91 protein-coding genes, 1 pseudogene, 1 riboswitch and 1 other annotated feature (1 of these 94 running past the window's edge) are annotated in these 115343 nt (G+C 53.2%); of the genes and pseudogenes, 56 read left to right on the top strand and 36 right to left on the bottom strand.

Annotated features, from left to right (window positions below; translation table 11 throughout):
* Positions 1 to 388 precede the first annotated feature (388 nt).
* Entirely contained in the window at positions 389 to 1546 is a 1158-nt protein-coding gene (locus C7J97_RS04550) for an XRE family transcriptional regulator (RefSeq protein ID WP_113992253.1), read from the top strand.
* A 143-nt stretch (positions 1547 to 1689) separates the two neighbouring features.
* On the opposite strand, the gene C7J97_RS04555 is transcribed toward C7J97_RS04550, so the two are convergent.
* Positions 1690 to 3282 carry an AAA family ATPase gene (locus C7J97_RS04555; RefSeq protein WP_113992252.1) on the bottom strand — a complete coding sequence of 531 codons (1593 nt, stop codon included), beginning with the start codon at positions 3280 to 3282 and terminating at the stop codon, positions 1690 to 1692.
* A gap of 181 nt (positions 3283 to 3463) precedes the next feature.
* Here C7J97_RS04555 and C7J97_RS04560 point away from each other — a divergent pair, with 181 nt between their 5' ends.
* Entirely contained in the window at positions 3464 to 4141 is a 678-nt protein-coding gene (locus C7J97_RS04560) for a DUF3990 domain-containing protein (RefSeq protein ID WP_181823389.1), read from the top strand.
* Complete coding sequence (locus tag C7J97_RS04565; RefSeq protein ID WP_113992251.1) at positions 4122 to 4781, top strand: helix-turn-helix domain-containing protein; 660 nt, start codon at positions 4122 to 4124, stop codon at positions 4779 to 4781. The genes C7J97_RS04560 and C7J97_RS04565 overlap by 20 nt, the downstream gene beginning before the upstream one ends.
* A gap of 104 nt (positions 4782 to 4885) precedes the next feature.
* Here the strand turns inward: C7J97_RS04565 and C7J97_RS04570 are convergent, their stop codons facing one another.
* The 6 genes and pseudogenes from C7J97_RS04570 to C7J97_RS04585 all read right to left on the bottom strand — a co-directional run bounded on the left by C7J97_RS04570 (position 4886) and on the right by C7J97_RS04585 (position 10044).
* On the bottom strand, positions 4886 to 5956 hold the full coding sequence (locus C7J97_RS04570; protein ID WP_242983435.1) for a tyrosine-type recombinase/integrase: 1071 nt from the start codon (positions 5954 to 5956) through the stop codon (positions 4886 to 4888).
* Between the two features lie 144 nt (positions 5957 to 6100).
* Positions 6101 to 6166: pseudogene (locus C7J97_RS15615) on the bottom strand (zinc-ribbon domain-containing protein); the annotation flags it as partial.
* 67 nt (positions 6167 to 6233) lie between these two features.
* Positions 6234 to 6470, bottom strand: a complete 237-nt coding sequence (locus C7J97_RS04575) for a hypothetical protein (RefSeq protein WP_113992249.1) — start codon at positions 6468 to 6470, stop codon at positions 6234 to 6236.
* A 92-nt stretch (positions 6471 to 6562) separates the two neighbouring features.
* Entirely contained in the window at positions 6563 to 6784 is a 222-nt protein-coding gene (locus C7J97_RS14805) for a hypothetical protein (protein ID WP_147232748.1), read from the bottom strand.
* Between the two features lie 86 nt (positions 6785 to 6870).
* Entirely contained in the window at positions 6871 to 8325 is a 1455-nt protein-coding gene (locus C7J97_RS04580; RefSeq protein WP_113992248.1) for an ATP-binding protein, read from the bottom strand.
* Positions 8326 to 8343: 18 nt separating this feature from the next.
* Entirely contained in the window at positions 8344 to 10044 is a 1701-nt protein-coding gene (locus C7J97_RS04585) for a hypothetical protein (protein ID WP_113992247.1), read from the bottom strand.
* Positions 10045 to 10191: 147 nt separating this feature from the next.
* On the opposite strand from C7J97_RS04585, the gene C7J97_RS04590 reads away from it, so the two are divergent.
* The 5 genes from C7J97_RS04590 (at position 10192) to C7J97_RS04610 (ending at position 14935) form a co-directional block, all read left to right on the top strand.
* Positions 10192 to 11940, top strand: coding sequence for a hypothetical protein (locus tag C7J97_RS04590; RefSeq protein WP_113992246.1), 1749 nt, complete (start codon positions 10192 to 10194; stop codon positions 11938 to 11940).
* 297 nt (positions 11941 to 12237) lie between these two features.
* The gene (locus tag C7J97_RS04595) at positions 12238 to 12435 is read left to right on the top strand and encodes a helix-turn-helix domain-containing protein (RefSeq protein ID WP_113992245.1); all 198 of its coding nucleotides are present in this window, start codon (positions 12238 to 12240) and stop codon (positions 12433 to 12435) included.
* 370 nt (positions 12436 to 12805) lie between these two features.
* Complete coding sequence (locus tag C7J97_RS04600; protein WP_242983436.1) at positions 12806 to 13045, top strand: antitoxin; 240 nt, start codon at positions 12806 to 12808, stop codon at positions 13043 to 13045.
* Complete coding sequence (locus C7J97_RS04605) at positions 13020 to 13664, top strand: relaxase/mobilization nuclease domain-containing protein (protein WP_113992243.1); 645 nt, start codon at positions 13020 to 13022, stop codon at positions 13662 to 13664. The genes C7J97_RS04600 and C7J97_RS04605 overlap by 26 nt, the downstream gene beginning before the upstream one ends.
* Before the next feature lie 14 nt (positions 13665 to 13678).
* Positions 13679 to 14935 (top strand): AAA family ATPase, encoded by a 1257-nt coding sequence (locus C7J97_RS04610; protein WP_113992242.1) that lies wholly within the window; start codon positions 13679 to 13681, stop codon positions 14933 to 14935.
* A 246-nt stretch (positions 14936 to 15181) separates the two neighbouring features.
* On the opposite strand, the gene C7J97_RS04615 is transcribed toward C7J97_RS04610, so the two are convergent.
* On the bottom strand, positions 15182 to 15523 hold the full coding sequence (locus C7J97_RS04615) for a helix-turn-helix domain-containing protein (protein ID WP_113992241.1): 342 nt from the start codon (positions 15521 to 15523) through the stop codon (positions 15182 to 15184).
* Positions 15524 to 15896: 373 nt separating this feature from the next.
* Here C7J97_RS04615 and C7J97_RS04620 point away from each other — a divergent pair, with 373 nt between their 5' ends.
* Both C7J97_RS04620 and C7J97_RS14970 read left to right on the top strand, forming a co-directional pair.
* Complete coding sequence (locus tag C7J97_RS04620) at positions 15897 to 19040, top strand: hypothetical protein (protein WP_113992240.1); 3144 nt, start codon at positions 15897 to 15899, stop codon at positions 19038 to 19040.
* A gap of 19 nt (positions 19041 to 19059) precedes the next feature.
* On the top strand, positions 19060 to 19221 hold the full coding sequence (locus C7J97_RS14970) for a hypothetical protein (protein WP_170126634.1): 162 nt from the start codon (positions 19060 to 19062) through the stop codon (positions 19219 to 19221).
* Positions 19222 to 19272: 51 nt separating this feature from the next.
* Here C7J97_RS14970 and C7J97_RS15475 read toward each other — a convergent pair whose 3' ends face one another.
* From C7J97_RS15475 to C7J97_RS04675, 12 genes are all read right to left on the bottom strand, one after another.
* Positions 19273 to 19407 carry a hypothetical protein gene (locus C7J97_RS15475; RefSeq protein WP_275689137.1) on the bottom strand — a complete coding sequence of 45 codons (135 nt, stop codon included), beginning with the start codon at positions 19405 to 19407 and terminating at the stop codon, positions 19273 to 19275.
* The gene (locus C7J97_RS04625; protein ID WP_173012403.1) at positions 19385 to 20125 is read right to left on the bottom strand and encodes a recombinase family protein; all 741 of its coding nucleotides are present in this window, start codon (positions 20123 to 20125) and stop codon (positions 19385 to 19387) included. Before C7J97_RS04625 ends, C7J97_RS15475 begins: the two co-directional genes overlap by 23 nt.
* A gap of 123 nt (positions 20126 to 20248) precedes the next feature.
* On the bottom strand, positions 20249 to 20599 hold the full coding sequence (locus C7J97_RS04630; RefSeq protein ID WP_097782641.1) for an LPD28 domain-containing protein: 351 nt from the start codon (positions 20597 to 20599) through the stop codon (positions 20249 to 20251).
* Positions 20600 to 20612: 13 nt separating this feature from the next.
* Positions 20613 to 20951, bottom strand: a complete 339-nt coding sequence (locus C7J97_RS04635; protein ID WP_113992238.1) for a DUF3846 domain-containing protein — start codon at positions 20949 to 20951, stop codon at positions 20613 to 20615.
* A gap of 92 nt (positions 20952 to 21043) precedes the next feature.
* Positions 21044 to 22717, bottom strand: coding sequence for an AAA family ATPase (locus C7J97_RS04640; protein WP_113992237.1), 1674 nt, complete (start codon positions 22715 to 22717; stop codon positions 21044 to 21046).
* Positions 22718 to 22829: 112 nt separating this feature from the next.
* Complete coding sequence (locus C7J97_RS04645) at positions 22830 to 23540, bottom strand: Sak single strand annealing protein (protein ID WP_113992236.1); 711 nt, start codon at positions 23538 to 23540, stop codon at positions 22830 to 22832.
* 72 nt (positions 23541 to 23612) lie between these two features.
* Positions 23613 to 24812: an ATP-binding protein gene (locus C7J97_RS04650; protein WP_113992235.1), complete on the bottom strand. Its 1200-nt coding sequence runs from the start codon at positions 24810 to 24812 to the stop codon at positions 23613 to 23615.
* A 121-nt stretch (positions 24813 to 24933) separates the two neighbouring features.
* Positions 24934 to 25866, bottom strand: coding sequence for a YqaJ viral recombinase family nuclease (locus tag C7J97_RS04655; RefSeq protein WP_113992234.1), 933 nt, complete (start codon positions 25864 to 25866; stop codon positions 24934 to 24936).
* A complete protein-coding gene (locus C7J97_RS04660) occupies positions 25863 to 26201 on the bottom strand; it encodes a DUF3848 domain-containing protein (protein ID WP_097784709.1) in 339 nt (112 codons plus the stop codon). Before C7J97_RS04660 ends, C7J97_RS04655 begins: the two co-directional genes overlap by 4 nt.
* Positions 26202 to 26212: 11 nt before the next feature.
* Complete coding sequence (locus C7J97_RS04665; RefSeq protein WP_113992233.1) at positions 26213 to 27148, bottom strand: DUF932 domain-containing protein; 936 nt, start codon at positions 27146 to 27148, stop codon at positions 26213 to 26215.
* A gap of 324 nt (positions 27149 to 27472) precedes the next feature.
* Positions 27473 to 27871, bottom strand: coding sequence for a (deoxy)nucleoside triphosphate pyrophosphohydrolase (locus tag C7J97_RS04670; protein WP_113992232.1), 399 nt, complete (start codon positions 27869 to 27871; stop codon positions 27473 to 27475).
* A 12-nt stretch (positions 27872 to 27883) separates the two neighbouring features.
* A complete protein-coding gene (locus tag C7J97_RS04675; protein ID WP_113992231.1) occupies positions 27884 to 31042 on the bottom strand; it encodes a DEAD/DEAH box helicase in 3159 nt (1052 codons plus the stop codon).
* 431 nt (positions 31043 to 31473) lie between these two features.
* Here C7J97_RS04675 and C7J97_RS04680 point away from each other — a divergent pair, with 431 nt between their 5' ends.
* The 14 genes from C7J97_RS04680 (at position 31474) to C7J97_RS04740 (ending at position 56639) form a co-directional block, all read left to right on the top strand.
* Entirely contained in the window at positions 31474 to 31701 is a 228-nt protein-coding gene (locus C7J97_RS04680; RefSeq protein ID WP_097782261.1) for a DNA-binding protein, read from the top strand.
* The gene (locus tag C7J97_RS04685; protein ID WP_113992230.1) at positions 31682 to 32287 is read left to right on the top strand and encodes a DUF1819 family protein; all 606 of its coding nucleotides are present in this window, start codon (positions 31682 to 31684) and stop codon (positions 32285 to 32287) included. Before C7J97_RS04680 ends, C7J97_RS04685 begins: the two co-directional genes overlap by 20 nt.
* Position 32288: 1 nt before the next feature.
* On the top strand, positions 32289 to 32879 hold the full coding sequence (locus C7J97_RS04690; protein ID WP_097839703.1) for a DUF1788 domain-containing protein: 591 nt from the start codon (positions 32289 to 32291) through the stop codon (positions 32877 to 32879).
* Between the two features lie 18 nt (positions 32880 to 32897).
* A complete protein-coding gene (brxC, locus tag C7J97_RS04695; protein WP_113992229.1) occupies positions 32898 to 36554 on the top strand; it encodes a BREX system P-loop protein BrxC in 3657 nt (1218 codons plus the stop codon).
* A 7-nt stretch (positions 36555 to 36561) separates the two neighbouring features.
* Positions 36562 to 37023 (top strand): hypothetical protein, encoded by a 462-nt coding sequence (locus C7J97_RS14810; RefSeq protein ID WP_147232747.1) that lies wholly within the window; start codon positions 36562 to 36564, stop codon positions 37021 to 37023.
* Positions 37020 to 37859, top strand: a complete 840-nt coding sequence (locus C7J97_RS04700; protein WP_113998213.1) for a hypothetical protein — start codon at positions 37020 to 37022, stop codon at positions 37857 to 37859. Before C7J97_RS14810 ends, C7J97_RS04700 begins: the two co-directional genes overlap by 4 nt.
* Positions 37860 to 37874: 15 nt before the next feature.
* Positions 37875 to 41618 carry a BREX-1 system adenine-specific DNA-methyltransferase PglX gene (gene pglX, locus C7J97_RS04705; RefSeq protein WP_113992226.1) on the top strand — a complete coding sequence of 1248 codons (3744 nt, stop codon included), beginning with the start codon at positions 37875 to 37877 and terminating at the stop codon, positions 41616 to 41618.
* Between the two features lie 42 nt (positions 41619 to 41660).
* Positions 41661 to 43148: an ApeA N-terminal domain 1-containing protein gene (locus C7J97_RS04710; protein WP_113992225.1), complete on the top strand. Its 1488-nt coding sequence runs from the start codon at positions 41661 to 41663 to the stop codon at positions 43146 to 43148.
* The gene (gene pglZ / locus C7J97_RS04715) at positions 43099 to 45639 is read left to right on the top strand and encodes a BREX-1 system phosphatase PglZ type A (protein ID WP_113992224.1); all 2541 of its coding nucleotides are present in this window, start codon (positions 43099 to 43101) and stop codon (positions 45637 to 45639) included. Before C7J97_RS04710 ends, pglZ begins: the two co-directional genes overlap by 50 nt.
* Positions 45640 to 45672: 33 nt before the next feature.
* Complete coding sequence (gene brxL / locus C7J97_RS04720) at positions 45673 to 47775, top strand: protease Lon-related BREX system protein BrxL (RefSeq protein ID WP_455709109.1); 2103 nt, start codon at positions 45673 to 45675, stop codon at positions 47773 to 47775.
* A gap of 15 nt (positions 47776 to 47790) precedes the next feature.
* A complete protein-coding gene (locus C7J97_RS04725; RefSeq protein WP_113992222.1) occupies positions 47791 to 49569 on the top strand; it encodes a GmrSD restriction endonuclease domain-containing protein in 1779 nt (592 codons plus the stop codon).
* A 48-nt stretch (positions 49570 to 49617) separates the two neighbouring features.
* Entirely contained in the window at positions 49618 to 51864 is a 2247-nt protein-coding gene (locus tag C7J97_RS04730) for a DEAD/DEAH box helicase (RefSeq protein WP_242983437.1), read from the top strand.
* A 37-nt stretch (positions 51865 to 51901) separates the two neighbouring features.
* Positions 51902 to 52090 carry a DUF7695 domain-containing protein gene (locus C7J97_RS15620; RefSeq protein WP_097782660.1) on the top strand — a complete coding sequence of 63 codons (189 nt, stop codon included), beginning with the start codon at positions 51902 to 51904 and terminating at the stop codon, positions 52088 to 52090.
* Positions 52091 to 52352: 262 nt separating this feature from the next.
* Positions 52353 to 56639, top strand: a complete 4287-nt coding sequence (locus C7J97_RS04740) for an NACHT domain-containing protein (protein ID WP_113992220.1) — start codon at positions 52353 to 52355, stop codon at positions 56637 to 56639.
* A gap of 544 nt (positions 56640 to 57183) precedes the next feature.
* Here C7J97_RS04740 and C7J97_RS04750 read toward each other — a convergent pair.
* The 3 genes from C7J97_RS04750 to serC all read right to left on the bottom strand — a co-directional run bounded on the left by C7J97_RS04750 (position 57184) and on the right by serC (position 60958).
* Positions 57184 to 58128, bottom strand: coding sequence for a bile acid:sodium symporter family protein (locus tag C7J97_RS04750; protein WP_015536609.1), 945 nt, complete (start codon positions 58126 to 58128; stop codon positions 57184 to 57186).
* Between the two features lie 108 nt (positions 58129 to 58236).
* Positions 58237 to 58496, bottom strand: a binding site (T-box leader).
* A 203-nt stretch (positions 58497 to 58699) separates the two neighbouring features.
* Entirely contained in the window at positions 58700 to 59860 is a 1161-nt protein-coding gene (locus C7J97_RS04755) for a phosphoglycerate dehydrogenase (protein ID WP_113992218.1), read from the bottom strand.
* Between the two features lie 15 nt (positions 59861 to 59875).
* Positions 59876 to 60958, bottom strand: a complete 1083-nt coding sequence (gene serC, locus C7J97_RS04760; protein ID WP_113992217.1) for a 3-phosphoserine/phosphohydroxythreonine transaminase — start codon at positions 60956 to 60958, stop codon at positions 59876 to 59878.
* Between the two features lie 482 nt (positions 60959 to 61440).
* Between serC and C7J97_RS04765 the strand changes: the two genes are divergently transcribed.
* The 3 genes from C7J97_RS04765 to C7J97_RS04775 all read left to right on the top strand — a co-directional run bounded on the left by C7J97_RS04765 (position 61441) and on the right by C7J97_RS04775 (position 63808).
* Positions 61441 to 61863, top strand: a complete 423-nt coding sequence (locus tag C7J97_RS04765; protein WP_113992216.1) for a BlaI/MecI/CopY family transcriptional regulator — start codon at positions 61441 to 61443, stop codon at positions 61861 to 61863.
* A gap of 118 nt (positions 61864 to 61981) precedes the next feature.
* Complete coding sequence (locus C7J97_RS04770) at positions 61982 to 63340, top strand: citrate/2-methylcitrate synthase (protein ID WP_015536613.1); 1359 nt, start codon at positions 61982 to 61984, stop codon at positions 63338 to 63340.
* Positions 63341 to 63355: 15 nt separating this feature from the next.
* Positions 63356 to 63808 (top strand): helix-turn-helix domain-containing protein, encoded by a 453-nt coding sequence (locus tag C7J97_RS04775; protein WP_005927075.1) that lies wholly within the window; start codon positions 63356 to 63358, stop codon positions 63806 to 63808.
* 69 nt (positions 63809 to 63877) lie between these two features.
* Here the strand turns inward: C7J97_RS04775 and C7J97_RS04780 are convergent, their stop codons facing one another.
* The 4 genes from C7J97_RS04780 to C7J97_RS04795 form a co-directional block, all read right to left on the bottom strand.
* A complete protein-coding gene (locus C7J97_RS04780; protein WP_113992215.1) occupies positions 63878 to 64993 on the bottom strand; it encodes a ComEC/Rec2 family competence protein in 1116 nt (371 codons plus the stop codon).
* On the bottom strand, positions 64966 to 67023 hold the full coding sequence (locus C7J97_RS04785) for a YgiQ family radical SAM protein (RefSeq protein ID WP_113992214.1): 2058 nt from the start codon (positions 67021 to 67023) through the stop codon (positions 64966 to 64968). Before C7J97_RS04785 ends, C7J97_RS04780 begins: the two co-directional genes overlap by 28 nt.
* 12 nt (positions 67024 to 67035) lie before the next feature.
* Positions 67036 to 69900, bottom strand: coding sequence for a DNA translocase FtsK (locus tag C7J97_RS04790; RefSeq protein WP_113992213.1), 2865 nt, complete (start codon positions 69898 to 69900; stop codon positions 67036 to 67038).
* Positions 69901 to 70154: 254 nt separating this feature from the next.
* Positions 70155 to 70838, bottom strand: a complete 684-nt coding sequence (locus tag C7J97_RS04795; RefSeq protein WP_015536617.1) for a ClpP family protease — start codon at positions 70836 to 70838, stop codon at positions 70155 to 70157.
* A 254-nt stretch (positions 70839 to 71092) separates the two neighbouring features.
* Between C7J97_RS04795 and C7J97_RS04800 the strand changes: the two genes are divergently transcribed.
* The 5 genes from C7J97_RS04800 to C7J97_RS04820 all read left to right on the top strand — a co-directional run bounded on the left by C7J97_RS04800 (position 71093) and on the right by C7J97_RS04820 (position 76325).
* Positions 71093 to 71734: a redox-sensing transcriptional repressor Rex gene (locus tag C7J97_RS04800; protein ID WP_005927090.1), complete on the top strand. Its 642-nt coding sequence runs from the start codon at positions 71093 to 71095 to the stop codon at positions 71732 to 71734.
* Positions 71735 to 71738: 4 nt separating this feature from the next.
* A complete protein-coding gene (locus tag C7J97_RS04805) occupies positions 71739 to 72344 on the top strand; it encodes a thymidine kinase (protein WP_113992212.1) in 606 nt (201 codons plus the stop codon).
* Between the two features lie 605 nt (positions 72345 to 72949).
* Positions 72950 to 74341 (top strand): ABC transporter substrate-binding protein, encoded by a 1392-nt coding sequence (locus C7J97_RS04810; RefSeq protein WP_113992211.1) that lies wholly within the window; start codon positions 72950 to 72952, stop codon positions 74339 to 74341.
* 186 nt (positions 74342 to 74527) lie between these two features.
* Positions 74528 to 75457: a carbohydrate ABC transporter permease gene (locus tag C7J97_RS04815; protein WP_113992210.1), complete on the top strand. Its 930-nt coding sequence runs from the start codon at positions 74528 to 74530 to the stop codon at positions 75455 to 75457.
* A 16-nt stretch (positions 75458 to 75473) separates the two neighbouring features.
* Positions 75474 to 76325, top strand: a complete 852-nt coding sequence (locus C7J97_RS04820) for a carbohydrate ABC transporter permease (protein WP_430517145.1) — start codon at positions 75474 to 75476, stop codon at positions 76323 to 76325.
* Between the two features lie 83 nt (positions 76326 to 76408).
* Here C7J97_RS04820 and C7J97_RS04825 read toward each other — a convergent pair whose 3' ends face one another.
* Complete coding sequence (locus C7J97_RS04825) at positions 76409 to 77227, bottom strand: helix-turn-helix domain-containing protein (RefSeq protein WP_242651889.1); 819 nt, start codon at positions 77225 to 77227, stop codon at positions 76409 to 76411.
* A 111-nt stretch (positions 77228 to 77338) separates the two neighbouring features.
* Between C7J97_RS04825 and C7J97_RS04830 the strand changes: the two genes are divergently transcribed.
* From C7J97_RS04830 to C7J97_RS04840, 3 genes are all read left to right on the top strand, one after another.
* Complete coding sequence (locus tag C7J97_RS04830; RefSeq protein WP_113992208.1) at positions 77339 to 78895, top strand: glycoside hydrolase family 28 protein; 1557 nt, start codon at positions 77339 to 77341, stop codon at positions 78893 to 78895.
* A gap of 3 nt (positions 78896 to 78898) precedes the next feature.
* Positions 78899 to 80044 carry a glycoside hydrolase family 88/105 protein gene (locus tag C7J97_RS04835; protein WP_113992207.1) on the top strand — a complete coding sequence of 382 codons (1146 nt, stop codon included), beginning with the start codon at positions 78899 to 78901 and terminating at the stop codon, positions 80042 to 80044.
* A gap of 159 nt (positions 80045 to 80203) precedes the next feature.
* Positions 80204 to 80968: a M23 family metallopeptidase gene (locus C7J97_RS04840; protein ID WP_113992206.1), complete on the top strand. Its 765-nt coding sequence runs from the start codon at positions 80204 to 80206 to the stop codon at positions 80966 to 80968.
* A gap of 46 nt (positions 80969 to 81014) precedes the next feature.
* On the opposite strand, the gene C7J97_RS04845 is transcribed toward C7J97_RS04840, so the two are convergent.
* Together C7J97_RS04845 and C7J97_RS04850 are read right to left on the bottom strand one after the other, a co-directional pair.
* On the bottom strand, positions 81015 to 82208 hold the full coding sequence (locus C7J97_RS04845) for an MFS transporter (RefSeq protein WP_113992205.1): 1194 nt from the start codon (positions 82206 to 82208) through the stop codon (positions 81015 to 81017).
* A gap of 81 nt (positions 82209 to 82289) precedes the next feature.
* The gene (locus C7J97_RS04850; protein ID WP_015536624.1) at positions 82290 to 82934 is read right to left on the bottom strand and encodes a TetR/AcrR family transcriptional regulator; all 645 of its coding nucleotides are present in this window, start codon (positions 82932 to 82934) and stop codon (positions 82290 to 82292) included.
* 178 nt (positions 82935 to 83112) lie between these two features.
* Between C7J97_RS04850 and C7J97_RS04855 the strand changes: the two genes are divergently transcribed.
* The 12 genes from C7J97_RS04855 (at position 83113) to C7J97_RS04905 (ending at position 97679) form a co-directional block, all read left to right on the top strand.
* Positions 83113 to 84405 (top strand): BaiN/RdsA family NAD(P)/FAD-dependent oxidoreductase, encoded by a 1293-nt coding sequence (locus tag C7J97_RS04855; RefSeq protein WP_113992204.1) that lies wholly within the window; start codon positions 83113 to 83115, stop codon positions 84403 to 84405.
* A gap of 52 nt (positions 84406 to 84457) precedes the next feature.
* A complete protein-coding gene (gene cmk / locus C7J97_RS04860; protein ID WP_113992203.1) occupies positions 84458 to 85126 on the top strand; it encodes a (d)CMP kinase in 669 nt (222 codons plus the stop codon).
* Between the two features lie 23 nt (positions 85127 to 85149).
* Positions 85150 to 85761 carry a lysophospholipid acyltransferase family protein gene (locus C7J97_RS04865; RefSeq protein WP_097782682.1) on the top strand — a complete coding sequence of 204 codons (612 nt, stop codon included), beginning with the start codon at positions 85150 to 85152 and terminating at the stop codon, positions 85759 to 85761.
* A gap of 3 nt (positions 85762 to 85764) precedes the next feature.
* Positions 85765 to 87675: a bifunctional 4-hydroxy-3-methylbut-2-enyl diphosphate reductase/30S ribosomal protein S1 gene (locus C7J97_RS04870; protein WP_005927132.1), complete on the top strand. Its 1911-nt coding sequence runs from the start codon at positions 85765 to 85767 to the stop codon at positions 87673 to 87675.
* A 96-nt stretch (positions 87676 to 87771) separates the two neighbouring features.
* Entirely contained in the window at positions 87772 to 88392 is a 621-nt protein-coding gene (locus C7J97_RS04875) for a GtrA family protein (protein ID WP_113992202.1), read from the top strand.
* 20 nt (positions 88393 to 88412) lie between these two features.
* Positions 88413 to 88547 (top strand): hypothetical protein, encoded by a 135-nt coding sequence (locus C7J97_RS15480; RefSeq protein ID WP_005927141.1) that lies wholly within the window; start codon positions 88413 to 88415, stop codon positions 88545 to 88547.
* A gap of 18 nt (positions 88548 to 88565) precedes the next feature.
* The gene (deoC, locus tag C7J97_RS04880; protein WP_015536630.1) at positions 88566 to 89231 is read left to right on the top strand and encodes a deoxyribose-phosphate aldolase; all 666 of its coding nucleotides are present in this window, start codon (positions 88566 to 88568) and stop codon (positions 89229 to 89231) included.
* Positions 89232 to 89446: 215 nt separating this feature from the next.
* A complete protein-coding gene (locus tag C7J97_RS04885; protein WP_113992201.1) occupies positions 89447 to 90616 on the top strand; it encodes a GGDEF domain-containing protein in 1170 nt (389 codons plus the stop codon).
* A gap of 82 nt (positions 90617 to 90698) precedes the next feature.
* A riboswitch (SAM riboswitch) is annotated at positions 90699 to 90797 on the top strand.
* Positions 90798 to 90896: 99 nt separating this feature from the next.
* Complete coding sequence (gene metK, locus C7J97_RS04890) at positions 90897 to 92051, top strand: methionine adenosyltransferase (RefSeq protein ID WP_097784732.1); 1155 nt, start codon at positions 90897 to 90899, stop codon at positions 92049 to 92051.
* 342 nt (positions 92052 to 92393) lie between these two features.
* Complete coding sequence (locus tag C7J97_RS04895; protein WP_005927161.1) at positions 92394 to 93536, top strand: ribose-phosphate pyrophosphokinase; 1143 nt, start codon at positions 92394 to 92396, stop codon at positions 93534 to 93536.
* 166 nt (positions 93537 to 93702) lie between these two features.
* A complete protein-coding gene (locus C7J97_RS04900; protein WP_005927166.1) occupies positions 93703 to 94407 on the top strand; it encodes an ABC transporter ATP-binding protein in 705 nt (234 codons plus the stop codon).
* Positions 94408 to 94448: 41 nt separating this feature from the next.
* Entirely contained in the window at positions 94449 to 97679 is a 3231-nt protein-coding gene (locus C7J97_RS04905; RefSeq protein WP_242983438.1) for an ABC transporter permease, read from the top strand.
* Positions 97680 to 97765: 86 nt separating this feature from the next.
* Here the strand turns inward: C7J97_RS04905 and C7J97_RS04910 are convergent, their stop codons facing one another.
* The 6 genes from C7J97_RS04910 to C7J97_RS04935 form a co-directional block, all read right to left on the bottom strand.
* Complete coding sequence (locus C7J97_RS04910) at positions 97766 to 99136, bottom strand: NCS2 family permease (protein ID WP_113992199.1); 1371 nt, start codon at positions 99134 to 99136, stop codon at positions 97766 to 97768.
* 300 nt (positions 99137 to 99436) lie between these two features.
* Positions 99437 to 102190 carry an insulinase family protein gene (locus C7J97_RS04915; protein WP_113992198.1) on the bottom strand — a complete coding sequence of 918 codons (2754 nt, stop codon included), beginning with the start codon at positions 102188 to 102190 and terminating at the stop codon, positions 99437 to 99439.
* A 48-nt stretch (positions 102191 to 102238) separates the two neighbouring features.
* On the bottom strand, positions 102239 to 102550 hold the full coding sequence (locus tag C7J97_RS04920; RefSeq protein ID WP_005927178.1) for a hypothetical protein: 312 nt from the start codon (positions 102548 to 102550) through the stop codon (positions 102239 to 102241).
* A 113-nt stretch (positions 102551 to 102663) separates the two neighbouring features.
* Positions 102664 to 103662: an ABC transporter permease subunit gene (locus tag C7J97_RS04925; RefSeq protein WP_113992197.1), complete on the bottom strand. Its 999-nt coding sequence runs from the start codon at positions 103660 to 103662 to the stop codon at positions 102664 to 102666.
* An 18-nt stretch (positions 103663 to 103680) separates the two neighbouring features.
* Positions 103681 to 105222 carry a sugar ABC transporter ATP-binding protein gene (locus tag C7J97_RS04930; RefSeq protein ID WP_113992196.1) on the bottom strand — a complete coding sequence of 514 codons (1542 nt, stop codon included), beginning with the start codon at positions 105220 to 105222 and terminating at the stop codon, positions 103681 to 103683.
* 154 nt (positions 105223 to 105376) lie between these two features.
* A complete protein-coding gene (locus tag C7J97_RS04935; protein ID WP_044960699.1) occupies positions 105377 to 106429 on the bottom strand; it encodes a substrate-binding domain-containing protein in 1053 nt (350 codons plus the stop codon).
* A gap of 711 nt (positions 106430 to 107140) precedes the next feature.
* Between C7J97_RS04935 and C7J97_RS04940 the strand changes: the two genes are divergently transcribed.
* From C7J97_RS04940 to C7J97_RS04980, 9 genes are all read left to right on the top strand, one after another.
* Positions 107141 to 107428 carry a hypothetical protein gene (locus C7J97_RS04940; protein ID WP_005927190.1) on the top strand — a complete coding sequence of 96 codons (288 nt, stop codon included), beginning with the start codon at positions 107141 to 107143 and terminating at the stop codon, positions 107426 to 107428.
* The gene (locus tag C7J97_RS04945) at positions 107425 to 108870 is read left to right on the top strand and encodes a terminase large subunit domain-containing protein (protein WP_113992195.1); all 1446 of its coding nucleotides are present in this window, start codon (positions 107425 to 107427) and stop codon (positions 108868 to 108870) included. The genes C7J97_RS04940 and C7J97_RS04945 overlap by 4 nt, the downstream gene beginning before the upstream one ends.
* 25 nt (positions 108871 to 108895) lie before the next feature.
* Complete coding sequence (locus tag C7J97_RS04950; RefSeq protein WP_113992194.1) at positions 108896 to 110680, top strand: portal protein; 1785 nt, start codon at positions 108896 to 108898, stop codon at positions 110678 to 110680.
* Position 110681: 1 nt separating this feature from the next.
* The gene (locus tag C7J97_RS04955; protein ID WP_113992193.1) at positions 110682 to 111608 is read left to right on the top strand and encodes a ribosomal-processing cysteine protease Prp; all 927 of its coding nucleotides are present in this window, start codon (positions 110682 to 110684) and stop codon (positions 111606 to 111608) included.
* 24 nt (positions 111609 to 111632) lie between these two features.
* A complete protein-coding gene (locus C7J97_RS04960) occupies positions 111633 to 112631 on the top strand; it encodes a N4-gp56 family major capsid protein (protein ID WP_113992192.1) in 999 nt (332 codons plus the stop codon).
* A 10-nt stretch (positions 112632 to 112641) separates the two neighbouring features.
* Complete coding sequence (locus C7J97_RS04965) at positions 112642 to 112854, top strand: hypothetical protein (RefSeq protein ID WP_005927203.1); 213 nt, start codon at positions 112642 to 112644, stop codon at positions 112852 to 112854.
* Between the two features lie 65 nt (positions 112855 to 112919).
* Positions 112920 to 113303: a hypothetical protein gene (locus C7J97_RS04970; protein ID WP_097784743.1), complete on the top strand. Its 384-nt coding sequence runs from the start codon at positions 112920 to 112922 to the stop codon at positions 113301 to 113303.
* A 12-nt stretch (positions 113304 to 113315) separates the two neighbouring features.
* Positions 113316 to 115196 (top strand): hypothetical protein, encoded by a 1881-nt coding sequence (locus tag C7J97_RS04975; RefSeq protein ID WP_113992191.1) that lies wholly within the window; start codon positions 113316 to 113318, stop codon positions 115194 to 115196.
* On the top strand, positions 115184 to 115343 hold the 5' portion of the coding sequence (locus C7J97_RS04980) for a hypothetical protein (protein WP_015536643.1). It continues 26 nt past the right edge of the window; 160 of the gene's 186 nt are visible here — the first part of the coding sequence; the start codon lies at positions 115184 to 115186; its stop codon lies off the right edge, out of view. Before C7J97_RS04975 ends, C7J97_RS04980 begins: the two co-directional genes overlap by 13 nt.

A 115343-nucleotide genomic window follows, 5' to 3' on the forward strand; every position in this document is an offset into this window, starting at 1 on the left:
TCAACTTCACGGACGATTCCAAAACCATCTCCCGTGAAGAGGTGTTGGGTTCGAGTGCTGTGGACAATGCTCCACCAAACGTAAGGCCGTTTACCTGAAAAGGTAAGCGGCTTTTTCTTGTACCTACGTGCTTTTTGATATACAAAAGTGAAACGGATTCACTTTTGCATGTTGATAATGAAACGTGTAGGAGGCCCCCTTTTCAGTCGTTTGTAGCAAGTTTGTAGCAGATCTGTAGCAAAATTCGGAGAGGAACGGCAAAATGACCTCAGAAACCCGATTTTTGCAGATTTTTGGGTATAAAATTTTATCCTTGAATTTTGTGCAGAATGACGACGGTGCTTTTCATTCGGATTCTGATGCCGTACAATAAAGGAAAAGATCATGGATGAAAGGAGAAATCGCTGTGCGCTACACCATCCGGCATTTTGATTTGCCGCTGTTTACCTTTGAAGCAAACATGGACAGTGCAGATACTGGCCTCCATATTATAAAAGTCTACGAAGAAAACCGTTCTTTTCTACCTTTGAATCTGACTGTATCAGAAGATGGTGTAGAACGCTGGCTGCGGCATCGCGCAATTCCGAAGAACCGAGCGTATGTAGACGCTCTGCTCTCTAAGGTGGGGCTTTCTTTGAATCGACCGCTTGGAATTATTGCAGCCAATAAAGGTCTTTCACTCAATGATTGCTTTTGGGTAGATGCAGAGGGCTCCGGTGACACCTTTGAAAAAGTAAATCTTTACGATAACCGATTCAGTCAGGTGCTGGCAGCAATCGCCTTTACAGGATATGGCAGCAGCATACGAACTTCGCTTGCGTCCTGCCCGGAGTTCTCGACCAACGGGATGCTGCCCAAATGCTGGCGCAGGCAAAACGGAAAAATCTATCTTTATAAAGGTGGCACGTCAGGGTTCAGCAATCTGGGGTTTGAACCGTACTCGGAAATGTATGCTTATCAAGTTGCACAGGTGATGGGCGTGAATGCGATTCGCTACACCCTGACAAAAGATCTGAAAAAGACGCTTTGTTCCAAGTGTGAGCTGTTCACCAGCAAAGAGCATTCTTATATTCCCATCGGACAGCTTGTGTCCAAAGGTGGAATAAAAGCAATTTTTGCGTATTATCAGACGTTAGGTCAGAACTTTGTGGATGCGCTGGAAGATATGCTGGTCTTTGATGCGATCATCTGCAATACAGACCGCCACTATGGAAATTTTGGTGTGCTGGTAGACAATAAAACCAACACGATTGCGGCCCCCGCACCGCTGTTTGACCACGGAAACTCGCTGTTCAGTCTGGGCGGAACGGATCTTTGGGACGATCAGAAAGCATTTGATGAGTATGCCCGTACACTGCTTCCGCTTGCATACGATGATTTCTTTGCAGCAGCAAAGAACGTAATGAAGCCTCGTCACCGTGCAATGCTCCATAAGCTGCTGGATTTCCATTTTGACCGCAGAGCGACACGTTATAATCTGCCGCCAAATCGCTTGAAGATGATCGAAAAAGAGGTACAGCGCAGAGCAAGAGTGCTTTTAGGGTAAAAAAGAAAACCGTCAAACGTGAGAGATTTCTCTCATGCGTTGACGGTTTTTCTTGTCAGTGGAGGGGATGGCTTTCCTTGAAAGTGGCGAAAAATTTTATTGAAAGACTCCAAAGAGAAACAACGAGTTAGATGTGGAAACGGCTACTTTTGAATTTTCTCGATGAGACACTCGTGTTTTTTGGTGGCTTTATCATAGTTGATGCCCACTAGCAGAAGGTTCCCTTGATAATCTTTCAAGGCGTTTCCATAGTGTTTCTCCTTGATTTGAGCAAGTGCACCAGATGCACTCTTGTTCCATTTCAGTTCGATTACTACTGCGGGCTTGTCTAGATGCATCCTGTGAGGAATCATACACACATCGGCAAAGCCTTTACCTGCAGGCAACTCCCGCACTATCGTGTAATACTCTCGTGCAAAATAGAAAGCCAGATTGATGATACAACTCAACGAATTTTCATCGTTATATTGAAGAACTGACACTTCTTCATGTGCTTTGTCAACTCCGGCGGCTACAGCATCCGCATCCATCGCCCATAGTGCTTCCAGCAGCCTGCGAGACGCTTCTATGGAATCCATTACACCGTGCCAGTTCATCGTGCTGAGGGCATTGACATATTCCTGCGAGACTTCCTTGTTGGGAATAGTCACGGATTCATCTATGCTATTGTAGGTCAGATAACCCAAATGCACCAGCAGGGTCAGAACATCGTCTTTGCTGGCAAAGGTGGTCATGTCATTGCTGAAAGTGCCCGTGTTGATTTTTATGGCTTCGCCTGCCAGCATTCGGACAACCGCATTCTGCAAGCCATCCATATCCATCTGGATATAAATTTTCAAGGCTTCATAGGTTTCGGTTTGGTTCCAATAAGTGCCGAATTTGTGCCGCAGCATCGCATCCACAACAGATTTAGGGCTGTACATGGAATAATGCTCATCTCCGGACCGCCGATGCGCAATCAGGTCATAGCCATCATACCATGCTTTGGCCTCCTCAAAGCTCATCTGATACTTTTCGCAAAGAGCAGACACTTCTGATTCGGTAAAGCCAAAATACTCTGCCAGTTCACCGGGATCGGTCATGGAATACTCAGTAAACATATTTAGTGCAGAGTGGGAGCCGTACTTTTTAATGGGTAAGATGCCTGTCATGTAGGCCAATGCAACGTAATCCTTGTCTTTGAGCCAAGCTCGCAGAAAGTCAAGATATTTCTTCTGCGCATCCTGATTTTGCTGGTATTCCCGAAACAGGCAATCCCATTCGTCAATCAAAATCACGAAAGAACGATTTGTTTTTGCATAAATGTCTTTCATGACCTGAATGAGGTTGTTTTTATCCCGAAAACGGACATTTTGAAAATGGTCCGTTAAATCAAATACAAGATATTTTTGCAGCATTGTTAGCATTTCATCCATGCTATGCGTCATGCTGAGAAATTCCTGCATGTTGACTTTGATTACGTCATACTGGTTGAGGTGCTGCTGATAAGATGACACATAGTGGATTTTCAAGGAACTGAACAACGATGCGGAATTCTCACCACGGTCATAGTAAGCGGCTAGCATATCGGCAGCCATCGACTTGCCGAAACGGCGAGGACGACTGACACAGATGAACTTCTGTCTGGTGTTCAAAACGGCATTGGTCTTTTCGATCAATCCGGTCTTATCTACATAGATTTCGGAGTTTAGGCTTTCCTGAAAGCCCTTGCTGCCCGGATTCAGATAGCTTCCCATATGATGCCTCCTATCCTGAAAATATCATTGTATTCATTATACTCTAATCCATCAGGAAGCACAAGAACGGGTTGATCAAAGCGAAAAGAAAACATCTTGTGTTGTGCATAGCGTAATTCTCATATAAAGCTCTTGCGTGCATACTCCTGCGGGAGTATAATTAGAGCGAGGAGGTGGTTCTGTGGAAAAAACAATTTATCACGGTTCGGATCATATTATTGAAAAGCCAAAGTTCGGCTATGGTAAGACCTATAATGATTACGGTGTTGGTTTTTACTGCACCGAGAATCCTAACATGGCAAAAGAGTGGGGCGTTGGCATCGATCACAATGGCTACGCTAACCGGTATAAAATCGAATGCGACGGTTTGACCATTCTGGATTTGAACGCTCCCGGTTACACGATGCTGCATTGGCTGACGATTCTTTTGGAGAACCGCGAATTCGATACTTCTGCCCCGCTGGCCGCAGAAGCCAAAGAATACCTGATGAACACTTTTCACCTCGACTATAAGTCTGCAGATATCATCATTGGCTACAGGGCAGATGACAGCTATTTTTCCTTTGCATCTGATTTTATCAACGGCGCAATCTCTTACCGCCAGTTGTGCAATGCCATGCGCTTGGGCAAGCTGGGGCAGCAGTTCGTGCTGAAAAGCAAAGCGGCCTTTGAACAGCTGGAATTTCTCGGCTATGAGACCGCAGACTCTAAAGAATGGTATAAGAAAAAGGCCTTCCGTGACCAGACAGCCCGCCGCCAATATTTTGACGTGGAGCGCAACCGCCGTCAGAGGGGAGACCTTTATATTACCACGATTCTCGACGAGGAGATGAAGCCCAATGATCCACGCTTACGATAAAAGCTATCTTTCTGCTGCACAGAAAAATCTTGCCCGGATGTTGGATTATCTTGTCAACGATCTGAATTATCCGTTGGAGACGGCATGGCAGTGGTTTCTTATCAGTAAGATGGCTTTTCGGTTTGAACAGGGGGATTGTTCTGTGTTGGTGGGCTTGTCCGGTGTAGAACTTGCCCGCGCTGTACTGGAGCAGGCGGGCGAAGTCGTGCCCATGCAGAAACCCTCGTATGCCTACGACCGCAGCCCGGAATACTGGACAGGTTGGGCTCTTGCCTATTACCAGTGGCTGACCAGTTTGTGCTTTGCGGAGATTGAACAGGCAGTGTCTATCACGGAGGTGCGGCTGCTGTATACGCCTTACCACGAGATGGATGTACGGCAGTTTGCAGACAAGATGAACGAGTTGTACCGTGTGGCAAAGCCGGAAACAAACCTGAAAGCCATGCGCACATTGGCCGGATTGAGCCAATCGGAACTGGCAGGACAGGCTGATGTGTCTGTGCGTACCATCCAGCAGTACGAACAGCGACAGAAGGACATCAACAAAGCACAAGCAGAAACGCTGCTTCGCCTTGCGCGTGCGCTGAATTGCAATGTGGAGGATCTGATGGAGAAAGTTTCACCGCTGAATTTTAAATAAGAATGAAGCGATGAGACCTGACACAGATTGTGCAAACAAAAAAGAAAGCTGCCATCCATGAGAGAAAGATTCTCACGGATCGGCAGCTTTTCTCTTTGAAGTTGTTATGCCTTCGTTGTGGTCAGAACTTCATCATTGACCAGCTGATTGGCCTTATCAAATGCTTCGATCATCTGGGTCGCTTTCGGATGGAGATAGACTTCATCCAGCGTTTTGGATTTGGGCGTGTGCCCGACAGCGCGTTTCAGGATATCCTTGTTGACGCCTGCGCGGTCACAAAGGCTGGCGTAGGTATGGCGGGTGGTGTAGGGCGTATAGGTGGCGAGCTTCCCGGCAAACTCCGGTTTGCGCTTACCATTTTCGTCGTAAGGATTCGGCTGGATGCCGATTTCCTCCAGAAAAGGATAGAACTTGCGGTTGCGCCAGTTCTTTTCGTTCCAGAAACCGCCTTTTCCATTGGGAAAGAGCGGACCGTTTTCCACAGAGGTGGCATACGCATGTTCAAAAACCGGAATGCCAAAGTCGAGAATGGGAATGATGCGGTTGCGTCCGGCCTCGGTCTTGCAGCCGCCGATCAGATAAGCACCGGATTCCGTGCGGTGAAAATCTTCGTGTTTGAAGTGCAGCAGCTCATAGATACGCACTCCGCAGGCCAGAAGAGCAATTACCATCTGCCCGGTGGGCGTGTCCTTTTGGCTCAGGATCAGCGTCACCTGTTCGTCCGTGAAAATCTCGCGTTCCGGAGATTTGCGTCCTTCGACTTTCAGGACAGATGCAAGGTTGGCATCCACGACACGCCAACCAATGGCTGTGCGATACAGCTTACTGATAAGAGTACGCTCTTTTTCCAACATACTTTGAGACAGGCCGTTATCGGCCATCTTGTCTAAGATGTTTTGAAAGTCCTGCGCATAGAGGGCGGCAATTTTGAAGTGCCACAGCGGACGGAGATATTTCCACGCAATGTCATAGAGCTCGCGAGCCTTATCGGACCGGCCCTTATATTCACGGGACTCTTTGAACATCCGGAAGCAGTCCTGCAGGGTAGAGTCCTGATAGGGTGTGGCCGGACGCTTCATCATCTCTGCGCGGACAGCTTCTGCTTCTTCACGGGTGACGTAGGTGCCAACAGCCTTCATGACTGTAATTCCGGTGTGAGGATCAGGGATCGGCATTCGGAGCAGCCATGGCTTCCGGCGTGTTCCGGACATTCGTGTGATGCTGCCATTGCCAGACGAGGCTTTCAGCCGGGGCGATTCTCGTTTGGCTGGAACGGCAGGTGGAGCTACTGCACCGGGGGATGGCGCTGTGCCAACGGGATGACCGCAGGCAGAGCAGAATTTAGCGGTATCTGAGATTTGATGACCGCAATTTTCACAGAACATAGATTTGAACCTCCTGCTTCAAAAAAATGCCCTCAGCATCGGAGGATACTGAGGGCGAACGGTTAGATCAGTTACGGGCGCGGGAGAGCTGGTAGTCCAGGCTCTGCTCAGCCGTGAGCCCCTTCTGGAGAAAGCGGATCACATTGGGGTAAAACACGTAGATACGTGATCCGTTCGGTACGTGACTTATGTAACCGGCGGCTACGAGATTGCGGAGACCGTGGTATGTTATATCATAACCTTCGCTCCGTGCACGGCGTGCGGCACCTGTTAGTGTAAGAAAATCCTGCGGCTTATTAACCATAATGTTTCTCTCCTTTCGCAAAATGATGGAAAGCACAGGTGGCTTTTCATAATAAGCATATCTTTTTGAGATATAGGACTCTTAAAGGGCGATTAAGGGTACCAGGGAAGATCTGGCATTTTTGAGAAGTCATAACGCTCCAAAGAATGCAAATCGGGTTGTACTTCCTCATATTGGGCGTTTAAAGGGGGAACGACATAGCCGCAGTTAAAAAATTGACTCTGGTCACGCAGCGTGATAGCACTACAATCGATGTATTCACAATCGCCGGAGTGGCAACATGGAGGCGTTGTAAAGTAAATTGGAGCGCCCATAGTGTTTTCCTCCTGAAATTAAAATTGAATGCGAAGCGGATTGCTTCATGATAAGCATATCTGCTTGAATTAGCGTACATTTTGCCTTATGGCGTGATAAGCGCTTGAAAGGAAATCTGCGCATCATCCTGTTGAATCAGTGAACTGAAATCCATGTTCGGGTAAGAAAAGGTTTCCGGTTGCACTTGTGCTGGTGGCCAAGAACAGTTATAATTACCGTAATACGAGTTCATAGGAACGGATGTAAAAACTGCAGATCGAAGCAGCTGCAGTTGCTGGGATTGACTTTGCTCTTGTGGAGCAGAAGATTTATCACGAAGATGCAGCGGTTCAATGGAAGGCTCCGAAGGCGAATCCGGCAGCAGAGGACAGGCGTTCTCCGTTACGGTTTCCGGTTTGCTGGGAGCGGCTTCTTCATCGTCACAGTCATCAAGAGCGTCCAACGGCAGAAGAAGGTCAATCTGCGCTGGGGGCAGGATCGGTTCTGTATCGGAAGGTACCGGAATCGCCAGCGGGCCATTGGCAGGAACGACATCCTCTGGTGACTTACTATGGACGACCAGTGGCTTGGTAGTCGGCGTATCAGAATCACCTACATAAACTGGGCCGGAGACCATGAACTCACCAACCTGAAGACTCTTTAGCATGGAAGTCAACTTGGTTCCACCTGACGAACTAATTAAACGGGCACACATACGAACCTCTTCATCCGCTGGCTGGAAACACATCATATATTTGCATTGCTGAAGCAAAATCCGTTGCTCAGACTTGAACACACGAATGCTCTGGGCAACCAGCAGTGCGTACAGACCTTGTTTGCGGCCCTCACAGAGGATTCGCCCCAGTGCGTTGGAAGAGCGCAGTGGATAGTTGCTTAACTCGTCCAGATACAAAAAGGTAGGCGAAAAATCCTCGCGGGTGGCTTCTCGTAACAGTGCTGCAAAAAGCACCTCTTCAACGATGTGTTGCGTGGATAACGAAAACGAGCTCAAATCCAGCAAGGTGATGCCGGGAGAAAACTCTATGTCACCATCCTCAAAAAGCTTTTGTGCAAATAGGGGTGCCAAGGCGTTTTCCAAACCGGGCGCAGAGCGTGAATGAGAACTCTTGATCTCCTGATGCAGGTATTCCAGCACTTCATTCGGAGCCGGTGAAGCGCGAAGCACCTCTTTTAAAAGAGACCGCAATAGCTGTTTTTGTGTATTCGACAGAGCGATAACGGATGTGATAGTATCAGCGAAAGATGCAGCCGCATCCGCTGGATTATCTGATGCCCCGAACAAATGCAGCTTGAGTGGCTTTTGAGATACGTCCTGACGATGTACATACGGTTCTAGTTCTACTGGAAAAGACACAGCGTGCCGGTGATCTATGACTACGATCCGAACACCTGACTCCAGCAGCCCCCTTATAATATTGTAGGAAAGAGTAGACTTTCCTACGCCGCTTTTTCCACAGATAAAAATGGAAGCGTTCCCCTCCTTGAGTTTTTCAACGATTGTAACGGCTTTTTGATAGGTAGAGCCTATTTTCAACTTCATGGTTCTGTCCCTCCTGTTTTAATCAGAATCTTCATATTCGGTTAAGCAACTGCACTTCAAAGTCAAGAGTCGAGCATCTACATAGGTTCCGCTGTTAATGCGAATCTTTTTGGCAGTGCTGAACTCAGAGAGCAGATGCTCACTTTGCAAACGCGAAATAACATCGGATGCACTATATCCCGGTGCATACTCATGGAGCAGAGACTTCAGCAAAGACCCTTTCAGAAGGAAAGCATCCTTTTTTTGGACGATGTCCCGTTCAGGGTCATAGCTGGAATCGACCTCTTCATAGCGTATAAAACGAATATCACCGGCTTCGCTTGCCGAAAAGAGTGCCTTGTGTAAAATTTCCTTTGCGTTGCAATCCAGCGAGCTGTCCCACTCGGATAAGCAATTATTGATGTATGCCTGACAGACCTCGTGTGTTGTTTGCGCTGAATCCGGCTGCTTAAGGAGTTTTAATGCCCAGCAAAGAACAGCGGATGAAACGCTTAGAAGCGCGATTTCATTCCGAAAGGCGCATTCTTCATCCAAGGAACCTAAAGCAGTTGTGTAGGATCGCTCAACGATGCGCTCAAAGGCATCTGGGTTGTGCTCAACAAGGGCACACAGCTTGCTAACAATTTCTGTCAGAGGCAGCGCGGCTGTATGGCTTTCCTCGTGAGGCAAGAACAGACAGTGCTTCTGCTGCAACTCAGTAATGCCGTTCGTAGATACGATAAGGCACAGCGGAAAACGAGGATCTGTTTTAGTCCGCGTAATCAGTGTTGCAAAATTCGTTTTTGAACGATAGTCGCCAACGGTAGCTGTGAGCATCGGATCGTCACCGTAGACTGGTAACAAAGCTGCGATACGGTACTGACCAAGCATCTGATCAAATTGCTTCGGCTTGTTGTCAACCGTTAACCTTATATGAAGAGGGAAATAGTTGCTAGATATTGCAAAAAGGTATTTACCACCATTGAACTTGTCCGACATTCGTGTCTTGAGAGTCGCCAAAATCTTTATTAGGACTAAGGGGATGGAGGTGCTTAGCAACGGGTCAGAGCAACAATCCTCTTTATAAGAAGTATAAATCCAGCGGTCGTCCAGATGAAACCAACCAATAGGCGGTATCAAGGCGGTTTGTTCAGTATCCAAGATGAAGCCTAAAAAACCAAAAAGTAAATCTAACTGCATCTTACTGTTCTCACTATAACAACAGCTTCCGCCAGCGGCGATAAACGCTTTATAGAATGCTTTAGCGGTGAATTTGTCTTTCTCAAATAACAGCCGGATTACAATACCGCGAGATCTTTTGAAAGATATCCCGATGAGATGTACTATTTTGCCATCAACGGTATACTCCTTGATTAAGATAGCGTGAAAGTCGTAACAGGTGGTGAGGCGTTTTTGGACACTATATTTATCGCCGAGATACCGAGTTTTACAGATTGCCGGACAACCACACTGGTCAACAAAGTATGAAACTGTGTCAAAGCGGTTAAAGGCTTTTTTGTACGCCTTTAGTTCCTCTTTTTCAGAAGAATTTACCCTTTGCAGGAGCAGCTTATCTTTCTGCTGGAACTGTATATCCTTTGCTTTCAAAAGAGATTGAACGGTTGCTTTGTCAAAAAACTGGTTGCCGCAGTCATCAAGAAAGCTGATGGCGGGAATCGGTTCCTCTTGAACCAGAGGATAAGGATTTTCAGAAAATACGCGATAATTCGACATGCTCATGATTCTGAGCCCCTTTCATTTTGATGACATAAGCATATCGAAACTGTGCCTTGAAATCACTAGGAGAACTATCGAAAAAAATAAAAATATTTTGGATATAGTTTTACTTGAAAACGGATGAACATTGTGCAAGGGAGGAAATGCAAGATGCCTGACCGGATGAGCAATATTGTTTTGTTTGAAACGGAAGAAGAAGTAAAGGCGTATAAATCAGTACTTGAAAAGTGCTATGGAATGAATGTGGAAGTCTATGTAAGGTGCCTTCAAGAAAAATTTCCAAAACTGGAAGAATGTAGCATTGAAAGCCAATCAAGAGTCATTGTGATAAAAGCATTGACAACAGCATGGCTTGTTACAGGTATGCAGCGGACAATTGATCAAAAAAACTTAAGTCAGTGTGATGCGGAAAGAATGATTATGAGCAACACATTGGCGTGTGTTGCATTGTCAATAAAATATTTGTGCGCTCCCCAAATTGAGTTTGCTCAAGTTATCCAGGAAATACTAAAAAAAGATTTCGGTGGAGTATCAAAAAATGAATCTGTAGAAGAATACATAAAAAATTATAACGAGAATAGAGAGCAGCTTATAGGGTCTATGGATAAAGATGCTTCGTTCTGTCCGCCGATTTTATATGCGCCAAGCACAGATGAAATCAATGGTTTTGCATTATCAACTACAAAAAAGCTAGTTGAAAGAATAGGAATATATTTTCCAGAAAAAGTTGAAAAACAAAAAAGCAAAAAAACAGAAAGAACAAAAGATAAAAGTGGTGTTGTTGAGTTTGCGGCAAAAATGGAAAGATGGAGATCGACAGGGGAATCATATAAAAGTAAACTAAGTACACGGTTGAATGAACTTTACAGAAAAATTATTGAGAATGCTTATAATGCTAAGAAACAAAGAGTTGAAGGAAGTTCTGTAAGTGAGAAGGTCGTAGCTTACTATGCGGAAGAGTCTATATTTCGCTATGATACAATTTTGAATGTTGCAGAAAATCTAAATAACGCTCTTTTGAATAAAGACTTTAGTTATCAAAAGCTGGAAGAACAAATCCAAAAGACGATTCGGAGGCCGATAGCATTTTATATCCGAGAATTTGACCAGGTGGAGTTACTCGATTCAGAAGATACAGTATTGCAGTTTTGTGATTATATGCGGACTGTGATGTTCTTGATTATTGAGGGAATAAGCTGGTTGGAGACATATGATTCCAGAATAGAGTGTGCTACTAAGTTGATTTGTGATTATATTGATAGAAATTTTGAAAGACTTTTTGGAAAAGCATATGATAGTTTGGAAGGGAAAGGCGCACAAGACAATAAGGCTCATAAAATAAAAAAATGCCCAACGAATCGGGTGTACATATTGAATTTTATAATTGAATTGTATTCAGTGAATAATCGATACTACAAGAATGGCTGGGCGAACAGTTACGGGTGGTTTATCAAGCAAATTGGATTGGATCTTGGGTATAAAAATTCAGAGTTGGAGATTGAGGATGAGTCGATGATGTTTTCGGAAAGAATGTATGGGATGAGATATGATCCAGAGAAAAGAAAAATAAAAAGATGGAATCCGAAAAGTGAAGAGGGAGAATGGCAAGATATCTCGGCAGAGGTGATAAATCAACTTGCAACCGAAATATATAAAGAGTGTTATTATGGCATGTATGGATCAGATAATGACAAGGAATTCATGTGTCGTAAAATATGGCGAAAAAACGTGAAGAACAATATATGCGGGGACTTAAAGTTTCTTGGAATTGACCTCACACCGGAAGAACTAGAAAAATTAAATGATGAGAGCGATTATCCAGAAGGATATATTGAAGGTGTACTGTGGGCACAAAAGCAAATTGATGAGGGCGGTGTCTTTTATAGTGTCTTCGGATGAAGATTCACTGAAGGAGGAAAGTTGATTTTGACTCAATTGATATAGTGCGATTAAGAGCATGTAATCAAAGGGGATTTTCGACATATTCAGAAAAAAATTAATTCAAAGTGCTCTAAAATTCCGGGCAGAGGCAAAATTTCAGAGCAAAATTTTTCTAATTGTCGAAAATGCTTCTGTTGAAAGTAAATAGGAGATAACGAAAGGGGCGATCACGCAAGTGGTCGCCCTTTCTCTGTATCTGGTGTGATTTGACCTTCGGCAACATTATAGTAACCCACCAAAGGAGGATTTGCCGTTATGTTTGATTGCTATGACACTTTGATCACCCCAGAAGAAGTCGCTGATATGCTGGGATGCGGTATGAACACCACCTATAAGCTTTTGAAGTCGGGAAAGATAAAAGCTATGAGGATCGGCCGATCTTGGAGGATTCCTAAGAGAGCGGTACAGGAATATATTGTACAGGAATCTCACATGAAATCAGTTGGGTGGTAACATGAAAAAACCCACATGGATGATGTTCCATGTGGGTTTTCTATTGCCTGAAAGTAGTGCTTGATGGAGTGATGTACATACGGGTAATCCAATGTTAATGCTAAATAATGTATAGAGCAGAAGGAAGGTGAAAGTTAATCTTTATTAATGACACTAACATTAGGATAAAGCGGCTGAATGGAATAGTTGTAGTACAAACAGTCGCACAAGAGCAGCCGAATGTGTAGTGTATATACATTTGGCTATTCTTGCTAGGAGGGGGAGGCGGATGCCGTCATAAATAATATTTTATTCTATAAATTCTCATCTATATTTTCAATGATATTAATTTATCTTTATGAAATATATGAATAGAAAGAAGGTGATTATAATGGGAAATATCTTTAGTATACGATTGACAGATGAAGATAAAATTCATCTACAACAGAGAATGGATGAAACTGGTAAAAATGCAACAGAAGTATTTAAGAGCGCAATCTACTTTACTGAAATAGATGCAGACCTTGTTGATGAAATTATATCTAATATTGGATATTATGCGAGTGAAAAAGATCTGGAAGGGATAAAAGAGGAGGTTCATAGATATGTGTTATATCGAACTCAAAAATGATAAGTATGAAACTTCGGAGGACTTAAAACATTTATTGCAATATATTCTTAGATTAGATAAGACAGCAGAAGATAGTCAAAGAGCGAATACTATAACAAATACCTTGGCAGGTTGTCAGCCAGCGATGATTCCCAATGAATATTTGTGTGATCCAAGTGCCGTTTATAACCTGATGCTTTTTGAAGTCAGGAGAAGACATAAAGGTATTCCGCAGTTTGCAAAACACCGCATTGTTTCCTTCGCAGCAACAGATTGTATTTTGCCACAGGATGTAGTATCTCTAGCAGAAAGAATAGCAAGTATCTATGCGAAGAAAGGTTATATTACAGCCTATGGAATTCATGCGGATAGATTTAATGTACATATTCATTTTGCAGTTTGTGCAGTATCATTTCAAACACAGAATATGTTTCATATTCAATGGAAAACTGAACGGAAAATGCTTGAGATGGTAACAAATCAATGGAAATTTGAGTTTGACGAACTGCTTCAAAATAATATCCAAATGAGGCAGTCAAGAGAAGCTGCATTGTATGGTGACGATATCGTTCGATACGGAAGCGTTCCGATAACTGCAAAAGGTCAAATGATTCAGAACATAAAATCAAAGCGCAAATAAGAAGGGAGAATACAATGGATAAGTTTGATGAAAAAGTTATCGGTTACGAATCTACGAAAGAGATTCTGCGTCAGATTCTGGATATTCTAAAAAGACCGGAGGTTTATAAAAGAAAGGGCATTTCTATTCCAAGAGGGCTGCTGATGGAATCTGATCCCGGTCTTGGAAAAAGTCTGCTGGCATCTATCCTGATGGAGGAATCTGAACGAAAGCCCTTTGTTTTTCGTAAAACCAGTCAGGAAAACAGTTTTCTGGATGAATTAAGGGCTGTATTTGCTATGGCAAAGGAGGAAGCACCTAGTATACTGCTCCTAGAAGATTTGAACCTCTATGTAGAATCCACCTCTCCCTATGCTCCGGAATGGGCTTGTCTGCAAGCCTGTATTGATGATACAAAGGACACAGATCTTTTTGTGATTGCTACTACTAACGATACAAGGTATATGCCACCATCCCTGTTGAGACCGGGTAGATTTGATTATGTGATCTATCTGCAACCTCCGATTGGAGAGAATGCAGAGAACATTGTCAGCTACTATCTCAGGGATAAAGATTTGGCAGAGGATGTGCTGATCTCAGATATCGTCAAGGCTATGCCCAAGGTAAGCTGTGCTACACTGGAAACGGTAATGAACCTTGCTGCGCTGAACAGTGTCTACCAAAGTCATGAGCACATCCAGAAGGAAGATATCATAGAAGCTCTTCTTCAGGTGGTATATAAACTCCAAAAGACGGATAAGGAAACCGACTCCACAGAGTTGCAGAAGATTGCAGTACATGAAGCTGCCCATGCAGTGGTCGGAGAAGTTCTTCACCCCGGAAGCATTGGAATTGTCACGGTTCGCGGAAGCCAAGGTGTGATCGGTGGTATGGCAAATGGCTGTGCTACTTATGCACAAAATGAGGAGGAATTTCTGGATGAAGTGACCAAAACATTGGCAGGCAGAGCGGGTGTGTCTCTGATCTATGGTGTTATGGATATTCAGGCATCGGCCGATATAGAGCAAGCAGATAAGCTCATGGATATTTGGCAGTGTCACTTTGCAGGTGGTGGCTTCGTAGGAATTGAATCAGGGGACAACAGAATGTCCGAGCAGAGACTTTCTTATAATGAAGCCATCAAATCAGCAAAACTGGAAGAACTTTACCGCAGAGCATATAAGATTCTCCATGACAACAGGGATTTCCTCCTTGCTGTCCAGAAAGAGCTTCTGGAACATGAAACGCTGCTGATCAGTGATCTGGCAAAAATTCGGGAATCTTGTATCTAAAACCTGTTATTCAAAATGATAAAACGGTCAAGTCCTTCATGGGCTTGACCGTATTTTGCTGTGGAATAGTTGAATTTTATCTTATATAAGAAGCTACAAAAACATAGTCCGTGAGTGAGACGCGCGTGTCGAAAGTGAATTTTTGCAAGCGCCCCTATAGCACACCCATTCTGAAAATGGGTGTGCCGTGAGAGGGTGCTCGCGGAAATTCGCTTTTGACACAAGCGGCTCACGAGCGGAAAAATTTTATACCTCTTCCTTTATATATAGGAAGGAACGCAGCATTTGAGAGACCGCAGTTCTTTGAGCAGGAGAGAGTTTAGCCCAGAGATCAAGAATTTCCTTTTGATCGGGGGTTAAGTAAACAGAGTCTTCCTCCTGAAAGAACTGAGAAAGCGAGATACCAAGGCCGGAGCAGATTTTCTCAAGAGAAGCTACATTGGGTTGAAGATTCCGTCTGCGCCATGTAGAAATGGTAGATTGTGTCAAGCCAGAATTTTCTGCGAGGGCATACTCAGACCAGCCACGGGCAAGGCGTTCCCGCTCAATACGGCCTAGGATATCAAATGTGGGCTTCTCTCGTTCCATGGTTTAGCCTCCTTGGATAAATCGTAGTGTGTACTTACGATTTTATCTTTTGAAGTCTTGACTGGTAATTAGATAAGTCGTATACTAGCAATAGCATAAATCGTTATGTTCTACGAAAAAACGCTCGGCATCACCGGCCTTTCTGTTACTATTGTAAAGGACATACAGGCTTTGAAGGAATAGCAATCAAAGATGTTGCATAGACTGCGGCACATGAAACAGTTTATACAGTTGTCGGCGGACAGCATTGGTGTGGCTGCGATTCGTGAAAGCCGGGGTACGATTGGTAGAATGGCAAACAACTATGTTGCTTATGCCTACTCTATATAAAGATAACCGGACGAAGAGCAAACGTCCGACAAGGAGGTATAACATGGTTAAGTCGGAATTATATTCAAATCTAAAACAGGCTATTGACATGCTGGACGGATTACTGATTCCGGAAGGTTCTAAGGAACTATCCTATTGGGGTTCAGAAGAGGATGAACTGAATCTGCTACAAGAGGAAATCAGTGCATTGGACTATTCCTGTTTGGATGAAGTCTATCATGGCGGCTTGAAAGAAGTGATAAATGATAATCTCAGTCCGGCTGAAAACGCGTTGATTTCGGGTGTGGGCCTTCTGGATGAGTACGGTCTGTCCGAAGAAGAGTTCCGTGAATGGCTTGAAAAACAGCCTGAGGTCTATAGTTTGCTGCTTGGAATCCTGATAACAGGCAAATGGCCAGACTACAGCCAGTGGAAGAAGATGGAAGACTATTTTGAGGAAGAGTATCGGCAGGAACTTTTTGATCCGGCGAACATCAATATCTCCCCCAAAAGTGGAATAAGGTTTGCGGAGGAAAAGCCTGAGGATGGAAGTCAGAGCTTTTACTACCTCCAAAAGGTGATCGTGTTCGATAAATCATTCGATGCGTATAATGGTGTCGCACGGGAATTGAAGCCGATTTTGCAGGAGGCACGTAAATTTTATCTGGATAAACAAGCAGAAGCTTTAAACAACCCGGGTGCTTGTGGTGACCATTTTTATGAAACGATGCTGACCTTTGCACAAGCATTCAAGGAGGCGCAGGAAAGCATTCTGCGTGCTACTACGAGCGGCCTGCGCCGCCGCAGCGTGAAAGCGGATGTGATCCAGAATTTCCGTTTGAAGTATAGGGAAATTGCGCAGGAATCTTGCCGGGATTTCCTGCATGTGTTTGAGCATATGATTGAACTGTACGAGCAGTTCTATCCTGAAAAAGAACAGGGACGTCATGAATATATCGACTATATTTCGGCACTCCGCAGTGGGCAGCGGAATCTGGAAATTGCGGTATCAGATCTTTCACAGTTCCAAAAAAATGCACTGTACACAGCAAACAAAGCAGCGACTTCTGCGGTGAACCGATTTGCCAACTCTTTTATGGATTCTGCACATGCAAGTAAAGAACAAAGGGCCTTTGCGGAAAAATTAAAAGCTGTGTTTGATACAGAGCAATACGAACGGGCCATTGATATGATCTTCCGGGCGTTTGGGGATAATGTTGACATTGAGTATACCGATTCGCTTGGAATAGAAACGGATATTCTGGTCAGTGCACAGCAGGAGAAAAATATATGCGAAGAATTGGTAGATATTTTTGACCAAGGTAGCATTGATAAGAACACGATAGCGGAGTTCTTGAAAACCTATACCATGCAGTATCCATATGATGCAAATCTCTATGCAATCGCATATCTGTATTTTGGCAGTGGGGCGGGAGATTTGGAGGATATTACAAAATACCTTGGTATTTACGATTCGTTTGTGGACTGCGCAAAAGAAATCTGTATTTTCAAACTGAAATATCAGATGAATCTGGATATGGAAGGGAACAACCTAGAACAGTTGGAAGCAGATGTGCAGTTTGCAAAACGGCTTGTCAAAAAGTATGCACTGTTGCAAACCGAACTGGAACCGTATGCGATTCGGATGCAGTCAGAACTTGGCGGCAAAAAGTATACGGCGACTCACCCCAAAGAGGAAACTCAGTGCTTCTACAAGATAATGGCTGATAAGCAACTGACCAAGGGAGATGCGCTGTACTTAAAAGGCTCAGAAGAATTTGAAAAATACTATGCAAAGTATGCAGGTGATGTTGACCAGGAAGCTAACGGCCCAATTGCTGCTTTTTACAGCGACTTTCTTGCTTTTACGCCGGAAAAACTTTATTGCATTATTCGCGGAAAAGATATGGATGACGACACGGTTGCAGTAGATTATGATGAACTAAAACTATCCGGCTATACAGTGATGACTCTTCCGGATGAAGATCGAATGAGTGGCAATGTTTGCGAGCTTGGAACATATCGATTCGGTTACAGCGGCGATTGCGATTTCTTGAGACATTTGAAGTTCTGGTCAGCAACCAAGAAGGTAAAAAAACTACTGGCAGAACTCCCGGAAAATGAGACATGGGATATCCCGGCAATGGAGAACAATGAAACCATCATTAAATTGCTGAGAGTGCTTGTAGATAATTTTAATATTGAACTGTATAAAAACCTTTATACGAGAGAAATCGAAAATAACACGGAAAACGGTAGATGCATGTTTATGAGCCATGACATTAAATGCAGTCAGGCAGACTACTTTACGGAGCCGGAAATCAGCAGGTTGCTTAAAATATTATCTCCATTAGACAAGAGCACGCTGGAAGAACTGCTGATAGATCCAAAAGAACGTGCCGCAAAAAGGGCGAAAACTGCGGCTGAACGCAAAGAATTTATGGATTTCTGGTCGGCAGAGTCGTTGGAAAAGCATTTGCAGAATCCGGACGTGAATATTTCTGCACTGGCTAAAATTGAGTGTTATCTTTATAAGGCGCTGGACGACAGAATGGGGGACATCTCCGAGTGCCAAAACTATTATTCTTTGTATACAGAAGCAGAGAGGGATGTAGCACAGAAAAAAGTCAATTTTATATGTACATGGATCAAAGAGCATCCGCTGGATTTTGACTGGACGGATGAGATGGAAGAGGCAAACCAGCAGGTACAGTATCAAATCTATGCCAACAAGATGCTTTCGTATCTGAAGAAGAACGCTTCAGCGAAAGAGCAGTTTGATACAGCTGTAAGATTTGCCATTCAGTATGATGTGGTTGATGAAAATAATAATGTCGTAACATCGTATGAGCCTAAAATTAAATTTACCATGTCGCTGCTTGCAAATCTTGAACTGAAAATCATTTTCGGAACTGTTCCGGACGCGTTGGAATGTCACTCCTATGAAGAAGCCGTGGAACATCGTAATCAATTTTATGAAATCGTGAAAAAGTATTCACTGGGTGAAGTAACAGGCAATCAGTGTGTGTTGAACAAAATGTATGATGATATGTTTGCACAGAAGGGGTCGTATGCTTTTTACATCCAATGGTTGAACAATGAATTCCCCAGTGAAGTGGAGTACCAGAAAAAACTACAGGAGACAAAGGGGCTTAAAAAGATTCTTGTGATGGCAACTAAGCCGAATCACTTGGCGACAATTGAATAATTTTGGGAGGTAGTTTCTCATGGCAATGATTTCTGTAGAATGTCCGGATTGTGGTCGTGTGTTGATGCGTCTGCCCGCGACAGGTGGAACGAACCAAACCAAAATGTGCACAGGGTGCAAAAATCGCTTTCGTGTGATTAAAGATGCGCGTACTGGCAGCATTAGAGTAGAACGTGCATAACAAAAAATAAAAATGTGCAGGGTAGCAGCAATGCCGCCCTGCACATTTTTGTTAAGTAAAGGACTTGAGCACTTTTTTCAGTGCTTCACGCTGCTCCGGGGAAAGCTGAGCCAGAAGTTCTAAAAACTCCTGCTGCTCCTCCGGGGTAAGCCTGCTCTCCGGCTCAGAATGATTTTGGCGGTTCATAAAAGATACTTGCTCCTTTCGGCAAATCCTGTTCAGCTATCAGTTCGGCACGAATCTGACGCTTATATTTATAATAGGTATTCCGGGCAAGACCTGTGAGCTTCATGCACTCGGCATCGTCAAGTGTGCCGCCAAAGGTCTTGCAGTGGGTGCGGATGATCTGCTTAGCTTCTCTGGATTTTTTCGTTTCAAAGCCAACACCCTTTTTGCGGCCAACCTGCTTGCCGTTCAATCGGGCGGTCAAAAGACCCTCACGGGTGCGCTGGTGCAGATCGGCAACTTCTTTTTCGGACTGCTCAAAGGCCAGCTTGATCTGCTCCTTTGCCAAGGCCATCAGATATTCGTTGATGCCCTTTAAGATGAAGTCTACATTTGTCCCTGTCATGGCAATGCTGCCGGACAGAGCTTTTTTGTAAGTTTCAGTGTCGATGTGGTGTTCTTTCAAAAACACCAGTTGGATGCCCTTGTGGTAAAGGCCTTCGTACAGAGCAAAACCCTCTTCTGCATTTCTGGACATCCGGGACACCGAATCGAACACCACCGTATCTCCTGCTTTTAGAACCCGGTAAAGCTTCAGCCACTCCGGGCGAAAGATAGATGTACCGGTGTAGGCTTCCTGCACGATATGGGCAGTCGGGTACTCGGCCTTGATGTTGCGGATCTGACGGTCAATGCTCTGCTTTGCCGTGGAGATGCGGCAATAGCCATAGATGTTCATGCGTCTCCTTTCTGGCTCAAAGATAACGAGCGACATTTTTAAGACTGTGTTTTGTACCTTGAAATGGTCTGAAAACGGCTGATTTTAATACAAAACAGAATATACGGTATTTTTAATACAGTTTTAGTGGGCATAGGCAGTCATAAAATCAGAAATGGTAGTGCACGGTTTGTGATTGGCGGTGTCCTCGCCATCCAAAGGAGCGTAGTTCCAGTCGGTGTCCTCGTCAATATATCGCCGCCCATCATCCGGCAGTTCCAGCGGTTCCGCAAGAATAATGGTGCCCCAGTGGTTGACCATCACAAAGGGCGCGATCTCACAAGGGATGCCCCGGCACTCGTCATCATGCCGAACATCGTAGGCGTACAGACCATCCGGAATGGTATCTCTCTTGATGCGGATGCTGGTGAACAGCGCAGGCTTTCCGCAAACTGTAATCTCCTCGTAGTGTTCGGTCATTGCATGAAAGGTCATAAGATGTTCCTCCTTAAATTTCAATGATAAAAGCTCTAAACTTCTCTTTGTAGAAATCCATTGCACTCTGCGGCAGGGAAGTCAGATTCCCTTCGTTGTCACATCCGGCCAGAAATCCCGGCCCGGCAAGAACATCGGCTCCATCCCACAGCGGACGATTGAGCGGCAGGCCAAGCAGCTTGCCTTCATCATTGCAGACCAGTGTGACCGCTGAACCGGTGTCACTCAATGTGATGCATTCAATCAGCCCGCCTACAAAGTTCTGCATGGCTTCAAGGGTGTTGTCCAGTTCGATCTCCTTTGGCAACTCCATTGGCAGGAGCGCAAGGACTTTGATTTTTTGTTCTTCCATTGTGTATCTCCAAATAAAAACAGGACAATCCAAATGGATTGTCCTGTAAAAAGTGAAGGGGAGCATCCGAAGATACTCCCCTAAGTGAATAATTATTTTTTCCTTACCATACAGCGTTTCTTGAAGAATGCGATGCCATAACAGAGAATGTCATCATAGTCATCCCGGAAGTCCGCTGCGTACATTCGGTCATTGATCTGCTGAATGGCAGTATCACAGGCATCCGGCAGAGCATCCAGAGTTTTGGCATACTTGGCTTCAAAAATTGCCACGCGGCCATTGCGGATATCCTTTACGATAACATCGCTGCGACCCTCGCCATGCTCTTTGTTGGATTCTACCACATAGCCAGCACCAGTAAAGATGCCTGCAAGGAAAGCGTGGTAAAAATCCTCCCGATAGTCATGGTAGCTGATGGTCATGCGAAGCAGCTTGGTCATTTCTTTTGTCAGAGCTTCGCTGTTTCCGCTCCAGACTGCATCAAACAACGGGCTGCGGTTCCATGCCTTTGCACTGTCGTCAAACCATTTGCTTACAGTGGTTTCAAAAATTTCCCGAATCTCTGCATTGGGAATCATCAGCGCAGAGCAGCCATCCGGCAGCGAATCCGTCAGATCCTTATCCCGCACCTTGGTCAGATAGCCTGTCAGATACAGCACACTCCAAAGATTTTCCTCAGAGGAGTGTAGATAATCGTAGGTCAGGTTTTCTTCAATATGCTGAACAATAGAGCCGCCAGCCATCAGAGTTTCGAGCTTCGTGGTGATACTGTCACCTGCATAGTCGATAAAAGAACGGATAATAGCATTATCGCTGGTGTTTTTCCAATAGCTTTTCGGCTTCTGTGCTACACCATACTGGAAATCTCGCAGATAACTGATCACATCCCACGGACAATAAATGTCTGCATCGCCAAAATGATAACCGTCGTACCATGCCTTGATTTCAGCAGACTGCGATTCAAGACCAGCATCTTTCAGCATTTGATCTACATCTGCCTGTGTGAAACCAAAGGATTCGCTCAACCGGGGAGAAAGAATCGTATCCGAAACAAAATTGTTCGTCCCGGTAAAAATGCTTTCTTTGGCAATTTTCAGACAGCCGGTAACAACAGCAAAGTCGAGCGAAGTATTGTCTTTGAGCGTGGTGCTCATCATAGCCCGCATCACGTCCAGCATCTGCGAATAATATCCGTTGCTGCTGGCTTTTGCAATGGGAACATCATACTCATCCAGAATGACGACCGCCGATTTTTTGAAGTGGATTTCCAGCATCCGGGTCAATAGCAAAAAGCAGCTTTTGGTTTCATCTATGGATGCAGTGCGTCCCAGAATTCGCTTAAAGATGCCTTTGTCATCGTCAGAAATAGCATCGTCATCCAAAAGAAACTGATAATCCTGAAACGCAAATGCCAGTTTCATGCACAGCATTCCATAGGCACTTTCAAAGGTCAGACCGTCCGTGTCCTTGAAAGAGAAAAATACCACAGGACACTGGTTCATCCATTTTTTGCAAAGCTCTGTATTTTTGGAGATTGCCAATCCCTCAAACAGTTGCTTGCTGTCTTTGCGGATATCCAGAAAATTTGCGAGAGTGCTCATACCAAGGGATTTTCCGAAGCGACGAGGGCGAGTAATCAATGTTACTTCAGCGATACCTCCGCTAAGAAGTTCAGAAATCAGATTGGTCTTGTCGATATAATAATACCCGCCTTCTCGAATCTTCTCAAAATTCGAGATTCCGACAGGAAACTGCAAATCTTTCATGCAATGCTCCTTTCCGCTCACAGAGGAGAGCTTTCAGAACTCACTACTGTAAGTGTACCATGAAATATAGAATCATACAAGAATCAAGTGACATCGAAATAGAGCAGTTTTATTATGCTACGTTCAATCTGGTGGCTTTGTAGCAGTCGGCGCACATTCCCTCATGGGTAGCGGCAAACTCTGCGGCCTGCATGATGGAGCCATCCTTCAGCTTGACCCTCTTGATGGGCTGGTTGCACCGGGCGCAGATGCAGGGCACAGGCGGCTGTTCCTGCTTCTGGCTGGTGGATTTCGGTTTCGGCTGCTTTTGCGGCTCTGATTCCGGCTGCGGTGCAGCATCTTCCGGCAAATCCTCTCCGGCATAAACGTACAGGCCAAGACCAAACATAGCAAGGTTCTTCACCAAGCACCGCATGATAGCCTTATTCACATCGAACATGGAGGCTGCTTCTACGGTGCGTTCTTCCATGCCGACTTTCTCACGGCGGCGGGTCTGCGGATTGTAGTCCCATTTCGGGGTGGAGTAGGTGTAAGGCACAGCCTTCATGGCTTTGTTTGCGCCATCCAGTACAGGCAGCCACATTTCATGCGAAACTCCCTTAATCGTGACCGAGGTATACACCATGAAGCCGGTTATGGGGTCATAAACATAGGGCAGGCCGTTGAATTTCTTGACCTCATAGCTGGCAGCGGGATACAGCTTCTTCACCTCTGCCCAAGCGTACGCCCAACTTACATATTTCAGTTCCGTGTTGCCGGACTTTTTGACTTCCAGATGATCTTTGAAGTCGATAGCAAATAATTTTACGAATGGATTTTCCATAAGAATGCCTCCAATTTTGATAAAGAAAAAAGGGCACAACAGCGTCAACTGTTGTGCCCCATGATGTGAAAATTACGGATTGAGCAGAAAATCAATGATGTTTCGATGAATGATTCCGTTTCGGCTTAAATTCGCCAAATCACCACTGATAACATACTTAGGATAGTTGTCGTGCAGCCGCTCAAGATTACCGAACTCCCGTTCTTCATCGGCGGGAGTGATCAGGTAAGCAACCTGAATATAGAGCTTTTCATCTCCACGGTAGCAGATAAAATCAATTTCGGTGTCGTCCAGCTTGCCGACCTGAACTTCATAGCCACGGCTCCGCATTTCCAGATATACGGTGTTCTCATACAGCTTGTTGCTGTCAAGTTTTTCGCTTTTCTTGATAACGTTCCGCAGGCCAAGATCGACTGCATAGTACTTTTCTGTGCTGGACAGGAGCGCTTTTCCTTTGATATCATAGCGGCTTGCATTCAGAAGGATAAAGGCTTCCTTGAAATAATCAACGTAGTTCAGCACGGTAGCAGTGGTTGTCTTGATTCCTTCCGAAACCATGCGTCCACTGATATTACGGGCAGAAAACGGATTGCCGATATTGTCCAGCAGGAATGCAAGGACATTACGTAATGCGGTCTGTTCGCGAATATTGTGGCGCAGCATGATGTCACGGACAATGATAGCCTCGTAAAGATCGTCCAGATAGGTGGTGATTGAATGATCGTCAGGGAGGAAGAAACGCTGCGGAAAACCGCCGTACTTCAAATAGTCTGCGAAGAGCTTTTCGTCCGAAGTATAGGTTCCGTTTTCAATGCATTGCTGTTTTGCTTCGGCCAGCGAAAAGGGGAAAACCTGAATCTGGATGTATCGTCCGGAAAGATAGGTTGCCAATTCGCCGGAAAGCAGCTTGGAATTGGAGCCGGTCAGGTAAATATCACAATCGAAATCGACACGAAGAGAATTGATTGCAATCTGCCAGCGCTCCACCTCCTGAATCTCATCCAGAAGAATATAGATTTTGCCGGTACAGCCTTCCGCTTTTTCTGCGATGTAGTCGTAAAGCGTTTCTGCAGTACGGGCGTTGCGGAAGCGCATGGACTCAAAATTGGCCTGAATAATGTTCTGTGCGGGAATGTTGCGCTGGAGGAGCACGTCCTTGATCTGACCGAGAAGGACTGTTTTTCCACAGCGCCGGATTCCAACCAGAACTTTGATCAGATCCTGATCGATAAAAGGAATGATCTTGTCCAAATAACTTTTGCGCAGAACCATCGTGCATCACCTCATATTCTTATCTTAGCATACAATTATTGTTGTGTAAACAGTATTGTGCTTTTCTATTAAATAAAAATAGCTGAAGCACGAATTTTGTGTGCCTATAGGCGTACAAAAATTATGCTGCATGGATAATGGTAAACCTGCGGCTGCTTACATTCTTGCTGTACCGATTGAAAATATCGGGCTGTTCTTTCTTCAAACGCTGGGAGTCTACCCGTTTACTTTCGGAGGATACCCACGATACCTTATAGCCCGGTGCTGTGCCATAAGCGGCATCCTGCATTTGTAGCTTGACCTGCTGCTCAATAGCTGTTTTCTCCTGTTCCATCTGCTCGATTTGATCAGAAAGCTCCTGCCGCTTGTCCAACAGATTACGGATGGGATTCAGATCGGCAGTTTTGTTTCTATCATCTGCAGAGTACAGCTGATTGATCTGCTGTGTATCCCCCTCGCTTCCGGTAGGTACAGGCGGAATTTCGGGCATCACGTTGTATTTCCAGAAGTGCTCTTCCTTGGCAATGAGGTTGTTCAGAACTTCTTTGTCGGTTGTGATCTTGTGAATCACCAGCTCCTTCCCGAAAATCAGAGCAGCAATGTACCAGCAGTCAAAACCGCTGACAGCCAGATAGTGATTGACCTGAGCCATGTAATGTGTAGGGATTTTGCCATCTGCCCACTTATCCGCAGAGAACGGTGAAACCGTTTTGCATTCCAGTCCTGCTTTCTGCCCGACAATCAAACGGTCAAAGTCCGCCAGAAGCAGTGGATGTTCCTCACTTTGGTAGATGGCATTTGCACGGCGTACCTTCAGACCGGTGGCCTCGGTGAAGCGCTGCGCCACATAATCCTCCAAATCACGGCCCTGCCGCATGGCTTCGTTGTCGATATTTTCAATGGTATCGCTGATTTTATCGTGGTACACCTGAAATGCCGAGCGGTAGGGATTCAGGCCAAGGATGGCACCGGCATCCGTGCCGGTAATGCCGCACTTACGGTAACGGAGCCAATCTTCTTTGGACAGGTTCAAAGTTGAAATCAATCTTTTCATGCACTTTGCATCCTTTCTCTCATAATTGATTCGGTAATGATGAAGTCGTATTCCACCAAGTCTTTCATGATCGTGGAAAAGTCGCTGGCCAATGAATGGCAAGAGCCAACCCACAGGTCATAAAGAAAATCCAGAATATTATTTTGCACCCTGAGATGGTTCCAGTAGCGCTCCTCCAGTCTGCCCTCGGATTCCAAAACAATAATGGCGGTGCTGATGGTACTTTTCATCGTGATCTCATAAGCCATGGTAACGCTGATTTCAGAAGCACTCTTCTCAACGTTGTCAAAGAATTCCGTGAATTCCCTGAAAATGCGGTTATTTACATCATTCATGGCTTGCTCCTTTATGCTGCGGCCAGCACCATCTTGTAGGCTTTGTCGATCATGGGGTTGCCCTCTGCGGTGCGCAGGAACAGGTTCTCGTTGTAGTTTTTGGTCTTGCGGAGAGGGTCTGCGTGGGTAGCAAAATCAGAGACTGCGTTGATAAAGCGCCAACCGTTCTTGCCGACCCATTCCAGATCCGGTGCGTTGTAGTAGCGAGCCTTCAGCTCTTCCTGCAGGCGCAGATTATTCTTCCGCTGGCAATCGGACAGGTCCTCAGAAATCGGGAAAAATTCATTGATGAACTCCTGCACCTTGTGATCGGATAAATCGATGCGGGCCAGCTCTTCGCCACGGTTGCCGAGTTCAACCATATAGTTGCTGGCCAGCTGCAGGGTTTCACGGGCATCCTGCACGCGGAGCAGAACATTTTCGGTGTGGCGTGCAGTCCAGCTGCGCTTTGCGGTATTCAGCGCAAGGTTCAGAGTATTCTGGCAGACTACACGGATCGGAGTCATGGCTACTTTCACACCAGAACTTCCGTCATGACTGTTGAAGATCACAAGATATGGTACTACCTGATCTCCAGCGATAAGATATTTCCTCGGAAGCCTTGCCAGCATCCAGACCTTCTTGCCGCCCTGCAAAGAACCGGCAGTTTCGTAAGTAACACCTTCACCCAGCAAGTCATCGGTGAACTGAAATGCTTCTTCGTTCTGCACAATGCGGTAGCGGTCGGATACCACACCCAGAACAGCATCATCGGTGCTGCGGACATTTGCGCGATAGCCGGGGATCATAGCACCCGTGCCGGAATAGATATTACGGCTTTCCACCTGCCAATCCAGACCGGCCAGTTCCAAGGCTTCACGGCTTGCAGGGGCATCCATAATGATACGGCCAAGGCCGTGCCAAGGGGTCTCACGGACAGAGAACATCGTTTCAACATTTGCGGGCATAGTAAAATCTCCTTTTCAATGTATTTTGTTCAATCGTTGTTTTCCATTTCTTCAGCGATGCGGACGAGGACTTCCACCAGGACGGTGCCAACCTCTTTGACGATTTCGGACCAAAAGTTCATAATGCTTTCTCCTTTCTGCGCAGCTGCGCTTTAAAATACGATGGTAATAATGATAGTGATGGTACGGAATAACAAAATGCTCACCTCCAGACATAAAAAAGCCCCTGAGTCTTTCGACTCAGAGGCTTTGAATCATGATTATTATATCTGGGTGAAAAATGGAAATTTGAGAAAGCTAAAGAGAGGGATTTATCATAAAAAATTATAATGCCGGACGAATTTGCGCTAAAAGGAGTTGGTCCGCCGGAAGCCACGGAACAGAATCAAGCTCCTTTTTAGTCAGCCAGCGTGCAGCCTCGGCTTCTTTCAGCACCAGTTTGCCGGAGACTACCTCACACCAGAAACAGTCCATGGAAAGATGAAAGGTCGGATAATCGTATTCAATGGTGTCGATGAGGTTGCCTACCGCGATCTCGGTATCCAGTTCTTCCCGGATCTCTCGTTTCAGTGCCTGCTGCGGGGTTTCACCCGGCTCGATTTTGCCGCCCGGAAATTCCCATCCGCCCTTATACTCACCGTAGCCGCGGGCGGTGGCATAAATTTTATGTTTCGTCTGAATATCGTCGCAGATCACAGCTGCAACAACGCGAACAACCTTCATGATATTCTCCTTTTAACCGACCACCAGCTTGTTGGTCTTTTTGAGGAACTTTGCAGGGATCGGGCGGTCCAGCTTCCATGTGATGTTCATGGGGCGGGAGCCCTCGTGCTTCACATAGTTCACCGTGCCCAGATAGGTATACGCTCCTGCCCCGCCAAAACGGGCATCTGCCTTGAACTCACGCACGAATAACAGCACGCGGCTTCCTTTTTCCCGGTGATGGATGTAGCGCTGCCCGGTGGCAGAGTTTTCGGCGGTGGTGCTCTGACTCTGCCAGTGGAACAGGCTTTCGTTAATGGAATAATCCTTGTACATGGTGCTGGGAGAGTAATCTTTGTCCGCTTTGTTCAGGGTCACAAAGAATACGTCCAGCTGCTTTTCCGGCAGCCACTTCACGCCTTCACGGACAGTAGCAGGCTTCAAAAAGTCCAGCGCTACTAGCAGCTGGTCGCGGGTATAGGTGCAGTGCAGGTCCAGCGGACAATCAAAGCCCACACCCACCGGCTCGTCGATAAAATCAATGCGGTCATATTGATACTGCAAAAGTGCCTGCAGTTCCCCCAGCAAAACGGGACTATCCGAGAGAGCATACAGGTTATCGAGAACTTCTTCATCCTCCCAGCTTTCTGCAGTTTTGCCCCAGAGAGTCACATAGAACATTTGCAGCATCCGCTTCTCTACTGGCGATAGAGCCGCAAAGCCGGTGTTATCCAATTTTGGCAGAAGCCCCAGCAAAAAACGAATCCACCTGCGGGAATCCGCGACTGCAAAGCGTGCAAGGGCTTTGGTCATAGTTTCTTCCAAAGATTCTGCAAAATCGGATGCCGCCCCTGCACGGACGCACAGCCTGCTGAAGCAGATCTTTTTGCTGTAAATCGCACGCGGGTCAAGATGATAGTAGTCGAGGAAGTTCCCCAGTGTCAGGGGCAAACCGGTATCCTCGGTGAAGGCAGCCGCCCGCGCCACAAGCCCGGAGGTGCGGTCATAGGAGGCACTGATATTATCTAGAACATACTTTGCGGCAATTTTCTCCAGCTGAATGTAGCAGCCCTTAGGCGCAGAGACAAAGCCCTCTTTGAGCTCCCGACTGACGCTGCGGGTGGTATTTGAGAGCAGTGCTGCGAATTTCTCCTCAAAATTATACTTTTTATTGGCCTGCCCGATGAAATCCAGAACGGTCAGGCAATCTTTGTTTTCTGCCAGACGTAAGCCGCGCCCCAGCTGCTGCAAAAACACAGTCAGCGACTCGGTAGGACGCAGCAACAGCACTGTGTTCACCTCGGGGATATCCACGCCCTCGTTGTAAATGTCCACAACAAAGAGGAATCGGAGCTCCCCGGAAACCAGCCGCTGCTTGGCGGCGTTGCGCTCCTCGTCGGGAGAATCGCCGGTCAGCGCCATAGATGAAATGCCGTGGGTATTAAAGTAGCGCGCCATAAATTGGGCATGAGCGATGGAAACGCAGAAGCCCAGACCCTTCACCTCGTCGATATCGGTGACATATTTCAGGATGGAGTTCACCACAAGGTCAGCGCGGCGCTCCGCCACCATGCCGCTGAGGGTGTACAGGTTGGACAACTCGTTTTTGTCGTAGCCGCCGGTACGCCATTTCAGGCTGCTCAGATCTGCGGTGTCGGTGACGCCGAAATATTGGAAGGGACAAAGTAGTTTCCGGTCAATGGCCTCCGGCAGACGGATCTCGGCGGCAATGCGCCCGCCGAAATAGTCCAGAACGCTTTTGCCGTCCATACGTTCCGGGGTGGCGGTCAGTCCAAGCAGGATCTTCGGCTGGTAATATTCCAACAGCTTCTGATAAGTGGGTGCAGCTGCATGATGGAACTCGTCCACAACGATGTAATCGTAAAAATCTGCTGCCGTTTTGGCGGCAAGCTCCTGAGAATTGAAGGTCTGGATGGAAACAAACAGATGGTCGATGCTGTCGGCTCTGTGACTGCCCACATATAGTTCACCGAAATTGGCATCCTTCAGCACCGCCCGGAAGGTGTACAGGCTCTGCTTCAGGATCTCCTCCCGGTGGGCCACAAACAGCAGACGGCAGGGCTGCCCCGGATGCTGTTTGCAGAAGCGCTTGTAATCCAGTGCAGAGATCACAGTTTTGCCGGTGCCGGTGGCGGCCACCACCAAGTTGCGGTTGTACCCCCGAACGGTGCGCTCGGCATCCAGCCGGTCCAGAATTTCCTGCTGGTAGGAATAGGGCAGAATATCCAGTGTATAGATCCCGCTGTGGTCGGTTTCGCTGTATTTTTCGGCTTTCAGGGCGCGGGTCAGCCGTTCCCGCTGTCCTTCATCGTAATATTCAAACTCGCTGGAATTCCAGTAGCTTTCAAAAGTGGCTGCGATCTTTTCAATGGTCTCCGGCAGGTCCTTTCGGGTCACCTTGACATTCCATTCCAGGCCGCTGGAAATTGCCGCATTAGACAGGTTGGAGGAACCAACATACGCTGTGGTAAAGCCGGTGTCCCGGTAAAATACATAGGTCTTTGCGTGGAGCCGGGTACGCTTGGTGTCGTAGCTGACCTTGATCTTTGTGTTGGGCAGCGCGCGCAGCTCCTCGATGGCTTTCACGTCTGTAGCGCCCATATAAGAGGTGGTGATGATGCGCAACTCACCGCCGCTTTGCGCAAACTGCCGCAGCTCGTCCATGATGAGGCGTAAGCCGCTCCACTTGATAAAGGAGACCAGCATATCAATACGGTCGGCGGAAACGATCTCCTTTTTCAGCTCCGTGTACATCTGCGGCTCATGGATAGCACCGGTGAACAGGGAGCTTTGTGCAATGGAGGTCTCCGGGCGGTCAAGGTCTTTTGCGCTTTTTCCTGTAGCAAGGCGCGGGTCATTCTGCTGCAAAAGCGCAAGAAGCTGCTCTGCCCGCTGGTCAACACCGAGCGCGGCAAAGTCAGCTTCCTCTGTAGTAGTCTGGATGGTATTTATGATCTGGTTTGCCAGCTGGATCTGCGCCTCGATGCCGCCGCCGTTATCCTGCACATTCTCAAGACCCTTCTGTACCACGTCGGTCAGATACTGCGCCAGTACCTTGGCAGCCTCTGCTGTGTCGATGGGCGCAGTGGACTTGCGGGCTTCCGGGATCTCTGCAAGCTCGCGGTTCAGTGCGTTATTGATGACCTGTTCGTACAGACCGGGGTAGAGCATAGATGCACTTCCTTACCGTTTTCTTTTATTATAGCGCCCGTTAGAAGAATATTCAATGATCGAGGGTATGAGATATGCTTTGCGATTCTCTACCACTTAGATCAGGGTGACGACTCGCATGATGTCAGCCTTGCGCAGTTTGCCACAACAATGCATCCTTTCAGTCGGTATTCAGCCAATTTTAGCTCTAGTTAAACATGAACGTTATCGGGAAGAAAACAACAGCATTTATATTTCGAACAATAGGAGCGGAACCTTGAAAAGAGACTCCACGCTTATTGTTGAACGAGTGGGAAAGGTGTATTTGACATAAAAAACCATTCCGAGATTTGTAAGACCTTTGCATTGATTTCGTTCGTTTGTTGGAGTAAAATAAAAATGGTTTGTTATAGACCGCCACCATCCGTGAATGAACGATGTTGAGGGTTACTATGGAATACGTATCAATTAAACAAATCTCTGAAAAATGGGGCATTTGTGCAAGACGAGTGCAGACCTTGTGTACAGAAGGCCGCATCGAAGGAGCACAGCGTGTTGGGCACCAGTGGATCATTCCTGCAGATGCTCCAAAACCAAAAGATGCTAGAGTAAAGAGCGGAAAATACATTAAATCGAAGAATGAAAATGGAGAAGATATAGATGAACAGAAAACCATATAGTGCAGGAGCCGTGAAATTTTCATTCTGGTTTATTGAGTTTCGGAAAACGGTCCAGTTGCTGGCAGAGGGCAAGAGCTTTTCGGAAATAAAACTGCTAAACGAGCAAGAGAATATTTACAGCGCATCCACAAAGGCACGGGCACAGATGATCTACTCTACCGTTACGGCGCGCATAAAGATGCTGCACCCCAGCTTTTACCCGGTTTTCCTGAGCAGCGATATTGCAACGCAGAAGATGTTTGCGCTGGTAGCAGCACTTGCACACGATACGCTTTTCTTTGACTTTGTGTACGAAGTTGTGCGGGAAAAGATGATCCTTGGAGTGGACGAACTGACTGATGCGGACATTCGGGTGTTCTTCAAGGACAAGCAGGCGCAAAGCGAGAAAGTAGCAGCCTTTCAGGACTACACGCTGCATCGGCTGGGAGCGGCATACAAAACGCAGCTCTACGAGGCAGGAATGCTGGACGGAAACAAGGGCAGCTCACGCAAGATCCTGCGCCCGATTTTGGACATTGCGCTGGAACGCTGGCTGCAAGACAATGGATATGCCATTATGGTCAATGCGCTTACGGGGGTAAGATAAGATGGAAACTGTGAATGGATGCCTGAGCGACCGGCTGGATGAGATGGAAGCGGCAATCCGGAAAACGTCCTTCCGCAAGGGAACCGGCAGAGCCAACGAGGTGAACTACTGGGTTTTCGACTATCCACCAGAAAAAGAGCTGGAAGTTCGTGCTCGAATCGAGTATATGAAAGGCAAAAATGCCCGTGGCGATGATGACTTTGATCTGGTGGTATTTGATCTCTACGATGTCATCATTGATTTTCTGGAGAAGAAGCGCTTTTTGGAAAAGTGTTATGACTTTGAAAAGAAAAACGGGATGGAGCGGATCACCAAAGCGGTTACCAACGCCATGAAGATCAATGACAACGACAGCCTCATCGTGCAGTATATCAAGGAACATACGCCGGAGAACGCCATCGTGTTTTTGACGGGTATCGGAAAGTGCTATCCGATTTTGCGGTCCCATAAGGTTCTGAACAACCTGCATCAGGCATTTGTCCGCTGCCCGGTCGTAATGTTCTTTCCGGGCACCTACAACGAACAGGAACTGATTTTGTTCAACGAGATCAAGGACGATAACTATTACCGGGCATTCCGGCTGGTGAAATAAAGGGAGGATACAGTAGCTATGCAGATCAAGGAGATGTTCCGTAAGGAGATCGACCGTGAACTTCAGGGTGTTATCGTAGTCGGTCAGGGCGCAGAGACCAATGTTGCACAGGAACTGGAAGAGTATGTGGTGACCCGTGAATTGCAGCGGCACTTTGCGGATTTTTTTGCGGCTTATAAAAAAGGTATTCTGGGCACCACGCCGAAAATGGGCGTATGGATCTCCGGCTTCTTTGGAAGCGGTAAATCTCACTTTTTGAAGATCCTGTCCTACCTGCTGGAAAACAAGCAGGTGGGCGACAAGCACGCACTGGATTTCTTCATCGACGATAAAAAGATCACGAACCAGATGGTTCTGGCAGATATGAAGTTGGCAGCAGACACGCCAACGGATGTGATCCTGTTCAATATCGACTCCAAAAGCGAATCCAACAGCAAGGAGAACAAGGATGCCATCGTGAACGTGTTCCTGAAGGTGTTCAACGAAATGCAGGGGTTCTGCGGCTCCATGCCCTACCTTGCGGATTTGGAACGCCACCTTGCTGAGGCAGACCAGCTTGCTACGTTCAAGGAAAAATTTGAGGATGCCTATGGCGATGCGTGGGAGGATTCCCGGCAGGACTTTGATTTTATTCAGGACACTGTTGTGGAGGTTCTGGTGGGAATGGGCTTTATGAGTGAGCCCGCAGCCCGCAACTGGTGCGAAAAGGCAACGGAGCCCTACCAGATCAGCATCGAGGACTTTGCCAAGCGTGTGAAGGCTTATCTGGATAAGAAGGGCAGCAACCACCATGTTGTCTTTTTGGTGGATGAGATCGGTCAGTATATCGGCGATGACTCCAAGCTGATGCTGAACCTCCAGACTGTGACCGAGGAACTGGGCAAGGAATGTCAGGGCAAGGCGTGGGTCATTGTGACCTCTCAGCAGGATATCGACTCCATCACTAAGGTGAAGGGCAACGATTTCTCTAAGATCCAGGGTCGCTTTGACACCCGTTTGTCCCTGTCTTCTGCAAACGTGGATGCCGTTATCAAAAAGCGTATTCTGGAAAAGACCGACACCGCAGCCCAGAGCCTGCGGCTGATCTACGACCAGAAGGGCACCATCATCAAGAACCTCATTGTTTTCAACGACGGTGTGGAGAAAAAGCTGTATGCCAATGCGGAGGATTTTGCAGAGGTGTACCCCTTTGTGCCCTATCAGTTCAACCTTCTGGCAAGTGTGCTGACCAGCATCCGTACCCACGGTGCATCCGGTAAGCATCTGTCCGAGGGTGAGCGCTCTATGCTGGCACTGTTCAAAGAGTCTGCCATGCAGCTGATGAACGAAGAAACCGGTGCCATCGTACCGTTCCATAAGTTCTACGATGCGCTGGAAAACTTCCTTGACCACAGCCACAGCAGCGTGATCATTCGTGCCTATGATAACAGCTACATCAACCCGGAAAAGAAGGAAAAGGACGTCTTTGCCATCAACGTGCTGAAGACCCTGTTCCTGATCAAATATGTGGTGGAGATCGAGGCAAATGTGGACAACATCACCAGCTTGATGATCTCCAACATCGACGATGACCGCCTTGCCCTGAAAGCAGAGGTGGAGGAAGCCCTGAAGGTGCTGATGCGCCAGATGCTGATCCAGAAAAACGGCAGCGTCTATGTGTTCCTGACCGATGAGGAGCAGGAGATCAACAACGAGATCGAAAAAGAAAACGTGGAGATGCTGGAAGTCCTTACCAAGATCGCAGAGATGATCTTTGAGGACATCTTCCCCAGCAAAAAGTACCAGTATCCGGCATTCGGCGGACGGTACACCTTCCCGTTCAACCAGATGGTGGATGACCGCCCCTACAAGGCAAATCAAAGCTACGATATCGGGCTGCGTGTGCTGACCCCGTGGTATGAGGGTGGTGTGGAGGACTCTACCCTGCGGATGATCTCCGGGCAGGGCAAGGAAGTGCTGGTGGCACTGCCCAACGATGACTCCTTCCTGACCGAAATGCGCGCCTACCTGAAGGTCGAGCGATTCCTGCGCAAAAACACCTCGGTGCAGCTTGCAAAGTACGAGGCCATCAAGGAAGCCAAGCGTGTGGAGATGCGGGAGCGCAACAGCAACGCCAAGCTCTACCTGACCGAGGCTCTGAAGGATGCCACCATCTATGTGAACGGCGATGTGCTGCGTACCTCCGGCAAGGAAGTGAACAGCCGCATCAATGAGGCAATTGGTCGTCTGGTGCAGACGGTCTACCATAAGCTGTCCTACATTACCGCTCCCATGGGCGAGACCGACATCCGCAAGCTGTTCCGAAGCAGCAACCAGCTCTCCCTCACTTTGGAGGATAGCTCTGAGGCAAATGTCCATGCGCTGGATGACGTTCTGCAATTTATCGGCGGCAACTCCCGGATGCACATGAAGACCTCCATGAAAACCATCAAGGATCGGTTCATGAAAGCTCCCTACGGCTTTGTGGAGGACGATGTGCAGTGGCTGGTGGCACGGCTGTTCAAACGGGGCGACCTTGCCTTTACGGTGAACGGCGAAAGTGTGAACGCCAACAATCGCACCGAGGAAGAGCTTGTGGGCTACATCACCAAAAAGCAGTTTGTGGACAAGCTGCTGATGGAGGTCCGTGTCCGGGTGCCGGAAAAGCAGAAAAAGGCTGTCCGCACCATTATGAAGGAGCTGTTCAACGTGCTGCCCACGGCAGAGGACGAGGACACCATGATGAGCGAGTTCCGGCGCTACTGCGAGCGCACCATCACCTCCATCGACCGTCTGGAGCCCCGGTATCAGCTTTACGCCTACCCCGGCAGACAGGTCCTTGCCGAGGGCAAAAAGCTGATGAGCAGCCTGCTGCAGATCAACGCTCCGCTGGAATTTTTCAAGGAAGTCAGCGACGGGCAGGATGAGCTGCTGGATTTTGGTGAGGATTTTGAGCCGGTGCAGAAATTCTTCAGCCCCAACAGCGAGCAGGAGCAGATCTTCCGCCGTGCACTGGATATGCTGGACATTTACGATGACAGCAAGACCTATATCGTGAACACCGCACTGGAGGATGTTGTCCGGCAGATGCGCAGCATCGTGGGCATGAAAACACCCTACCGTGAGATCCCCAAGCTGCCGGAGCTGCGGGAAAAGTTCATGTCCCTGTACAACGAGATTCTGGAGGAGCAGTCGGCACCGGTGGTAAAAGCCATCAAGGACGACCGCAACCGTGTGCTGGAGGTGCTGAACGATAAGCCCTACAAGGACGCAAAGCACAGTGGCTACATGGAGCGGTTCGAGGAGCTGCTGGACGGTGCTGTGCACTGCAACAATGTGTCGGTGCTGCGCAGCTATCAGGATAAGTCCGATGCGCTGAAGATCCGTCTGCTGAACGAGATGGTAGACGAGGACAACCGCTTGGCACAGCAGGCACTTGCACAGGCAGAAGCGGAACAGAAGCGTTTGGAAGAGGAAGCCCGCAAGCGTGGCGAGACGGTGGCTGTGCCGCGGCCGAAGACGGAACAACCTGCCGTCAAGATGCGCAATACCAAAAATCTCTCCATCAAAACGGTGGCACGGGCAGCGTCCTGGCGGCTGGAAAGTGCAGAGGATGTGGATAAATATCTGGATGCCCTGCGGCAGAGCCTGCTGAAGGAACTTGCCGATGATTCGATCGTGAATGTGGAACTGTGAGGTGTGTATGTCGGATACATCATTTAAAATCTGTATGGAGTGCGATAGCGATGGCTATGTCACATTCGAGTGTCCGTTTTGTGCATCGTCTTTTGGCCTACGTGCCGATGAAGTCAAAACTGAAGAAGGAATGGTCAATGAACTATTCTGTCCTTATTGCGGTTTAACAAAGGATTCTGGTGCGTTCTGGCCAAAGGAAGTAGTACAGCAGGTATGTGATATTGCAAGAAACTACGTTGCAGACCAACTAAATGAGATGTTTGGAAAACTAGCAAAATCAACAAATAGACATCGCGGAATTGTAAAAATGACTTATAAACCCTTAAAGAAGGTTGGAATTTCAAAATTGCGTAGCCAAGATGGAACAGAAGTTCCATTTAAGTGCGATTGCTGCAATCGACATGTAAAAGTGATTTATGGTGTAGGAGAATCTATGACGTACTGTCCGTACTGCGGGGTTAATATATGAACGGATTAAAAGATTTGAAATTTCTGAGTTTGGATTTTCGTAGAAAATCTAGCCAGTTACTGAATAGCGATGAGCATAATGCTGATGTAAATCTTTGCCGGTTTGTGGATTTCATTGAAAGCACGCCTACTTTGCGTGGCATTGTACATGACGTGGCAGATAGAACAGAGTATGATTTTAGAGAATGTTTTCTGTTTGAGGATGGAAGCTGGATTGAAATACAGATCCCCGTTGACGAAAAGGAACATATCAAAGCAATATATGACTATGCAACATATATTGCAAATTCTGAAACGGAGAGTATTGTGTATCATTCACGCAGGTATCCATGTAGAAGCAGCAAAACGGAAGAAGTTATACAGAATTACCTGAATGATTCCATAAAACCGCTGATTGATTTTATCAATGATAGCATTTCAAAGGAAATTATTCTTATGCAAGAGGAAAATCCAGGAGTCATGACCCAGAACATTGGAACTGTGAATGGGAATGTTGTGCAGCAGCAAAGCGGAAATATTGCCATCAATACAAACACTGGCGTCTCCGGTGAAGATTTGAACGGTTTGATTGAAAAAATTATCTCCTCTCTGTCTGAAATCAAGGATGTTGACACTGAAGAAGTGGACAGTGTAAAGGATGATCTCGAATCATTGCAGGAGCAGATTCAGTCTCCCACACCTAAAAAGAACCGGATGCAGAAAGCCTTAAATGGAGTTCAGAAATTCTTTAGCGATTTTGGCATGAAAGTGGCAGTTACAGTAGCAGCAAAAGTGGTTACCAGCCAAGATTGGACTGCACTGATCCAACAAGCACAACTGTTTATCGGAAACTTATAATTTGAGGATGGAATGATGAACAAAACAGCCATTAAAAACTTTGCCATCTGGGCACGGAACAAGCTGATCGCAGATATCTGCTACCGTGCCGGACTGATGGGCATTACCGAAAAGGGCATTGCAGACCCTCTGCCCCAGAGCACGATGGATGCCCAGTTCTACGATATTGGCGCAGCGGAGCCGTATCTGGTGGCAGGCGAAGCCATCAAGCAGCGGCGGCAGCTTGTGAGCGCCATCCGGGAGAAGGAGGCAGATACCGATTACGCCACCGCCTACCAGTACATCATGGAGGAGGTTGCCTACACATGGTTCAACCGCCTGATCGCTGTGCGGTTCATGGAGGTCAACGACTATCTGCCCTCCCACCTGCGGGTGCTTAGCTCCGAGAGCGGCAAGGTGGAGCCGGATCTGGTCACCACCCCCTTTGATGCCGAGCTTTCCTTTACCGCCGAGGAAGAAGCCCAGATCATCCAATGGAAGCAGGATAACAAGCTGGACGAGCTGTTCCGCTTTTTGTTCATCAAGCAGTGCAATGCGCTGAATGAGATCCTGCCCGGTCTGTTTGAAAAAACCACCGACTACACCGAAGTCCTGCTGAACCTTTCGGTGGTGGATCAGGAGGGAGTGGTGTACAAGCTGACCCACGATATCCCGGAAAAGGACTTCAACATCAAGCAGGGCGGTCAGGTGGAGATCATCGGCTGGCTGTACCAGTACTACAACACCGAGCCCAAGGCCGCCGCCTTTGCCAAAAACGGCAAGATCACCAAGGAGGAGATCCCGGCGGTGACCCAGTTGTTCACCCCGGATTGGATCGTCCGCTACATGGTAGAGAACAGCCTTGGCCGCCTGTGGGTGGAGGGTCACCCGGACAGCGACCTGCGGAAAAACTGGAAGTATTATCTGGACGAAGCCCCGCAGGAGCCGGAGGTGCAGGCAAAGCTGGCGACGATCCGCAAGGAGTACGCCGCCCTGAGCCCGGAAGACCTGACCCTTATCGACCCCTGCATGGGTTCCGGGCATATTCTGGTCTATGCCTTTGACGTGCTGATGCAGATCTACGAAAGCGTGGGTTACAGCCAGCGGGATGCCGCCAAGAGCATTCTGGAACACAACCTCTACGGTCTGGACATTGACGACCGTGCCTATCAGCTTGCCTACTTTGCCGTAATGATGAAGGCACGGCAGTACAACCGCCGCATCCTCAACGGCGAAAACACCTGCCACGTCTACGCCATTCAGGAGAGCAACCCCATCAACCGGGCTCACCTCAAGTTCTTTGGGGCGGGCCTTTCGGACTTGGAAAAGAACACCGCCAAAATGCAGTTGGATGGCTTGCTGGATATCCTGACCGATGCCAAGGAGTACGGCTCCATCCTCAATGTGCCGGAGTATAACTGGGCATTGCTGCGCCGGTTTGTGGGCGGCATTGACGATGAGGTGCAGATCTCGCTGGAAAGTGCCGGTGTGGAGCAGACCGCCGAGGAACTGCAAAAGCTCATCGACCTTGGCGAGACCATGGCACGGAAGTATTGGGTCACCTGCACCAATCCCCCCTATGCCGGAACCAGCAATCTCAGCGCCAATGTCAACAACTTTGTCAAGAAGTATTACCCCGACAGCAAGGCAGACCTGTTTGCGGTGTTTATTGAGCGCTGCCGTGCCATGACTGCCGACAACGGCTATCAGGCAATGATCACCCAGCATAGTTGGATGTTCCTGTCCAGCTTTGAAAAGCTGCGTGAAAAGATGATGCTGACCGAAACTGTCAACATGGCGCATCTGGGCGCAAGAGCCTTTGAGGAAATTGGCGGCGAAGTGGTGCAGACCACCGCCTTTGTGCGCTGTGCAAACCATGTGGAGGGCTATAAAGGCACCTATTGCCGCCTGATCGAGCCGACCTCTCAGCAGGGCAAGGAGGAGATGTTCCTTGCAGGGCAAAACCGCTATACCGCAAATCAGGATGATTTTGCAAAGATTCCGGGTATGCCAGTAGCGTATTGGGTGAGTGAAAGGATTTTTGCACTATTCTCAGGCAAGTCGTTAGGAGAATACTATGATGTAAAAGCTGGAATGTGTACTGGAGAAAATGCGACCTTTATTTTGTGCTGGCCGGAGGTTGACTATACACTTACTAATATTTGTTCTCCGACAAAATATATGTACACAGCGCATAACAAAGGTGGCGAATACCATAAATGGTATGGAAACCGCGAACTGGTTTTGAAATATAATGATAATGCACTGAAACTGATGGAATCCAATGCGGGATTTAGACATGATGGCAAGGAATACTATTTTAAGGAGCATATTGGCTGGAGCAAAATCACATCGGGAAAATCAAGTTTCAGATATTTCGAGAATGGATTTACTTTTGATTCTGCTGGATTGGGTTTGTTTCCAAAAAAGAAACAAGATATGTTTCTGACTTTGGCTTTCTTGAATAGTAAGGTTGCAGAAGAACTAATAGCATTACTGAATCCGACACTGAACGTTACTCCCATGGTTGTGAAAAAGCTGCCGTTCACTGATTTGATAGTGGCAGAAAAAGCAGCTCCATTGACAGAAGATAATATTGAATTGTGCAAGGAAGATTGGGATTCCTATGAAACCTCTTGGGACTTTACTACCCACCCCCTTGTGTACTGGAGCAAGGGACTGTGGGAGCAAACCAATGTAGCTTGCATGATGGAGCATTACTATGGCTACCTGCCGGAGGCAAGCTGTCCGCTGGAAGTTTGCTATTTGATGTGGCAAGGCCAGTGCAAGGAGCGCTTTGAAAAGCTGAAAGCCAACGAGGAAGAGCTGAACCGCATTTTTATTGATATTTACGGCTTGCAGGATGAACTGACCCCGGAAGTGGAAGAGAAGGATGTGACCGTGCGCAAGGCAGATTTGCAGCGGGACATCAAGAGCCTGCTCAGCTATGCCGTGGGTTGTATGTTTGGCCGATACTCTATTTATAAGGACGGTTTGCTTTTTGCAGGAGAGCCGTATTCTTTGCAGGCATTTGTGGACAAGCTGAACGACCGCCCCGGAACAGTTTCAGCAGAGGAACTGGAGCGTGCATACCGCAATGAAGGGGTTGTGGTAGACGAGATGTTCTTCCCGGACGAAGATAATGTTATTCCCATTACCGATGAGGAATATCTGGACGATGATATCGTTGCCCGCCTGTGCGACTGGCTGAAAGCCGTATATGGTGCAGCTACGCTGGAAGAAAACCTTAACTTTATTGCAAAAGCACTGGGCAATAAGGGCAGCACCAGCCGGGAGGTCATCCGCAATTACTTTGTGAACGACTTTTTCAAGGATCACTGCCAGACCTACTCGGTCACCGGCTCCGGCAAGCGCCCTATCTACTGGCTGTTCGACAGCGGCAAGCAGAACGGCTTTAAGGCGCTGGTCTACCTCCACCGCTACACCCCGGATACCATCGGCGCCCTGCGTGTGGACTACCTGCACAAGATGCAGCGTGTGTACGAATCCGAGATCAACCGGATGCAAGATATGATGGACCACACCACCAACGCCCGTGAAGCCGCTGCCGCCTCCAAGCGCAAGGACAAGCTGACCAAGCAATTGAAGGAGTGCCGGGACTACGACGAAAAGATCAGCCATCTGGCGCTTTCCCGCATTGCGCTGGACCTCGACGACGGCGTAAAGGTGAACTACCGCAAACTCCAGACCGCCGCCGATGGCAAGTTCTACGAGGTGCTGGCGGATAGCAAGAACATCATGGTGAAAGAGAAGAAATAAAATACCGACTTTTGATATTAGTGCAATGGAGGAAGCTAAGATATGAGTTTAGACCAAGTAACATTAAAGACTTTGGATTCGGTAATTGGATTGTGGTGGCTTCCTGAAAATGAGAATAACAAAATTCATGGGGTGCTAGAATTAAAAGAATCTCGTTTGCGGTTGCGAGCAACACAGATGTTTGAAGGGCTACAAACCATCGAAAGAGAAATGATTCCTGCCGTTCAAGGCTTTATAGCAACAGGACTAAAGATCACACTGCTTGATTGCAAAAAGCCGAAGCAAATAATTAATATGCCTGGGATGATAGAAGTGATATTTGAGTTTTCAACTATCATTGTGGGTAAAAATTACAGCAGTGATAGAATTCAAGTAAAGTCTTTAAGATGTCGCTTCAATGGACTTGAAAAATGGCTTGGCGATATGCCAGTAGATGCCTATAAATACAAGTGCAAAGATGATCAAGAGTATGAATTCTATGCCCATGCTCGCGAACCTGAAAAATATAGTTGTTCGATCGATGATTTTACAGCTGTCATAGAGAGTAAAATCATTCTAAGTGTAAATGAACATGTTGAGGCTGGCTTTAAGAGAACAGCTAGTGTTAGTTTTTGCTTTCCAGATAGCGTAAATGTCTTTGACGCAATTAAACAAGCTTGTAAATATCGTGATTTTTTGACACTGTGTATGGGAAATCATAATCATATATTGAGTATACAAGCAGTTGATGAAGAGGAAGATAACATAGCGGTATTGTATAATGATGAAATTAAATCGTTAGATTTGCCGACTAATCCTGCGTATAATTGTTTGATTTCTTTTTCAGATATCAAGGATAGCTATCAGGACTGTGTCCAAACATGGTATCAAAAATATGAAGAAATTCGTCCAATCATAGCTTATTTTGTGGATGCTTGTCAAAAGAAAAACAATATTGATTTGCCCATGGAATTCTTGAAGATGGTGCAAGCTCTGGAATCGTATTCGCGAAGGATGAGGAAAACAACACTCATCCCACCAGAAGAACATCAAGAAAGAATAAGTCGCATAGTTAACCATTTTGATGAGAAAGATGATGACAGAGAATGGATTGCGGATGTTCTGAAAACACCAATTCTTAATGAGCCAAGCTGTTCAAAAAGAATAACCGCCTTGTTCAAGGAAACAGCGGAGGAACTTGGAATCTCAAAGAGCAAGGCGGCGTCTTTGGCCTATAAGATCGTTGCAACACGAAATTATTATACGCATTTTAATGAAAGTTTATTGCCGGGAATCCTTTCGGAGCACGATATATTTTATTCGATTGCGCTGATGAAAAATGTTTTGAAAGTGGTTTTGTGTCGAGAATTGTCAGTGGAACTTCCAGATATGAAAGAAAAGCTAGGTAATAACTCGGAATTAGCGTTGGCTTTGGGAGAACTTGGCCTGACACCTCCATTAAAACCGTGTTCGGTAACGATTGCCGATAAAGCTAAGCCTGATGAAATGGAGAACTCGAACGGTGGAACTGAACCTGAAACAAATCATTGACCGCCTGAATGCGGAATTTGTGGGGGACACCCGCAAGCTGGTGTTCTGGTACGATGACAAGGCAGACTTTGCCGAGGATCTGGAAAACGTGGAACTGGAAAATGCAAAGATCTACCGCCTCCAGCCCGATAACCAGTTCTATACCAAATACTTTCTGGAACGGGTGGACACCACCACCAATTACCTTGTCTACGCCCCGTTCCCCAAGCCCGATGTGCGGGAAAACCACTTGGAGGACACCCTGCTGTACTCCCGGCGGTTCTTTGCCGACCGTGCCTCACTGCTGTCGGTAGACCTTGGCATTGAGGAAAAGTATAAGCCTATCCTCGAAAAGCACATCAAGTTCTTTGCCGATAAAAAGCGCACCCAGCGGTTCTACGATCTGGAGATCGAGAACTTCAACGAGGAAAACATCCTCACCGGGCTGCTCAGCGCCATCTGCAAAGCACGCACCTGCTCCTTTGAGGAGGTGGTGCGGATCGTGCTCACTGAGAGCAGCCTGTCGGAAAATGCCTACTTGCAGCAGTTTGAACAGTACGATCTGCTGCCGTCCTTCTGGCGGCTGTGCGAGCAGCATTTTGGCTATACGGACGTAAAACCCACGCTGGAACGGCTGCTGGTGACCCTTTTCGTCACCTATACCGCCCGCTATGTGCAGACGGAGCTACCCGCGGCGTGGAAGTCCTTTGTCTCCTACAAGGCAGGCAACATCATTGCCTTCCTCGACAGCCTGATGAACAGCGTCCTCTACCGGGATAAGTACGATGAACTTTCGGATCATGTGGCAAAGGGGCTGAACGTCTATCAGGCGTTCTCCGGCTGCCGTGCCGATGATCTGGTGGAGTGCGATACCTTCCTTGCGGTGGATCAGGTGCTGGTCAAGTGGCTGATGGGGCGGCTCCTTGCCGAGGATACCGGGGCGAAGCTCAACGAGCTGACCATCCCGGAGGTGTGCGAAAAGCGTGCCAAGATGCACTTTGGCAGAAAGACCGACAAGACCTACCAGTTGCTGCAAAGTGCCTACTGCATGGTGCAGGCGGCAAACTACCGCAGCGCCGAGGGCTTCAAAGCCATTGTGGACCGGTATCTGTCCGCAGATCATCAGATAGACCAGCAGTACCGGAAGTTCTACTTCTATTACGACAAGCTGGAAAACACCGAAGCCTTTGAACCGCTGCGGGAACTGGTGGAGAACATCTACACCAACGAATATCTTGCCACCCTTCTCCCGGCATGGAACGAGGGGCTCCGGCAGGAGGAAGCTTTGGCAGTGCTGCCCTTGCAGCGGGATTTCTACAACGCCAACCTGCGCTACGCCAAGGAGCGTACTGTGGTCATCATCTCCGATGCTATGCGGTATGAGGTAGGGCAGGAGCTTTTTGCCCGGATGCAGGATGACCCCAAGTGCTCGGCGCAGTTGAGCGTGCAGTTGGGCGTGCTGCCCTCCTACACCCGGCTGGGCATGGCTGCGCTTCTCCCGCACCGCACGCTGGAAATGACCGATGACTTTCAGGTTCTGGTGGATAGCACCCTCTGCGATACGCTGGCAGGGCGTCAGCAGGTGCTGCAAAGCTATGTGCCGGACAGTGTCTGTATCCAGTTTGACGTGATTAAGAGCATGAAGGTGGCAGACCTGCGGGATGTCCTTACCAAGCGGCAGGTCATCTACGTGTACCACAACCAGATCGATGCCCGTGGCGACAAGCCCAACACCGAGGATGAGGTGTTCAACGCCTGTGAGGAAGCCGTGCAGGAGATCATGGATCTGATCCGCCGCATCAATGGCAGCGGAAACACCCATCACTTTATCGTAACGGCAGACCACGGCTTTATCTATAAGCGAGATAAGCTGTCCGAGAGCGAGAAAATCGCAGGCAAGAGCATGGAAAATGCTTTTGTCAACCGTCGCTTTGTGGTGTCCGCTGCTCCGCTTCAGGATGACGGCATCGGGCACATGAGCATGGGCGCAGTACTGGGCAACCAGGATGCCAAGGTGGTTTCCTACCCGGTCAGCAGCAACGTGTTCAAGGTTGCTGGCGGCGGTGCCAACTACGTCCACGGCGGCTCCTCGCCGCAGGAGATGCTGGTGCCAGTGCTGGATATCAAAATGGAGCGTGGACATCAGGAGACCAAGAATGCAGAGATCGCACTGGTCAGCATTCTCCACAAGATCACGAATCTGATCACCTCCATGGATTTTGTCCAGTCGGAAGCCGTCAGCGATACTGTGAAACCGGCAAAGTACCGGGTGTTCTTTATCTCGGAGGACAACGAGAAGATCTCCAACGAAAACACCTATGTGGCAGACAACCGGGAGCTCAGCGCACAAAAGCGTATTTTCCGGCTGCGTTTTACCTTTAAGAACAAGAAGTACGACAAGGATAAGCAGTATTATCTTGTGGTCTATGATGAGGATACAGGTCTGGAACAGTGGCGCCATCCGGTGATGATGGATATTGCTTTTGCAGACGATTTTGGCTTTGGATTCTAACAAAAAGGAAGGCAGGTACACCGTATGCTAATGATGGATCAGGCAGCAGAGGGAAACCGGGAAGAACTGCGCCGGAAACTGCGGGAAAACTTTGATGGTCGCATCGTCCGCAAGGATCTGACCAAAAAGATCAAGGAAGGTGCCAACGTACCGGTCTATGTGCTGGAGTTTCTGCTGGGGCAGTATTGCAGCTCGGACGATGAGGAGATCATCGAGCAGGGTGTGCAGAACGTAAAGCATATTCTGGCGGACAACTTTGTGCGCCCGGATGAGGCGCAGAAGGTGCTTTCTCAGTTGCGTCGGAACGGCAGCCACACCATTATCGATATGGTGACCGTGCATCTGGACATCAAGAAAGATTGCTTCTTTGCAGAGTTTTCCAACCTGGGGCTCTCCAATGTGCCCATTACGGACGACTACCCGGAAAAATTTGACCGTTTGCTCTGCGGCGGCATCTGGTGCATCGTTCAACTGGAATATGAATCCGAAGGTGACAGCAGCTTTGGTATGGAGGACTTTGATAGCGAACCCCGGCAGAAAAAGCAGAAAGATGTTTCGCCTATCAGCATCCGCAAACTGACCCCCATCCAGATGCCTCATATCGATATTGAGGAAGTACGCACCGGGCGTAAAGCCTTCACGCAGGACGAGTGGATGGATGTTATGCTGCGCTCTTGCGGTTATGAGCCGGAGCAGTTGAACCAGCGGGAGAAATGGCTCCTTTTGGCTCGTATGTTACCGCTGGTGGAGAACAACTTCAACCTCTGCGAGCTTGGACCTCGCAGCACCGGTAAATCCCACATCTATAAGGAAATCAGCCCTAACAGCATTCTGGTGTCCGGTGGACAAACGACTGTGGCAAACCTGTTCTACAACATGGGACGAAAGACAGTTGGCCTGGTGGGTCTGTGGGACTGTGTGGCTTTTGATGAGGTTGCTGGTATCAAGTTCAAGGACAAAGACGGCATCCAAATCATGAAGGACTATATGGCTTCCGGCTCCTTTGCCCGTGGCAAAGAGGAAAAGGCAGCCTCGGCCTCGATGGTCTTTGTGGGAAATATTAACCAGAGCGTGGATGTGCTGCTAAAAACCTCCAGCCTATTTGACCCGTTCCCGCCTGAAATGGGAACAGACACTGCATTTTTGGATCGCTTGCATTGTTACATTCCCGGCTGGGAAATCCCTAAATTCCGCCCGGAGCATTTCACCAACGACTACGGCTTCATCACGGATTATCTTGCTGAGTTTATCCGGGAACTGCGTAAGGAACAGTACGGCGATGCACTAGATAAGTATTTCCGCCTTGGTAAAAATCTGAATCAGCGTGATACGATTGCAGTGCGTAAGATCGTAGGCGGCTATGTAAAGCTGCTGTATCCGGACGGTGAGTTTACCAAAGAGCAACTGGAGGAGATCCTTGTCTTTGCACTGGAAATGCGCCGTCGTGTGAAAGAGCAACTGAAAAAGCTGGGTGGCATGGAGTTCTATGATGTGAATTTCAGCTACATTGATCTGGATACCTTTGAAGAAAAGTTTGTGTCAGTTCCCGAACAGGGTGGCGGTAAGCTTATCCCAGATGGAATGTGCAATCCGGGACAGATCTACACTGTTTCGCGTGGAAAAAGCGGCATGATCGGTGTGTTCCGGTTGGAAAGCCAGATGTTGCCGGGCAGCGGAAAGTTTGAACGCACCGGTCTTGGCAGCGACCGTGACTGCAGAGAATCCACCAACACAGCCTTCAACTTCCTGAAAGCAAATGGAAACCGCATCAGCGGTGGCATCAGCACGGCATCTAAGGACTACATCATCAACTATCAGGATCTTCAGGGCATCGGTATGACAGGAAAGCTGGCACTGCCCACCTTGATTGCATTGTGCAGCATTGCCCTTGGTCGTCCCACGGTCAGTACCCTTGCAGTTCTGGGCGAGATCAGCATCAGTGGAACAATCTTGAAGGTAGATGAGCTTGCAAACAGCCTGCAGGTCTGCCTCGATAGCGGTGCAAAGAAGGTTCTGCTGCCGATTTCAAGTGCCGTTGATCTGGGGACTGTTCCACCGGAATTGGTGGGTAGCTTCAATCTGATCTTCTACAGCAGCGCAGAGGATGCGGTGTTTAAAGCACTTGGTGTGGAGTGAAGAAAGGCGTGCTCTATGAAAACGAATGATAGAAAAATCACAGACCTGATGGCCACAATCCATACAGGAAAAACGCAACTTCCTGATTTTCAAAGAGGCTGGGTATGGGACGATAGTAGGATAAAAGCTCTGATTGCAAGTATCACAAATGGATATCCTGTCGGTGCAGCAATGTTTCTGGAATACGGTAATGAGAGTATTCACTTCAAATCACGAGTTGTTGAAGGGGTGCCTTCTGCAGACAAGGTGATACCGGATGAACTTATTCTGGATGGACAACAAAGACTGACATCTGTCTATTCTTCACTTTTTAGTGAGAAGGCAGTTAGAACAAGAACAGACAAAGGGCAAGAAATAGAACGCTTTTACTATATTGATATGGCCAAAGCTGTTAACAGCACGATTGACCGGGTGGATTCGATTATTTCGGTTCCTAAGGATCGGAAAATAACTTCAGATTTTGGTCGAAAGGTTGAGCTGGATCTTTCGTCGGCATCTCAGGAATACGCTCAGAACGTGTTCCCGCTAAACATTATTCTTGATCCGAGCAAATACAGCAAGTGGCAAATGGACTATATGCAATATCATCAGTACGATTCAAATGCTGCAAAATTGTATATGGACTTTCTCTCCAAAGTAATTGTTCCGTTGGGGCAGTATACGATTCCAGTGATTACATTGGACAAGGATACCCCCAAGGAGGCGGTTTGTCAGGTCTTCGAAAATGTCAATACAGGTGGGGTGTCGCTTACTGTATTTGAGCTGGTTACTGCCATTTTTGCAATGGATAATTTTGAACTACGCAAGGATTGGGAAGAAAGACAGAAAAAATATTTCAGTGACGACATTCTTTCGGTGACCTCTGCAACGGATTTCCTGACGGCTTGTACTCTATTATCTTCGTATAAAAAAGGCGGGACCGTGAGTTGCAAAAAGAAAGATGTGCTGAATCTGACGCTGGCGGAATACCAGCGGTATGCAGATGATTTGACGGAAGGATTTGTGGAAGCGGAAAAAATATTACAGGAAGAACGGATCTTTTCTAGTAAAGACCTGCCATATACGACGCAGTTAATTCCACTTGCAGTTCTTTGCACGTTGCTGGCAGACCATAACCGCATCAAAACAACGAGCGTAAAAGATAAAATAAAGCAATGGTATTGGTGCGGTGTCTTTGGCGAAATGTATGGAAGCGCAAATGAAACACGCTATGTGTACGATGTGGTGGGGGTAATGGCGTGGTTGGATGACGCCAGCAAAACGCCTAAAACGGTTCAGGAGTTTTATTTTAACCCGGTGCGCTTGCTATCCTTGCAATCAAGATTGAGTGCCGCCTATAAAGGTATTATGGCACGGATCTTGAAGAATCAGTGCAAAGATTTTATCAGCGGTCGTGAAATGGACTTTACGGTTTATAAAGCAGAGAGCATAGATATTCACCATATATTTCCACGAGATTATTGTGAGAAAAAAGGTCTGCCGCGTGCAAAATGGAATTCTGTTGTGAATAAGACACCTATTACATATTCTACAAACCGTGAAATTGGCGGAGTAGCACCAAGCCAATATCTGACCAAGATTGAAAAGAAAGGCCAAGTCGAACCAGATATACTGGATGGCTATCTTAAGACACATTTGATCGATACGAGTGATATCCGCGCAGACCGGTTTGATGATTTCTTCATCAAGCGCGCAACTGCTATTTTGAATGAGATTGAAAAAGCGACTGGAAAGTCGATTTCCGGTCGTGACAGTGATCTCGTAATTCAGGACTTTGGCGGAGCGCTATTATGATCTGTGAGAATAGAGCATGTCTGAATTTAGGAGGCCACCATGGAGCCAATGAAAGCAATCAGTGTCAACAGCCGTGCGGAGGAGCTGTTTGTGCAGCTTTTCTGTGAGGCTTTTGGCCCGGAAAAGACCGAAAATCTGCAGGTCCAGTACCCCTGCGTGGACATCTATGGTCGGCACCGCTATATCGACTTTGCGCTGGAATCGCCTGAATCTAAGATTGCAATCGAAATTGACGGTGAGACCTACCACAACCCGAGCAAGGTGTCCGAAAACAAGTATGCCGATGACCTCTTGAAGCAGAACAGCCTGATCTATGACAACTGGAAAGTATACCGTTGGATTTACAGCCAGTTGGAAAAGCAACCGGAAAAGGTCAAGGATGAGCTGATTACTTTCTTAGGCACCAGCCCTATATTCAAGGCTTTTGAAGCGGACCTGCCGGTTCAGATGGGGCAGACCATCGAGCTTCGGGATTACCAGCAGGAGGCTACCGAGAATCTGCAGAAAATGCGAGAGGACGGCAAGACCATTGCGCTACTGTACCATGCGACCGGCGTTGGAAAAACCATCACGGCTGCAACGGATGCCAAGGCAGTGGGCGGACGCACGCTATTTCTGGTCAACGCCCTGAAGCTGGCATCTCAGGCAAAAGAGACTTTCGCCAAGGTCTGGTCGGAAGTGACTTTGGGAGAGTACACCGGAAGCCAGAAGGATATGACCCAGACGGTCATTTTTGCAACGGTGCAGAGGATCTCCAAGGATCTGGAAAAGTTCTCGCCTACAGATTTTGACTACCTGATTGTGGACGAATGTCACCATGCGGCAGCCAACACCTACCAGAAGATTTTCACCTACTTCCACCCGAAGTTCATTCTGGGCCTGACCGCCACTCCGGAACGCAGCGATGGTGAAGATATGCTGGAGCTGTTCCAGAACGTTGCCCATAAAATGGATCTCAAAACTGCTGTAGAGCGTGGCGTTCTGGTGCCGATTCGCTGCATCCGGGTCAAGACCAACATCGACCTGACCGATGTGCGGATCAACGGCATCAAATACAATTCGCAGGATCTGGAAAGCAAGCTGTTCATCCCGGAACGCAATCAGTTGATCGTTGACACTTATCTAAAGTACGTCAACGGCAAAAAGACAGTAATTTTCTGTGCCAGCGTAGACCATGCAGCCGAAATTGCAAAGTTGCTGCGAGATAGCGGCGTGAAGGCAGAAGCAGTTTCCGGGCGGGATCGTGTGGAGGTTCGGGAAAAGATTCTGAAGGACTATGAAACCGGCTCGACCAATGTTCTTTGCGCCTGCGACCTTCTGAACGAAGGCTGGGACAGCCCGCATACCACGGTGCTGTTCATGGCGCGCCCGACCATGTCCAAAACGATTTATTTGCAGCAGCTTGGTCGTGGCACACGCCGCTGCCCGGGCAAAGAGGATCTGCTGGTGGTTGACTTTGTGGACAACGCTAATATGTTCAATATGCCCTACAGCCTGCACCGGGTGCTGGACATTGCAAAATATCAGCCCATGGCGTATGTGCTGGCGCCGGAGAACAAGCGCAAGCTGGATCAGGATATGTTGTTCCAGGGTGAAAAGCCCGAAGCATGGTTGGATGTGCCGATCGATGTGTCTGACTATGAGATCATCGACCTTTTCAACTGGCAGAACAGCGTCAAGGATATGATCTCGCAGATTGAGTTCGTCCGGATGGTGGATGTACAGTCCGAGACGGTGGAACGCTACATTAAGGACGGAAAAGTCAAACCGGACCTTTCGATTCCCTTTGGTGATAAGCGAATGTTCCACTATTTCCGGGAGGAAAGCATCCGCAACATTGCGAAACAGTATGGCTGGGATCTCATTACGCCGCAGAATATGGCGGACAAGTTCATGAAATTTATCGAAACGATGGACATGAGCTATTCCTACAAGCCGGTGCTGCTCAAAGCAATCTATGAGTACATGGACAGCAGCGGCAGAGTTGCCCTGCCGGATGTGGTGGACTACTTCATCGACTTCTACGAGGACCGCAAGGCGCACGGGATGATCGCAGAGAAATCCACCAGCATTTATCAGAAGGGTGGCTATACCCGGAAAGATGTGGAGAAGAACATCCTCTCCAATCCCTTCAAGCGCTTTGAGGATATGCGATTCTTGATGCGCTGCAAGGACGTGGAGACTATCGAGGTAAACCCGATCATTTTCCGCAAGCTCACACGGGAAGATTGGCTGCATATTGTGGATGTCTGCGATAAGCGCCTTGAAAAATACTATTTGCGGCTCAAAAAATGATATGAACTTCGATAATTGACTGCGGGTGACGTGCATGATGAAAATAGTGAGAAATATGATCCGGTGTAAAAAGTGCAGGGATGTTATTGAAAGCTGCACTGTACATGATTTCAAATTTTGTTCTTGTGGATCGTGTGCAGTCGATGGCGGGCATGAGTATCTCCGTAGGTGTGGAAACCCGGAAGACTGGGAAGAATTATCTGAAACGCAAAGTGTAGATGATTGAAAATTAAGCTGAACTCGATCTTTGAAGCAGAAGTTCAGTGGCAAGTAAAAAGCTCTTGGCCTTTAATAAAGAGGCCAAGAGCTTTTTTACATCTTGTCTTGGAACATAAAAGAAGGTACAATGGTAGAAAAGAAAACGTGCATCAGTCAAATAAGGCGGTGGAGACGATGGACGAAGCGTGTGCTGATAAATACACGGAGTATCTTTCTATCATCAAAAGCGAGATCAAGGAGATAACACAGGACTTAAGGAGAAAAATCTTATGGCGGTCGAAGTCAATTGGGAAAATTTCGCATCAAATAACAATGATCCTGATGGTGTCCAACATAAATTCGAAAATTTGTGTCGGCAACTTTTTACCAATGATTATCTAAAAGAGAATAAAAAATCAAGGAATTTGCATTCCAATCCTAATAATCCTGGCATTGAAGCAGAACCCATACTTGATGAACGCACAAACCAGTACATTGGCTTTCAGGTAAAATTCTTTGACACTAGTGTGGATTATGGCCAAATATTGCATTCTATGGAAAAAGCGTTGCAATATTATACAGGAAAGCTAAGCCACATTGTATTGTACTGCAATAAGGCCATAACAAGCACCAGCAAAAGTTATATTAATATTGTAGAACTTCTTAAGAAAAACAATATCACGATAGAACTTGTAACGGATTCGGCTATTTTAGATGCTGTAAGAAAATATCCATATCTTGCAAATTACTATTTTGGTGTCAACACCATTTCTTTTGAGTGGGTTGTCGCACATAATGAAAAATCTTTTTGTGATTTAGGAGAGCGCTTCAATCGTGACTTTAATGTTGAAACTGAAACTTCTAAAAGACTATCTCTTTTTGCAAGAGATCAAAGTGCGGTTCAATATATTAATGATAAGAAAGAAAATTTGATTCGAAAAATCAATCGTATAAAAGATGATACGGAACAACACTCTGATTATCTTGAAAAAGTCAGGTCTATTGTTTCGGCATTTGAAGATGTCGAGAGCGAAACTATTGGAAGTGCATTCGAATGGCATCAATATTTGCAATCTTTTATAGTTGACGATTTAGCCAAAATAAACTCTGAGATAAGTCAAAAGAAGAATTTGCTTGAAAAAATACGGCCAACAATCGAAAAAGGACGAAGCCGAGTTGAGCATAAAGATCTAGAAAAATACAATTCTATTCGAAGCGAAATTGAGATACTTTATGAATTACTTGACTTGCCGGAAATATTATCTTTGACTGCCGATGAGAATCGCCTTATTACAGCTAAAGAACTTTTTGTTACAGGCAATGCAGGCATTGGAAAATCACATTTGCTAGCGGCAGAGTGCCAATCATTAATGAATAATCAGCAATTTGCTGTTTTGCTACTAGCGGGGAATTGTTATTCTGATCTGCCTATCCTCGACCAATTATCACAAGACTGTGAGTTAAAGTATTCTTTCGATGAGTTTATTAGCATATTAGAAATGATAGGCGTAGAGCATCATACCTGTGTTTTGTTATGTATAGATGCATTAAACGAAACAGCAAATTATCGACTTTGGAAAACGGGATTAATTTCACTTTCTCAGAAGATAAAAAAATGCACGCACGTAAAGTTGGCTGTTACTTATCGAATGGAGTATGAAAAATCTGTAGTCCAAGATGCGCTTTTATCGGAAGATGAAGACGTTTACAGGATTGTACATACAGGTTTTGCATCTAATGGTTTAAAAGCATCAAAACAATTTTTTGACTATTATAGAATTCCATTTACCTTGTATGAGTATTTTGAATCTGAAATGGAAAATCCGCTGTTTTTAACATTGTATTGTAAAACCTATAGAAACGATGAAGCAAGTCTCCCTACTTTGTATGATAGACTAGTAGAAAGTGCAAACAAGAACATTTTCCCGATACTAGAAAAGAGGTATAAACTCATTGGATTTACGGAAGATGACAATATTGTTCAGTCGCTAGTTGATGAAATTTCAACTTTGGCTTTTGATAGAAAGGAAAAAAATATTTTGGAATCTGATCTCGCAAGCATACCGTTCTGGACTGCGAATGATCTTCCATTAAGGCCGTTTATGTCATTATTAGCAAAAGAAAATCTCGTGCATACAAATTTGATTGCGGGCAATGAACGCTACTTTTTTGCGTATGATCAAATGAACGACTATTTCTTTGCAAGGAGCTTATTTTCTCATGACATGTCCGACATGTCCATCCGCAAGACTTTATACGAAGATATCTTACAAGTAAATGATAATAATATTGTGAATTTGAGCAATAGCGATGTCTTTGTTATATGCTGTGCTATCTACGCTCAGAAATTCGGCAAAGAGTGCATTGATTTAATTGATGAGCTACCTGAAGGTTTTGAAAAAGGTTATATTGTAAAATCGTACATACGGTCGTTTATTTGGAGGAATAAAGAATATATCTCCAGCAATGTGTTTTTAGCTGTTGCACAGAAGTATAAAGTATCTCGTGAGGACTTTTGGAATGTTCTTGTTGGTAATAGTATAAAACATAATCATCCCCTGAACTCGGATTTTTTACATACACTTCTAATGAGCTTTCGGCTTAGTGAGCGTGATTATTATTGGACAAAATACATTAATGAGATTTTTTATGACGAGTCTAATCGGCTCATGCAGCTTGTAAAAATGTACAGTTCAGGACAAAGCATTCAAATGAGTAAAGAGCAGGCTCGTCAGTTGCTTATTCTTTGTGGATGGCTGTTGAGTTCATCAAATCGCATGCTTCGTGACTATACTTCAGAGGCTATGATTGAAATTCTGCGGAATGAATTTGATCTGTGCATTGTGATTCTGAAAGCTTTCGAAAAAGTAAATGATCCGTATATTATAGAGCGTTTATATGGTGTTGTATTTGGAGCCTGCTGTAAACGTCGAAGAAAGGGGAATACCGTATACATAGCCTTAGCAGAATATGTTTACTCAACAATTTTTGATCAAGAATTCATTTATCCTGATATTTTGCTTCGTGATTATGCAAGACTGATAATCGAACGCTTTTTATGGGAGAATCCAGACTACAACGGTTGCATTGTCCATGAAAAAATTATTCCACCATATAAATCATTTCCTATTGAACAAATCGATGAAGATTACATTAATAAGAAATACGATGGTGGACTGTGGCAAATCAAAAGTTCCATGTCGTTTGAAGGACATGGTATGTATGGTGATTTTGGACGCTATGTTTTTCAAAGTGCATTAAAATACTTTGATGTCGATGAAGACGAAATGTACAAGCAGGCAATGTCCTTTATTATTAATGATTTGGGCTATACTAATGAACTTGATAAGGGCAACAACCATTGGGGATATGATAGAAGCGAAACAAAAAAGGTTGAACGTATAGGAAAAAAATATCAATGGATTGCAATGCACAATATTCTGGCAAGAGTTTCTGACCAGTGTGACATTGATACAGATTATTCTGAAACACCAAAATTTGAAGGTCCCTGGGAACCGTTCGTTCGGGATTTTGATCCGACCTTAAATTTCAAACTAACGAAATCCGATGAAATTCCTATATTTGATGAGATAAGCGAGTTGAAAAAAGCTACTCGTGATGAGCATTTGAAGGTTGACGTTTCAAATATAGATAGTGTATCTGAATGGTTGGATTCTGATGGCATTTTCTTTGCGGAAATGCCAAAGGCATTGATTCTTTCTGATTCTAACGGAACTCAATGGATTAGGTTGAGCAATTATATATGTTCAGGAAGAGAGCAGTTGAAAGCTGAAAGGCTCCTGACTTGGAGTTGGTTATACGCTTACTTCGTTACAGAAGAACAGTTTGAGCAGTTCCAAGTCGCAGCTACAGATAGAGTTGACTTTAGTAGTTCAAAGGGTATAGGGCTTGATCCGCAATCGTACTCTGTATTCAATCGAGAATATCCATGGTCACCTAGTTGTGATTTGCTCAATAAGAGTAGTTCAGTAGAATCAGGTGTGGTTCTTAACATGCCAGAAGAAAAAGAGGTAGAACAGGAGGTTTTAAACGTTGAATTTTTGGAACAATATCTGAAATCACTTGATGCGGATTCCAATCAAGTATTTTCAGATCAGGAATTGAATCAACATCTTTTTAAGAAGGAGATTGTTAGAAAACCAGTCTTGAAACAAATTGGTGAAATTATACATGCGAGTATGAATCTTGTTTGGGAAAGTGAATACGATGCCTCAAAGGATAATACACTTTCCATGAATGTGCCCTGCCCAATGCTTATTGAACAGCTTCATCTTCATCAGGCAGACATTGATGGTTTGTACTACGATTCAAATGAAAAAATTGCAGCGTTTGATCTGAACATCTCACAGAAAGAATCAGGAGTAGTCCTTCGAAAGGACCTATTAGATGCTTTTCTGAAAAAAAACAATTTGAATTTAATTTGGTTTGTACGAGCATCTAAAGAACTTCATAGCGGTGAAGATTTAGGGATACTTCGCTATGGTGATAGAAGTGGCGCATATTTTTACAATGGAACAGAAATAACATCAAATATTTATATTGTGGAACAACGGTAAATCATTAATGATATAAGAGGAGCGTGATGCCTAGCACGACTTACAGGCCTTTAACTGGACGGTTTAGCAACATGACACATTGGATGGTGCAAACTGCCTGACCGTTGGAAAACGGCATTTGAGCCAGAGAGAAGCAGCGATGGAGGCAGTACAAGCGATTGGCCTAAACCAGATTTGCGATGTAGAGAGTTCTGTATTTGTTGGATATGAGCAATATGGCGAAATGATTAGCAGCAGATTGGAAGAAATGACCTCTGAATTTGTGCGAGATTGCGGTAAATGAAAACTGCTGTTTGTAGCAGATCTGTAGCAAATCGAGAACATTTAACGAATCATCGTTCTAAAAAACGAAAAGTCATCATGCATCACACAGAGAGGGTCTGGGGTTCGGGTGTTTTTGCTCCCGGGATGTTTGCGTTTGCGCAACAGCCCGGGAAACAGGCAAAGACAGGAAAACCGCGCAGATCACGTTCAATAAACAAAGAAATGGCTGCTGCACCGGGAAGAAACCCTGTGTAGCAGCCATTTTTATTATGGTATAAGATCAGTCCTTCTTCTCGGCGGTGCGGGCAAAGAAGTTGGCGAGGACGGCGCCGGAAATGTTATGCCACACCGAGAACACAGCGCCGGGGATGGTTGCCAGCGGATACTGTGCAAAGTGGGCAGCGGCCAGAGAGGTGGCCAGACCGGAGTTCTGCATACCGACCTCGATGGAGATCGCGCGGCACTTGGTGGAATCCAGCTTCAGCAGCTTGCCCACACCGAAGCCGGTGAGGTAGCCCAGCAGGTTGTGCAGGATGACTACGGCAAGGATCAGCAGGCCGCTGGTCATGATCTTGGCGGAGTTTGCAGAAACAACGGCGCAGATGATGAGCACGATGGCGGTGGTGGAGACCAGCGGCAGCACGCGGACGGCGTTCTGAGTGAAGGCGTGGAAGAAGTGGTTGACCACAAAGCCCAGTGCGATGGGCACCAGCACTACTTTGACGATGGACAGGAACATATTTACAGGGTTCACATCCACGCGCTGGCCGGCATACAGCAGGGTGAGCAGGGGAGTCAGGATGGGTGCCAGCACGGTGGAAACGGCAGTCATACCAACGGACAGTGCAACGTCGCCCTTGGACAGATAGGTCATCACGTTAGAGGAGGTGCCGCCGGGGCAGGTACCCACAAGGATGACGCCGATAGCCAGCTCGGTGGGCAGGTGGAACAGCTGCGTCAGCGCCCATGCAAGGAAGGGCATCAGGGTGAACTGCGCAATGCAGCCAATGATCACGTCTTTCGGGCGGCTGAACACCACCTTGAAGTCCTCCGGCTTCAGGGTGAGACCCATGCCGAACATGACGATGCCCAGCAGGGTGTTGACCCATGCGGTCTTTACCACGCTGAAGGTGCCGGGGAACAGCAGAGACAGTGCCGCCACCACAATGACGATGGCGGCCATGTACTTGCCCACAAAGTCGCTTACTTTTTCCAATGTTTTCATGATAAACTCTCCTTTTTCCTGAACACTTATTTTTGCGGATGCAAAGGCAATGAAACATCCGGAAAATGGCTTTCCCGCAAACAAAAACGCCTTTGCCCCTTACGGTTCGTAAGAGACAAAGGCGTATAAACTCCTCTGCGGTACCACTCTTATTGCCGGTGCAAAGCCCGGCCCCTCAGTGCGCATCCAACAATGCGCGGCCCGTGATAACGGGGGCCTGCCGTTCCTGCTTACTGGGGCGTAGACACCGCCCATTCAGCCGGAAAGCTCGGAGAGGATCTTCCCACGGACGCCCTGCACTGCCTTGCACCAGTCGGCAGCTCTCTGCAGCATTCTTTCCGGGTACTCTTTCTCGTCATAGCCGAATATTTCACTGCCACGGAGTATACTCCCCCGGGGGGCTGAAGTCAAGGGATATGACCCGTCTGTTTTTTCATCTGGTTCATATCATGAATGAAAGCAGCTCATGTGATGACTGCCTCGGCCAGCTTTGCCGGGTGTGGATCCTTTATGAAAAATGTGAAGTGACCGCTGGCCACTTCACCTTTTTGTGTCTCGTGTATTTTTGCTGTTACAGGATGCGCACCCGGATGACGGCGGGGATGCTGCTCAGCTTCTCGCTCAGGCGGGCATCCACGGCACCGGTGGCATCCAGCATGGTGTAGGCCATGTTCTTTTTGCTCTTGTTCACCATGTTTTCGATGTTCAGACCCGCTTCGGTGGTCAGGGCGGTGATCTGGCTGATCATGCCCGGCTCGTTCTTGTGGATGATGCAGATGCGCTTGCCGCCGGCGCGGGGCTGGTGCACCTCCGGCAGGTTGACCGAGTGGGTAATGTTGCCGTTGCGCAGGTAATCGCTCAGCTCCTGTGCTGCCATGATGGCGCAGTTGTCCTCGGCTTCCGGGGTGGAAGCGCCAAGGTGCGGGGTGCACACGATGCCGGGACGACCCAGAATGGCTTCGGAGGGGAAGTCGGTCATGTAGCCGGACACCTTGCCGTTGTCCATGGCTTCCAGCAGGGCGGCGGTGTTCACCAGCTCGCCGCGGGCGTAGTTCAGGATCTTGACGCCGTCCTTGCACAAAGCAAGGGTCTGGGCGTTGATGGTGTCCTTGGTGGTGGGCAGGTAGGGCACATGGATGGTGATGTAGTCGCACAGGGGCAGCATATCGTTCAGGTTTACGCAGTGGTGCACCTGACTGCTCAGGTTCCATGCTGCTTCAATGGAGATGTAGGGGTCGTAGCCGTAGACTTCCATGCCCAGCTCGATGGCGCAGTTTGCCACCCGGGAGCCGATGGCACCCAGACCGATGACGCCAAGGGTCTTGCCCTTGATCTCGTTGCCCACGAACTGCTTTTTGCCCTTTTCCACGCTCTTGGCCATGGCGGGGTCACCGGCCAGACCCTGACACCACTGGGCGGCGGCGGCCACGTTGCGGCTGCCTGCGATGAGCATGCCGATGACCAGCTCCGCCACGGCATTGGCGTTGGCACCCGGGGTGTTGAACACCACGATGCCCTGCTCGCTGCAGCGCTCCAGCGGGATGTTGTTCACGCCCGCACCGGCGCGGGCGATAGCAAGCAGATTGTCGTTGAAGGTGGTGTTCAAAAGATCGGCGCTGCGCACCAGAATACCGTCCGGGGCGTCGGCATCCACCGTGACATCGAACTGGTTCTTGGGCAGCTTTGCCAGCCCCACCGGGCTGATGGCGTTGAGCGTTTTGATGGTGTACATATCTGAAACCCCTCTTTATGCATTCTCTTTGCGGAACTTCTCCATGAAGTCCACCAGCTTGTCCACGCCCTCGGCAGGCATGGCGTTGTAAATGGAAGCACGCATACCGCCTACCAGACGGTGACCCTTCAGGTTCACAAAGCCCGCCTCGGCGGCTTCGGCGCAGAACTTTTTGTCCATGTCCGGGTTGGGGCTGGTGAAGGTGACGTTCATGGTGCTGCGGTAGCGGTGCTCCACAGGGTTCGTGAAGAACTCCTGCCCGTCCAGATAATCGTACAGCACCTTGGCCTTGGCCTCATTGATCTTCTGCATATTGGCCAGACCGCCGATATCGTTTTCCAGATACTTGAGCACCAGACCGGTCATGTAGATGCACCAGCACGGCGGGGTGTTGTACATGCTGTCCTTCGCCAGCAGGGTGGTGTAGTTCATCATGGTGGGAACGTTATCGGCGGCGTGACCCAGCAGGTCGTCCCGGATGATGGCAATGGCCATACCGGCGGGGGCTACGTTCTTCTGCACGCCAAAGTAGATGCAGCCGTACTTGCTGACGTCCACCGGCTTGGAAAGGATCATGGAGCTCATATCTGCCACCAGCGGCACGCCCTCCACCTGCGGCAGCTCCACATACTGGGTGCCGAAGATGGTGTTGTTCTGGCAGATGTGGATGTAGCTGGCGTCCTTATCGTAGTTGATAGCGTTTACATCCGGGATATAAGTGAAATTTTTATCCTTACTGGATGCTACGATCTTGGCCTCGCCGAACTTGGCGGCCTCCTTGGCAGCCAGACCCGAGAAGTTGCCGGACACGATGTAGTCTGCCTTGCCGGTGGTCATAAAGTTCAGCGGCACCATGGCGAACTGCTGGGTAGCACCGCCCTGAAAGAAGCCCACCTTGTAGTTATCGGGAATGTTCATCACCCGGCGCAGGGAAGCTTCGGTGTCCTTGATGATGGCATCGAACCACTTGCTGCGGTGGCTCATCTCCATGACGCTCTGACCGCTGTCGCCGTATTCCAGCAGCTCGGCCTGCGCCTGCCGCAGCACCTTTTCGGGCAGCATGCTGGGGCCTGCGCTGAAGTTATATACTCGTGCCATAATGAACCTCTCCTTTTCCTGTGGTATACCTATCACGCAGCACCGCCGTTTTGCGGTGCGTCTGTTACTTTCTGTAGCCGTAGTATACCGGTTTTCCCATGCCGAAAACAAGAGCATCTTTGCACAAAGATATGGCCCCTGCACCCCGCATGAGAGCACAAAGCATACAAATGTACGCCGTGCGGAGACAAAATATAAGACAATTGTAAAAGAAGCGTACGATCCCCTGATTCCATGCGGATTTTCCGCCCTTGCACCTTTGGCAGAAATGCGGTATACTGGGAAAAATAAGACAAATGTAAAAGAAAAACGAAGCCCAAACTGTGAAAGTGCGTTTGGAGCGGCCCGCAGGCCGCGACAAACGCGAAATAAAATAGTCATTCCGCTGAAAATGGTCAGAGCGAAGCGGAGACCATTCTAAATCGCCCCACCGCAAAAAACGGTGACTAAGGGGAATTGAATCATTCAAGGAGGTACAACAGATGTACGGCTTACCAGATACCCTGCGGCCGCTTTCGGCGGCGGAAGAACAGGTGATGTTTGCGGTGTGGGCGTGCCCGGGCGCGGCGGCGCGGCGGGACATCAGCCAGAAGCTCAAGGCCACCGGCTGGGCAGCAGCCACGGTGCTGAATTTTCTCTACCGGTTGGAGGAAAAAGGCTGGGTCAGGTCGGCAAAACAGGGCAACTGCAACGTGTATGTGCCGCTGGTCACCCGGCGGGCTTACGACGTGTACTGTATGCGGCAGCGGCTGGATACCCTGTTTGACGGCGACCTTGCCGCCGCCGTCCATGCGCTGGTAAGCGAGAGCGGCTGCTCCCAGAGCGCCTTGGAGCAGGCCATCCGGGTGCTGGAGGAGAAGCATCAGGAGACGGAGGAGTACGATTTGTACGACCCCTATGGCTGAATTGTTTCATATTTTTTTACAAAATGTTGGTTGACAGCGAAATATCCGTTCTGTAATATAAAAGCTATTAAAAAATGAGAAACTGATATGGACGAACAGGAAAGGAGCAGCCAGACACATGGATCATTTGCAGAATGTATTAAGTTACTTCGACCAGCAGCAGCCCCTTTGCGCAGAGCACGACCGCATCCCCAAGGACCTCTATCGGGAGTTCGGGGTCAAGGCCGGCTTGCGCGATGAGACTGGCAAGGGCGTGCTGGCAGGTCTGACCAACATCTCGGACATCCGGGCGTTCCAGTATGTGGACGGGGTCAAGCACCCGGCAGACGGTCAGCTGCTGTACCGCGGCTATGACGTAAAAGACCTCATCAACGGCAGCCGCGGCAGCCGCTTTGCCTTTGAGGAGGCGGGATATCTGTTGCTGTTTGGTCAGCTGCCCACCCCGGAGCAGCTGGAACAGTTCTGCGCGGTGCTGGGCGAGTGCCGCACCATGCCCACCAACTTTACCCGCGATGTCATTATGAAGGCACCCAGCCACGATATCATGAACAGCATGGCGCGCAGCGTGCTGACGCTGGCTTCCTACGACCCCAAGGCGGCAGATTTGGACACCGCCAACGTGCTGCGCCAGAGCATCCAGCTGGCGGGCATCTTCCCCATGCTGGCGGTATACAGCTACCACGCCTATAATCACTACGAAAAAGACGCCAGTATGTATATCCACCGCCCGGACCCCAGCCTTTCCACCGCAGAGAATTTTTTGCGGATGCTGCGCCCGGATATGCAGTACACCCCGCTGGAAGCCCGCGTACTGGACGTGGCGCTGCTGCTGCACGCCGAGCACGGCGGCGGCAACAACTCCACCTTTACCACCCGCGTGGTCACCTCCTCCGGCACCGACACCTACTCGGCCATGGCGGCGGCGCTGTGCTCCCTCAAGGGCCCGCGCCACGGCGGTGCAAACCTGATGGTCATGCACATGATGCAGAACATCCGGGACAACCTCCACGACCTTGAGGACGACGAGGAGCTGGAAGCCTACCTGAAAAAGCTGCTCCACGGTGAGGCCTTTGACCGCAAGGGTCTGATCTATGGTATGGGTCACGCCGTCTACTCCCTCAGCGACCCGCGCGAGGTGGTGTTCAAGGGCTATGTGGAGCAGCTTGCCCACGAAAAGGGACGGGATAAGGATCTTTCCCTCTATACCCGTATCGAGCGCATGGCACCGCAGCTGATCGCGCAGGAGCGCAAGATCTTCAAGGGCGTCAGCCCCAACGTGGACTTTTACAGCGGCTTTGTGTACGAGATGCTGGGCATCCCCATGGAGCTGTACACCCCGCTGTTTGCCGTGGCGCGCGTCATGGGCTGGAGCGCCCACCGCATCGAGGAGCTGCTCAGCGCCAACAAGATCATCCGCCCGGCCTACAAGAGCCTTGGCGGCACCCACGATTATATCCCGCGCAGCCAGCGGGCATAAAGGGAGGGCATCAGCATGGAAGAGTTACAGCAGCATCAGGGGGAATGGTTCTTCCTCCACGAGCTCAACGTGGATAAGGTGTTCAGCACCATCCAGCGGGCAGATTATCTCATCCTGTATTATATCAAGGTAGAGCAGGAGGCACATCCCGGCGAAAAGCTCTATCTTGCCGACCTTGCCGCCGCCATGGGGCTGCGGGTGACCGAGCTTTCCAAGGGCATCGAGAAGCTGCAGGACAGCGGCTTTGTGACGTGGAAAACCGACCGCGAGGCCGGGCGCACCTATGTGGAACTTTCCAGCAAGGCGGTGGAGCTGATGGCGGAGGAGCAGGCGCTTTTGCAGCGCTGCTACCGCCGGATGCGCACGGAGCTTGGAGACGAAGAGCTGCGCCGCGCCGCTGCCACCATGCAGCGTGCCACTGCCATCCTGAAAGAAGAGCGGGAGAAGGAGTTCCCGGCAGCGCAGTAACGATTATGAAAGAAAGATACCGGACAGCTTTGTAGGCCGCCCGGTATCTTTCTTTTTATAAAAATATTTTTATTTGATGCAGCTTGCGCAGGGGGTATAGCCTGCGGCAATGGCTTCGTCGTAGCTGGAAAAGAGGACTTGGTTCTTTTCCGCAGGCAGGTTTGCGCAGGTGGGCAGATGGAACTTTTTGCTGTTCACGTTGCCGATGTAAGCTTGCTGCGCAGTGCTGGAGGACGACGGGTCGGTGGGGTTCAGCTGGCTGTCCGGCACAAAGCGCTCGGTGCCCACGGTGAAGTTCTGGCCGTCGCTGCCAATGGTGATGGTGCCCTGCAGGTCGGTGCGGTAGACGTCCACCTTTGCGTCCCGCAGGATGCTCAGGGTCTCCTCGTGGGGATGGCCGTACTTGTTGCCCGTGCCACAGGAGATGACGCCCATTTCCGGCAGAACAGCGTTCAGAAACAGGTAGCCGGTGCTGGTGCTGGAGCCGTGGTGCCCTACTTGCAGTACATCGGCCTTCAGGTTGGCACCGCTGTTCACAAGGTCGGTCTCGGCGGTCTTTTCCATGTCACCGGTCAGCAGAAAGCTGGTGCTGCCGTAGTCGATGCGCAGCACCAGAGAGGTGTTGTTGGTCTCGCTGTACTGCGTTACCGGGCCCAGCAGGGTAACGGTGGCGCTGCCCAGCGGCCAGACGGTGCCCACGGAGGGCACTTCCAGCTGCAAGCCCTGCTGCTGCGTATACTTGACAAAATCGTTGAAGCATTTGGTGCTGCCCTCGGTTACGGGGCTGTAAGCGTGTCCCGCCGGGAACTTTGCCATTACGGCGGCAAGTCCGCCTACATGGTCCTCGTGGGCATGGGAGCAGAACACATATTGCAGCTGCTCCACCCCCTGCTTTTGCAGGTAGGAGACCACCAGACTGCCGTCGTCCACGTTGCCGCCGTCGTAGAGCATGAACTGTCCGTCACACTCCACCAATACGCTCAACGCCTGCCCTACATCAATGAAGTGCATCTCAAAGGGCTGACTTGTCCCGGTGGAGGGCTTGACGATGTGTCCGCCGCTGCCGGGCAGGCTGTCACAGGCGGTAAGCCCCAGCGCCAGCACAGCGGCCAGCGCCAGCGCAGCCAGCCGCAGGAACAGGCGGCGGGGGAGCAGGGTTATTTTTTCTTCTTTCCAGTTTTCCACGTTGCGTTCTCTTTCTGTTGATTATTCTTGGGTTTGTGGCCGGGCGCAGAGTTGGGCGCAAAGCGTGCGCCCGGGCTGGGTTGACGGCCTGCCGGGACAGCAGCGCGGGCATTTTTGCCGGTACTGCGTCCCTTCTGGCTGGGGTGTACGGTATAAGTGCCATCGTTGTGGATGGTCACCTCGGCGCTCTCTGCCCGGCGGGCGGTGCGCTGCACGGCGCGGCGGCCGACGGCGGGCACAAGCAGGGGGATCAGGTCCTCCCGGTGGGTCAGCTGCAAGGCCTTGACCACCTTTTCGGCGTTGCGGGGTTCGTAGTATTGCAGCAGTGCGCGCTGCAATGCCTTGCCCTCGGGGGTCTTTTCCACAAACACCGGCTTGAGGGTGTAGGGGTCAAGCCCAGTATAGAACATACAGGTGCTCACGGTGCCGGGGGTGGGGTAGAAGTCCTGCACCTGCTCCGGGCGCATGTGGTTCTTGTAAAGGTACTCGGCCAGATAGACCGCGTCCTTCAGGGTGCTGCCCGGGTGGCTGGACATGAGGTAGGGCACCAGATACTGTTTTTTGCCCGCCTTCTTGCTCAGCTCGTAGAACTTATCCTTGAACTTGTTGAAGGTCTCGATGGGCGGCTTACCCATGTAGGCAAGGGTATTGGGGGCGCAGTGCTCCGGGGCGACCTTCAACTGGCCGGATACATGGTATTCTACCAGCTCCTTGAAGAAGGTATCGTCCGGGTCCGCCATCAGGTAGTCGAACCGGATGCCGCTGCGGATGAACACCTTTTTCACGCCCGGCAGCTCCCGCACCCGGCGCAGAATTTTAAGGTAGTCGCTGTGATCCACGATCATGTGGGAGCAGGTGGTGGGGGCAAGGCAGTGCTTGCCCCCGGTGCACATGCCGCGCAGCATCTGCTCGCGGCAGGAGGGGAAGCGGAAGTTTGCGGTAGGGCCGCCCACATCGTGGATGTAGCCCTTGAAGTCCGGCTCGTGGGTCATGCGCTCGGCTTCCTCCACGATGCTGTCGGCGCTGCGGCTGGTGACCCGCCGCCCCTGATGCAGCTGGATGGCGCAGAAGTTACAGCCGCCGAAGCAGCCGCGGTTCTGGATGATGGAGAACTGCACCTCGCGGATGGCGGGCACGCCGCCCATGCTCTCGTAGATGGGGTGATAGCGGCGGGTGTAGGGCAGGGCGTACACCTTGTCCAGCTCTCCGCGCACCAGCGGCTTTGCGGGGATGTTCTGCACCAGATACTTTTCGCTCTGCTTCTGCACGATGATCTGGCCGCTGACCACGTCCTGATTGTCCATCTGGATGCGGCAGGCCTTGGCGTAGGCGGTTTTATCGCTGGCCACCTTTTTAAAACCGGCGCACTCCACATACCGCTGGGGCAGGTGGTCGAAATCGGTCAGGTAGCAGGTGCCGTTCACGTCCGTGATGGTCTCCACCGGCTCCCCGGCGGCCAGACGGCGGGCGATCTCCACGGTCTGGTGCTCGCCCATGCCAAAGCTGATGAGATCCGCACCGGAGTCCTCGGCAATGCTGGGCAGCACGGTGTCCAGCCAGTAATCGTAGTGGGCAAACCGGCGCAGGCTGGCCTCCAGACCGCCTAAGATCACCGGCAGGTCGGGGTAAGCCTGCTTGGCAAGTTTTGTGTACACGGTGGCGCTGCGGTCCGGGCGGGCACCGGCCTTGCCGCCGGGAGAGTATTCATCCTCGGCGCGGGGGATCTTTGCCACGGAATAGTGGCTGACCATGCTGTCTACGTTGCCGCCGCCAATGAAAAAGCCGTACTTGGGCTTGCCGAACCGCTTGAAGTCCTCGCAGTCGGTGTAGCGGGGCTGTGCCAGCACGCCCACCTTGTAGCCCTCGGCCTCCAGCAGGCGGCTGATGATGGCGGTGCCAAAGCTGGGGTGGTCCACATAGGCGTCACCGCCCACCACCACAAAGTCCAGCTGCTCCCAGCCCCGGGCTTCCATGTCCGCCCGGCTGATGGGAAGAAATTCGGTGTAGATCTGGGGAGTAGAATGTTCCATAATGCTCCTTTATTATTCCTCCGGTTGGTTCATCTGCATTTCCAGCCACTGCTGGCGGCTGATGAGTACGGCGCGGGGCTTTGCACCCTCGTAAGGGCCGATGATGCTCTTTTGCTCCATCTCGTCCATGATGCGGGCGGCGCGGGCGTAGCCCAGCTTGCAGCGGCGCTGCAACAGGCTGGTGGAGGCCTGACCGGCGTCGATGACCACGTCCACGGCCTGCTTGAACATGGGGTCGGAGCCTGCGTCCTCCTCGGCGTCGGCACCGCCGCCGCCCTTTTTGCCGTCCTGAATGGCGTGCTTTTCCATGGCCTCGATCATGGCCTCGTCGTACTGCACGGTGGCACTGGATTTGATGAAGTCCAGCACACGGCTGATCTCCTCATCCCGCACAAAAGTGCCCTGGATGCGGGTGGGCTTGGGTGCGCCCACGGGCATAAAGAGCATATCGCCCTGACCCAGCAGCTTTTCTGCGCCGGCACCGTCCAGAATGGTGCGGCTGTCCACCTGACTGGACACCGCAAAGGCGATGCGGCTGGGGATGTTGGCCTTGATCAGGCCGGTGATCACGTCCACGCTGGGGCGCTGGGTGGCAACGATTAGGTGCATACCGGCGGCACGGGCTTTCTGGGCGATGCGGCAGATGGAATCCTCTACGTCCTTGCCCACCACCATCATCAGGTCGGCCAACTCGTCGATGATAATGGCGATGTAGGGCATCTTTTCCAGCTCCGGCTGCTCGGCAGCCAGCTTGTTGAAGGACTTGATATCGCGCACATTGTTCTCCGCAAACAGGCGGTAGCGGCGCTCCATCTCCTGCACTGCGCTGCCCAGTGCACCGGCGGCCTTGCGGGGCTCGGTGACAACGGGCATCAGCAGGTGGGGGATGCCGTTATACTCGGCCAGCTCCACCACCTTGGGGTCGATGAGCAGCAGCTTCACGTCCTCCGGGCTGGAGCGGAACAGCAGGCTCATGATGATGCTGTTCACGCACACGGATTTACCGCTGCCGGTGCTGCCCGCGATGAGCAGGTGAGGCATCTTGCACAGGTCGGTCACCTGCGCTACACCGGCAATGTCCTTGCCAAGGGCGATGCCCAGCGGCGAGGTCATGCGCAGAAAACTCTGACTCTCAAAGATGCTGCGGATGGAAACGGCGGTCTTTTTGTGGTTGGGCACCTCGATGCCCACGGCGGGCTTGCCGGGGATGGGGGCTTCCATACGCACGTCTGCCACCGCGAGGTTCAGGGCGATATCGTCCGCCAGCGAGGTGATACGGCTGATCTTCACACCCGCCATGGGCTGCAGTTCGTACCGGGTAACAGAGGGCCCGCGGGAGATATCCAGCACCCGGGTGCGCACGCCGAAGCTTTCCAGCGTGTCCACCAGCTTCTGGGCGTTGGCCTTCAGCTCCTCCTGTGCGCCGGGGTCGCTTTCCTCCTGCGTTTTTTCAAACAGCTCGATGGGCGGGTACTGGTACTCGTAGCGGTCCACCGGCTCGGTCTCCTCGGCAGGGGCGGTGGCGGCTGCCTGCTCCGAGACGGCGGGCTTTTCCATGGCTGCTGCCACCAGCGAGTTGATGTCCTTTTCCTCCACCGGCTCGGCGGTGATGCTGATCCAGCCGTCCTCGTCCGGCGCAGAGCGGAACGCCACGGCGTTCTCGGCACTCACCCGGGGCACGGCGGGCTGGATGGGCGCAGCTTCCGACGGCTGCGGCATCTGCGGCTGCACCACCGGCGCTGCCGGCTGGACGATGGGAGTATCAAAAGCGGGGGCAGGGGAAGACTCTTCCGGCTGGGGGGCATCTTTGGCAAAGAAATCTGCCGCAGCGGTGACCACCGGGTCTGCCACGATGGGCGGCGGCGTGGGCTTGGGCGCAGGGCGCAGCGGGTCCTGCCCGAAGGTGCCGCCCGGCCCGACGATCAGCGGCTCAATGGGCTCGCTGCCGCCCTCGGAGAGAGCGGTGTGGTCGGGGCCAAGGTCTACGTCAAAGGCCGCGCGGGGATGGGCAACGCTGACCCGTACCGGGGTGATGGACGGCGCGGCAGGCTCCGGCTGGGCAGGGGCGGCGGGAGCGGCTTCGGTGTCCGCAGCGTCTGCCTCCATCTCCTGCGTTACCTTATGCCCCCAGCGCAGCACGCCGGACATCCAGTCCGGCACCCCCAGATGCAGCCCGGCGGGCTCGTCCTCCTCGTCCAGCGGCTCGTCCTCGGTTTCGTCGTATTCCTCATCGATCGCCCGCTCTGCCTGCCGGATGGAGGCGCGCTCGGCGCGGCGGGCAGCGCGCTGCTCTGCAAAGGCAGCGCCGCGGGCGTGGATACCGCCGGTGACGGCACACAGCCAGATCCAGACCTCGGCGGGGGTAATATCAAAAATGTACAGGCTGCCGCACAGCAAAAGCACGACCATGATGAGATTTGCTGCCGGGCGTCCGCACAGCAAAAGCAGCATGCCGCCCAGCACAAAGCCCATTGCGCCGCCGGAGAGCCATGCATTGACGCCGTTGGCGTAGCAGGCGGAAAGCATTTGCAGCGCCGACAGCCCCTGCGGCTGGATATCGGAAAACACGATGACCGTGCCGCAGACAAAGACAAGCCCCAGCACCAGCTTGAGGATGCGGGACAGCAGCTCCTCGCCCCGGGTGTACAAAACGGCCAGACAGCACACGGCTGCACCCAGCACAAAGCTGCCGCAGCCGAACAGCCCGAACAGCACATCATGGAGCACCCGCCATACGGAATCGCCCCGCACAAAGGCCAGCACGATCAGCAGCAGGCCGCCGAACAGGGTGCCAAGCCCTGCCGGGAGCCGCTGCTCTGCCTTTTTACGGCGGGCGGCAGTACGCCGTTTCGTTGATTTTCGTTTTTTCGTTGCCATTCTACTCTGTTCCCCAACTTCCCATAGACACAATAATTGATTCTACTATTGTACCACGCAAGGGCAAAAATGGCAAACCATAATGTTGTTTTTGTTGGAGGAAAATGGAACGAACCCAGCCCCTCTCGTGAAAAGGCGTTTGGAGCGCTTCGCAGAGCGCGACAAACGCGAAATAAAAAATAATTTTTCCGCTGTTCCTGCGCAGAGCAACGCGGAGCGCAGTTCAAATCGTCCGGCGGGGGAGACGCAAGGCCTTACCCCCGTTCGATCTCCCCGTACAGCCACGCCAGCGCGTCCGAAAGACCGCCCAGTTCGTCGATGAGCTTTTCCTTTACGGCGCGGCGTCCGTCCAGCACCGTGCCCATGTCCATGACCAGTTCCCCGGTGTGGAGCATCAGCTGGGTGTAGCGCTTTTCCGGCATGCCGCTGTGGGCGGCCACAAAGCCGGTGATGCGCTGCTGCATCTGCTCAAAGCAGTGCATGGTCTGCGGCACGCCTAAGATCAGCCCGGAGTGCCGCACCGGGTGCACCGTCATGGTGGCGGTGGGGACGATGAAGCTGTGCCGCGCGCTGACCGCCAGCGGGATGCCGATGGAGTGCCCGCCGCCCAGCACCAGCGTGGCGCTGGGCTTGGAGATGCTGGCGATCAGCTCTGCCAGCGCAAGGCCGGTCTCCACATCGCCGCCCACCGTGTTCAGCAGCACCAGCAGCCCCTCGATGCGGGGGTCCTCCTGCACCGCCACCAGCTGGGGGATGACGTGCTCATATTTGGTGGTCTTTTGCCCCTGCGGCGCTTCGGTATGCCCTTCGATCTGGCCGATGACGGTCAGGCAGTGGATGACATGACCGCCCCGGCTCAGGGTGACCGTGCCCAGATCCTCGATATCCTCTTTTTCCATCCGGTGCTGCTCTGCGGGGGTGTCTTTTGCCGTATCCATGCGCGTTCTCCTTCCGTAGCAGGGTCTTTGTGGGGTCAGTATCCCCCGGCTGCCGGGGAAGTATGCAGGAGCGCGAATACAAAAAACTTTGTGAATTTTTTGCTTTTTTACAAATAGGTATTTGACATTCGCCTTTCATGCTGTATACTTTAAATAATATAACAGGATAAAACGGAACATCTCTCTGCGCGCAAAGAAGCCCCTTGCATGGCGGCAGAAGCTGCAGCGCGTTGGGCAGAAAGGAGAATTTTGCTATGAACACCCCCCAGAAAGCATCGATCCCTGTGATCAAGCGTCTCCCCAAATATTACCGGTATCTGCGCTCCCTGCAGGCCGATGGCATTACCAGCATCTCCTCCCGGGAACTGGCCTCTCAGATGGGCACCACCGCCTCGCAGGTGCGGCAGGACTTCAACTGCATCGGTGACGTGAACGGACGGCAGGGCATCGGCTACTCGGTGGAGAACCTGCTTTCCATTCTGGAAAGTCTGCTGTTCGGCAACGGCGACCGTCTGCCCACCATTCTGATCGGCTGCGGCCGCTTGGGCAAGGCCGTGAGCCGCTTTATCACTACCGATACCAACGGCTACAAGCTGATCGCTGCCTTTGATGTGGCTGAAAACGAGGTAGGCAAGGAGATCAGCGGTATCCGCATCCGGCACATTGACGAGCTGGAGGCCTTCTGTGAGGAAAACAAGCCCAAGGTGGCTGTGCTCTGTGTGCCCCGCGATGGTGCACAGCAGGTGAGCGGACGGCTGGTGGATCTGGGCATTGAGGGCTTCTGGAACTTCTCCCACTATGACCTGTCGGTGTCGTACCCCAATGTGGTGGTGGAAAACGTCCATCTGGGCGACAGCCTGATGAGCTTGGGCTACCGTCTGCGCAATCAGGAGTGACGGCATGGCAAAATTGTATTTCCGCTACGGTGCCATGAACAGCGGCAAGAGCACAGCGCTGATGCAGGTGGCACACAACTACGAAGAGCAGGGCATGAAGGTGCTCATTTTAAAGCCGCAGGTGGATACCAAGGGCGGCGGGGAACTGGTGAGCCGTCTGGGCGTGCGCCGCAAGGCAGACCTGCTGATCCCGCCGGAGCTGGACGTGTTCGAAGCCGTGAAGGCGGCAAACGCTGCCTCCGGGCCGCTGGCCTGTGTGCTGTGCGACGAGAGCCAGTTCTTTACCCCGGAGCAGGCCGAGCAGCTGTTTATGATCACGGTAGATCTGAACATCCCGGTGATCTGCTACGGTCTGCGGGCAGATTTTTCCCTCAAGGGCTTCCCGGGCTCTACCCGTCTGCTGGAGCTGGCGCACACCATCGAGGAGATGAAGACCATCTGCACCTGCGGGCGCAAGGCCATCTGCAACTGCCGCAAGGTGAACGGACGATTCGTCTTTGAGGGCGAGCAGGTAGCCATCGACCTTGAAAACGATGTGCAGTATGTCAGCATGTGCCCCCAGTGCTACTTCAAGGCACGGCGGGCGTTTTACGCTGCAAAGAAAGACTGAGATACTTTTATATTTTATACAAGCCGCTGTACCGCGCCGGGTGCAGCGGCTTTTTTGCGTGATTTGCGGAAGAGTTACCCCCTCAGTCTCGCTACACTCGCCATAGTCTCCAACAGGCTGTATACAGACTGATATATCAATTTGTTGCATTTTGTGAGAGAAACTGATATATCAACCGGACGGAATTCGCACGTTTTTTGCGCTATTGATATATCAGTTCAGACCGGGCAGTTACTTGCCGGAGGGGAGCGGGAATGGGAGAAGAAGAGAGCAGCGGGGGCGGCAGAGCATAAAAAATTACAGGCGGAACGGTAAATGTAACAGAAATTATTGAAATTTTTGCCGTTCTTCCCATGTTGCATCCCAGATTTTTATGCAAGTCATTGAAGTATACAAGTTGCACAGTTTTTCAGCGCAAGTTTATTCATTTCGGCAAGGACGTCGAATTGCACGCGAAAACAAGGGCAATATTTGTACGTTTTTATCCCGTATCACTGTAATTTACATCTTTCTTTTTTCGGTGGCTTTTGTTATCATAATTGTATACAAGGGGGCATGTGCAGGCCCCCTGCATGAAGATGTTTTCTATTAGGAGGAGAACAAAAATGAGCAAGGCAATTTCTCGTCGTAACTTCCTGATGGCTACCGGCGCTGTCGGTGCTGCAGGTCTGCTGGCTGCCTGCGGCAGCAAGCCCGCTGCTTCTTCCACCGCTTCTTCCGCTGCTTCTCAGGCCCCCGCTGCTTCCGCAGACGAGAGCCTGGCCCTGTCTGACGGCCCCGTCAACCTGAGCATCAGCTGGTGGGGCGGCGACAGCCGTCACGCTGCTTACCAGAGCGCTCTGGAGGCTTTCCAGGCTGAGCACTCCAACATCACCGTGGAGCCCACCTTCGCCGCATGGTCCGGCTGGGAAGAGAAGATGGCTGCTGCCTTCATCGCGGGCAACGCTCAGGATGTCTGCCAGGTGAACTGGAACTGGCTGTACAACTACTCTGCCGACGGCAGCAAGTTTGTGGACCTGAACACCACCTCCAAGTTCATCGACCTGACCCAGTGGGATTCCGCTGCTATGGACGCCTGCTATGTGGCCAACAGCCAGCAGTGCGTGCCCGTCTCCATGACCGGCCGTATCTTCTACTGGAACATGACCACCTTTAATAAGGCTGGCATCACCGAGGTTCCCAAGTCTCTGGACGATCTGATGGCTGCCGGTAAGGCTTTCCAGGAGAAGCTGGGCGACGATTACTACCCCATGCACCTGGGCGCATACGACCGTATGATCCTGATGGTGTTCTACCTCGAGTCCAAGTACGGCAAGGACTGGGCAGATCCCGTTACCTCCACCCTGAACTACACTGAGGAGGAGATCGCTGAGGGTCTGGCCTTCATCAAGAGCCTGGTGGACAACCACGTCATGATGAACCTGAAGACCTACTACTCTGCAAACTCCGATACCGCTACCCACCAGTCCAACGAGTGGATCACCGGTAAGATCGCAGGCATCTTCGAGTGGGATTCCGCTGCAAGCAAGTACTCCTCCGCTCTGGACGACAGCAACAAGGACGGCTTCACCGTCGGCGAGGAGATCAAGTTCGGCGACAACAACGGCGGCTTCTCCAAGGTGTCCATGGGTCTGGCTATCACCAAGACCTGCAAGAACGTTGCCGAGGCTGCTACCCTGATCAACTTCCTGCTGAACGAGGAGAAGGGCGCTTCCATCATGGGTTCTGAGTGCGGCATCCCCGCTTCCAAGGCTGGCCTGAAGTTCGCGCAGGACGCCGGCGCTGTCAAGAGCCTGGTTGCAGAGGCTAACGCCAAGGTCATGGCCTTCACCACCAACAAGCTGGATCCCCTGTTCGAGAACAACGACCTGAAGGCTTCCGGCACCGGCATCTATCAGGAAGTGTTCGACAACATCGACTACGGCGATCAGACCCCTGAAGAGGCTGTCGAGACTCTGCTGGACGGCATGGAGTCTGTTGGCTACACCATCGGCTAAGCTTACCTCTCTCTGACAGCGGTCAGAACCGGATATTCAGTATCTGAAATAAATAAGGGCATCTGCCGCCCGTACGACAGATGCCCTTGTTTTATCGGTGAATGGTTATCAAACCTTGAATGAATTGTTGCCGGTCTGTGACCTGCTGCACTGTCTGCTTCAAATCCTGTAAAAGGAGGACTTCGGATGAAAAAAAGTAATGCGCCCGCCGGCGCACGAACTCCGTTCCAGAAATGGGTCGATAAATATCAGGGCCTGTTTTATCTGATCCCCTGGATCATCGGCTTTCTCGTCTTTAAGGCGTTCCCCTTCGGTCAGTCGCTGTATTACAGCTTCACCGATATGAACTTCTTCAAGGACGGCACCAACTTTGTTGGTCTGGCCAACTACATTACCGCATTCCACACCAGAAAGATCACCAAGGCGCTGATCATCACCTTCAAGTACGCCTTTATCACCGTGCCCCTGAAGCTGATCTTCGCACTGTTCATCGCCTACATCCTGAACTTCAAGATCGCCTGCGTCAACCTGTTCCGCACTGTGTACTACATCCCCTCCATTCTGGGCGGCTCTGTGGCTATCGCCGTGCTGTGGAAGGCTGTGTTCAGCGTGGACGGTCTGCTGAACACCGTGGTGCGCGCTGTCACCTTTGGTGCGGTGCAGGGCCCCGAGTGGCTGAGTGACCCCAACTACGCGCTGTGGATCATCTGCTTTTTGCGTATATGGCAGTTCGGTTCCGCCATGGTGCTGTTCCTTGCTGCACTGAAGGGCGTGCCCGCAGACCTGTACGAGGCTGCTACCATCGACGGTGCCGGCAAGTGGCGTCAGTTCTTCTCCATCACCGTTCCGATGATCACCCCCATCATCTTCTACAACCTGGTCACTCAGATCTGCCAGGCTTTCCAGGAGTTCAACGGCCCCTACATCATCACCAACGGTGGTCCCCGTGGTTCCACTACCCTGATCTCCCTGCTGGTTTACAACTACGCATTCAAGTCCTATGACATGGGCATGGCTTCTGCTCTGGCATGGATCATGTTCATCATCGTCTGCATCCTGACGATCATTGCGTTCACCAGCCAGAAGAAGTGGGTCTACTACTCGGATGAAAGGTAAGGTGGCCAATATGGGAATGAAAGCATCGAATAAGATCGCAACCTTCTTTAAGTACTTCGTGCTGATCCTGGTTGGTGTCATCATGATCTATCCTCTGCTGTGGATGATCAGCGCTACCTTCAAGGATAACAGCGAGATCTTTGCAGGCATCAGCCTGTGGATCAAAAAGCCTACGCTGGATGGCTACCGCAACGCCCTGAACAACTTCGGCGGCTCCATCAACATCCTGCAGGCCATGCTCAACACTTACAGCTATGTCATCCCCAAGGTGATCTGCACTGTGGTGTCTGCCTGTATTGCCGCTTACGGCTTTGGCCGTTTCGACTTCCCCGGCCGCAAGCTGCTGTTCAACATCATGCTGGCCACCCTGTTCCTGCCGCAGGTCGTGCTGAACGTGCCCCAGTACCTGCTGTACAACAAGTTCGGCTGGGTGGACAGCCCCTTCTATCTGGCCATCTGGGTGCACTGCGCATTTGCTACCGAGACCTACTTCGTGTATCAGCTGGTGCAGTTCATGCGCAACGTCCCGCGTGATCTGGACGAGGCTGCCGCCATTGACGGCTGCTCCTCCTTCCAGACCCTGTACAAGGTCATCGTGCCCATGCTGGGACCCGCTCTGGTGTCCTGCGCACTGTTCCAGTTCATGTGGAGCTGCAACGACTTTATGGGCCCGCTGCTTTACGTCAGCACCCCCGGCAAGTACCCCATGTCCCTGTTCGTCAAGCTGTCTATGGACGGTGATACCGGCTTTGCATGGAACAAGATCCTTGCGCTGTCCCTCATCTCCATCCTGCCGCAGCTGATCGTATTCTTCTGTGCACAGGATCAGTTCGTTGAAGGTATCTCCGCAGGTGCCGTCAAGGGCTAATGCGCCATAAGAACATCTGACCAAGACCAACACCCCCTGTGCTGCTCCCAACGGATGGCACAGGGGGTGTTTTGGTTGATATATCATTTCGTCTGCTTCTTGCGGTACTGCAAAGGACTGATATCCATTACCTCGCGGAACACGCGGCGGAAGTGGGCTGCGCTGGCAAAACCGGTCTGCTCGGCAATAGCGCTGATGGAAAGCTCGGTGGTCTCCAGCAGCTTCTGCGCAGCCTCGATGCGGCGGTTGTTCAGGTAGTCCACGATGGACTGCCCGGTCACCCGCCGGAACAGGCGGCTGAGATAGTAGGGGGAGAGGTAGAACCGCGCCGCCACCTCGGTAAGGGAGAACTTTTGCCGGTAGTTGGCGGCAAGGTAGGCACACACCTGCTCAATGGTCTCGTTGCGGGGGCGCGCTGCGGCGCTGCTCTCGGCAAGGCACTCCTGCTCGACATAGTGCAGGATGAGCAGCAGGTACAGCCCGCCGGGGTAGTCCTGCTCCGGCATGGCAGCGCGCATCATCTCCAGCAGGGTGCGCAGGCGGCGAACCCACGGCACCGGGCCGTACAGCACCGTTACCTCGCCGGGCAAAAACAGCCGGGCAAAATCCCGCTGGGTGGCACTGCGCAGCTCGTGCAGGGCGCTGAGCGGGAACCGGCAGCCCACCAGTTCCGGTACGGCTGCACCGGCGGCAGAGAGCACCGCATCCCCTGCGCCCAGCAGCAGCGCGCTGCCGGGGTTTACCAGCAGGCTGTTTTCTCCCATTTGCAGGGTGCAGCTGCCCTCGCTTACCAGCAGAAAGGTGCACGTCTCCTCGTCTGCCGTCAGCTCCAGCTTGCTGCCGTTCAGCCGCACGGTGTCCGCTTTTACCTTTGCATGGATCTTTTCCCGTTCCGCTTTCATCTTGCGCATCCTTTCCGGAAACAGCCCTCCCGGTAGCCGGGAGAGCGCTTTTCCTCATGATACCACGTCTGCCCCGTGGGGGCAAGACAAACTCACAGGAGGTTATTTCGCATGAATCTGACCCTGATCCGTTCCATGACCCGCAGCGCCGTTTTTGAGCTGGAAAACGAGCTGTGCTACCGTCCGGCACACCCCTTTACCGTTGCCCTGAACGGCAAAACGGTGTATGAGGCCTGCAACACCAACGTGTTCTCCCTGTTCTCCCTGCTGCCCGGCACCACCTATACGGTGGAGGTGCAGGCCGAGGACGAGACCCTGAAGCTGGATTTCACCACCGAGGCCGAGACCTTCTTTGTGGATGCTGCCCGCTATGGTCTGGTGGCTGACGGCGAGACCGACAACACCGTGCGGCTGCAGGCGGCGCTGTCCACCTGCCCCAAGGGCGGCACGGTGTATGTGCCCGCCGGCCGTTACCGCACCGCCAGCCTGTTCATGAAGAGCAACACCACCCTGTATCTGGAAAAGGGCGCGGTGCTGCTGGGCGATAACGACCGCACCCACTACCCCATCCTGCCCGGCGTGCTGCCCAGCGAGAACGAGGTGGACGAGTACTACCTGACCGGCTGGGAGGGCAACCCGCTGGACAGCTTTGCAGGTCTTTTGAACATTACGCAGGTGCATGACGTAGTGGTGACCGGCGAGGGCACGCTGGACTGCGATGCCGAAAACGGCGACTGGTGGGTGAACCCCAAGGTCAAGCGCATCGCATGGCGTCCCCGGGCCGTGGCTGCGGTGGACAGCGAGAACGTCTGCCTGCACGGCATCACGGTGCAGAACAGCTATTCGTGGACCATCCACCCCATCTTTGTCAAGCACCTCGACCTGCTCAACTTCAACATCAACAACCCCTACAACGCCCCCAACACGGACGGCATCGACCCCGAGAGCTGCGAGTATATCCGCATCATCGGCATGAACATCCATGTGGGCGACGACTGCATCGCCATGAAGGCCAGCAAGGTCTTTCTGGGCATGAAGCTGAAGCGCAGCTGTGAGCATACCGTCATCCGCAACTGCCTGCTGGACAAGGGCCATGGCGGCATCGTCATTGGCAGCGAGATGAGTGGCGGCGTGAAGGACATGGTGGTGACCCAGTGCCTGATGGACCACACCGACCGCGGTCTGCGCGTCAAGACCCGCCGGGGCCGCGGCAACACTGCCGTCATTGACGGGCTGGTGTTCCGCAACGTGGAGATGCGGGGCGTCAAGGCACCCTTTGTCATCAATATGTTCTACTTCTGCGACCCGGACGGCCACGGCCCCTATGTGCAGTGCCGCGAGCCGATGCCGGTGGACGAGTACACCCCCAAGCTGGGCAGCCTGACCATGGAGAACATCGTGGCTACCGATGCCCAGTTTGCAGGCTGCTATTTCGATGGCCTGCCGGAGCAGCCCATCGAGCGGGTGACCATGCGGGATGTGAGCATCACCTTCGACCCCAACGCCAAGGAGGGACAGGCTGCCATGGCCGATAACCGTCCGCTGGTGAAAAAGCTGGCCATCTATGCCGAGAACGTCAAGGAGATCGACCTGCACAACGTGAAGATCGAGGGCTACGAGGGCGAGCGGCTGCACTTTGCCAACGTAGGACATTTTGAGGAGGACTGACCCATGACCCATGAAGAGATCCTGTCCATGCTGGGCGACTATGTGGACTACCTGATCGCCAATTCCAGCGCCGAGGCACCGATGTGGAACATCGAGAAGGTGCGCAGCGGCAAACCCAATAAGTGGAACTACATCGACGGCTGCATGATCACCGCCTGCCTGAGCCTGTACAAGACCACTGGTGACGAGAAGTATCTGGAGTTTTCCAAGGAGTTTATCGACTACTTTGTGCAGCCGGACGGCGCTATCAAGACTTACGACCCCAAGGAGTACAATCTGGACAACGTGAATCAGGGCAAGAACCTGTTCATCCTGTATGATATCTACGGGGACGAGAAGTACCGCAAGGCCATCGACACTATCCGCAGCCAGCTGCTCACCCAGCCCCGCACCAAGGAGGGCAACTTCTGGCACAAGGACATCTATCCGTGGCAGGTGTGGCTGGACGGCACCTATATGGCGCAGCCCTTCTACATGGAGTACGAGACCCGCTTCAACAAGATGCAGGGCTGCATCGACAGCTACAAGCAGTTCATGAACATCAAAAAGCACATGCGGGACGAAAAAACCGGCCTGTACTACCACGGCTACGACGAGAGCCGCCAGATGTACTGGGCAGACCCCGAGACCGGTTGCAGCCCCAACTTCTGGCTGCGCGCCATGGGCTGGTTCCTTGTGGCAATGGTGGATGTGCTGGAACGCATGGACGAGCAGCTGTACAACGAATACCGCGGCATCATGGCCATGCTCAAACAGGCTGTGGAGGACATGCACAAGTTCCAGGACGAGCAGACCGGGATGTTCTGGCAGGTCATCGACCACCCGGAGGCCGAGGGCAACTATCTGGAAACCAGCGGCACCGCCCTGTTCGCCTACGCCGTGCTCAAGGGCGTGCGTCTGGGCTATCTGCCCAAACGCATGGCTGCATGGGCGGAGAAGGCTTTCTACGGCACCTGCGACCGGTATCTGTCCAAGAACCCGGACGGCAGCTTGCAACTGGACGGCATCTGCCTTGTGGCGGGTCTGGGCGGCAAGGATCACCGTGACGGCTCTCTGGCCTACTACTTCAGCGAGCCGGTGGTCTGCAACGATGCCAAGGGCGTAGGCCCGCTGGTGCTGGCTTATACCGAAATGATCGCACGCAAGTAACCAAAAACGGGATACAGCAGGGCTGAGCAGCTGCAAAAAAGCGGTTGCTCAGCCTTTTTGCGTGTCTTTTTTGCCCCCTTGCATAAACCGCCCACCGCTGTCCCACACTAAGCCCAGAAAAGTTCCCGTACACAAAACGGACAGATGGGAGTAACAAGCATGGAGCAGATCAAAAAATTTCTGCACGGCAAGGGCTTTGCTCTGCTGCTGACCGCAAGCCTGCTGGCTGCGGCTGCGGCGGGGGTGTGGGCGGTGCGCGCCCTGCGGGCAGAACTGCAAAAAAGTCTGGAGGGGTTGGACACCCCTGGCACCACCCAACAGACCACCCCGGAAACAGAACCGGACTGGGACGCACAGGAGGACACCACATGGCAGCAGCCCGTGACCGACGTTGCAAACAGCAAGGCAGATGTGCCGCAGCAGACGCCCTCTGGGGCGTCCTCTGGTGCGCAGTCTGGCTCTGGTTCGCTGCGCGAACCCTCGGCACTGCAAGGCGCATCCTCGCCTGCCAGCAGTTCGGCACAGCCTGCCGCCGCGCCCTCTATGCCGGGGCGCGTGCTCAACGCCTTCAGCGGCGATGAGCTGGTGTATAACAAGACCCTTGGGGACTGGCGCACCCACAACGGTGTGGACTATGCCTGCACGCAGGGCGCTGCGGTAGCGGCGCCTGTGGCGGGCAAGGTAGTCTCTGCCGGGGCAGAGGGCAACTGGGGCACTGTGGTGGTGCTGGAAGATGCCGCTGGCCGCAGTTGGCGGCTGTGCGGTGTGGCTGACCCCGCCGTAAAGGCAGGCGACACCGTGACCGCCGGGCAGAAGATTGGTGCGGTGGGCACGGTCGGCTGCGAGTGCGCCGAGGAGAGCCACATCCATGTGGAGGTAAAGCAGGGCGAAGCTTACCTCGACCCGGCAAAGCTGCCGGAGTAAGCATACCATAAAAGGGGCTGCAACAGCGGCTCCTTTTTTTGCTGCGTCAGGCGGTACGGCGCGTTTGCAGCAGCCAGAGAACCAGCGCCGAAAGCACCCCGGCTGCCAGCAGTACATCTGCCGGGTGCGCAGCCCAGTGCTGGAAGGCACTGCCATAGGCTGCCTGCCCGATGGGCTGGGTCAGGCAGGCCAGCACGGAGATGCAGGCGGTCGTCTTGCCCAGCTGTGCCTGCGGTACTAGCATTTGCAGCTGCGCAAAGAACCACACGTTGAACAGTGCCGCCACGGCCATAAACACGGCTCCCAGCACCAGAATGCTGCCGAACTGCAGCACTGACACCCGGAGGGCAAGACCCAGCGCGGCGCACACGCCGCTGAGCGCCAGCAAAAGACCTGTGCCGCTGCGGATGGGATGCCGGACAAAGACGGTTCCCGCCAGCACGCCGCCTAAAATGCCGCCCGCGCTCAGCACCGCCTGCACAAGACCAAGGGAGGCATCACTTTTCTGCAAAGTCTGCACCACCAGCACCGGAACACCCACGGTGAGGGCAGGGACTTCCAGCAGGTTTACAGCTGCCATGGCAGCAGCTAACCGCAGCACCGTAGCCTGCCCGGTGAGAAACCGCGCACTTTCCCGCAGGTCGGTCCACAGAGAACGGACGGAGAGCTTTGTGTCCCGGGGGACATCCTGTGGGATGCGCAGGCAGAGCTCCATCCCGGCGGAAAGTGCAAAGCAGCCGCCGCAGAGCGCCAGCAGACCACGGATGCCGAGGTGCTCCAGCAGAACAGCACCCAGCAAAGGGCCGAGAAGTTCGTCCACGGTATCCACCAGCTGAATGACTGCGTTGCCGCGCAGCAGCTGGGTGCCGTTCAGTAGCAGAGGCAGGCAGGCGCGTACCACGGGCTGGTAAAGCCCCTGAATGGCGTACAGACTGCCCAGCACTGTCAGGACCAGCGGAAGCAGGGGCAGATGCGGCAACCCAGCAGCGGCTGCCGCCGAAATACCGGCGGTCACCAGATCCAGCAGTGCCATCAGGCGGGCTTTACGGCAGCGGTCTGCCAGCGCGCCGCCGGTCAGCATTCCAGCAAGGGCGGGCAGCATGGCCAGAGCGGTGATGCCGCCGTACAGCGCGGCAGAACCAGTCTGCCGCAGCAGATACAGCGGCAGCGCAAACCGCAGGGCGGCATTGCCGAACAGGGAGACGATCTGTCCGAGGACGATAAGGACAAAAGTGTTCATGGAAACCTCCTGCTTTTTTATTTACAGACTGTTGGTCTGTATTTACATACAAAAAAAGGCGGAGCGTTCCGCCCGGGAAATTCAGTCTTTGACCGGTGTGCACAGCTGCACCAGCTGCTCGGCCTGCGCATCCGTCAAAAGGTCCAGCCCAAGTGCATGGGTCATTTGCTGAAACACGAGGTTCCGCGCCCGCTGCTCGGTCGGTGTGGTGGGGCGCGTCTGGGGAGAAAGCCAGATGTCTGCCAGTACGAACAGCGCTTCGGCCAGCGCATTGGCATCGGCGGTGTGGATGGAGCCGTCCGCCATGCCCTGCCGGATCATGGGTGCAATGCACTCCGGGGCCAGATGCGCTTCAATGTTGGTCAGCTCCATGGCAAGGAACTGCGGGTTGCTGCACAGGTGCGGCAAAGTCTGCGCGATCTGCTGCTGCCGCTGCCCGGCAAAGGAAACTGCAAACACCGCCTGCAGCTTCTGCAGCCCGGTCAGGGCCGGGTCGTCCCGGATATGGCGCAGCGGCTCCCACATCTGGTCGCCCAGACGGTCACCGACTCGCTGCGCGATCTCCTCCTTGGAGCGGAAGTGATGGTACACCGCCCCTTTGGAAAGCTTTGTGGCATCAATGATGTCCTGCAGGGTGGTATTCTGGTAGCCCTTCTGGAGGAAGAGCAGGGCGGCGGCGTCCAGGATCTTTTCAACGGTCTGTTCCGGGTATTTGTTGCGCGGCATGGCGGATGCTCCTTTTTTACAAACTATCGGTCTGTAAAAAGAATACAGCAGCCCGGCGGCTTTGTCAAGAGAGTGTGGAACCGAAAATCCATTCATTTCCTGCGGCGCTGCATTGCTTTTGCGCGGGGTTTCTGGTATGATACAATAGAATCAACAGGCGATTTTGGGAGGATGACAGATGGCAAGGGTTTTGATCGTGGGAGCCGGGGCAGCCGGACTGATGGCGGCGGGTGCTGCCGTGCGGCAGGGACATCAGGTGACGGTGCTGGAGCATACCGAGAAGCCCGGGCAGAAGATCCTTGTCACCGGCAAAGGGCGCTGCAATGTGACCAACGACTGCCCGGCAGAGGAGTTTTTGCGCCATGTGCGCACGAACCCGCGCTTTTTGTACTCCTCGCTGGGGGCGTTCCCCCCGGCAAAGACCATGGAACTGTTCGAAGGCCTTGGCGTGGAGCTGAAGGTGGAGCGCGGCCGCCGGGTGTTCCCGGTATCGGATAAGGCCGAGGAGATCCGGCAGGCATTGCTGCGCTATGCGCAGGACGCCGACATCGTCTACGACGGCGCAAAAAAGCTGCTGCTGGAGGACATCGTGCCGGAGGCAGAACCCGCCCCGGCGGCAGCGGAAAACCCGCGCCACCCCAAAAAGAAAAAGGCTGGCCCGGCGCGGCGCTGCGTGGGAGTGCGGGGCACTTCCGGCCGGGAATACCGGGCAGACGCTGTGCTGGTGGCCACCGGCGGCGTAAGCTACCCCACCACCGGTTCTACCGGCGACGGCTACAAGCTGGCGCAGCAGGCGGGGCACACCCTTGTGGAGCCGGTGCCCAGTCTGGTCAGCCTTGTCAGCTGCGACCCGGACTGCAAAAAGATGATGGGTCTGGCGCTGAAAAACGTTACCCTGACCCTGCTGGAGGACGGCAAGGCTATCTTTGACGAACAGGGCGAGATGCTGTTTACCCACTTTGGCATCAGCGGGCCGCTGACCCTGAGCGCGTCCAGCCATCTGGGGGATATGAAAAAGCACAGATACATCGCGGAGATCGACCTGAAGCCTGCCCTGAGCGAGGAGCAGCTGTACGACCGCATCACCCGGGACTTTGCTCTGCTGGCAAACCACGCGGCGCAGGGCGCGCTGGTCAAGCTGCTGCCTTCCAGTATGCAGCCGGTCATGGTGGCGCGCTGGGGCATCGACCCCGCCACCAAGGCAAACCAGATCACCCGGGAGCAGAAGCGGGAGCTGGTGCAGCTGGTCAAGCACTGGCAGGTGTCCATTGACGCCCGGGGCGACCTTGCCCACGCAGTCATCACCAGCGGCGGCGTATCGGTGCGGGAGGTGGACCCCAAGACCATGCAGAGCAAAAAGGCGCTGGGACTGTACTTCGCGGGCGAGGTGCTGGACGTGGACGCCTACACCGGCGGCTACAATCTGCAGATCGCTTTCTGCACCGCACAAAGCTTTGCGAATAACCTGTAAAAACAGTGCAGTCAATTTCCTGTGTACTATATATAAATAAGGAGAACATATCATGGTATCTGTTGCAATTGATGGGCCTGCGGGTGCAGGCAAATCCACTCTGGCACGCCGTCTGGCGGCAGAGCTGGGCTATATCTATGTGGACACCGGTGCAATGTACCGCGCCATCGGCCTGTACGCCCTGCGCGCGGGCAAGGACCCCAAGGACAACGCAGCGGTGGATGCTCTGCTGCCCCAGATCGAGCTGCGGCTGGCCTCCATTGCGGGCGAGCAGCACATTTACTTGAAGGACGAGGATGTGAGCACCGCCATCCGCACCGAAGCCGCGGGCATGGCAGCCTCTGCCGTGGGCGCAAACCCCGCGGTGCGGGCATTTCTGCTGGAGCTGCAGCGCAGCATGGCAAAAAAGCAGGATGTGCTGATGGACGGCCGGGATATCGGCACGGTGGTGCTGCCGGACGCTACGGTGAAGATCTTCCTGACCGCCAGCCCGGAGGCACGCGCCACCCGCCGCTGGAAGGAGTATCAGGCCAAGGGCATCGACACCCCCTACGAGGAAGTGCTGGCAGACGTGAAGCAGCGGGACTATCAGGACACCCACCGCGCCGCTGCTCCGCTGAAACAGGCAGAGGACGCCGTGCTGCTGGATACCTCGGAACTGGATTTTGAGCAGAGCCTTGACGCTATGAAGCAGATCATTGCCAAAAAGATCGGCGGATAAAACAAACAGGACAGGAATAGAAAATGGTACTATATTATATTCTGGTGCCCCTTGCATGGCTTGTGTGGCACATCGGTTTCCGCATCCGGGTGGAGGGGCGTGAAAACCTGAAAAAGGTGCAGACGAAGGGCTATATCCTTGCGCCCACCCATGTGTCTGCCATCGACCCGGTGTTCATCGTTGTCACCCGGTGGGGCAGGCGGATGGTGGTGTTTGCCAAAAAGGAACTGTTCGAGATCAACGCCTTCCTGACGTGGTTCTTCCGCTGCTGCGGCGGCGTGTGCGTCCGCGGCACCAAGGACGAGATGGCGGTCATTTCCCAGACGGTGGAGGCCTGTAAGCAGGGCAAGACCCTGCTCATCTTCCCGGAGGGCACCCGCGAAAAGGAGGGCAAGCTTCTGCCCCCCAAGAGCGGCCTTTTCGTCATTGCCGCCGAGGCGGGGGTGGACGTTGTGCCCTGCCGCATCCTGTACGACACCCCGGACGGAAGAATGCACCTGTTCTGCAAAGTGCGGGTGATCTACGGCGAGCCGATGCCCGCAGTGCAGTTTGCCATGGAGGGCCGCCGGGACACCAAAAAGCTCCGTGCCAACAAGCAGGCACTGCTGGAAGCATGGGAAAAGATGGGGGCGTAAGAGATGGAGATCCGTTTGGCAAAAACGGCGGGGTTCTGCTTTGGTGTGAACCGTGCCGTGGAACTGACCTACGGCCTGCTGGCCGAGGGGCATAAGGTGGCAACGCTGGGCCCGCTGATCCACAACCCGCAGGCGGTGGAGGATATGCGGCGCAAGGGTGCACAGGTAGTGGACACCGTGCAGGATGTGCCCGCCGGGTGCGAGGTGGTCATCCGCAGCCACGGGGTGCCCCGCAGCGTTTACGATGAACTGGAAGCGCGCGGCATCCCGTACCATGACGCCACCTGCCCCTTTGTGCAGAAGATCCAGCGCATTGCCGCCGAGGCCGAAAAAGAGGGTGCGGTGCTGCTGGTGGCGGGCGATAAGACCCACCCGGAGGTGCAGGGCATCGTGGGGCACACCCGGGGCGAGGTGTTCGTTTTTGCCGATTTAGCCGAGTTAGAGGCGTGGAACGGCCCTTCTGACCCCCAAAAACCCCTTTTTGCAGTTGCACAGACCACATTTCAGGTTACAAAATGGAAAGAAAGTTCGGAGTTTCTCAAAAAAGCCTATACAAACGCCCGAATTTTTGATACAATATGTAATGCGACGTGGGCGAGGCAACAGGAAGCGGAAGACCTCAGCCAAAAATGCGACATTGTTGTTGTCATTGGCGGTCATCATTCTTCCAATACCCAAAAGCTGGTACAGGTCGCCGCAAAACACACGCGTGCCGTAACGGTCGAAACAGCGAGCGAACTTCGGCCGGAATGGTTTGCAGATGTTAAAGTGGCGGGCGTGACAGCCGGGGCTTCAACGCCATCGTCTATTATTGAGGAGGTACTTAACAGTATGAGCGCAGAAATCAATGACAACATGAGCTTTGAGGAGATGCTGAACGCATCCGAAGAAAAGCGAGTTCATGCAGGCAGTATTGTGAAAGGAATCGTGACCAGCATCTCTGCCAACGAGATCCAGGTGGATATCGGTGCGAAGCAGACCGGCTTTGTCAAGCTGAGCGAGCTGACCGATGATTCCTCCGCCAAGGTCGAAGACCTGGTGAAGGTTGGCGATGAGCTGGACCTCATCGTCGAGAAGGTTATGGATCAGGATGGCGTCATCCAGCTCTCCCGCAAGAAGCTCGCATCTCGCAAGGGCATGGAAGAGATCGCCAAGGCAGCAGAATCCGGTGAAGTCGTCGAGGGCGATGTTACCGAGTTCAATAAGGGCGGCGTTGTCGTCAACGTCAAGGGCGTCAAGGTGTTCGTTCCCCGTTCTCAGGCCACTATGCGCCGCGACGAGGACTACACTGCTCTGGTCGGCCAGCACGTTCAGCTGGTCGTCACCGAGTGCTCCGGCCGCAAGATCGTGGGCAGCATCAACAAGGTGACCGCTGAGCAGAACAAGGCAAAGCGCGAGGAGTTCTGGGCAAACGTTGAAGTGGGCAAGACCTACACCGGCGTTGTCAAGAGCCTGACCTCTTATGGTGCATTCGTTGACATCGGTGGTGTTGACGGCCTGTGCCACATCAGCGAGCTGAGCTGGAACCGCATCAAGCACCCCTCCGAGGTCGTCTCCGTTGGCGACACCATCGAAGTGTATGTCAAGGACATCGACACCGAGAACCACAAGGTTTCTCTGGGCTACAAGAAGTCCGAGGACAACCCCTGGGAGCAGCTGAAGAACAACTACCCCATCGGCAGCACCTTCCATGCTCCGGTCGTTTCTCTGACCAAGTTTGGTGCATTCGTCCGCATCCTGCCGGGTGTTGACGGTCTGGTCCACATCAGCGAGATCAGCAATGACCGCGTTGAGAAGGTCTCTGACGCACTGAAGGTCGGCGATATGGTCGATGTGAAGCTGCTGGATGTTGACTTCGACAAGAAGCGCATCAGCCTGTCCATGAAGGCTCTGCTGAACGACGACGCTGAGTAATCAGCCTTTCGTGCAAAAGCATAGCTTCTGACACAATGCGATCTGCAGCCCCGTTGCCGGGAAAACGGCGGCGGGGCTGTTTTTGTTAACAAAGCCATGATAAAATTTTTCAAAAAGCACTGGGAAGTGCTCAGTTATCTGATCTTCGGCGTGCTGACCACCCTGCTGAATATTGTGCTGTATGCGCTGTTCAGCCGGCTGTTCGGCTACACCGCCGCCAACAGCTGGGGCAATGTGCTGGATAACGCTTTGTGCATCCTGTTTGCCTACTGCACCAACCGGGCGTTCGTGTTCCGCAGCAAGACCACCGGCAAAGCCATGGCAAAAGAGTTTGGCACCTTTGTCACCTGCCGTCTGGGCACCATGGTGCTGGATGCCGTGATCATGATGGTGGGGGGCAACCTTTTTGCCGCACAGGGGGCGGCGCTGGTGGACACCGCCATGCAGGGTCTGCTGGGCGCCGTGGCGGGCTGGCTGGGTCCGGATACTACCCTCTACATGGCAAACAGCTTTGCCGGGAGCCATGCCGCCGTGGCAGATGGCTCCGCTGCCATTGCCGTCATCGGCGGGGCGGACGGCCCCACAGCCATCTTCGTCACCAGCGCCTACGATGCTCAGGCAATATGGGGCCTTGCCGTGAAGGTCTTTTCCAATGTACTGGTGATCTTGCTGAACTATGTGTTCAGCAAGCTCATTATCTTTAAAAAGAAACAATAATTTTCAGGAGGTACGGTATTATGAAACGTGGTCTGAAAGGGTTTGCATTCCTGGTTTCCGGTCTGGTGCTGGGCATCATTGGTGCAACGGCATCGGTGACTGCGATCGCACTGAGCGCTGTGGGCATGGCAAAGGTGCGCCGTGCCAGCAAGTAAAACAACGGAGGAACGAACATGAACCGCGAAGAGATCCTGTCCCATGTCGATCATACCCTGCTGAAGCCGGAGGCCACTTGGCCCCAGATCCAGCAGCTGTGTGACGAAGCCATTGCAAACCACACCGCATCCGTCTGCATCAACACTTGCTACGTCAAACAGGCTGTGGAGTATATGGCAGGCCGCATCCCCGTGTGCTGCGTGGTGGGCTTCCCTCTGGGTGCCATGGATACCGCCAGCAAGGCCTTTGAAGCCAAGACTGCCATCGCCAACGGCGCAGCCGAGGTGGATATGGTCATCAACATTGGCCGCCTGAAGAACAAGGAGTACGATGCTGTCCGTGAGGACATCCGTGCCGTGAAGCAGGCTGTGGGCGATAAGATTCTGAAGGTCATCATTGAGACCTGCCTGCTGACCGAGGAAGAAAAGGAAAAGATGTGCGACATCGTCTGCGAGGCCGGTGCCGACTACATCAAGACCAGCACCGGCTTCTCTACCGCAGGTGCAAACTTCCATGATGTGGAGCTGATGGTCAAGGGCGTGCGTGGCCGCTGCAAGGTCAAGGCTGCCGGCGGCATTTCCACCGTGGAGGATATGGAGACTTTCCTTGCACTGGGCGCTGACCGTCTGGGCACCTCCCGCGCTGTCAAGATCCTGAACGGCGAGCAGGCAAAGGGCTATTAAGTTTTCTGCAAAAAATGTATTTCGGCAAAGCTCTGGGCTTGGCTGAACTGCAAAGGATGATTTCTCAAGGGCTGCTGCACAAATTGCTGTGCAGCGGCCTTTTTCGCGCCCAAGCCTTGCAAGCAGGGCGCGGCAGGGTGTATAATACAGATAGGTACTGTATAAAATAGGGGCTGTTCGCCTTGTGGGGCAAGGCGGGCAGAGGAGGAAATGCAATGAATATACCCGAGATCCTTGTGGCCAATGGCACAGGGGCGGTGCTGGTAAGCTTTCTGCTTTTATTGCGGGTGCGCGGCGAGAGTAAAAACAGCGTGGGAACAGCGCTGTTTTGCCGGATTCTGGTGGTGACGCTGCTGGCACAGGTCACAGAGACGATCAGCTTTCTGCTGGACGGCGTGCCCGGCGCGGCAAGCCGGTTCTGGCTGTACCTGACCAACACCGTCTGCACCGGCGCTACCGTGTGCGTGGGCTATGCGTGGTGCTTGTATGTGGACTTCCGGGTCTACCGCAGCATTGGACGCCTGCGCAGAAGGCATCTGCTGCTGGGTGCGCCGCTGCTGGCGCTTTTGGTGCTGCTGGTGGCAAACCTTTTTGGCACGGGGTGGATCTTTTCCATTTCGGCAGACAACGTTTACCATCGGGGCCCACTGAACATTTTGCTGTATCTGCTGCTGTTCGGCTATTATGCCGAGAGCGTGTGGCAGGTGCATAAGGCCAAGCACGATGGCATTACGGTAGAGTTTTTTCCGGTGTACTACTTTGTGGTCACCTGTGCGGTGGGCACGCTGCTGCAGGGCGCATTCTACGGCATGGCCTTCGGCTGGCTGTCGGTGTCCATCGCCTTTGTGCTTGTGGACAGCCAGACCCGCAGCCTGCGCGGCTATACCGATGAGTTGTCCGGCCTGTTTGGGCGCAAGTACATGAACTACTGTCTGGACCGCATCCACGCCACGCAGGAGAAGGACGTTTACGGCATCATGATGGACGTGAACTGCTTCAAGGAGATCAACGACACCTACGGGCACGCCGAGGGCGACCGCGCCATTCAGGAGATCGGGCACATCCTGTCCGGGGCGCTGGTGGCAAACTCGGTAGCCATCCGCATGAGCGGCGATGAGTTCATGGTGCTGATCCGTCACGGCTCGGAGGAGCTGCTGGACGAGATCTGCACCGCCATCGAGCAGCGGGTGCAGCACTATAACGCCACCGCTCCGGCGGGCAGCTTTCAGCTGTCCTTCTCCACCGGTGTGGCAAAGTACGAGGGCGGCAGCGTGGAGAAGTTTCTGGTGGAGCTGGATCAGCGGATGTATGCGGAAAAGCGCGCTTTCCACGCCGCCCGGGACGGCCACGCCGTACCGGAGCAGGGAAATGCTCCATCAATTTAAAAGGAATGTCTAAAATAAGTGCGACTTATCTTGACAATCTGACGCTGCAATGATAGAATATGTGGCGTACCAATTGAATACCGACTTATCAAGAGCGGCTGAGGGGACAGGCCCTGTGAAGCCCGACAACCTGCGCGAGAGCGTAAGGTGCCAAATCCTGCGGGAAACCGGAAGATAAGAGTGCAACGCTCAGAGCTTTCGGCTCTGGGCGCTTTTATTTTTCAGAACAAACTTGATGGAATGGTAAATACACGCAACTGCAACATTTAGGAGGCAAAAAATGGCTAGACACCTGTTTACTTCGGAGTCCGTCACCGAGGGACATCCCGACAAGATCTGCGACCAGATCTCGGATGCAATTCTGGACGAGATCCTGACCCACGACCCCAACGCCCGCGTGGCCTGCGAGACCTGCGCATCCACCGGCCTTGTGCACATTATGGGCGAGATCACCACCAGCTGCTATGTGGACTTCCAGAAGGTCGTCCGCGAGGTGGTGGCAGATATCGGCTACACCCGCGCAAAGTTCGGCTTTGACGCCGACACCTGCGCCGTCATCTCCAACATTGACGGCCAGAGCCCCGATATTGCACTGGGCACCAACGATCAGGTAGGCGGTGCAGGCGATCAGGGCATGATGTTCGGTTATGCCTGTGACGAGACCCCCGAGCTGATGCCCATGCCCATCAGCCTTGCCCACAAGCTGGCAAAGCGCCTGACCGAAGTGCGCAAGAGCGGCGAGATGGATTACCTGCGCCCGGACGGCAAGAGTCAGGTGACCGTGGAGTACGACGAGAACAACAAGCCCGTGCGCGTGGACGCCGTGGTCATCTCCAGCCAGCACAGCGAGAGCGTGAGCATGGAGCAGCTGCGGGCAGATGTGATGGAAAAGGTCATTAAGGCCACCATCCCCGCCGAGCTGCTGGACGAGAACACCAAGTACTACATCAACCCCACCGGCCGCTTTGTTGTGGGCGGCCCGCAGGGCGATACCGGCCTGACCGGCCGTAAGATCATCGTGGACACCTACGGCGGCTATGCACGCCACGGCGGCGGTGCCTTCTCCGGCAAGGACCCCAGCAAGGTGGACCGCAGCGCAGCCTACGCTACCCGCTGGGTGGCCAAGAACATCGTGGCTGCGGGTCTGGCAAAGCAGTGCGAGGTACAGGTGGCCTACGCCATCGGCGTGGCAAAGCCTGTGTCCATCATGGTGGATACCTTCGGCACCGGCACGGTGGCAGACGAAAAGATCGAGCAGGCTGTGGAGAAGGTGTTTGACCTGACCCCCGCCGCCATCATCCGTGACCTCGACCTGCGCAAGCCCATCTACCGTCAGCTGGCCGCTTATGGCCACATGGGCCGCGAGGATCTGGGCGTGAAGTGGGAGAACACCGACCGCGTGGATGCCCTGAAGGCTGCCGTGGCTGCCCTGTAAAAAGCGTTTTACCCTGATAGAAGGTAAGTGAAGAGAGACCGCTGCACCCGACCGTGCAGCGGCTCTTTTGCGTCACAGGGAAAAGAAAATGGTATGGCAAAAAGTATTACTTTTTCTCAAAAATCAGATAAACTTTGCGAAACGGTAAAGATTTGGTCGCGTTTTTGTAAGAAACACACATTCTCTTGAAGGAAAAGGAAAAACAGCTGTGCAAGGCGCAGAAAATCGATACATGAAACAAATTGATATGGAACAATCGACAAAATGTGATAAAATAAAACTAGATATGCGCACTTGTGTGCATGGTACGGATGGTAAACAGCAATAAGGAGTTATGTGACTATGTCTATTGAAATTTCCCCTAAGTCCTTCTTTGAGCAGCCCAGTGTGGCGGATATGCGGCTGATCGCCTGCCCCGGTGCAGAGGAGCTGACCGGCCTGATCGACAAGCACCTTGTCCGTTGGGCAAAGGCTGCCGGAATTGAAAAAGACACCTTCATTATTTCCTGCGACTGCCCCCGCTTCCAGAGCGGCGACGCCAAGGGTCTGGTCAAGGAGTCTGTCCGCGGCGACGATATCTTTATCGTGGTGGACCCGGGCAATTACAGCGTCACCTACAAGCTGTTCAACTACGAGAACCACATGTCCCCGGACGACCACTTTGCAAACCTGAAGCGTCTGATCCAGGCTGTGGCCGGTAAGGCACACCGCGTTTCCGTCATCATGCCCAGCCTGTACGGCGGCCGTCAGCACCGCCGCGTGGTGCGCGAGAGTTTGGACTGCGCTGTGGCCCTGCAGGAGCTGCAGACCATGGGCGTGCGCAACATCATCACCTTTGACGCACACGACCCCCGCGTGCAGAACGCAGTGCCCCTGATGAGCTTTGATAACGCCATGCCCACCTATCAGGTGCTCAAGAGCCTGCTGAAGAAGGATCCCACCCTGTCCTTCGACAAGGAGAAGTTCACCGTGGTCAGCCCGGACGAGGGCGCTATGAACCGCAATATGTATTTCTCCAGCGTGCTGGGCTGCAACCTGGGTATGTTCTACAAGCGCCGCGATTACACCCGCGTGGTGAACGGCCGCAACCCCATCGTTGCCCATGAGTATCTGGGCGAGAGCGTGGAGGGCAAGACCGTCTTTATCGCAGACGATATCATTGCTTCCGGCGAGAGCATGCTGGAGGTTGCCAGCAACCTGAAGGAGCGCGGCGCTGCCAACATCATTGCCAACGCCACCTTCCCCCTGTTCACCAGCGGTCTGGAGAAGTTCGACAAGGCTGTGGCAAACGGCACCCTGACCTACGTTGTGGGCACCAACCTGACCTACCGTATGCCCGAGCTGCTGACCCGCGACTGGTATGTGGACGTGGACGTTTCCAAGTACGCTGCCTACTTTGTGGTGGCACTGAACCACGATATGTCCGTTTCCAGCATCATCGACCCCCTGAAGAAGATCGAGAGCCTGCTGGCAAACCGCAAGTAAGATCGCTTTCCAAAGCCCCTGCACCCTGCGTGCAGGGGCTTTTTGCGTTTTATGAAAACTTCTGTTAAGTTTTTGAAAATTCGTGCCGGGGGCTTTGCAAATCCCGGTGGGTTTATGCTATATTTAAGTTGAAATACTTTGCATTCTGACAGAAAGGAAAAACGCCATGGAGCATTTTGTGGAGTTTGAAGATGTCTGTAAATATTACCAGACCGGCAGTGTGAAGATCGCTGCCGCAGACCACCTGAATTTCTATGTGGACAAGGGCGAGTTCTGCATCATCGTGGGGCCCTCCGGTGCGGGCAAGACCACCCTGCTGAATATTCTGGGCGGCATGGACAACTGCGACGAGGGCAACGTCTGGCTGGACGGCCGCAACGTGAGCCGCTTTTCCGCCCGGGAGCTGACCACCTACCGCCGGTATGACGTGGGCTTTGTGTTCCAGTTCTACAACTTGGTGCAGAACCTGACCGCGCTGGAAAACGTGGAGCTTGCCAGTGAGATCTGCCGCGACCCGCTGGACCCCGCCGAGACCTTGCGCAGCGTGGGGCTGGGCGAGCGGCTGAACAACTTCCCGGCGCAGCTTTCCGGCGGCGAGCAGCAGCGGGTGTCCATTGCCCGCGCACTGGCCAAAAACCCCAAGCTGCTGCTCTGCGACGAGCCCACCGGTGCGCTGGACTACCGCACCGGCAAGCAGGTGCTGGGCCTTTTGCAGGATACCTGCCGCAAGACCGGACGCACCGTCATTGTTATTACCCACAACACGGCACTGACCGGTATGGCTGACCGCATTATTCAGGTGCGCAGCGGCCGCATCGTGTCCAATCAGGTCAACGAGCACCCGGTGCCGGTGGAACAGATCGAGTGGTGAGTACTGTGCAGAAAAGTTACCGCAAAAATATCCTGCGCGAGATGAAAAGCAGCATCAGCCGGGTGGTGTCCCTGTTTGGCATCGTGGCGCTGGGGGTGATGATGCTCACCGGCCTGATGTGCATTGCCCCCGATATGCGCACCGCTGCCCAGAAGTACTATGTGCAGCAGAATGTGTTCGACCTGCGGGTGCTGTCCACCCTTGGCCTCAGTCAGAGCGATATCAGCGCGATTGCCGCTGTGGACGGGGTGGACGCCGTGCAGGCGGTGAAGTATCAGGACGTAGAAGGCCACTGGACAGGGGACGACCAGACCACGGTGGCGCGGCTGTATCAGCTGCCTGCCGACCCGCAGGCCGATACGCCGGAGAACATGAACCGCCCGGTGCTGCTGTCCGGCCGGATGCCGGAAGCTGCCGGGGAGTGCGTGGTGCACGTGATGGGCCACGGCAGCCCGGTGGAACTGGGCACCCAGCTGACCCTGCCGGAAGAGACCGAGGGGGTCAGCGGGCAGGTGTTCACGGTGGTGGGCACGGTGCAGGACCCGCTGCATTTTTCCTCCGATTCCGAGAGCAGCACCGTGGGCGATGGCCAGCTGGACTGCATCCTGTTTGTGCCGGAGGGCACTTTGACCGCAGATTATTATACGGTGTGCTATATCAAGGCAAAAAACGCCGGATTGTATGATAATTATTCCGATGAATATCAGGCGGCAGTGGATGCCGTAGCGGAAAAGCTCAAGGCCATCCAGAGCGTGCAGTGCACCGCCCGGCGGGAAGAGCTGATGGACACCGCCAACGACAAGCTGACCGAAGCGCGCACGGAGTACGACAGCCAGAAGGCCGAAGCCGAACGTCAGTTTGCCGAGGCGGAGGCAAAGCTTGCGGACGCACAGGCACAGCTGGATGCCGCCAAGGCGCAGCTGGAGGCCGGTGAAAAGGAGCTTGCCGCCCAGAAGGCTGCGCTGCCGGACACCATGCAAAGCGGTGCCGACAAGCTGGTGAGCAGCGAAGCGCAGGTGCTGGAATTTGAGGAACAGTTACAGCAAATCGAGCTGCTGGTCAACCTGAAAAAGGTGGCCGACCCCCTGCTGACCTACGCGGAAACCGCCCTGCGCAACGCCGAAAAGGCGCTGGACGAAGCCGAGCCGGAGAACGAGGATTACATTGAACTGCGGGATGCGCTGGCCAAGGCGCAGGCCGCTTACGACAATATCTATAACCAGCTGCAGGGCTATCAGCAGCAGCTGGACGCGGGCAAGCGGCAGATGTACAAGCAGGGGCTTATCTCCTCGCCGAACCTCTCCAACGACCAGCTGGTGACCGAGGCCAAGGCTGCGCTGCGCAAGATGAAATTGCAGCTTTTGCAGGGGCAGTTGCAGCTGACCACCGGCACAGCCAGCGCCTACACCCAGTTCGATGCCGCACAAAAGCAGCTGGAAGAGGGCTGGGCAGAATACAACGCCGGGCAGACCCAGCTGGAAGAATCCCGCACCGAGTACGAGAGCCGGAAAGCCGAGGCAGAGCAGAAGCTGGCGGACGGCCTTGCCCAGCTGAACGATGCCGAGGAGCAGGTGAGCCAGATCAAAAAGGGCGAGTGGTATGTGCTGGACCGCACCTCCACCATGAGCTGCGTCACCTTTGCCCAGTACGCCGACCGCATGGACGCCATTGCCCGGGTGTTCCCGGTGTTCTTCTTCCTTGTGGCGGCGCTGGTGGCTACCACCACCATGACCCGCATGGTGGACGAGAACCGCCTGCAGATGGGCACCTTAAAGGCGCTGGGCTATTCCAATTTCAGCATCGCGGGCAAGTATTTGTTCTACGCGATGCTGGCCACCATTCTGGGCAGTATCGTCGGCATGGTGGTGGGCTTTGTGGTGTTCCCTATCATTATCTGGAACGCCTATCAGCTGGTGTTCAGCCTGCCCACCTTCACCCTGCACTTCTACCCGAGCATGGCAGCTGCCAGTGTGGGCATCAGCGCCGCCGTCATCGGCTTTGCCACATGGTACGCCTGCCGTTCCAGTCTGGCCGAAAAGACCGCAGCTTTGCTGCTGCCCCGGGCTCCCGTGGCGGGCAAGCGCATCCTGATGGAGCGCATCACCCCGCTGTGGTCCCGGATGTCCTTCTCCCAAAAGACCACCGCCCGCAACCTGTTCCGGTATAAAAAGCGGTTCTTCATGACCGTGCTGGGCGTGGCGGGCTGTACCGCGCTGCTGCTTATCGGCTTCGGCATACAGGATTCCCTGCTGCCCATCGTCACAAAGCAGTCTACGGAGCTGACCCACAACGATATGTCCATCACCCTCAGCGACCCCAAAGCCCTGACCATGGAGCAGGGGCTGGCAGAGGAGCTGGACAGCAACAGCGCTGTGCAGAACTGGGGCGCGGTGTATACCAAATCCACCACCATCTACAATGCCGAAGGCGAGAGTGCAAGCGTGAGCATCGTGGCTGCGGCAAAGGACAGCGACCTGACCCGCTATGTTACCTTCCGCACCCGCAAGGGGCACAAGGCCATCAGCTTTGACAGCGGCAGCGCCATCCTGACCGAAAAGACCGCCGAGAACTTGGGCCTGCACACCGGCGATACCTTCTGGGTGGAGAACACCGAGGGTGCCCGGGTGGAGCTGACCCTGACCGGCATCACGGAAAACTATATGTTCACCCGGCTGTACCTCCCCCGCGCACAGCTGGAAAGCCTGCTGGGCACGGCAGAGATCCCGTGGAACACGGTCTACGGGCAGACCACCTGCACCGATGCTGCCGGGTACAACGCCCTGCGTACCGACCTGCTGGACTGCAACTATGTCAGCGGCATCAGCTTTACCGAGGACACCACCGAGCTGTTCGATAACCTCATCGTCAGTCTGGGCTATGTGGTGGTGCTGATCATCATCTGTGCGGCGGCTCTGGCGGCTGTGGTGCTGTATAACCTCATCAGCGTCAACCTTGGAGAGCGCAAAAAGGAGCTGGCGACCATCAAGGTGCTGGGCTTTTACGATCAGGAGGTGTACCGCTACATCTTCCGCGAGATCGAGCTGCTGGCGCTCATCGGCTCCGGCGTGGGTCTGGCGCTGGGTGTGCCGCTGCACAAGTTCATTGTGTTGACCGTGGAGATGGATCAGCTCATGTTCATCCGCACCATCGCCCTCCGCAGCTACCTGCTGGCGGTGGCGCTGACCATGGTGTTTACCGTGGTGGTCTGCTTTGTCATGCGGCGGCACGTCCGACGCATCAGCATGGTGGAAAGCATGAAGGCTCCGGAGTAATTACAAAGCAAAACCATAAAAAGCACCCCCTGCAGTCTGTACGGGCAGACCGCAGGGGGTGCTTGGCTTTTTATACGCTCAGGGAATCAGAGGAACACATACTTGAGGATGAACAGCACGGTGAGCACATACATCAGCGGGCTGATCTTCTTCTCCTTGGCCTTGCCGGTGATCACATTGATGATGGTCCAGGAGATGATGCCGATGGCGATACCCTCGGAGATGCTGTAAGCGGTGGGCATAGCCAGAATGGTCAGGAAGGCGGGGATGCCCTCGCTGGGATCATTGAAGTCGATCTTGATGGCAGAACCCATCATGTAGAAGCCCACGATGATCAGAGCCGGAGCGGTAGCAAAGCTGGGGATGGTGAGGAACAGCGGGCTGAAGATGGTAGCCAGCAGGAACAGCACGCCGGTGGTCATAGCGGTCAGACCGGTGCGGCCGCCCTCGGTAACGCCGGAGGCGCTCTCCACGAAAGTAGTGGTGGTGGAAGTACCCAGCACAGCGCCCACGCAGGTGCCGATGGAGTCTGCCATCAGTGCGCCCTTGATGTTGGGCAGACGGCCGTCCTCGTCCAGCATATCAGCCTTGGAGGCCACGCCAATCAGGGTGCCCAGCGTGTCGAACAGGTCCACGAAGAGGAAGGAGAACATCACGGCGAAGAAGTTCAGCAGACCAACACCGGAGAAGTCGGTCTTGAACACCTGACCAAAGGTCTCGCCCAGTGCGGAGAAGTCAAAGCTGACAAAGGCGGTGGGGATGACGGAGTACATGCCGGCATCCACATCGGGGACGTAGATACCGGTCAGCTCGCACACGATGCCCAGCAGCCAAGTGATCAGGATGCCGTACAGGATGCCGCCCTTGACCCTTTTGACCAGCAGAATGGCGGTGATGACCACGCCCAGCAGAGCCAGAATAGCGCCCACGCCCACGCTGTGGAAGGTTGCGCCCTTGAAGTGCTGGTAGGTGACCAGCGTGGAATCGCTGTTGACGATCAGCTTGGCGTTCTGCAGGCCGACAAAGGCCACGAACAGGCCAATGCCCACGCTGACGGCGCTCTTCAGGGTCATGGGAATGGCGTTGAAGATGCCCTCGCGCACATTGGTCAGGGACAGTGCAATGAAGATGACGCCCTCAACAAAGACGGCCATCAGAGCCAGCTGCCAGCTGTAACCCATGGTCAGCACGACCGTGTAGGCAAAATAGGCGTTCAGGCCCATGCCGGGAGCTAGGGCAAAGGGATAGTTGGCCAACACAGCCATCAGTGCGGTGGCAATGAAGGATGCCAGCGCAGTGGCGATCAGCACAGCCTTGGAATCCATGCCCGCTGCGGACAGGATGTTGGGGTTGACGGCAAGGATGTAGGCCATGGTCATGAAGGTAGTGATACCGGCCATGATCTCGGTCTTTACATCGGTGTGGTTTTCTTTCAGGTGAAAGAACTTTTCTAACATGAGAAACCTCCTGCTTCCAATAAAACACTCCGCCGGTTGCGGACGGCGGAGAAAGAACAGCTCCCATTCTATCAGCTGAAAACGTTTTTGTCCACACCAGAAACACACAAATTTCGCAATTTGTTCAAATTTTCTTAAATAAGTATGACTTATCTTACAAAAAATCTAGCATATTTTAGTAATTTGGACGGAATGCAGGCACCTTGTGCAGAAAAAATGTCCGCGGAAAAAAGTAGTTCCGAAACACCCTGCGGGTGTTTCGGAACTACAAATAAAATATTTTTTACAAATGACCGGCGCTTACAGCGTCTCTACCCGGTCGAACAGATCCTTTGCGGCTTCCACGGCGTCCTTGCTGCCAAAGGCTACCCGCACGCCGCCGGACAGCACATCAGACAGGGCAGCGGCCTGTGCTTTGAGCAGGGCAGCGTCCACGCTGCACAGCGCCTTGCGGTCGGCGGCGAGCATCTCGTCCGTGATGCCGCAGAAATACCGGTGATCCAGCTCCCGGGCGGCGGCACGCGCCTTGCGGGGCGTGTCCAGCTTGGCGGCGGTGCCCACGATGAATTCGTCCAGATCCCGGGCGGTGTAGTCCCGTGCGGCAAGGGCGGCGGGGGCGTGTGTAAAGGTATCGTAGCTTTCCCGCAGGTGGGGGTCCCGGTAGGTGTACAAAAACTCGATGCCGTCGGCACAGAGCATTCCGGTGCCGTAGGCACCGCCCACCTCCCGGATGGTGTGCCACAGGTATTCGTAGCTCATCACCCGCGCCAGCACCCGGCGGCGGCTGTCCAGGGGCATGGGCCAAGCCAACACATCGTAGTTCACGCCGCCGTCAATGATAAAGGCTTCGTTCACCGGGGGCGTCAGGGGCTGGGTGTAGGGCTGCGCCGGGGCGCGCCGGGCGGCGGCAAAGCGGCTTTCCGGCAGCAGGGTGCGCAGCTTTTCCAGTGCGTCCTCGGTGCCGTGCAGGCTGACGGTCAGGGCGGCAGTCTGCAGCACCCGGCTGCGCACAGCATCCAGTTTTGCGCCCAGTGCCGCCCAGTCGGCCTTTTCCAGCAGATTGCACAGGAAGTGGTAATAACTCACGCCGGTGCAGGCTTCGTCCGCAGCGCCCTCTACATAATAATGGGCGCGGGCACGGGTGGAGGCAAACTCGTTGCCCTGCTGGATAAACAGCTGTTCCATGCGCAATTTCAGCTGGCTGACCACCCGGGCATAGGCGGCTTCGGCGGCAGCGCCGGTAAGGACGGTATCGTACAGCCACTCGCCGCCGATCTCCACCGCCTTTTCCAGGCTGCGTTCCAGCAGGCTTAGGCAGAGGGTGAGTTTTGCGTGGCAGGGAGCGCCCTCCTGCCGCCCGGTCCAGAGATCCAGCTGGGCGCGGCTGTCGCCCAGCCATGTGCTGCGCAGGGTGTTCAGCTGCTGGGCGGTGTGGGCGGGGGTGTCCAGCTCGTCCAGCACATCGGTGAGCAGGTTCAGGTATTGCAGCTCCTCCGGGGTGACAGTGCCAAGATCATAGTAGAAATTCAGGTACAGGCTGCCGGCAGAGGGGTGGCGCAGCAGGGTGGCACCGGCCAGCTGCTCGGCGCTGCCCTGCGGGGTGGCATCGCCCGCGCCAAGGTCGGCGGCGGTGAGGGGGTGCTCCAGCACCAGCTTGCCATCGGTGCGCACCGGGGCGGCGGCTTCCTCGGTTTTGGGCGCGGTGGGAATTTGCAGCACCTGCACCGGGGCGGGGGCAAACAGCTCCCGCAGCAGGGTGTCGAACCATCCCTCTTCCAGCTTGCTGCGCAGGGCGGCGAAAAGCTTGTTCGTGTGCAGCAGCAGGGCGGCATTGCCGGTGTGCAGCCAGCCGGTAGCGGCGTTGATGGCATCCAGCACGCCGTCCGGCAGACTGCCCGGGCGCTCCAGCGAGGCAAACTCGGCCTCGTTCAAAGCGGCCAGCAGCAGGTCGTGAGGAATGCCGGTCTTTAGCAGCTCGTCCACGGCCTTGCGCACAGCGGGGGCAAACTTGCGGGCAGAATCCACCGTAGCGCCGCGCAGCAGCAGCTCCAAGGTGGGCTGCAGGGTGCTGTCGTCAAAGCCGATGTCGATATCTGCGCCCAGCTGCTCGGCCAGCAGCGCGGCCTTGAGGGGAGAACTGTTGGTGCTCAGCAGCGCACCCAGCAAAATCTCCACACCCAGCTGCCGCTCACGGTCGGCAAATGCGCCGGTGTACCATGCCAGTGCGCACTGCACCTCATCCGGCTTGGGTTGGTCGGTGTAGTAGGGCAGCTCCACGAATGCGCCGGGCTGCTCGTCCTGCATGGTCAGGCGGGGACGGGCAGCGGCCTTGGGCATCTTGGACAGGTAGTCCTTATCCAGCCGTGCCAGCTTATCGGCCATATCCATCTTGCCGTACAGGGTGATGCAGCAGTTGTCGGCGCTGTAATGGCGGCGGTACACCCGCTGGTATTTCTCATAGGTCAGAGCGGGGATGGACGCCGGGTCGCCGCCGGACACAAAGCCGTAAGCGGTATCCGGGAACATCGCCCGCTGCAGGGCGTTTTGCAGCTGAGCATCCGGGGAGGCCAGCGCACCCTGCATCTCGTTGTAGACCACACCGCTGACCGTGCCGTCTGCATCCCGGTGCCAGCCCTCCTGCTCGAACACCGCAGAGTCCACCATAGCCAGCGGGCAGAACACCGCGTTCAGGTAAACGTCCATCAGGTTGCAGAAATCGGTCTCGTTGGGGGTAGCAAAGGGGTAGACCGTCTTGTCCGGGAAGGTCATCGCATTGAGGAAGGAAGCCATGCTGCTTTTGAGCAGCTGCACGAAGGGGGAGCTGACCGGGTATTTTTCGCTGCCCGCCAGCACGGAGTGCTCCAGAATGTGGAACACGCCGGTGTCATCGGAGGGGAAGGTGCCGAAGCCGATGCCAAAGGCCTTGTTGACGTCCTCGTTCTCCACCAGCAGCACGGCTGCGCCGCTGACGTCATGGGTGAGCAGGGTCAAAGTACCGTGCTGCTCGGGGCAGTCCTCGGTGCGCAGGACGGTATAACCGGGATAGTGTGCCATTTTTATTCTCCTTTACGGAATGTTTTTCACAGAGGATGCGCCTGCGGCTCAGCCGCCGAACAGGCCGAAAAAGCTGGTGTGGGTCACGCCCAGCACAAGGAAAAGAGCAATCAGGGCGAACAGCACGCCGATGATGATGTCCATCTGGTGCACCGTGAGCGGAAATTTATCGTAAAGCTTTTCCTTGGGGTTTACAAAGTCCTTGCGGCCGTTGTCCAGCAGGCGCTTTTTGCCCTGCTCAAAATCGGCCTTCTGCGCCTGCAATTCTGCCTGCTGGCGGGCAAGTTCTGCCTCGCGGGCGGCCAGTGCGGCCTCGCGGCGTTCAAGCTCGGTCTGGGTATCCGGGGTGAGCTGTGCCATGGAAAGTCCCTCCTGTAAGCATAAGATGTTTTCCTTATGATACCACAAAAATGTGGACAAAAAAAGCACCCGCAGTACAAAGACTGCGGGTGCAAAGGGGGATGATGAGGAGATTACTTCTTAGCCAGATACTTGCGGATATCAATGGCGACAGCCACGATAATGACAAGGCCCTGAACGATGTAGGTGTAGGAGGAGTTGACGTTCATGAACTGCAGAGCGACCTTCATCAGCTCAAAGACCAGAACGCCGACCAGAACGCCGGGCACGGTGCCGACGCCGCCGGTGGTGGAAACACCGCCGATGGTGCAGGCTGCGATGGCGTCCAGCTCATAGCCCTGTGCGGTGTTGACGGATGCGCCGCCGGACTTTGCAGCCAGCAGGCAGCCGGCCAGACCGAACATGCAGGAAGCCAGAATGTAGATGCGGATCTTGGTAGCGTTGACGTTGACACCGGCCACCTCAGCAGCAGCCTCGTTGCCGCCGATGGCGTACATATACTTGCCGTGACGGGTCTTATTATACAGGAACCAGAAGCAGAAGGCCACGATCAGGGCGAACCAGATCAGCACGGGAATGGCAAGGAAGGTATCCTTTGCCAGTGCGGTGAAGTTGGAGTTCAGAGAGCCGATGGGGGTACCGCCGGTGTACACAAGGCAGATACCGTAGACCACCTGCTGCATACCCAAGGTAGCAATGAAGGGCTGCACCTTCAGGTAGCTGACCACCAGACCGTTGCACAGACCCACGATGGCGCAGATGGCAATGACCAGAATGAACACCACGGGGGTGGACAGGGTGGGCATATTGGGATAGAACTTGCCGGAAGCGCCTTCGGTCTGCGCAAAAATGCAGGCAAGGCAGGCGGCAAAACCAGCCAGACGGCCAGCGGACAGGTCGTTACCGGTGGTGATCAGGCAGCCGGAAATGCCCAGCGCAATGATGTAGCGGATGGACACGTTCTTGAACAGGTTGATCATGTTGGTGCCGGAGAAGAAGTTGGGGTGAATGATGCCAACGATCAGGGTGACGGCCAGCATCATCATGATAATGGCGTTGTTGCTGAGCCACTTGCCCACAGCCTTGCCATTCAATTTTTTGGTAGCTTCCACGATAGACAGCCTCCTTAATTACTGATTTGCCGCAGCTGCGTCAGGTGCGGTCTCGAACTGGGTAGCCAGCGCCATGATGTTCTCCTGCGTGGCATCCTTACCGTTGATAAAGCCGGTGATACGGCCATCGCACATGACCATGACACGGTTGGACATACCGATGATCTCGCTCATTTCAGAGGAGATCATGATAATGCTCTTGCCCTGCTTGGCCAGATCGGCGATGATGCAGTAAATTTCATACTTTGCACCGACGTCGATGCCGCGGGTAGGCTCGTCCAGAATGAGCACATCGGGGTTGTTGGCCAGCCAGCGGGCGATCAGCACCTTCTGCTGGTTGCCGCCGGAAAGGCTCTTGATCTGGGTCTTGGGGCTGGGCACCTTGATGGCCATCTTTTCCTTGTTGGTAGCCACCAGATCCAAAATCTTCTGGTTGTCCAGCATGATGGGGCCCTTGCGCAGGGCGTCCAGAGAAGCGATGGAGATGTTATCGGCAACGCTCAGCACGCCCAGAATGCCGGTAGCACGGCGGTCCTCGGTCAGCAGAGCAACGCTCTTGCGGATGGCATCGCGGGGCTGCTTGATGTTGACCTCTTCGCCCTTGATCCACACCTTACCGGAGGTATGGGCACGCAGGCCGAAGATGCCTTCCATCAGCTCGGTACGCTGTGCGCCCACCAGACCGGCAACGCCCAGGATCTCGCCCTTTTTCAGCTCAAAGCTGCAATGGCGGAAGGAGCGGGGATGGATGGAGGTGAAGTCCTCCACCTTCATCATGACCTCGTCCGAGGGCACGTTCTCCAGCGGGGGGAACAGGTTGGACAGCTCACGGCCGACCATCTTTGCAATGATCTCTTCCTTGGTCATGCTGGCAACGTCCCACTTGCCGATGTACTGGCCATCGCGCATGATGGTAACTTCGTCTGCGATGACCTTGATCTCGTCCATCTTGTGGCTGATGTAGACCAGAGCAACGCCCTGCTCCTTCAGCTCCCGCATGATGCGGAACAGGCTCTCGACCTCGTTTGCGGTCAGAGAGGAGGTGGGCTCGTCCAGGATCAGCACCTTGCAGTTGGCGGAAACGGCCTTGGCGATTTCCACCATCTGCATCTGGGCGATGCTCAAAGAGCCCAGCTTTGCATGGGGGTCGATGTCCAGCTTCAGTTTCTTCAGCAGTTCATCGGTATCTTTGTACATTTTGGCATGGTCCACAACAGTGACGATGCCGTATTTCTTAGTGGGGTAGCGTCCCAGCCAGATATTCTCGGCCACGGTACGAGCCGGAATGGGCTGCAGCTCCTGATGCACCATGGCGATGCCGCGGTCCAGTGCATCCAGCGGGGTGGGGATGGTTACCTTCTGCCCCTCGTATTCGATCTCGCCCTCGTCCATCTTGTAAATGCCGAACATACATTTCATCAGAGTGGACTTACCGGCGCCGTTTTCGCCCATCAGAGCCATGACTTTGCCGGGACGGAGCTCCAGCTGAGCATGATCCAGGGCTTTGACACCGGGGAAGGTCTTGACCACGCCTTTCATTACCAGACGGTATTCTGACATTCCGCAAAAGCCTCCTTTATGGTTGTTTACAGGCGGGCAGCTTTTTCTAAAATAAGGCGCGTGCGCGGAGAAGATTTCTCGCACGCACGCGCTTTTTAGCTTTCGTTCAAGCCGTTAAGGCCTGCTGCGCACCTTGCATTGGTTCCGGGAAACTTTAGTCTTCCTTCAGGTACTGAGAAGCGTTGTCCTTGGTGACCTTGACGTAGTCGACCCAGTAGTACTTCTCAACATCCTTGCCCTCGACGAACAGCTTGGTAGCCTCGGCAGCCTTGGTAGCCTGACCCACGTCGTCGTTCAGAACGGTACCGGTCATGTTGCCATCGACAACGTTCTGCACAGCCTCTACCAGAGCATCGACGCCGACCAGGTAGACGTCCTTGCCAACGGTGCGGCCAGCCTGCTGGATGGACTGCAGAGCGCCCAGTGCCATTGCGTCGTTGTTGCAGAACACAACTTCGATCTTGTCGCCGTACTGAGACAGAGCGTTTGCAACGTCCTGCTGAGCGGTGGTCTGATCCCAGTTGTCCAGATACTCGTACAGGCACTCGACTTCCTTGTTGGCGTCGGTCAGAGCCTTGATGGAGTACTCGGTGCGGTACTGAGCATCGATGTTCTCGGGGTCGCCCTTGCACATGATGTAGGTGATCTTGCCGTCGCCGTTGATATCGCCCTGAGTCTCGGTCTCGAGGATCAACTCGCCCTGATAAGTACCGGACTGACGAGCGTCAGCACCGACGTAGCAGCACTTGCCCTTGTAGGAATCCAGAACGCTCTCCTCGGGCTCACGGTTGATGAACACGATGGGGGTGCCGGAGGGAGAAACAGTATCAACGATGGTCTGAGCGGAAGTGGTCTGGACGGGGTTGATGACCAGCACGTCCACGCCCTGCTGCAGGAAGGTGTTGATCTGCTCGGTCTGGGTGTTCTGGTCGTTCTTGCCGTCCATGATGGTGACGGAGTAGCCCATGTCCTTCAGGTAGCCTTCCAGATCAGCGCGGTACAGGGTCATGAAGTTATCAGCAAACTGATAGATGCAGACGCCGATGTTGGCAGAGCCGTTGGTAGCAGCGGCAGAAGCAGCGGTGGAAGAAGCAACGCTGGAAGCAGCGGTGCTGGTGGAGGAAGAGCCGCCGCAAGCGGTCATAGCAGCGGTAGCGCCCACAACAGCGGAAGCCTTCAGGAAGTCGCGACGAGAAATCATTTTCATAATAGTAATCTCCTTCATTTGTGTGTCACAGCATATTCACAGACGCATTTGTCGCATGCATCCGTAATCCCTGACAGTATTATACCCTTGTATGGGGGTGTTCCGCAAGAGAATAAGTTCACAAGATTGGTGCAAATGTTTTGTTACGTTTCTACAAAAGCGGACCAAAGGTTACAAAATCTTTTCGCGAATTATCACAACTTTTCATGCCGATGCAACCAACATACAAATATGATGAAGGTATGTAAAAAAACATGCTTGAACATGACTGAATGTTGCATGACTGCTAAAAAACCGCGAAAAGGGGCGATACATTTTTTGAAAGATATTTTCAGGGATACTACACAGCGGAAAGAAAACGCCTTTTATACACTCTTACCGGAAGGGAAAAACAACACGGGTCGAGAAAAATGTTTACTCCCCGGGTGGGGCGGCACTGTACCTTTATAGTGATAGGGCAGGCAGTGCGCAGCGAACGTTTTTGGTGGCAGTGCCCGAAATACGAGCGGCCATTTTTTGCGCGCCGCGCCAGTCGGGATAACAAAACTGACGAAACTGCGTTGTGTTTTGAAAGCGTAAAATATACAATGAGGAAAACAACCGCGCAAAAATACCCGCTGGCCCTGCAAAAGTGCACACTGTCGGGCACGGCGGGCGGGTGATATCCTGTGTACAGAGCCCGGGACACCGGACGAAAGGAGGAAGAACATCATGGGGCAGACAAAGCCCGCCGCCGGGCTGAAGAGCCTGAACCGCGCCGCCGACACCCTGAGCACCCTGCTGGCGCAGGAGGTGAAGGAGCTGAACGAGCGGCAGAAGGCCGCCCGGCGGGAAAACACCCCCGACCCCGGGATGATGAAGGGGCTGAAGGAGGCTACCGCCGTACTCAAGGATCTGGCGGGTGTGGTAAAGACCCTGAACGATCAGGGCACAGAGCTGGAAGGGACAGAGTGCGGCGTGGTGCTGCTGCCGCCGGTGGAACAGGAGGAGAAGGAATGAACAGAACCGAGCGGGCAGTCATTGTGTGGAAGCCGCAGCCCCGGCAGCTGGAATTTATGCGCAGACCGGAGCCGGAGGCACTGTACGGCGGCGCGGCGGGCGGCGGCAAGAGCGATGCACTGCTCATCGAAGCGCTGCGGCAGGTGCACATCCCGCATTACCGGGCGCTGATCCTGCGCAAGACCTACCCACAGCTTTCCGACCTTGTGGATAAGAGCCAGATGTACTACCGCCGGGCTTTCCCGGAGGCGCAGTACAACGCTACCTCCCATGTATGGGTCTTTCCCAGCGGGGCAAAGATCTGGTTTGGCTCCATGCAGTACACCAAGGACCGCACCAACTATCAGGGCAAAGCCTACGATTTTATCGGCTTTGACGAGCTGACCCACTTTGAGTGGGACGAGTACAGCTACATGATGAGCCGCAACCGCCCCACCGGGCCGGGCACCCGGGTGTATATGCGTGCCACCACCAACCCCGGCGGCATCGGCCACGGCTGGGTGAAGGCACGGTTCATCACCCCCGCCCCGCCCGGCACGCCCATTGTGGAAACCGTCACGGTGCGCCTGCCGGACGGCACCGACCAGCAGATGGAGCGGGCGCGGGTATTCATCCCGTCCAGCGTGTTCGATAACCCTGCCCTGCTGGCCAACGACCCCGGGTATCTGGCAAGCCTTGCCAGCCTGCCGGAGGCGGAAAAGCAGGCGCTGCTCTACGGCAGCTGGGACAGCTTTTCCGGGCAGGTGTTCACCGAATGGCGCAACGACCCGGCGCATTATCAGGATCAGCGCTGGACTCATGTCATCGCGCCCTTTGCCATCCCCAAGCACTGGCCCATCTGGCGCGGGTACGACTTCGGTTTTTCCAAGCCCTTTTCGGTGGGGTGGTATGCAGTGGACGAGGAAGGGCGGCTGTACCGCATCAAGGAGCTGTACGGCTGCACCGGACGCCCCAACGAGGGGCTGCGCATCGACCCGGTGGAGCAGGCAAAGCGCATCCGGGAAGCCGAGCAGAACGACCCGCTGCTGCGGGGCAGGGTGATCCACGGGGTGGCAGACCCCGCCATCTTTGACGAGAGCCGTGGCGAGAGCATTGCAGCCATGATGGAGCGCAGCCCGCATTTTCTGCGCTGGCAGCCCGGGGACCACACCCGGCTGGCGGGCAAGATGCAGTTCCACTACCGGCTGCGGTTCGCGCCGGACGGGCGGCCGATGCTGCAGGTGTTCAGCAGCTGCAAGCACTTCATCCGTACTCTGCCGAACCTTGTGTACGACGAGAGCAATGTGGAGGATATCGATACCCGGCAGGAGGATCACATCTACGATGAGTGCCGCTATGTGCTGATGGAGCATCCCATCAGCCCGCCCGAGGCTTCTGCCGCGCCGCCAAGGCCGGACGACCCGCTGGAGCTGCACCGGCAGGCGCGGTTCTACCGCATCTGAAAAAACAGGACAGAAAGGAAAGATTATGGAAGATACAAGAGCAGAAGCCCTGCCCATCGGCGCGGCAGAGGCGGCGGCTGCGCTGCAGACGCTGCAGCGCTACAAGGCGGGCAAGGCGGCGCTGGACAAGCGCCTGATCGACAACGAGTTGTGGTTCCGCATGGGACACTGGAAAAACTACCGCGACCCGCTGATGCCCGGCAAGGCGCAGCCCTCCAGCGGATGGCTGTTCAACAGCATCGCCAACAAGCACGCCGACGCCATGGACAACTACCCCGAGCCCATGGTGCTGCCCCGGGCGGCAGACGATCAGGCCACGGCGCAGGCGCTTTCCAGCGTGCTGCCGGTGGTGCTGGAACAGGCAGATTACGAGCAGGTGTACAGCGATGTCTGGTGGCGCAAGCTCAAGCAGGGCACCGGTGTTACCGGCATCTTCTGGGACCCGGCGGCGCGCGGCGGGCTGGGTGACATTGCGGTGCGCAGCGTCAACCTGCTCATGCTCTACTGGGAGCCGGGCGTGCAGGATATTCAGGACTCGCCGGACTTGTTCCACCTCAGTCTTGAGGACACCGCCCGGCTGACCGCGCAGTATCCGCAGCTGGCAGGGCACGCCGCCGGGGTGGTGGACGTGCCCCGGTACATCCACGAGGACGGCCAGGCCACCGCCAACAAGAGCGTGGTGGTGGACTGGTACTATAAGCGCCCGGACGAGAACGGCAAATTGCGTCTGCACTACTGCAAGCTGTGCAACGGCGTGGTGCTGTATGCCAGCCAGAACGACCCGGCGCTGGCGGCGCGCGGGCTGTACGACCACGGCAAGTACCCCTTTGTGTTCGACCCGTTGTTCGTGGAGGAGGATTCCCCTGCCGGGTTCGGCTACATCGACGTGATGAAGGACTGCCAGAATGCCATTGATAAGATGAACCACGCCATGGACGAGAACGTGCTGCTGGCCTCCCGCCAGCGGTATGTGCTCAGCGATACCGCCGGGGTAAACGAGGAGGAGCTTGCCGACCTGAGCCGGGACATTGTGCACGTTGTGGGACGCCTGAACGAAGATTCCTTCCGTCCGCTGCAAACGGCGGGCCTGCAGGGCAACAGCCTGAGCTACCGCAACAGCCGCATCGAGGAGCTGAAGGAGATCAGCGGCAACCGTGACCTGACGCAGGGCGGCACCACCGGCGGCGTGACCGCTGCCAGTGCCATCGCTGCCTTGCAGGAGGCGGGCAGCAAGCTGAGCCGGGATATGCTCAAGAGCGCCTACCGCGCCTTTGCAAGGCAGTGCTACCTCATTATTGAGCTGATGCGGCAGTTCTACGACGAGCAGCGGGTGTTCCGCATCACCGGCCAGCGCGGCGAGAGCGAATTCGTGCCCTTCTCGGCGCAGGGGCTGCGCGCAAAGCCTGTGCCCGCCGTGGGCGGGGTGGAGCTGGGCAGCCGGGAGCCTGTCTTTGATATCGTGGTCAGCGCCGCCAAAAAGAGCACCTTCAGCCGCCTGTCCCAAAACGAGACCGCCAAGGAGTGCTACAAGCTGGGCTTCTTTGACCCCGCCAACGCGGATGCTGCCCTTGCGGCGCTGGAAATGATGGACTTTGAAGGGGTGGAAAAGGTGCGCGCCCGGGTGCGGCAGAACGGCACGCTGGCGCAGCAGCTGTTGCAGCTGCAAGGGCAGATGGCAAGACTGTCTGCCGCTCTTGCGCAGCAGCCCGGCGGCACCCAAACGGCGCAGGACACCGCCGGTCTGACGGCACAGCTGCCGGTGGCGGCGGCTGCCCGTGCCATGAACTGGAACGGAAAGGAGGTGAAGTGAGATGATCAAGGTATGTTACAGCGAGCTGGACGGACCCAAGGGGCTGAGCCTGCGGCTGGAAGCCGCCGGTCACGCGGGCTACGCGCCCGCCGGGCAGGATATCGTATGCGCTGGCGCAAGCACCCTGATGCAGGCGCTGGTGTACCTGCTGGCAGGGGAGGAGAGCGCCCGCAGCGATGCCTGGGACGAGCCGGAGGGCCCGCGCCTTGCCGTGGCGGCACAGGCACCGGTAGCGCCGTGGGTGCAGGGTGCATTTGAACTGGCCAAGGCAGGCTTTACCCTGCTGGCAGAACGTTACCCGGACAATCTGCGCTTTGCGGATGTGAGCCGCAGCGGACAGCAGAGCATGATGGACTTGCAGCTGTTTGCGGAAGGTGAAGCCGCCCCCGCGTTGAGCCCGGAGCAGACCCGGCAGGCGGTGGCTGCGGGCACCCTGAAGCCGGAAGCCCCCGCCGCGCAGCCGGAAGTACCGCCGCAGACCCCGGCAGAGCCGGAGCCGCAGCCGGAAACACCCGCACAGCCGGAGCGCCCGATGCTGCCGCCTCTGCCGCTGCCGGTGCAGAACACGGTGCGCAGCCTGCACGCCCGCTGGGCGGCAGAGGAGGCCGCCATGCGCCGCAGCCAGCCGGGCTTTGACCTGAAGGCAGAGCTGAAGAACCCGGAAATGCGCCGCCTGATGCAGCTGCCCGGCATGCGGGTGCAGGACGCCTACCGCCTTGCCCACTACGAGGATGCCCTGCGCACCACGGCACAGACCGTGGAGCAGGGGGTAGTGGAGCGGGTGCAGCAGCGCGCTGCGCGTCCGCTGGAAAACGGCCTGCGCCCCGGCGCTGCCGCCTCGGTACGGCCGGACGTAGCCGCCATGACCCGCGCCCAGCGGGAGGCCTTGGAGCGCCGTGTGCTGCACGGTGCACAAATTGAACTTTAACCTGACAGGAGAAAGGAAAAAAGCATGATGAATTTTAACATCCAGCTGTTTGCGGACGCGCAGACCAACACCACCGGCACCATGTCGGTGGAGATGAAGACCTTTTACGAGAAGCGCCTGATCGATCAGGCGGAGCCGCGCCTTGTGCACGACCAGTTTGCGGATTACTACCCTGTGCCCCAGAACGGCGGCAAGACCATCGAGTTCCGCAAGTATGACAGCCTGCCCAAGGCCAGCACTCCGCTGACCGAGGGCGTTACCCCCAACGGTCAGGCCCTGAACGTGACCAGCATCACCAGCGACCTGCACCAGTACGGTGGCTGGACCCCGCTGACCGATGTGCTGCAGATGACCGCCATCGACAACAACGTGGTGCAGGCCACCCGCGTGCTGGCAAGTCAGGCCGGCCGCACCATGGACAGCATCACCCGCGATGTGCTGGCGGGCGGCACCAATGTCATCTATGCCCCCAAGCTGGGCGCAGACGGTGCCGAGACCGCCGTTACCAGCCGCAAGGCGCTGGACAAGAGCTGCACCCTGACCCCGAAGCTGTTCTTTCAGGCAGCGGCGCAGCTGGGCGCAATGAACGCTGACCCCATCGGTGACAGCTACGTTGCCATCATCCACCCCTATGCGGCCTATGACCTCAAGACCTGCAAGGAGTTTATGGAGGTGCACAAGTACGCCGACCCCGACACCATGTTCCGCGGCGAGATCGGCAAGCTGGGCAACATCCGCTTTATCGAGACCAGCGAGGCCAAAATCTGGAAGGACGACACCTGCCCGACGGGTCTTGCGGTGTTCGGTACGCTGGTGCTGGGTGCCCACGCCTACGGCGTGACCGAGCTGGAGGGCGGCGGCCTGGAGCACATCGTCAAGCAGCTGGGCTACGGCGACGACCCGCTGAACCAGCGCGCCTCTGTGGGCTGGAAGGGTATGCGCGCCGCCGAGCGTCTGGTGGAGCAGTACATGGTGCGCATCGAGAGCGTGTCCAGCTACTCTGCCACCGCTGCCGCCAACTAAGGAGGTGCCCATGGCTGAAAAGAATGTGCGCATCCGGCTGTTCAAGGACAACAGCCGCTACAAGGGCGATCTGTTCGTCAGTGTCAACGGCGTGAACTACAAGATCCGCCGTGGCGTGGAAGTGGAGGTGCCGCCCGCTGTGGCCGAGGTACTGGAGCACAGCCAGCGTCAGGACGAGCTGACCGCTGCCCGCATTGCCGCTGCGGAGAACGCGGCGCAGTAAAATAAGCGCTGCCCGGCTGGGAGAAATGCCCCCGGCCGGGCTTTTTATAAAAAGGATGTGATGAGATGACCATAGGAGAGGCTTTGGAGCGTGCCGAACAGCTGCGCCCAAACTGCCGCATTGAAACCGAGACCCGGCTGCAATGGCTGCGGGAGGCAGACGCATTGCTGCGCACAAAGCTGTTTGACCGCACCGCCGCCGGGGCGTTTGACGCCGTGGGCGCAGACCGTCCGTGGGAGCAGCCGGTACAGGATGACCAGACGCTGCTGGCACCGCCGCCCTTTGATGCCCTGTACCCGCACCTGCTGTGTGCGCAGATGGATGCCGCCTTGGGCGAGACCGACCGCTACGCCGGGGAGCAGGCACAGTACAACGCTCTGTACGCAGAGTTGGCGGTCTGGCTGCGGCAGAACTACCCGCCCCGCAGCCGGGCGCAGTGGCGCTGGTAAGGGGGTGAAGCGATGGTACTGGCAGACAGAATACGGCTTGCCAACACCCGGCAGCTGCTGCGGGCCTTTGGTGGCCTGAACGAGACCTACGGCTGCTCGGAGGCAGAGTACAGCGCCGGAGTGAACTTTTCCACCCGGGATTTCCCCGCACTGAGCACCCGCACCCCGCGCCGCAGACTGCGGGCATTGACCGGGCTGAACGGGATGTACCACCTGAACGGTCTGCTGACCGTCTGCGGACGGGATATCACCTATACCCCGGACGATGCCGCCGCCCCGGCGGTGACGAAGCTGGACGCTGTGACCGACGGCCGCAAGGCGCTGGTGGGCATCGGCACAAAAATTTTGATCTTCCCGGACAAGCTGGCCTTTGATACGGCAGACGGCAGCGTTGCCGCACTGGGGGCACTGTGGACGGCAGCGGGCAAAAGCGTGACCTTTGCCCCCTGCGATGCCGCAGGCAAGACCTATCAGGTGGAGGCCTTTGGCCGGGAGGAGCCCGCCGAACCGGCAGACGGACAGCTGTTTTTAAGGGTAGAGGATGCCGACCATCCGTGGCGGTACGACAGCACGCTGGAGATGTACAGCAAAAACTCCGGCAGCTGGACGGCCATCCCGCTGGAATACTGCCGCATCACGGCGGCAGGGCTGGGCAAGCTGTTCCGGCAGTGGGACACCGTGACCGTGCAGGGCGCAGCCGCCGAGGCGGCGGGACAGAGCCCGGAGCTGAACGGAGACCAAATCGTGTATGACGTGGGCGAGGACTGGCTGCGGGTGCGCTGCACCCCACAGGGCGAGTATTTTTACGGCACACTGGTGCAGAACGCCGCCGCCGCCCAGTGGCAGAGCATGGACGGCAAACAGCACCGCAGCGTGGAAGCCGCCCAGACGGTATCCATGGAGCGCCGGGTGCCGGAACTGGATTTTGTGACCGAGTGTGACAACCGGGTGTGGGGCTGCAACAGCAGGGAGAACGTTATCTACGGCTGCAAGCTGGGCGACCCCACCAACTGGTTCAGCTACCGGGGCATTGCCGCAGACAGCTACGCCGTCACTGTGGGCAGCGATGGCGCTTTTACCGGGGCGGCTTCCTGCATGGGCTATGCGCTGTTTTTTAAGGAGAACACCCTGCACAAGCTGTACGGCTCCAAGCCTTCGGATTTTCAGCTTTCCAGCCTGCGCTGCCGTGGCGTTGCCAAAAACGCCGCCCGCAGCCTGTGCGTGCTGAACGAGACGCTGTATTATCTCTCGCCGGACGGCGTCATGGCGTGGGACGGCAGTCTGCCCACCAAGGTGTCCGGTGCGCTGGACGCTGCAAAGCTTGCCAACGTGCAAAGCGCCGTGGGCGGTGCGCTGGATGGTCGGTACTACCTGCACATCTCCCGGGAGAGTGCGCGTCTGTTGGTCTACGATACCGAGAAGGGGCTGTGGAGCGAGGAGGACGTCTGCTCCTGCGATATGACCAGCACCGGCGGGCAGCTTTATCTGTGGGACGGACAGGCGCTGTGGGCAGCAGACCCCACCCGCGAGCCGGACTGGCAGAGCACCGACGGTGTGGAAACGGACATCCCCTTTGAACTGGTCACAGGCGATGTGGGACTGGACGGCACCGAGCAGCGGTACCTCTCCCGGCTGACTTTGCGGCTGGACGCTGAATGCACCAGCACAGTAGAAGTGGCGGTGAGCTATGACGGCGGCGCGTGGGAGACGGTGGCCGCCCTTGCCGCCCAAGGCCGCCGCCGCAGCTTTGACCTGCCCTTTGTACCCCGGCGGTGCGGGTCGCTGCGGCTGCGGCTGCGCGGCAAAGGGCAGATCACCCTGCGCAGTCTTGTGCGCACCATTGCCCCGGCAAAGGGAAAATTATGGGAGGAGGATGCCTCATGGCAAGCATGAACGGCCTGAGCAAGCTGGGCCTGCCCAAGTTCAGCGATAACATGGACCCGGAGGATGCCCGGGCACTGCGCAGCTATCTGTACCAGATGCAGGAGCAGCTGCAGTATGTACTGACCAATCTGGATACGGAAAATATGTCCGACACCC

The organism is Faecalibacterium prausnitzii, assembly GCF_003324185.1.
Classification (GTDB): domain Bacteria; phylum Bacillota; class Clostridia; order Oscillospirales; family Ruminococcaceae; genus Faecalibacterium; species Faecalibacterium prausnitzii.

Coding starts and splice junctions, on each gene's coding strand:
- C7J97_RS04550 (WP_113992253.1), top strand. CDS start 389: ATGAAAGGAGAAATCGCTGTGCGCTACACCATCCGGCATTTTGATTTG.
- C7J97_RS04555 (WP_113992252.1), bottom strand. CDS start 3,282: ATGGGAAGCTATCTGAATCCGGGCAGCAAGGGCTTTCAGGAAAGCCTA.
- C7J97_RS04565 (WP_113992251.1), top strand. CDS start 4,122: ATGATCCACGCTTACGATAAAAGCTATCTTTCTGCTGCACAGAAAAAT.
- C7J97_RS04570 (WP_242983435.1), bottom strand. CDS start 5,956: ATGCCGATCCCTGATCCTCACACCGGAATTACAGTCATGAAGGCTGTT.
- C7J97_RS04575 (WP_113992249.1), bottom strand. CDS start 6,470: ATGGTTAATAAGCCGCAGGATTTTCTTACACTAACAGGTGCCGCACGC.
- C7J97_RS14805 (WP_147232748.1), bottom strand. CDS start 6,784: ATGGGCGCTCCAATTTACTTTACAACGCCTCCATGTTGCCACTCCGGC.
- C7J97_RS04580 (WP_113992248.1), bottom strand. CDS start 8,325: ATGAAGTTGAAAATAGGCTCTACCTATCAAAAAGCCGTTACAATCGTT.
- C7J97_RS04585 (WP_113992247.1), bottom strand. CDS start 10,044: ATGAGCATGTCGAATTATCGCGTATTTTCTGAAAATCCTTATCCTCTG.
- C7J97_RS04590 (WP_113992246.1), top strand. CDS start 10,192: ATGCCTGACCGGATGAGCAATATTGTTTTGTTTGAAACGGAAGAAGAA.
- C7J97_RS04595 (WP_113992245.1), top strand. CDS start 12,238: ATGTTTGATTGCTATGACACTTTGATCACCCCAGAAGAAGTCGCTGAT.
- C7J97_RS04600 (WP_242983436.1), top strand. CDS start 12,806: ATGGGAAATATCTTTAGTATACGATTGACAGATGAAGATAAAATTCAT.
- C7J97_RS04605 (WP_113992243.1), top strand. CDS start 13,020: ATGTGTTATATCGAACTCAAAAATGATAAGTATGAAACTTCGGAGGAC.
- C7J97_RS04610 (WP_113992242.1), top strand. CDS start 13,679: ATGGATAAGTTTGATGAAAAAGTTATCGGTTACGAATCTACGAAAGAG.
- C7J97_RS04615 (WP_113992241.1), bottom strand. CDS start 15,523: ATGGAACGAGAGAAGCCCACATTTGATATCCTAGGCCGTATTGAGCGG.
- C7J97_RS04620 (WP_113992240.1), top strand. CDS start 15,897: ATGGTTAAGTCGGAATTATATTCAAATCTAAAACAGGCTATTGACATG.
- C7J97_RS14970 (WP_170126634.1), top strand. CDS start 19,060: ATGGCAATGATTTCTGTAGAATGTCCGGATTGTGGTCGTGTGTTGATG.
- C7J97_RS15475 (WP_275689137.1), bottom strand. CDS start 19,407: ATGAACCGCCAAAATCATTCTGAGCCGGAGAGCAGGCTTACCCCGGAG.
- C7J97_RS04625 (WP_173012403.1), bottom strand. CDS start 20,125: ATGAACATCTATGGCTATTGCCGCATCTCCACGGCAAAGCAGAGCATT.
- C7J97_RS04630 (WP_097782641.1), bottom strand. CDS start 20,599: ATGACCTTTCATGCAATGACCGAACACTACGAGGAGATTACAGTTTGC.
- C7J97_RS04635 (WP_113992238.1), bottom strand. CDS start 20,951: ATGGAAGAACAAAAAATCAAAGTCCTTGCGCTCCTGCCAATGGAGTTG.
- C7J97_RS04640 (WP_113992237.1), bottom strand. CDS start 22,717: ATGAAAGATTTGCAGTTTCCTGTCGGAATCTCGAATTTTGAGAAGATT.
- C7J97_RS04645 (WP_113992236.1), bottom strand. CDS start 23,540: ATGGAAAATCCATTCGTAAAATTATTTGCTATCGACTTCAAAGATCAT.
- C7J97_RS04650 (WP_113992235.1), bottom strand. CDS start 24,812: ATGGTTCTGCGCAAAAGTTATTTGGACAAGATCATTCCTTTTATCGAT.
- C7J97_RS04655 (WP_113992234.1), bottom strand. CDS start 25,866: ATGAAAAGATTGATTTCAACTTTGAACCTGTCCAAAGAAGATTGGCTC.
- C7J97_RS04660 (WP_097784709.1), bottom strand. CDS start 26,201: ATGAATGATGTAAATAACCGCATTTTCAGGGAATTCACGGAATTCTTT.
- C7J97_RS04665 (WP_113992233.1), bottom strand. CDS start 27,148: ATGCCCGCAAATGTTGAAACGATGTTCTCTGTCCGTGAGACCCCTTGG.
- C7J97_RS04670 (WP_113992232.1), bottom strand. CDS start 27,871: ATGAAGGTTGTTCGCGTTGTTGCAGCTGTGATCTGCGACGATATTCAG.
- C7J97_RS04675 (WP_113992231.1), bottom strand. CDS start 31,042: ATGCTCTACCCCGGTCTGTACGAACAGGTCATCAATAACGCACTGAAC.
- C7J97_RS04680 (WP_097782261.1), top strand. CDS start 31,474: ATGGAATACGTATCAATTAAACAAATCTCTGAAAAATGGGGCATTTGT.
- C7J97_RS04685 (WP_113992230.1), top strand. CDS start 31,682: ATGAACAGAAAACCATATAGTGCAGGAGCCGTGAAATTTTCATTCTGG.
- C7J97_RS04690 (WP_097839703.1), top strand. CDS start 32,289: ATGGAAACTGTGAATGGATGCCTGAGCGACCGGCTGGATGAGATGGAA.
- brxC (WP_113992229.1), top strand. CDS start 32,898: ATGCAGATCAAGGAGATGTTCCGTAAGGAGATCGACCGTGAACTTCAG.
- C7J97_RS14810 (WP_147232747.1), top strand. CDS start 36,562: ATGTCGGATACATCATTTAAAATCTGTATGGAGTGCGATAGCGATGGC.
- C7J97_RS04700 (WP_113998213.1), top strand. CDS start 37,020: ATGAACGGATTAAAAGATTTGAAATTTCTGAGTTTGGATTTTCGTAGA.
- pglX (WP_113992226.1), top strand. CDS start 37,875: ATGAACAAAACAGCCATTAAAAACTTTGCCATCTGGGCACGGAACAAG.
- C7J97_RS04710 (WP_113992225.1), top strand. CDS start 41,661: ATGAGTTTAGACCAAGTAACATTAAAGACTTTGGATTCGGTAATTGGA.
- pglZ (WP_113992224.1), top strand. CDS start 43,099: ATGAAATGGAGAACTCGAACGGTGGAACTGAACCTGAAACAAATCATT.
- brxL (WP_455709109.1), top strand. CDS start 45,673: ATGGATCAGGCAGCAGAGGGAAACCGGGAAGAACTGCGCCGGAAACTG.
- C7J97_RS04725 (WP_113992222.1), top strand. CDS start 47,791: ATGAAAACGAATGATAGAAAAATCACAGACCTGATGGCCACAATCCAT.
- C7J97_RS04730 (WP_242983437.1), top strand. CDS start 49,618: ATGAAAGCAATCAGTGTCAACAGCCGTGCGGAGGAGCTGTTTGTGCAG.
- C7J97_RS15620 (WP_097782660.1), top strand. CDS start 51,902: ATGAAAATAGTGAGAAATATGATCCGGTGTAAAAAGTGCAGGGATGTT.
- C7J97_RS04740 (WP_113992220.1), top strand. CDS start 52,353: ATGGCGGTCGAAGTCAATTGGGAAAATTTCGCATCAAATAACAATGAT.
- C7J97_RS04750 (WP_015536609.1), bottom strand. CDS start 58,128: ATGAAAACATTGGAAAAAGTAAGCGACTTTGTGGGCAAGTACATGGCC.
- C7J97_RS04755 (WP_113992218.1), bottom strand. CDS start 59,860: ATGTACACCATCAAAACGCTCAACGCCATCAGCCCGGTGGGGCTGGCA.
- serC (WP_113992217.1), bottom strand. CDS start 60,958: ATGGCACGAGTATATAACTTCAGCGCAGGCCCCAGCATGCTGCCCGAA.
- C7J97_RS04765 (WP_113992216.1), top strand. CDS start 61,441: ATGTACGGCTTACCAGATACCCTGCGGCCGCTTTCGGCGGCGGAAGAA.
- C7J97_RS04770 (WP_015536613.1), top strand. CDS start 61,982: ATGGATCATTTGCAGAATGTATTAAGTTACTTCGACCAGCAGCAGCCC.
- C7J97_RS04775 (WP_005927075.1), top strand. CDS start 63,356: ATGGAAGAGTTACAGCAGCATCAGGGGGAATGGTTCTTCCTCCACGAG.
- C7J97_RS04785 (WP_113992214.1), bottom strand. CDS start 67,023: ATGGAACATTCTACTCCCCAGATCTACACCGAATTTCTTCCCATCAGC.
- C7J97_RS04790 (WP_113992213.1), bottom strand. CDS start 69,900: ATGGCAACGAAAAAACGAAAATCAACGAAACGGCGTACTGCCGCCCGC.
- C7J97_RS04795 (WP_015536617.1), bottom strand. CDS start 70,838: ATGGATACGGCAAAAGACACCCCCGCAGAGCAGCACCGGATGGAAAAA.
- C7J97_RS04800 (WP_005927090.1), top strand. CDS start 71,093: ATGAACACCCCCCAGAAAGCATCGATCCCTGTGATCAAGCGTCTCCCC.
- C7J97_RS04805 (WP_113992212.1), top strand. CDS start 71,739: ATGGCAAAATTGTATTTCCGCTACGGTGCCATGAACAGCGGCAAGAGC.
- C7J97_RS04810 (WP_113992211.1), top strand. CDS start 72,950: ATGAGCAAGGCAATTTCTCGTCGTAACTTCCTGATGGCTACCGGCGCT.
- C7J97_RS04815 (WP_113992210.1), top strand. CDS start 74,528: ATGAAAAAAAGTAATGCGCCCGCCGGCGCACGAACTCCGTTCCAGAAA.
- C7J97_RS04820 (WP_430517145.1), top strand. CDS start 75,474: ATGAAAGCATCGAATAAGATCGCAACCTTCTTTAAGTACTTCGTGCTG.
- C7J97_RS04825 (WP_242651889.1), bottom strand. CDS start 77,227: ATGAAAGCGGAACGGGAAAAGATCCATGCAAAGGTAAAAGCGGACACC.
- C7J97_RS04830 (WP_113992208.1), top strand. CDS start 77,339: ATGAATCTGACCCTGATCCGTTCCATGACCCGCAGCGCCGTTTTTGAG.
- C7J97_RS04835 (WP_113992207.1), top strand. CDS start 78,899: ATGACCCATGAAGAGATCCTGTCCATGCTGGGCGACTATGTGGACTAC.
- C7J97_RS04840 (WP_113992206.1), top strand. CDS start 80,204: ATGGAGCAGATCAAAAAATTTCTGCACGGCAAGGGCTTTGCTCTGCTG.
- C7J97_RS04845 (WP_113992205.1), bottom strand. CDS start 82,208: ATGAACACTTTTGTCCTTATCGTCCTCGGACAGATCGTCTCCCTGTTC.
- C7J97_RS04850 (WP_015536624.1), bottom strand. CDS start 82,934: ATGCCGCGCAACAAATACCCGGAACAGACCGTTGAAAAGATCCTGGAC.
- C7J97_RS04855 (WP_113992204.1), top strand. CDS start 83,113: ATGGCAAGGGTTTTGATCGTGGGAGCCGGGGCAGCCGGACTGATGGCG.
- cmk (WP_113992203.1), top strand. CDS start 84,458: ATGGTATCTGTTGCAATTGATGGGCCTGCGGGTGCAGGCAAATCCACT.
- C7J97_RS04865 (WP_097782682.1), top strand. CDS start 85,150: ATGGTACTATATTATATTCTGGTGCCCCTTGCATGGCTTGTGTGGCAC.
- C7J97_RS04870 (WP_005927132.1), top strand. CDS start 85,765: ATGGAGATCCGTTTGGCAAAAACGGCGGGGTTCTGCTTTGGTGTGAAC.
- C7J97_RS04875 (WP_113992202.1), top strand. CDS start 87,772: ATGATAAAATTTTTCAAAAAGCACTGGGAAGTGCTCAGTTATCTGATC.
- C7J97_RS15480 (WP_005927141.1), top strand. CDS start 88,413: ATGAAACGTGGTCTGAAAGGGTTTGCATTCCTGGTTTCCGGTCTGGTG.
- deoC (WP_015536630.1), top strand. CDS start 88,566: ATGAACCGCGAAGAGATCCTGTCCCATGTCGATCATACCCTGCTGAAG.
- C7J97_RS04885 (WP_113992201.1), top strand. CDS start 89,447: ATGAATATACCCGAGATCCTTGTGGCCAATGGCACAGGGGCGGTGCTG.
- metK (WP_097784732.1), top strand. CDS start 90,897: ATGGCTAGACACCTGTTTACTTCGGAGTCCGTCACCGAGGGACATCCC.
- C7J97_RS04895 (WP_005927161.1), top strand. CDS start 92,394: ATGTCTATTGAAATTTCCCCTAAGTCCTTCTTTGAGCAGCCCAGTGTG.
- C7J97_RS04900 (WP_005927166.1), top strand. CDS start 93,703: ATGGAGCATTTTGTGGAGTTTGAAGATGTCTGTAAATATTACCAGACC.
- C7J97_RS04905 (WP_242983438.1), top strand. CDS start 94,449: ATGAAAAGCAGCATCAGCCGGGTGGTGTCCCTGTTTGGCATCGTGGCG.
- C7J97_RS04910 (WP_113992199.1), bottom strand. CDS start 99,136: ATGTTAGAAAAGTTCTTTCACCTGAAAGAAAACCACACCGATGTAAAG.
- C7J97_RS04915 (WP_113992198.1), bottom strand. CDS start 102,190: ATGGCACACTATCCCGGTTATACCGTCCTGCGCACCGAGGACTGCCCC.
- C7J97_RS04920 (WP_005927178.1), bottom strand. CDS start 102,550: ATGGCACAGCTCACCCCGGATACCCAGACCGAGCTTGAACGCCGCGAG.
- C7J97_RS04930 (WP_113992196.1), bottom strand. CDS start 105,222: ATGTCAGAATACCGTCTGGTAATGAAAGGCGTGGTCAAGACCTTCCCC.
- C7J97_RS04935 (WP_044960699.1), bottom strand. CDS start 106,429: ATGAAAATGATTTCTCGTCGCGACTTCCTGAAGGCTTCCGCTGTTGTG.
- C7J97_RS04940 (WP_005927190.1), top strand. CDS start 107,141: ATGGGGCAGACAAAGCCCGCCGCCGGGCTGAAGAGCCTGAACCGCGCC.
- C7J97_RS04945 (WP_113992195.1), top strand. CDS start 107,425: ATGAACAGAACCGAGCGGGCAGTCATTGTGTGGAAGCCGCAGCCCCGG.
- C7J97_RS04950 (WP_113992194.1), top strand. CDS start 108,896: ATGGAAGATACAAGAGCAGAAGCCCTGCCCATCGGCGCGGCAGAGGCG.
- C7J97_RS04955 (WP_113992193.1), top strand. CDS start 110,682: ATGATCAAGGTATGTTACAGCGAGCTGGACGGACCCAAGGGGCTGAGC.
- C7J97_RS04960 (WP_113992192.1), top strand. CDS start 111,633: ATGATGAATTTTAACATCCAGCTGTTTGCGGACGCGCAGACCAACACC.
- C7J97_RS04965 (WP_005927203.1), top strand. CDS start 112,642: ATGGCTGAAAAGAATGTGCGCATCCGGCTGTTCAAGGACAACAGCCGC.
- C7J97_RS04970 (WP_097784743.1), top strand. CDS start 112,920: ATGACCATAGGAGAGGCTTTGGAGCGTGCCGAACAGCTGCGCCCAAAC.
- C7J97_RS04975 (WP_113992191.1), top strand. CDS start 113,316: ATGGTACTGGCAGACAGAATACGGCTTGCCAACACCCGGCAGCTGCTG.